This is a genomic window from Mesorhizobium sp. Ca11 (assembly GCF_020165275.1).
Taxonomy (GTDB): Bacteria; Pseudomonadota; Alphaproteobacteria; order Rhizobiales; family Rhizobiaceae; genus Mesorhizobium.
Window position 1 is genome coordinate 1 of record NZ_JAIUHU010000020.1, and the last position, 92,760, is coordinate 92,760.

93 protein-coding genes and 1 pseudogene are annotated in these 92,760 nt (G+C 64.2%); 50 read left to right on the forward strand and 44 right to left on the reverse strand.

All coding sequences use genetic code 11. From position 1 onward, the window contains the following. The first annotated feature begins 660 nt into the window (after positions 1–660). On the forward strand, positions 661–1,554 hold the full coding sequence (gene argB / locus LB538_RS26160; RefSeq protein WP_095769496.1) for an acetylglutamate kinase: 894 nt from the start codon (positions 661–663) through the stop codon (positions 1,552–1,554). A 43-nt stretch (positions 1,555–1,597) separates the two neighbouring features. Here argB and bchE read toward each other — a convergent pair whose 3' ends face one another. Both bchE and LB538_RS26170 read right to left on the reverse strand, forming a co-directional pair. Then, positions 1,598–3,166 carry a magnesium-protoporphyrin IX monomethyl ester anaerobic oxidative cyclase gene (gene bchE, locus LB538_RS26165; RefSeq protein ID WP_224532157.1) on the reverse strand — a complete coding sequence of 523 codons (1,569 nt, stop codon included), beginning with the start codon at positions 3,164–3,166 and terminating at the stop codon, positions 1,598–1,600. Positions 3,167–3,268: 102 nt separating this feature from the next. Next, positions 3,269–3,745, reverse strand: a complete 477-nt coding sequence (locus tag LB538_RS26170) for an Lrp/AsnC family transcriptional regulator (RefSeq protein ID WP_224532158.1) — start codon at positions 3,743–3,745, stop codon at positions 3,269–3,271. A 135-nt stretch (positions 3,746–3,880) separates the two neighbouring features. Between LB538_RS26170 and phhA the strand changes: the two genes are divergently transcribed. Continuing rightward, complete coding sequence (gene phhA, locus LB538_RS26175) at positions 3,881–4,717, forward strand: phenylalanine 4-monooxygenase (protein ID WP_224532159.1); 837 nt, start codon at positions 3,881–3,883, stop codon at positions 4,715–4,717. Positions 4,718–5,323: 606 nt separating this feature from the next. Here phhA and LB538_RS26180 read toward each other — a convergent pair. From LB538_RS26180 to LB538_RS26190, 3 genes are all read right to left on the reverse strand, one after another. Beyond that, entirely contained in the window at positions 5,324–6,763 is a 1,440-nt protein-coding gene (locus LB538_RS26180; protein WP_224532160.1) for a GMC oxidoreductase, read from the reverse strand. Then, entirely contained in the window at positions 6,760–6,918 is a 159-nt protein-coding gene (locus LB538_RS26185) for a hypothetical protein (protein ID WP_224532161.1), read from the reverse strand. Before LB538_RS26185 ends, LB538_RS26180 begins: the two co-directional genes overlap by 4 nt. A 173-nt stretch (positions 6,919–7,091) precedes the next feature. Further along, positions 7,092–7,853: a GGDEF domain-containing protein gene (locus LB538_RS26190; protein WP_140845369.1), complete on the reverse strand. Its 762-nt coding sequence runs from the start codon at positions 7,851–7,853 to the stop codon at positions 7,092–7,094. Positions 7,854–8,003: 150 nt separating this feature from the next. On the opposite strand from LB538_RS26190, the gene LB538_RS26195 reads away from it, so the two are divergent. Continuing rightward, positions 8,004–8,711, forward strand: a complete 708-nt coding sequence (locus tag LB538_RS26195) for a pyrimidine 5'-nucleotidase (RefSeq protein WP_095769490.1) — start codon at positions 8,004–8,006, stop codon at positions 8,709–8,711. A 481-nt stretch (positions 8,712–9,192) separates the two neighbouring features. Then, positions 9,193–9,558 carry a hypothetical protein gene (locus LB538_RS26200; RefSeq protein WP_224532162.1) on the forward strand — a complete coding sequence of 122 codons (366 nt, stop codon included), beginning with the start codon at positions 9,193–9,195 and terminating at the stop codon, positions 9,556–9,558. A gap of 14 nt (positions 9,559–9,572) precedes the next feature. Here the strand turns inward: LB538_RS26200 and LB538_RS26205 are convergent, their stop codons facing one another. Beyond that, positions 9,573–10,025, reverse strand: coding sequence for a hypothetical protein (locus LB538_RS26205; protein WP_224532163.1), 453 nt, complete (start codon positions 10,023–10,025; stop codon positions 9,573–9,575). 192 nt (positions 10,026–10,217) lie between these two features. Continuing rightward, on the reverse strand, positions 10,218–10,634 hold the full coding sequence (locus LB538_RS26210) for a hypothetical protein (RefSeq protein WP_176477154.1): 417 nt from the start codon (positions 10,632–10,634) through the stop codon (positions 10,218–10,220). 222 nt (positions 10,635–10,856) lie between these two features. Here LB538_RS26210 and LB538_RS26215 point away from each other — a divergent pair, with 222 nt between their 5' ends. Beyond that, complete coding sequence (locus LB538_RS26215) at positions 10,857–11,564, forward strand: sensor histidine kinase (protein WP_224532164.1); 708 nt, start codon at positions 10,857–10,859, stop codon at positions 11,562–11,564. A 292-nt stretch (positions 11,565–11,856) separates the two neighbouring features. Next, on the forward strand, positions 11,857–12,480 hold the full coding sequence (locus tag LB538_RS26220; protein WP_318011901.1) for a response regulator transcription factor: 624 nt from the start codon (positions 11,857–11,859) through the stop codon (positions 12,478–12,480). 29 nt (positions 12,481–12,509) lie between these two features. On the opposite strand, the gene LB538_RS26225 is transcribed toward LB538_RS26220, so the two are convergent. After that, the gene (locus LB538_RS26225; RefSeq protein ID WP_095769522.1) at positions 12,510–13,349 is read right to left on the reverse strand and encodes an LOG family protein; all 840 of its coding nucleotides are present in this window, start codon (positions 13,347–13,349) and stop codon (positions 12,510–12,512) included. 144 nt (positions 13,350–13,493) lie between these two features. Here LB538_RS26225 and dapD point away from each other — a divergent pair, with 144 nt between their 5' ends. From dapD to LB538_RS26240, 3 genes are read left to right on the forward strand one after another with little or no spacing between them, the layout of a single operon-like run. Then, a complete protein-coding gene (gene dapD / locus LB538_RS26230) occupies positions 13,494–14,348 on the forward strand; it encodes a 2,3,4,5-tetrahydropyridine-2,6-dicarboxylate N-succinyltransferase (protein WP_140845325.1) in 855 nt (284 codons plus the stop codon). 24 nt (positions 14,349–14,372) lie between these two features. Beyond that, complete coding sequence (locus LB538_RS26235; protein ID WP_140635861.1) at positions 14,373–14,744, forward strand: DUF805 domain-containing protein; 372 nt, start codon at positions 14,373–14,375, stop codon at positions 14,742–14,744. Positions 14,745–14,750: 6 nt separating this feature from the next. After that, a complete protein-coding gene (locus tag LB538_RS26240) occupies positions 14,751–15,518 on the forward strand; it encodes a hypothetical protein (RefSeq protein ID WP_224532166.1) in 768 nt (255 codons plus the stop codon). On the opposite strand, the gene LB538_RS26245 is transcribed toward LB538_RS26240, so the two are convergent. Then, entirely contained in the window at positions 15,427–16,461 is a 1,035-nt protein-coding gene (locus LB538_RS26245; RefSeq protein WP_224532167.1) for a 2-dehydropantoate 2-reductase, read from the reverse strand. The genes LB538_RS26240 and LB538_RS26245 overlap by 92 nt on opposite strands. Positions 16,462–16,634: 173 nt before the next feature. Between LB538_RS26245 and dapE the strand changes: the two genes are divergently transcribed. From dapE to LB538_RS26265, 4 genes are all read left to right on the forward strand, one after another. Then, positions 16,635–17,834 carry a succinyl-diaminopimelate desuccinylase gene (dapE, locus tag LB538_RS26250; RefSeq protein ID WP_224532168.1) on the forward strand — a complete coding sequence of 400 codons (1,200 nt, stop codon included), beginning with the start codon at positions 16,635–16,637 and terminating at the stop codon, positions 17,832–17,834. 2 nt (positions 17,835–17,836) lie between these two features. Next, a complete protein-coding gene (locus LB538_RS26255) occupies positions 17,837–18,442 on the forward strand; it encodes a transporter (protein WP_224532196.1) in 606 nt (201 codons plus the stop codon). 82 nt (positions 18,443–18,524) lie between these two features. Further along, positions 18,525–18,806 carry a type II toxin-antitoxin system ParD family antitoxin gene (locus LB538_RS26260; protein WP_224532169.1) on the forward strand — a complete coding sequence of 94 codons (282 nt, stop codon included), beginning with the start codon at positions 18,525–18,527 and terminating at the stop codon, positions 18,804–18,806. Then, a complete protein-coding gene (locus LB538_RS26265; RefSeq protein ID WP_224532170.1) occupies positions 18,803–19,120 on the forward strand; it encodes a type II toxin-antitoxin system RelE/ParE family toxin in 318 nt (105 codons plus the stop codon). The genes LB538_RS26260 and LB538_RS26265 overlap by 4 nt, the downstream gene beginning before the upstream one ends. A gap of 12 nt (positions 19,121–19,132) precedes the next feature. Here the strand turns inward: LB538_RS26265 and truA are convergent, their stop codons facing one another. The 4 genes from truA to def form a co-directional block, all read right to left on the reverse strand. Further along, on the reverse strand, positions 19,133–19,888 hold the full coding sequence (gene truA, locus LB538_RS26270; protein ID WP_224532171.1) for a tRNA pseudouridine(38-40) synthase TruA: 756 nt from the start codon (positions 19,886–19,888) through the stop codon (positions 19,133–19,135). A gap of 23 nt (positions 19,889–19,911) precedes the next feature. Beyond that, positions 19,912–20,418 (reverse strand): GNAT family N-acetyltransferase, encoded by a 507-nt coding sequence (locus tag LB538_RS26275; RefSeq protein WP_095769476.1) that lies wholly within the window; start codon positions 20,416–20,418, stop codon positions 19,912–19,914. Further along, positions 20,415–21,350: a methionyl-tRNA formyltransferase gene (gene fmt / locus LB538_RS26280; protein ID WP_224532172.1), complete on the reverse strand. Its 936-nt coding sequence runs from the start codon at positions 21,348–21,350 to the stop codon at positions 20,415–20,417. The genes LB538_RS26275 and fmt overlap by 4 nt, the downstream gene beginning before the upstream one ends. A 293-nt stretch (positions 21,351–21,643) precedes the next feature. Continuing rightward, complete coding sequence (def, locus tag LB538_RS26285; RefSeq protein WP_040984875.1) at positions 21,644–22,174, reverse strand: peptide deformylase; 531 nt, start codon at positions 22,172–22,174, stop codon at positions 21,644–21,646. A gap of 103 nt (positions 22,175–22,277) precedes the next feature. Between def and LB538_RS26290 the strand changes: the two genes are divergently transcribed. Then, on the forward strand, positions 22,278–23,531 hold the full coding sequence (locus tag LB538_RS26290; RefSeq protein ID WP_224532173.1) for a DNA recombination protein RmuC: 1,254 nt from the start codon (positions 22,278–22,280) through the stop codon (positions 23,529–23,531). Positions 23,532–23,774: 243 nt separating this feature from the next. Here LB538_RS26290 and LB538_RS26295 read toward each other — a convergent pair whose 3' ends face one another. Together LB538_RS26295 and LB538_RS26300 are read right to left on the reverse strand one after the other, a co-directional pair. Next, on the reverse strand, positions 23,775–24,179 hold the full coding sequence (locus LB538_RS26295) for a GFA family protein (RefSeq protein ID WP_224532174.1): 405 nt from the start codon (positions 24,177–24,179) through the stop codon (positions 23,775–23,777). 35 nt (positions 24,180–24,214) lie between these two features. Then, positions 24,215–25,174, reverse strand: coding sequence for a cation diffusion facilitator family transporter (locus tag LB538_RS26300; protein WP_140845316.1), 960 nt, complete (start codon positions 25,172–25,174; stop codon positions 24,215–24,217). Between the two features lie 198 nt (positions 25,175–25,372). Between LB538_RS26300 and LB538_RS29215 the strand changes: the two genes are divergently transcribed. Continuing rightward, positions 25,373–25,498, forward strand: a complete 126-nt coding sequence (locus LB538_RS29215) for a hypothetical protein (RefSeq protein WP_095769470.1) — start codon at positions 25,373–25,375, stop codon at positions 25,496–25,498. Between the two features lie 187 nt (positions 25,499–25,685). After that, complete coding sequence (gene sugE, locus LB538_RS26305; RefSeq protein ID WP_095769469.1) at positions 25,686–26,000, forward strand: quaternary ammonium compound efflux SMR transporter SugE; 315 nt, start codon at positions 25,686–25,688, stop codon at positions 25,998–26,000. A 73-nt stretch (positions 26,001–26,073) separates the two neighbouring features. Here sugE and LB538_RS26310 read toward each other — a convergent pair whose 3' ends face one another. Further along, positions 26,074–26,502, reverse strand: coding sequence for a DUF6481 family protein (locus tag LB538_RS26310; protein WP_095769468.1), 429 nt, complete (start codon positions 26,500–26,502; stop codon positions 26,074–26,076). 228 nt (positions 26,503–26,730) lie between these two features. On the opposite strand from LB538_RS26310, the gene LB538_RS26315 reads away from it, so the two are divergent. Continuing rightward, the gene (locus LB538_RS26315; RefSeq protein WP_224532175.1) at positions 26,731–27,792 is read left to right on the forward strand and encodes an LLM class flavin-dependent oxidoreductase; all 1,062 of its coding nucleotides are present in this window, start codon (positions 26,731–26,733) and stop codon (positions 27,790–27,792) included. Positions 27,793–27,819: 27 nt separating this feature from the next. Here LB538_RS26315 and LB538_RS26320 read toward each other — a convergent pair whose 3' ends face one another. Beyond that, a complete protein-coding gene (locus LB538_RS26320) occupies positions 27,820–28,659 on the reverse strand; it encodes a helix-turn-helix domain-containing protein (protein ID WP_224532176.1) in 840 nt (279 codons plus the stop codon). A 138-nt stretch (positions 28,660–28,797) separates the two neighbouring features. Next, positions 28,798–29,361 (reverse strand): carboxymuconolactone decarboxylase family protein, encoded by a 564-nt coding sequence (locus LB538_RS26325; RefSeq protein WP_224532177.1) that lies wholly within the window; start codon positions 29,359–29,361, stop codon positions 28,798–28,800. A gap of 261 nt (positions 29,362–29,622) precedes the next feature. Between LB538_RS26325 and LB538_RS26330 the strand changes: the two genes are divergently transcribed. From LB538_RS26330 to LB538_RS26345, 4 genes are all read left to right on the forward strand, one after another. Continuing rightward, positions 29,623–30,789, forward strand: coding sequence for an AI-2E family transporter (locus LB538_RS26330; protein ID WP_224532178.1), 1,167 nt, complete (start codon positions 29,623–29,625; stop codon positions 30,787–30,789). A 186-nt stretch (positions 30,790–30,975) separates the two neighbouring features. Beyond that, complete coding sequence (locus LB538_RS26335) at positions 30,976–31,797, forward strand: arylamine N-acetyltransferase family protein (protein ID WP_224532179.1); 822 nt, start codon at positions 30,976–30,978, stop codon at positions 31,795–31,797. Between the two features lie 3 nt (positions 31,798–31,800). After that, on the forward strand, positions 31,801–32,799 hold the full coding sequence (locus tag LB538_RS26340) for an LLM class flavin-dependent oxidoreductase (protein WP_224532180.1): 999 nt from the start codon (positions 31,801–31,803) through the stop codon (positions 32,797–32,799). A 67-nt stretch (positions 32,800–32,866) separates the two neighbouring features. Further along, a complete protein-coding gene (locus LB538_RS26345; RefSeq protein ID WP_224532181.1) occupies positions 32,867–33,667 on the forward strand; it encodes an inositol monophosphatase family protein in 801 nt (266 codons plus the stop codon). Here LB538_RS26345 and LB538_RS26350 read toward each other — a convergent pair. Further along, a complete protein-coding gene (locus LB538_RS26350; RefSeq protein WP_095769456.1) occupies positions 33,657–34,676 on the reverse strand; it encodes a LacI family DNA-binding transcriptional regulator in 1,020 nt (339 codons plus the stop codon). The genes LB538_RS26345 and LB538_RS26350 overlap by 11 nt on opposite strands. 219 nt (positions 34,677–34,895) lie before the next feature. Between LB538_RS26350 and LB538_RS26355 the strand changes: the two genes are divergently transcribed. From LB538_RS26355 to LB538_RS26395, 9 genes are all read left to right on the forward strand, one after another. Then, on the forward strand, positions 34,896–36,491 hold the full coding sequence (locus LB538_RS26355; RefSeq protein WP_224532182.1) for a sugar ABC transporter ATP-binding protein: 1,596 nt from the start codon (positions 34,896–34,898) through the stop codon (positions 36,489–36,491). After that, on the forward strand, positions 36,488–37,783 hold the full coding sequence (locus LB538_RS26360) for an ABC transporter permease (RefSeq protein WP_224532183.1): 1,296 nt from the start codon (positions 36,488–36,490) through the stop codon (positions 37,781–37,783). Before LB538_RS26355 ends, LB538_RS26360 begins: the two co-directional genes overlap by 4 nt. 18 nt (positions 37,784–37,801) lie before the next feature. Then, positions 37,802–38,770, forward strand: a complete 969-nt coding sequence (locus LB538_RS26365; RefSeq protein WP_095769453.1) for a substrate-binding domain-containing protein — start codon at positions 37,802–37,804, stop codon at positions 38,768–38,770. Positions 38,771–39,291: 521 nt separating this feature from the next. After that, positions 39,292–41,208, forward strand: coding sequence for a molecular chaperone DnaK (dnaK, locus tag LB538_RS26370; protein ID WP_140845306.1), 1,917 nt, complete (start codon positions 39,292–39,294; stop codon positions 41,206–41,208). Between the two features lie 201 nt (positions 41,209–41,409). Next, entirely contained in the window at positions 41,410–42,537 is a 1,128-nt protein-coding gene (gene dnaJ / locus LB538_RS26375; protein ID WP_095769451.1) for a molecular chaperone DnaJ, read from the forward strand. A gap of 147 nt (positions 42,538–42,684) precedes the next feature. Next, a complete protein-coding gene (gene pmtA / locus LB538_RS26380; protein ID WP_224532184.1) occupies positions 42,685–43,290 on the forward strand; it encodes a phospholipid N-methyltransferase PmtA in 606 nt (201 codons plus the stop codon). A 353-nt stretch (positions 43,291–43,643) separates the two neighbouring features. Continuing rightward, positions 43,644–44,240, forward strand: a complete 597-nt coding sequence (locus LB538_RS26385; RefSeq protein ID WP_224532185.1) for an NADPH-dependent FMN reductase — start codon at positions 43,644–43,646, stop codon at positions 44,238–44,240. A 23-nt stretch (positions 44,241–44,263) separates the two neighbouring features. Next, complete coding sequence (pyrF, locus tag LB538_RS26390) at positions 44,264–44,947, forward strand: orotidine-5'-phosphate decarboxylase (RefSeq protein WP_224532197.1); 684 nt, start codon at positions 44,264–44,266, stop codon at positions 44,945–44,947. Positions 44,948–44,987: 40 nt separating this feature from the next. After that, the gene (locus LB538_RS26395; RefSeq protein WP_140725241.1) at positions 44,988–45,275 is read left to right on the forward strand and encodes a DUF1330 domain-containing protein; all 288 of its coding nucleotides are present in this window, start codon (positions 44,988–44,990) and stop codon (positions 45,273–45,275) included. A 297-nt stretch (positions 45,276–45,572) separates the two neighbouring features. Here LB538_RS26395 and LB538_RS26400 read toward each other — a convergent pair whose 3' ends face one another. The 7 genes from LB538_RS26400 to LB538_RS26430 form a co-directional block, all read right to left on the reverse strand. Then, positions 45,573–46,625, reverse strand: a complete 1,053-nt coding sequence (locus tag LB538_RS26400) for a D-alanine:D-lactate ligase-like protein (RefSeq protein ID WP_224532186.1) — start codon at positions 46,623–46,625, stop codon at positions 45,573–45,575. 533 nt (positions 46,626–47,158) lie between these two features. Then, positions 47,159–48,031 carry an SMP-30/gluconolactonase/LRE family protein gene (locus LB538_RS26405; RefSeq protein WP_140845301.1) on the reverse strand — a complete coding sequence of 291 codons (873 nt, stop codon included), beginning with the start codon at positions 48,029–48,031 and terminating at the stop codon, positions 47,159–47,161. Then, the gene (locus LB538_RS26410) at positions 48,031–48,669 is read right to left on the reverse strand and encodes a 2-dehydro-3-deoxy-6-phosphogalactonate aldolase (RefSeq protein ID WP_140845300.1); all 639 of its coding nucleotides are present in this window, start codon (positions 48,667–48,669) and stop codon (positions 48,031–48,033) included. Before LB538_RS26410 ends, LB538_RS26405 begins: the two co-directional genes overlap by 1 nt. Next, on the reverse strand, positions 48,666–49,601 hold the full coding sequence (locus LB538_RS26415) for a 2-dehydro-3-deoxygalactonokinase (RefSeq protein ID WP_224532187.1): 936 nt from the start codon (positions 49,599–49,601) through the stop codon (positions 48,666–48,668). The genes LB538_RS26410 and LB538_RS26415 overlap by 4 nt, the downstream gene beginning before the upstream one ends. Beyond that, entirely contained in the window at positions 49,598–50,365 is a 768-nt protein-coding gene (locus LB538_RS26420; RefSeq protein ID WP_224532188.1) for an SDR family NAD(P)-dependent oxidoreductase, read from the reverse strand. Before LB538_RS26420 ends, LB538_RS26415 begins: the two co-directional genes overlap by 4 nt. Before the next feature lie 529 nt (positions 50,366–50,894). Next, complete coding sequence (locus tag LB538_RS26425) at positions 50,895–52,244, reverse strand: putative bifunctional diguanylate cyclase/phosphodiesterase (protein WP_140635945.1); 1,350 nt, start codon at positions 52,242–52,244, stop codon at positions 50,895–50,897. Positions 52,245–52,486: 242 nt separating this feature from the next. Further along, positions 52,487–54,283: a GtrA family protein gene (locus LB538_RS26430; protein WP_224532189.1), complete on the reverse strand. Its 1,797-nt coding sequence runs from the start codon at positions 54,281–54,283 to the stop codon at positions 52,487–52,489. 128 nt (positions 54,284–54,411) lie between these two features. Between LB538_RS26430 and LB538_RS26435 the strand changes: the two genes are divergently transcribed. The 5 genes from LB538_RS26435 to LB538_RS26455 all read left to right on the forward strand — a co-directional run bounded on the left by LB538_RS26435 (position 54,412) and on the right by LB538_RS26455 (position 59,882). Next, positions 54,412–55,416, forward strand: a complete 1,005-nt coding sequence (locus LB538_RS26435) for a glycosyltransferase (RefSeq protein WP_224532190.1) — start codon at positions 54,412–54,414, stop codon at positions 55,414–55,416. Beyond that, positions 55,416–55,790 carry a GtrA family protein gene (locus LB538_RS26440; RefSeq protein WP_224532191.1) on the forward strand — a complete coding sequence of 125 codons (375 nt, stop codon included), beginning with the start codon at positions 55,416–55,418 and terminating at the stop codon, positions 55,788–55,790. Before LB538_RS26435 ends, LB538_RS26440 begins: the two co-directional genes overlap by 1 nt. Before the next feature lie 224 nt (positions 55,791–56,014). Then, the gene (gene gshB / locus LB538_RS26445) at positions 56,015–56,968 is read left to right on the forward strand and encodes a glutathione synthase (protein WP_224532192.1); all 954 of its coding nucleotides are present in this window, start codon (positions 56,015–56,017) and stop codon (positions 56,966–56,968) included. Between the two features lie 379 nt (positions 56,969–57,347). Then, positions 57,348–58,100 carry a glycosyltransferase gene (locus tag LB538_RS26450; RefSeq protein ID WP_224532193.1) on the forward strand — a complete coding sequence of 251 codons (753 nt, stop codon included), beginning with the start codon at positions 57,348–57,350 and terminating at the stop codon, positions 58,098–58,100. 252 nt (positions 58,101–58,352) lie between these two features. Further along, positions 58,353–59,882: a YifB family Mg chelatase-like AAA ATPase gene (locus LB538_RS26455; RefSeq protein ID WP_224532194.1), complete on the forward strand. Its 1,530-nt coding sequence runs from the start codon at positions 58,353–58,355 to the stop codon at positions 59,880–59,882. Between the two features lie 28 nt (positions 59,883–59,910). Here the strand turns inward: LB538_RS26455 and LB538_RS26460 are convergent, their stop codons facing one another. The 12 genes and pseudogenes from LB538_RS26460 to LB538_RS26515 all read right to left on the reverse strand — a co-directional run bounded on the left by LB538_RS26460 (position 59,911) and on the right by LB538_RS26515 (position 70,416). Then, positions 59,911–60,498, reverse strand: a complete 588-nt coding sequence (locus LB538_RS26460; RefSeq protein ID WP_224532198.1) for a TetR/AcrR family transcriptional regulator — start codon at positions 60,496–60,498, stop codon at positions 59,911–59,913. A 30-nt stretch (positions 60,499–60,528) separates the two neighbouring features. Then, positions 60,529–61,110: a DUF308 domain-containing protein gene (locus tag LB538_RS26465; protein ID WP_224532199.1), complete on the reverse strand. Its 582-nt coding sequence runs from the start codon at positions 61,108–61,110 to the stop codon at positions 60,529–60,531. 124 nt (positions 61,111–61,234) lie between these two features. Further along, on the reverse strand, positions 61,235–63,403 hold the full coding sequence (locus tag LB538_RS26470) for a malate synthase G (protein ID WP_224532195.1): 2,169 nt from the start codon (positions 63,401–63,403) through the stop codon (positions 61,235–61,237). Between the two features lie 247 nt (positions 63,404–63,650). Beyond that, on the reverse strand, positions 63,651–65,672 hold the full coding sequence (locus LB538_RS26475; protein ID WP_224532824.1) for a hydantoinase/oxoprolinase family protein: 2,022 nt from the start codon (positions 65,670–65,672) through the stop codon (positions 63,651–63,653). Positions 65,673–66,000: 328 nt separating this feature from the next. Beyond that, on the reverse strand, positions 66,001–66,303 hold the full coding sequence (locus LB538_RS26480; protein WP_224532826.1) for a cupredoxin family copper-binding protein: 303 nt from the start codon (positions 66,301–66,303) through the stop codon (positions 66,001–66,003). 53 nt (positions 66,304–66,356) lie between these two features. Then, a complete protein-coding gene (locus LB538_RS26485) occupies positions 66,357–66,983 on the reverse strand; it encodes a CDGSH iron-sulfur domain-containing protein (protein ID WP_224532828.1) in 627 nt (208 codons plus the stop codon). 254 nt (positions 66,984–67,237) lie between these two features. Continuing rightward, a pseudogene (locus LB538_RS26490) lies at positions 67,238–67,593 on the reverse strand (endonuclease domain-containing protein). A 126-nt stretch (positions 67,594–67,719) separates the two neighbouring features. After that, positions 67,720–68,091, reverse strand: a complete 372-nt coding sequence (locus tag LB538_RS26495) for a hypothetical protein (RefSeq protein ID WP_224532616.1) — start codon at positions 68,089–68,091, stop codon at positions 67,720–67,722. Positions 68,092–68,290: 199 nt separating this feature from the next. After that, complete coding sequence (locus tag LB538_RS26500; protein WP_224532617.1) at positions 68,291–68,662, reverse strand: endonuclease domain-containing protein; 372 nt, start codon at positions 68,660–68,662, stop codon at positions 68,291–68,293. Between the two features lie 131 nt (positions 68,663–68,793). Next, on the reverse strand, positions 68,794–69,141 hold the full coding sequence (locus LB538_RS26505) for a hypothetical protein (RefSeq protein WP_140700776.1): 348 nt from the start codon (positions 69,139–69,141) through the stop codon (positions 68,794–68,796). 241 nt (positions 69,142–69,382) lie between these two features. Continuing rightward, positions 69,383–69,907, reverse strand: coding sequence for a hypothetical protein (locus tag LB538_RS26510; protein WP_224532618.1), 525 nt, complete (start codon positions 69,905–69,907; stop codon positions 69,383–69,385). Further along, entirely contained in the window at positions 69,904–70,416 is a 513-nt protein-coding gene (locus tag LB538_RS26515) for a hypothetical protein (RefSeq protein WP_224532619.1), read from the reverse strand. The genes LB538_RS26510 and LB538_RS26515 overlap by 4 nt, the downstream gene beginning before the upstream one ends. Before the next feature lie 137 nt (positions 70,417–70,553). On the opposite strand from LB538_RS26515, the gene LB538_RS26520 reads away from it, so the two are divergent. Then, positions 70,554–70,811: a hypothetical protein gene (locus tag LB538_RS26520; protein WP_224532620.1), complete on the forward strand. Its 258-nt coding sequence runs from the start codon at positions 70,554–70,556 to the stop codon at positions 70,809–70,811. Between the two features lie 293 nt (positions 70,812–71,104). Here LB538_RS26520 and LB538_RS26525 read toward each other — a convergent pair whose 3' ends face one another. Next, entirely contained in the window at positions 71,105–71,779 is a 675-nt protein-coding gene (locus LB538_RS26525) for a Panacea domain-containing protein (protein ID WP_224532621.1), read from the reverse strand. A gap of 107 nt (positions 71,780–71,886) precedes the next feature. Continuing rightward, positions 71,887–73,692 carry a translation elongation factor 4 gene (gene lepA, locus LB538_RS26530; protein ID WP_095769428.1) on the reverse strand — a complete coding sequence of 602 codons (1,806 nt, stop codon included), beginning with the start codon at positions 73,690–73,692 and terminating at the stop codon, positions 71,887–71,889. A 146-nt stretch (positions 73,693–73,838) separates the two neighbouring features. On the opposite strand from lepA, the gene LB538_RS26535 reads away from it, so the two are divergent. The 7 genes from LB538_RS26535 (at position 73,839) to LB538_RS26565 (ending at position 81,311) form a co-directional block, all read left to right on the forward strand. Continuing rightward, positions 73,839–74,210: an endonuclease domain-containing protein gene (locus LB538_RS26535; RefSeq protein WP_224532622.1), complete on the forward strand. Its 372-nt coding sequence runs from the start codon at positions 73,839–73,841 to the stop codon at positions 74,208–74,210. 177 nt (positions 74,211–74,387) lie between these two features. After that, positions 74,388–75,080: a DUF1223 domain-containing protein gene (locus LB538_RS26540; protein WP_224532623.1), complete on the forward strand. Its 693-nt coding sequence runs from the start codon at positions 74,388–74,390 to the stop codon at positions 75,078–75,080. Positions 75,081–75,166: 86 nt separating this feature from the next. Next, positions 75,167–75,490: a hypothetical protein gene (locus LB538_RS26545; protein ID WP_224532624.1), complete on the forward strand. Its 324-nt coding sequence runs from the start codon at positions 75,167–75,169 to the stop codon at positions 75,488–75,490. Between the two features lie 341 nt (positions 75,491–75,831). Beyond that, positions 75,832–76,566, forward strand: coding sequence for a peptide-methionine (S)-S-oxide reductase MsrA (gene msrA / locus LB538_RS26550; RefSeq protein ID WP_224532625.1), 735 nt, complete (start codon positions 75,832–75,834; stop codon positions 76,564–76,566). A 744-nt stretch (positions 76,567–77,310) separates the two neighbouring features. Beyond that, the gene (locus LB538_RS26555; RefSeq protein WP_224532626.1) at positions 77,311–79,011 is read left to right on the forward strand and encodes a phospholipase D-like domain-containing protein; all 1,701 of its coding nucleotides are present in this window, start codon (positions 77,311–77,313) and stop codon (positions 79,009–79,011) included. Positions 79,012–79,626: 615 nt separating this feature from the next. After that, positions 79,627–80,553, forward strand: coding sequence for an ABC transporter ATP-binding protein (locus LB538_RS26560; protein ID WP_224532627.1), 927 nt, complete (start codon positions 79,627–79,629; stop codon positions 80,551–80,553). Further along, complete coding sequence (locus tag LB538_RS26565) at positions 80,550–81,311, forward strand: ABC transporter permease (protein WP_140845276.1); 762 nt, start codon at positions 80,550–80,552, stop codon at positions 81,309–81,311. The genes LB538_RS26560 and LB538_RS26565 overlap by 4 nt, the downstream gene beginning before the upstream one ends. Before the next feature lie 361 nt (positions 81,312–81,672). Here the strand turns inward: LB538_RS26565 and LB538_RS26570 are convergent, their stop codons facing one another. Then, positions 81,673–82,710 carry a phosphatidylglycerol lysyltransferase domain-containing protein gene (locus tag LB538_RS26570; protein ID WP_224532628.1) on the reverse strand — a complete coding sequence of 346 codons (1,038 nt, stop codon included), beginning with the start codon at positions 82,708–82,710 and terminating at the stop codon, positions 81,673–81,675. Positions 82,711–82,942: 232 nt separating this feature from the next. On the opposite strand from LB538_RS26570, the gene LB538_RS26575 reads away from it, so the two are divergent. Next, complete coding sequence (locus LB538_RS26575; RefSeq protein ID WP_224532629.1) at positions 82,943–83,434, forward strand: MarR family winged helix-turn-helix transcriptional regulator; 492 nt, start codon at positions 82,943–82,945, stop codon at positions 83,432–83,434. Continuing rightward, the gene (locus LB538_RS26580) at positions 83,431–84,111 is read left to right on the forward strand and encodes a GNAT family N-acetyltransferase (RefSeq protein ID WP_224532632.1); all 681 of its coding nucleotides are present in this window, start codon (positions 83,431–83,433) and stop codon (positions 84,109–84,111) included. The genes LB538_RS26575 and LB538_RS26580 overlap by 4 nt, the downstream gene beginning before the upstream one ends. A gap of 54 nt (positions 84,112–84,165) precedes the next feature. Here the strand turns inward: LB538_RS26580 and LB538_RS26585 are convergent, their stop codons facing one another. After that, complete coding sequence (locus tag LB538_RS26585) at positions 84,166–86,163, reverse strand: PhoX family protein (RefSeq protein ID WP_224532633.1); 1,998 nt, start codon at positions 86,161–86,163, stop codon at positions 84,166–84,168. 252 nt (positions 86,164–86,415) lie between these two features. Here LB538_RS26585 and LB538_RS26590 point away from each other — a divergent pair, with 252 nt between their 5' ends. The 4 genes from LB538_RS26590 to LB538_RS26605 all read left to right on the forward strand — a co-directional run bounded on the left by LB538_RS26590 (position 86,416) and on the right by LB538_RS26605 (position 89,689). Beyond that, entirely contained in the window at positions 86,416–86,754 is a 339-nt protein-coding gene (locus LB538_RS26590) for a hypothetical protein (RefSeq protein WP_140847158.1), read from the forward strand. An 18-nt stretch (positions 86,755–86,772) separates the two neighbouring features. Next, positions 86,773–87,474 carry a phosphatase PAP2 family protein gene (locus tag LB538_RS26595; RefSeq protein ID WP_224532635.1) on the forward strand — a complete coding sequence of 234 codons (702 nt, stop codon included), beginning with the start codon at positions 86,773–86,775 and terminating at the stop codon, positions 87,472–87,474. Between the two features lie 90 nt (positions 87,475–87,564). Next, positions 87,565–87,834, forward strand: coding sequence for a helix-turn-helix domain-containing protein (locus LB538_RS26600; protein ID WP_095770123.1), 270 nt, complete (start codon positions 87,565–87,567; stop codon positions 87,832–87,834). Between the two features lie 133 nt (positions 87,835–87,967). After that, positions 87,968–89,689 carry a SulP family inorganic anion transporter gene (locus LB538_RS26605; protein ID WP_224532636.1) on the forward strand — a complete coding sequence of 574 codons (1,722 nt, stop codon included), beginning with the start codon at positions 87,968–87,970 and terminating at the stop codon, positions 89,687–89,689. Positions 89,690–89,698: 9 nt separating this feature from the next. Here LB538_RS26605 and LB538_RS26610 read toward each other — a convergent pair whose 3' ends face one another. Then, positions 89,699–90,625, reverse strand: a complete 927-nt coding sequence (locus LB538_RS26610; RefSeq protein ID WP_224532638.1) for a DMT family transporter — start codon at positions 90,623–90,625, stop codon at positions 89,699–89,701. A gap of 170 nt (positions 90,626–90,795) precedes the next feature. Further along, entirely contained in the window at positions 90,796–91,653 is an 858-nt protein-coding gene (locus LB538_RS26615; RefSeq protein WP_224532642.1) for an ATP/GTP-binding protein, read from the reverse strand. 113 nt (positions 91,654–91,766) lie between these two features. Between LB538_RS26615 and LB538_RS26620 the strand changes: the two genes are divergently transcribed. After that, positions 91,767–92,552: a helix-turn-helix domain-containing protein gene (locus LB538_RS26620; RefSeq protein WP_224532644.1), complete on the forward strand. Its 786-nt coding sequence runs from the start codon at positions 91,767–91,769 to the stop codon at positions 92,550–92,552. Positions 92,553–92,760: the final 208 nt, after the last annotated feature.

Genomic DNA, 92,760 nt, shown 5'->3' on the forward strand with positions numbered 1-92,760 from the left:
AAGACCCTGGAATCCATTCCGTGACCTTAGTCAAAAGTGCAGCGGAGCAGAATTCTGCACCGCGGCGGCGCTCGGACGTTACGGAATGGATCCTCGGGTCTGCGCGCGTCGCTTCGCTCCTTGCTCCGCCCGTGGATGACGAGGTTGGGCCGTTTCGGCCAATCTCCAAGGCATGCCGCCTGCCAACATAAACACGGCCTGCCCCGGGCAAAATTACTGTGCTGGGAGCTAGCAGATTTCGTCATTGTGTCGGTGAAACCAACGCAGGCGTTGGAGATTGGCCGAAGCCTCCCAACCTCGTCATTCCAGGGCGGAGCAGCCGCGCAGTGGCGTCGCGAAGACCCTGGAATCCATTCCGTGACCTTAGTCAAAAGTGCAGCGGAGCAGAATTCTGCACCGCGGCGGCGCTCGGACATTACGGAATTGGATCCTCGGGTCTGCGCGCGTCGTTACGCTCCTTGCTCCGCCCGTGGATGACGAGGCAGGGCCGTTTCGGCGAGTCTCCAAGGCATGCCGGTTGCCAACGCAAAGTTAGCCGGCCGGTCAAAATCCCTGTGCTGGGGAACTGGCAGATATCGTTATTGTGACCGCAAAGCCGTTTGCGACCTGCGGCAATTCCAGCTAAGAGGCCGCCATTCACGCTAGCTGGGATCGATACCGATGACGGACATCGCCGCCACCGCCGAAATGCAGGCCGCGCTGCTCTCGCGCGCGCTGCCTTATATGCAGCGCTACGAGAACAAGACGGTAGTGGTGAAATATGGCGGGCATGCCATGGGCGATACCGAGCTCGGCAAGGCGTTCGCCCGCGACATCGCGCTGTTGAAACAATCCGGCGTCAATCCGATCGTCGTGCATGGCGGCGGGCCGCAGATCGGCGCGATGCTCACCAAGATGGGCATCGAATCCAAGTTCGAGGGCGGCCTGCGCGTCACCGACCAGAAGACGGTCGAGATCGTCGAGATGGTGCTGGCCGGCTCGATCAACAAGGAGATCGTGGCGCTGATCAACGCCGAGGGCGAATGGGCGATCGGGCTATGCGGCAAGGACGGCAACATGGTGTTCGCCGAAAAGGCGCGCAAGACCATGGTCGATCCGGATTCCAACATCGAGCGCGTGCTCGATCTCGGCTTCGTCGGCGAGCCGGTCGAGGTCGACCGCACGCTGCTCGACCTTCTGGCGCGCTCGGAAATGATCCCGGTGCTGGCACCGGTGGCGCCCGGCCGCGACGGCCACACCTACAACATCAATGCCGACACCTTTGCCGGCGCCATCGCCGGCGCCTGCCGCGCCTCGCGCCTGCTCTTCCTCACCGACGTGCCGGGCGTCCTCGACAAGAACAAGAAGCTGATCGACGAGCTGACCGTCGCCGAGGCCAGGGCGCTGATCAAGGACGGCACGGTGTCGGGCGGCATGATCCCGAAGGTCGAGACTTGCATCGAGGCGATCGAGCGCGGCGTCGAAGGCGTCGTCATCCTCAACGGCAAGACGCCGCATTCGGTGCTGCTGGAGTTGTTTACCGAGCACGGCGCCGGCACGCTGATCGTTCCGTAAGGAAGGCAAGTTCACCATTTCCATGTAATGGTGAACCGCCATGTCAGCCGGCTAACTTTCTTGCCGCAGGCGCGCGTCGATCTTCAATGACCGGCGCGACGGACTTGCGTGGCTGGCGCCCGACGATCATCGATTCCTCCTCGGCGTCCTGCGGCGCGCCCCAGAATTCGGCTAATGTCGGCCCATCCGTGATGCGGCCGTCGCGGACCAGAAACCCCCAGACCTCGCGGAACCAGACGCGTCGGCCCATCTTCGTGTACCAGCGCATCGAATGGCGCTGCTCGGGATCAGGGTGGAACAGGATGCGCGCCAGCGCCTTCGGCCGCGACTGCACCGCGACCTCGATCAGCTTGACGGCGAAGAACAGCATCCAGGGTTTCAGCCTGGTCATGTGCAGAACCTGGTGCTTGTAATCCCACAGGCGCACGTCCTTCTGGATCACCTTGCGATCCTTGGCGATGCGGAAGAACGGCGTCCAGCGATGCGGCGTGACATAGAGCGCTTGGATCTGGTCGGGGTCATAGGCGATGAGCTGGCGGAAGCCGCGCCAGAGATCGCGCAAGGTCTCGTCCTCGAAGCCGGCGACCCAGGTCGCCATCGACAGGATGCCGTGCCGCCTGAGCAGCCGGATCGCTTCGCGGTCGGACTTCGTGTTGCCGCCCTTGCGGATCAGCGACAGCGTCTGCTCGTCGGTGTTCTCCATGCCGAGCAGCCAGCGGATGACGCCGGCCCTGCGATAAAGATGCAGGATATCGGCATCGCGCACGATATCGTCGGCGCGGGTCGAGCCGACGATCAGCACCGGCACGTTCTCGGCGATCATGGCGTCGAGAAAGGCGCGCCAGGCCTTTTTCGAGGAAGTCGGGTTCTCGTCGGCCAGATTGATCAGCTCGACGCCGTGCTCGCGATGCAGCCAGGCAATCTCCCTGGCGAATTTGACCGGGTCGCGGTGGCGCCAGCGGGTCCAGAAACCGCGCTGGCCGCAGTAGTTGCACAGATGCGGGCAGCCGCGCGAGAACTGCATGACCACGGCCCGCTTGCCGCCCCAATAGGAGTAGCGGCGATGATCGATCAGCTCCCAGCCGACCCGCCAGGCATCGAGGTCGGCTATGGTCATCGCCGCCTGCGTCGCGACAGGACGGCCGAAATCGTCGCGATAGGCGATGCCGGCAACGCTCGCCACCGGCTGGCGCATCTCGATCGCCTCGACCAGCGCCGTCGCGGTCGCCTCGCCCTCGCCGCGCACGATGAAGTCGAAGACGTCGGTCGCAGCGAGGATATCGCGCCAGTGATAGGTCGGGAAGACACCGCCATAGATGACGACGACGCCCGGCGCGCGGGCCTTGATCATCTCGGCGATCTTCAAGGCCGTCGGATGCGCCGAAGTCGAGCCGGAATGGCCGATCAGCACGAAATCCGGATCGCCGCGCAGCGCCTCGTCCACGAGCGCCGCAAGCGGCATCGGCCCGAACTCGGCGTCGACCAGGCGTACCTGATGGCCGGAATCGATCAGCGGCCCGCCGATCGCCAAAAGACCGAGCGGCGGCAGGTGGTCGTCGGGCACACGGCTGCCGATGGCGGTGTGCGGCGGATTGATAAGCACGATGTTCAAGGCGGACCTCCATGTTGGTCCGCTTGTGCTAATGACAGATGGCGAAGCCGCCTTGGCGCGGTTCAGCAGTTTCCACGCAGCTTTTCGCCAGATTTGACCGGATCAGCGCCGCAGATGGCTGAGCGGCACGTGGCCGGGTCCCTTGATGTTCTGCAGCACCAGTTGCGTGTGGACGTCGCGCACACCGGGCAGACGCATCAGCCGGTGCATGACGAAGGCGTTCAAGTCGTCCACCGACGGCACCAAGACGTGCAGCAGGAAATCGTAGTCGCCTGTCATCGTCCAGCAGGACGAGACCTCGTCCATGCGCTGCACGGCGGCGATGAAGCTTTCGGGCGAGCCGTCGCTGTGGCTGACCAGCCGCACCTGGATGAACACCTCGACGGTCAAGCCCACGGCGCGGCGGCTGAGCACGGCGGCAAAGCCCTTGATGATACCGGCCTCCTGCAGGGCGTCGAAGCGGCGCGCGCAAGGCGTGGTCGACAGGCCGATCTCCTGCGCCAGCTCCGAGACGGGCTTGCGGCCGTCGCGCTGCAGGATGTCGAGCATCCTTATCTCGAAATCGTCGAATTGAGGCATTTTTTCTCAGTCTCGCGTTGATCTGAGCGTTTTTACCTCCAAATCAGCTGGCGTGCCATAAACAAAGCTGATTTGCCTCAGCGGTCGCTTCTAAACTCCTCTTCACGATCCGCGGATCACGATCTTGAGGAGGATATGATGACGATCAGCGTTGCCGATTATGCCGCCGAATGCGCGGCGCAGGGCCTGCGGGGCGACTATTCTGTCTGCCGCAGCGATTTCACCGTGGCGCAGGGCTACGGCTACTCCGCCGAGGAGCAGGCGGTGTGGCGCACGCTTTGCGATCGCCAGACGAAGCTGACGCGGAAGCTCGCGCACCGCTCGTATCTCGACGGCGTCGCGGCGCTCGGGCTGCTCGACAGGATTCCGGATTTCGATGCCGTCAGCGAAAAGCTCGCCAGGCTGACGGGCTGGGAGATCGTTGCGGTGCCCGGCCTCATTCCGGCCGGCCCCTTCTTCGATCATCTCGCCAACCGGCGTTTCCCGGTGACCAATTGGCTGCGGACGAAGAAGGAGCTCGACTACATCGTCGAGCCGGACATGTTCCACGATTTCTTCGGCCATGTGCCGATCCTGACCCAGCCGGTGTTCGCCGATTTCATGCAGATGTATGGCCGGAAGGCCGAAGATCTGATCGCGCTCGGCGGCGACGAGATGATCACGAGGCTCTACTGGTACAGCGCCGAGTACGGCCTCATCCAGGAAGCCGGGCAGCCGTTGAAAGCTTTCGGCGCCGGGCTGATGTCGTCCTTCACCGAGCTGCAATTCGCAGTCGAGAGCAAGGACGCGCACCATGTGCCGTTCGACCTCGAGACGGTGATGCGCACCGGCTATGAGATCGACAAGTTCCAGCGCGCCTATTTCGTGCTGCCGTCCTTTGATGCGCTGCGCGATGCTTTCGCCCATGGCGACCTCGCCGGCATCGTGGCGCGGTTCAAGGGCCAGCCGGCGCTCGACCCGGCGACGATCTGAGTGTTGTTTACGCTATTCCGGACGGAAAACCGCAACGCACTTTTCCTGGAATTGCTCTGAGGTCGGTTCTCGCCCAACCGACAATCAGGGCGGTTCAGCTGCCGGCAGGCGGCTGGACCGCTTTGTGCCTTTTTGCAATTAGTTCCCCAGCACAGGGATTTTGACCGGTTGGCTATGTTTGCGTTGGCAGATGCCATGCCTTGGCGGTTAGCCGAAACGCCCACCCAGTCGTCATCCACGGGCGGAGCAAGGAGCGAAGCGACGCGCGCAGACCCGAGGATCCATTCCGTGTCGCATGAGCGCTGCCGCGGTGCAGAATTCTGCTCAGCTGCACTCTTTGATCAGAATCACGGAATGGATCCAGGATCTCCGCGACGCCGCTTCGCGGCTGCTTCGCCCTGGAATGACGAGGTTGGAAGGCTTCCGCCAATCGCCAGCGTCTGCGCTGATTTCACCGAAAGCAACGGTGAAAATCGTGCCCGTCGCAACGGCAATTTTTCAAAATCCTGCGCTGATCCTCTGGCTATGCCTTGTCAGGCTCGGCCTTGATCCTGGCCAACTGCTCGCTCTGCAGGGCGCATTGATGAATGCGCAGCACGGTCGAAATCAGACGGCGATCACCTTGCCCAGATGCTCGCCGAGGCGGCAGGCAAGCGCGGTGATGGTCGTCGTCGGGTTGCACTGGCCCGCCGTGCAGAACACTGACGAGCCGCCGACATAGAGATTGTCCATGCCGTGCACCTTGCAATTGGCGTCGACGACGCTCTTCAAGACGTCGGTGCCCATGCGGGTGCCGCCCATATGGTGGTGGCCGGCCGTTTCCTCATTGGTCGGATAATCGCCGCCATTGCCGATCCAGTCGTCGATGCGGACGCGGCCGAGATTCTTCTGCGCCATAGTCGTGCCGAAAAGCTTCAGGCCTTCGAGCAGCGTGCGGCGTTCGAGCGGCGACTTCTTCCAGTGCAATTCGATGCGCGGCACGCCGGCGTGGTCGACATCGGCCTTCGACAGCGCGATCTGGTTGGAGGCGAGCGGCGCCTGTTCCCAGGCGACGTAAAGCTGGGCGGCGCAACGCAGCCTCTGGTCCAGCTGGGAAGACATCCATTCCGCCATGTTGGGCGCCGTGCAGGCGAGATCGGCGATCAATTTCTTGACATTGGGATACGGCGACTCGATCAGGCGGATACCGAAATTCATGATCTGCAGCCGCTCCATCGCGGCAAGCGTCGGCGAGAAGAAGGCTTCTTTCGAGGCGTCGACCTCGAACTCCGAATAATTGGCGAGGATGGCATTGCCGCCCTGGAAGGTCGGATGCTCCATCCAGTAACGGCCGAGCGCCGCCGCGTTCGGTACCACGCCGCCATTCGAGCGCTCATTCGACCACAACAGCAGCCGCGAGTTCTCCAGCCCGCCGGTGCAGGTGACGAAATAGTCCGCCGCGAAGGTGCCGGCATCCTGGCCGTTCGACCATAGCTTCGCGCCGGTGACGCGCTTGCCGTCGCCGGTGAGCTCGGTCGCGTAGGTGTTGAGCACGACGGCGACGTTCCTGCTCTTGTCGAGCTCGTCGGCGAACTTCTCGCCGAAGCGAACCGCCGGGCTCTTGATCAATTGAACCCAGCGGATGTCGTCCGAAATCGGGACGTCGGGACGGAAATCGGGCAGCTCGAGGATATCGTGAACTTCGCCAAGATAGGGCTCGATGTCGGCGCGGCCGATCGGCCAGCCGGTGTCCGGCGCCCATGGCTTGGGCTCGAAGTCCTGTTTGTCGAGCACGCGGCACCAGCCGGCCCAGTGATTGGACGAGCCGCCCATGAAGCGCAGCCTGGTGATGTCGAGGTCGAAATAGAAATCGCCAACCGTCTTGCCGCGGTAGAAATCCTGCGACTCATCGCTGAACTCGCGCGAACCCGCCTCCAGCACGACCACCGGGATGCCGGCTGCGCCGAGCTTCCTGGCGATCGTCGTGCCGGCCGGGCCGGAGCCGAGAATGCAGGCCTTGGGTTTGAAGCCGGCCTGCTTGTAGGCCTCGTAGCTGTCGAAGATCATGCGAGGTCGCTTCGCCGCAGGATCCAGCCATTGATCTCGACGATATCATCGGCATCGACCACGGGCTGCTGGCTGCGGAACAGCGACAGGGCAGGAAGCGCGATCAGCGCCTGCACGATCGCGCGGCGCGACATTTTTTTCATGAACCTGCTCATGACACGTCTCTCGACAGGGGCCTCGATCCACGCATGCCGTTCCTCAACGGCACATATGCCGCCTGGGAGGCCAATTCCGTGCCAGACCCAGGTGAAAACGGCGTTACACCAGGAAGTTTAGCGCGGTTGAATATGGACATGGTTAGGGCATTCCTAACGCCTGCGGCGAGGCTTCATGCCGCCTCGGGCAGCTCGCGGTCGAGAATCGAACGATTGCGGCCGCGGTTCTTGGCTTCGTAAAGCCTGCGGTCGGCGGCGCGCATCAAATCCGAAATGGTCGCACTCTCGCCGCAGCAGACCCCGCCGATCGAAACCGTGAGCGGCACGGTCCGCTCGTCGACCGGGCGGAAACGGATCAGCTCGACCTCGCGGCGGATGCGTTCGGCGATATGCTTGGCTTCCGGTTCGCTGGCGCCAACCAGGAAAGCCGCGAATTCCTCGCCGCCGATGCGGCCGAGCAGGTCGCCGCTGCGAATGCCGCGTTCGATGGCGCCGGCGATCAAAAGCAGCGCTTCGTCTCCGGTCAGATGACCATAACTGTCATTGATCCTCTTGAAGTGATCGGCGTCGATGATGAGCAGCGCGCCGCGATCGCTCTTGCGCCGCGAACCGTCGAGCGCGGCGAAAAAGGTCTCGCGGTTGAGCATGCCGGTCATGTCGTCCCGGCTTGCCTTTTCCGACAGGCGCCTGTGCGCCGCCGCGAGCTGCGCGTGGGCCCGGGCAAGCTCGCGATGAGCATTCTGCAACCGATCGCTCTGCCAGAAGCTGCTGGCGCTGGCGGCCCAGGCGAGCACGAGCGGACAAACCGTCGACGCCAGCCAGACCGTGCGGCTCATCGGAAAGCCCATCGCCGGCATCACAATCAGCGTCAACAACAGCGAGGCAGCGACCGAAGCGAACGCCACGGCAGCGGCCCTCAAAATTATGCGGCTCATCACTTGCTCCCAAGGGTCAGCTTGTGTGCCAGCAAGCGTTAAAGGCGACCTTTCCAGGACTTTTAAAATTTGAAGCGAGGCGCCATTTTCACATTTCGTGACGCGCATAAGTTGTGGATAAATCCAGCGTCGGCATGCCATAAGAAACCCATGACAACGACACCCGATCCCGCCCGCTTCGCCCATGTCACGGACTGGGTATTCGACCTCGACAACACGCTCTATCCGCATCACTCGAACCTGTTCGCGCAGATCGACGTGAAGATGACCGCCTATGTCGGCGAGCTGCTGACGCTTTCGCGCGACGACGCGCGCAAGCTGCAGAAGGAGCTCTACCTGGAATACGGCACGACGCTGAACGGGCTGATGAAGCGGCACGGCATCGATCCCGACGATTTCCTCGAGAAGGTGCACGACATCGACTATTCGCGGCTGGTGCCGGATCCGGTGCTGGGCGCAGCGATCCGCCAGCTTCCCGGGCGCAAGTTCATCTTCACCAATGGCGACCGCAGGCACGCCGAACGCACCGCGCGCCAGCTCGGCATACTGGAACATTTCGACGCCATCTTCGACATCGTCGCGGCGGGGCTGAGCCCCAAGCCGGAGCGCCAGACCTATGAGCGTTTTGCCGAATTGCACTCGGTGACCGGGCACAATGCGGTGATGTTCGAGGATCTGGCGCGCAATCTGGCCGTGCCGAAAACGCTCGGCATGACGACCGTGCTGGTGGTGCCGCGCAATTTCGAGCCGACCTTCTCGGAGATCTGGGAACGCGACCCCGCAAACGAGGACGACGTCGATTTCGTCACCGACGACCTCGCCGGTTTCCTGACCGCGATCGTCGACGTCGTAGCTTGAACGGTGTTTGCATAGGCATGCCTTGGCGATTGGCCGAAACGCCCATCGCGATCGTCATCCACGGGCGGAGCAAGGAGCGAAGCGACGCGCGCAGACCCGAGGATCCATTCCGTGACGTATGAGCGCTGCCGCGGTGCAGAATTCTGCTCCGCTGCACTGTTTGATCATGGTCACGGAATGGATTCCAGGGTCTCCGCGACGCCGCTTCGCGGCTGCTCCGCCCTGGAATGACGAGGTTCGGGCGACTTCAGCCAATCGCCGGCGTTTGCGCTGATTTCGGAAATGGGCGGTGAATATCTGGCCTAGGCCTGCGACCTTGTACCGAAGACCTAGGGCCGTTTCACGGAAACGGCGAAACGCAATTCCGGGCGGAAGACCGCTGCGCACTTTCCTGGAATTGCTCTAATCGAAATCCGGAATCGTGCCGGGCGGCAGTCCCAGTCGGCCGTTCAGCTCCTTCAAAAACCTGCACAGGTCCGGATTGCCTGCTGCTCGTACCGTTGCCATTGCCGTCCGACGCATAGCCATTGCCGTGGCCATTGCCGCAATTGGCGTTGCCGTTGAAGCTGCCGCCATTGAAGTTGCCGCTGAAACTTCCAGCATTGCCGTTGCCGTTGAAATTGCCGCTGTTGCCATTGCCGTTGAAGTTGCCGGAATTTCCGTTGCCGTTGAAATTTCCGGTATTGCCAAGACCGCTGGCGACACCGGCCCCGATTGGAAGGTCGGCAATCCTGACAAGGGTCGAGGCGTCGGCGGCCAGGAACGCGGCAAGCAGTGTGCCGAGCGCGAGGCCGTTGCCGTCAAGCAGCCTCGCCGCCACCCGGCGCCTGCGAGGCCGGGTGGATGAGCTCAAGCCGGTCATCAGCGGTTTCCCCGGCCGTTGGAGTTGCCGTTGAAGGCGCCGACATTGCCGTTTCCGTTGAAGTTGCCGCCGTTGAAGTTGCCATTGCCGGCACCGATGTTGCTGTTGCCGTTGTATTGGCCGGTGTTGGAGTTGCCGTTGAAGGCGCCAATGTTGCCGTTGCCGCTCGTCGGCGAGGTGTTGTTGTTGCCGTTGAAAGCGCCGACATTGCCGGTGCCGCTGTTGAAGGCGCCGATATTGCCCGTACCGCTGTTCTTGTAGCCGACATTGCCGCCGAATTTGCCGAGCGGGTTCATGCCCCTGACGTTCGCGCCGATGGATTGGCCGTATTTGCCGACCGCTCCCTGGACGGCCGACATGCCGAAGGCCTGGCTGCCGGTCGTGGTGTCAGCCTTCGCCGCGGTTGCGCTCAACAACCCCAGGCATAGCGCCGGTATGACGTAGCGTTTCATCTGCGAGCTCCTTCCATGGCTTAGCTTTTGAAATTGGGGTCTGTTTCAAAAAGGATTGGGCGAAAAGGACTGGGACCGCCGGCGACATGTCGCGGTAGCCTTGCGCGGGGGACGGGCGCTTGGCTCGACGGTCCCAGAGCCATCAGCGTCTTTCCAAGCTGAAGCTTGGCGACGCCGGCGGTTGGGCGGGGACTAGTGGTTCCCGTTGCCGTTTCCGTTGCCGTTGCCGACACCGGCGTTGCCGTTGCCGTTGGCGCTTCCGTTTCCGATGCCCCAGTTCCCGTTGCCGTTCAGGTTGCCGTTGCCGAGGCCGAAATTGCCGTTGCCGTTGCCGTTGCCGTTGGCGGCGCCGGCATTGAGGTTGCCGTTATAGTTGCCGTTGAAGGCGCCCATATTGGCGTTGCCGTTCCCGTTGCCGTTGCCGAAGCCGAAATTGCCATTGCCGTTGAAGTTGCCGTTGAAGGCGCCGGTGTTGGCGTTGCCGTTCCCATTGCCGTTGCCGACGCCGACATTGCCGTTGCCGTTGCCGTTGCCGCTACCGACCGAAAATGCGGATGCCGAACCGGTCAGAGCCGACAGCACGGCCGCGGCCAGGATGATCTTTCTCATGACGTTCTCCTTGGTTGGTGTTGAGCTTCCCGGCCAGGTCAAGATGACCGGGAGGACGCTCTAAGGATGCACGCGGAAATAGCGCCCACGAATTCGGGCTGATCGGCAGGTGCGGCCGGTTTTTCTGCTGACCCCCGTGTCAGGAAAAGTTGAAGCAATCAGGAAAAAACTGACAGGCATAAAGGCGTATGCCGGGTGTATATTGCGCGGAGTATCAACCTTGTGCCTCTTCTCGCGGGCGCGGCGTTGACGGTGGAGGGTGGCATCGACACCGGCAAAGGTGAAAGCTCGGGAAAGCGCCGTGGTCTGGCGCGGCATCTGGTTGCCGTGCAGGAAGAGCAGCGCCTGCGCCTGTCGCGCGAGCTGCATGACGATCTTGGCCAGCTGCTCGCCAGCGTCGCGCTCGAATTGCACATCGTTCGCGCCGGCTCGCCGGAGATGGACGCCCGCCTCGAGCGCGCCGCGATGCTTATCGACCAGCTGAGCGCCAGGGTGCATGACGCCGCCTGGAGCCTGCGACCCGCGGACCTCGATCACCAAGGCCTCAGAGCTTCGGTCGAGGACCTGGCCACCATGCTTTGCGGTCAACTTGGCATTGCATGCGAGATGGATCTTGAAGCCCTGTCGAGCCCGCCGCCTGCCGAGATCGCGCTCACTTTGTACCGCGTTGCGCAGGAAGCGCTCACCAATATCGGCAAGCATGCCGCGCCGGGCCGCGTAAGCGTCACGGCGCACATCCAGGACGATCGGATACGCCTGACGATCGAGGATGACGGCCGCGGCTTCGACGCCAGCGCCGAACCGGGTCCGGGCCATTTGGGCCTTGCCGGAATGAGGGAGCGGCTGGCGCTGGTCGGTGGCAAATTGTGGGTTGAAACCGCCAGGGGCAAGGGGACCACCATTTACGCCGATGTGCCTCTGGCCGGCTGATCGACGGTCCGGCCGACAAGACGCGAACAAGTCTGAAACGGCATCTTCGGCGTCAGGTGGGGCTACGTGAAGCGCTGCACATCCCGGACATTAGCGGTGGCTTACAGTCCGGCTTCATTGGGTTAGGCGGGGGATGGCTTACCCGTTGCGGCCGTTCAGGCCGCCAGAACAGACGGGCGTCCCGCGCCAGGCGGGCCAGTTGCCTAGACCATCAAGGACAAGAGGACCCTTTCCGCGTGACAGGGCCTTTGGCAGACTGATGGAGGTTAAGGTGTGCTGCAGGCGCATATTCGTGGTCGATGACCATCCGATCATCCTGTCGGGGGTCGGCGCGATGATCGACAGCCAGGACGATCTGACGATCGTCGGACTGGCCGGAAACGCCGAGGATGCACTTGAAGGGATCGGCAAGACGCTACCCGATGTCGCCGTGGTCGACATATCGCTTCCCGGCGTCAACGGGGTCACGCTGATCGAACGGCTTGGCGAACGCTTTCCCGAGGTCAGCTGCATAGCGCTGACGGCGCATGAGGACCCAGGCTGCCTGCGCCAGGTGCTTGCGGCCGGCGGCCGCGGCTTCGTGGTCAAGCGGTCGACGGCGACGGACCTGCTGCAGGCCATCCGCTGCGTATTGGCCGGCGACAACTATGTCGATCCGGCGCTCGCCGCGCGCATATTGAGCCCGCGCGGCGCCACCCAGGGCGATCCCGGCAATCTCAGCGAGCGGGAACGGTCGGTCATCCAGCTGGTGGCGCTCGGCTACAGCAACAAGGAAATCTCGTCCCGGCTCAACCTCAGCATAAAGACGATCGAGACCTACCGCACCAGGGCAACCGAGAAGCTCGCGCTGCACTCACGGGCGGCCATCGTGCGTTTCGCGCACTCGAATGGCTGGCTGGTCGAGCTGCCGGCGTAGGCAGACCGGGCAGGTTTGTCTTCCCGCCCTTAAAGCTTGTAGAAGCGGCGGATGATCTCCCAGGCCTCTTCGGCCGTGTCGACGAAATCGATGATGTCCTGGTCGCCGGGCGAGATCGTGCCCTGCTCGGCGAGGAAATCGAGATCGATCGCCCTTTGCCAGAACGCCTTGCCGAACAGGATGACCGGGACGCGCTCCATTCGTCCCGTCTGGATGAGTGTCAGCGTCTCGAAGAACTCGTCCATCGTGCCGAAGCCGCCCGGAAACACCGCGACCGCCTTGGCGCGCATGACGAAATGCATCTTGCGGACGGCGAAATAGTGGAAGTTGAAGCACAGCTCCGGCGTGACATAGGCGTTGGGCGCCTGCTCGTGCGGCAGCACGATGTTCAAGCCGATCGATGGCGCGCCGACATCGTCGGCGCCGCGGTTGCCCGCTTCCATGACGCCGGGCCCGCCGCCGGTGACGACGACATATTCACGATAATAGGAGGTGGCCGACTGCTGCGAGCACAGACGCGCGAATCTGCGGGCTTCCTCGTAATATTTGCTGTTCGCCTCGAGGTTCTTCTTCTGCGTCTCGTTCTTGGCCGCCCAGGCTTCGCCGCCGGGTTCCGGCAGGCGGGCGCCGCCGAACAGGATGACCGTCGAATGAATGCCGCGTTCGGCCAGGATCATTTCCGGCTTCAGGAGCTCGAGCTGCAGCCGCACGGCGCGCAATTCGCGACGCGTCATGAACTCGGGATCGTTCCAGGCCAGCCGGTAGGTCTCGGCACGCGTCTGCGGGGTATCCGGCACGCCTTTCGAGCGCTCCAGATCCTCGTCCGAATGCGGCAGCGGCGTCCACCCTGCCTTTTCCATGGGAGTCATCGAATCCACCCGTCCAATTCCTTCACTTGCGCCGTCCCGTGCCGCAGGCGCGATTGACCCCCATTGAGCCTTAACATAGGGTCCGCGCGACTTTTAAACAGGTTAAGGCGTGGCCCCTTAACAGCTTGGTAATGGAGCGAAATCATGTCGAAGCCCGATCTGGCGAGCCTCGAAAGAACCATCGAGAAGGCCTTCGAGGAGCGCGACGCGATTTCGACCGCGACGCGCGGCGAGACGCGCGACGCCATCCAGTCGGCGCTCGACCTGCTCGACCGCGGCGTCGCCCGCGTCGCCGAACGGCAGGACGACGGCAAGTGGCACGTCAACCAGTGGCTGAAGAAGGCGGTGCTGCTCTCCTTCCGGCTGAATCCGATGGAGATCATCAAGGGCGGTCCCGGCCAGGCGGTGTGGTGGGACAAGGTGCCGTCCAAGTTCGACGGCTGGAGCGCCGTCGACTTCGAGAAGGCAGGCTTCCGCGCCGTGCCGTCCTCGATCGTGCGCCGCTCGGCCTATGTCGCGCCGGGCGCCGTGCTGATGCCGTCCTTCGTCAATGTCGGGGCCTATGTCGATACCGGCACCATGGTCGACACCTGGGCTTCGGTCGGCTCCTGCGCCCAGATCGGCAAGAACGTGCATCTTTCCGGCGGCGTCGGCATCGGCGGCGTGCTGGAGCCGATGCAGGCCGGCCCGACCATCATCGAGGACAATTGCTTTATCGGCGCCCGCTCCGAAGTGGTCGAAGGCTGCATCGTGCGCGAAGGCTCGGTGCTCGGCATGGGCGTGTTCATCGGCCAGTCGACCAAGATCGTCGACCGCGCCACCGGCGAGGTTTTTTACGGCGAGGTGCCGCCGAACTCGGTGGTCGTCGCCGGATCGCTGCCCGGAAAGCCGCTGCCCAATGGCGAGCCGGGCCCGAGCCTCTACTGCGCCGTCATCGTCAAGCGCGTCGACGCCAAGACCCGGTCGAAGACCTCGATCAACGAATTGCTGCGCGATTGATCCTCCACGACGGAGCGGACGCCATTGGCTGAACGATCGCAATTCCTCTGGCTGTTCTTCAGCCTTTCGGGGCGGCTGAGCCCGGTCGCCTATGCGCTGGCCGGGATTTTGCTGGTCCTTGTCCAGTTTTTCCCGTTCTACCAGTTCGCGCGGGTGGAGCTGAACACGACCGCCAGCCAGAACTGGGCCATGATATGCTGGGGCGTGCTGCTGATCTCGGCCTGGGCCACCTTCGCGGTGACGGCGAAGCGGTTTCATGATTTCGGCAAGCCGACCTATTTTGCGCTGATCTCGCTCATCATCGGTCCCATCCTGCTCATCATCCTGGCCTGTTTCCGCAGCGATCCCGGACCGAACCGCTACGGCAGGCGCACCAACGCGCCGGGCGATAGCTGAGGTCGCATGCGCTATCGCACGCTCGATCCGATGCGGATCATCGAGACCGCTCAAAGGCTGGAGGAGCGGGTCGCGGAGCGTTTCCCGGAAAGGGGCCTGCGCGCCGTTGCCGGCGAACTGGTGTCGCTGTCGCGAGACCTCGCCAAGGCCGCGAAGGAACTGGAAGCGCCGATCTGGTGGCTGCGCGGCGCCATCGTCGCGGCCTTCGTCGCCGGCGTGGCGATGTTCCTGTTCGTCGGCACCATCCTGCCGCTCGACCGCATTTCGGGTGCCGACGATGCCGTGCAGTCGATGCAAGGCATCGAGGCGACGATCAACACGGTCATCTTGGCAGTGCTCGGGCTGCTGGCGCTGATCCGCGCCGAGGAGCGGATCAAGCGCAAGAAGGTTTTCCGGCAGCTGCACGGGCTGCGCTCGCTGATCCATGTCATCGACATGCATCAATTGACCAAGGATCCGGCGACCTTGTCGGCCGATTTCAAGCCGACCTCGCACTCGCCCGCCCGCATCACCGACGCGGCCGACCTGGCGCGCTATCTCGACTATTGCTCCGAAATGCTGTCGATCGCCGGCAAGGTCGCGGCGCTGTTCGCGCAATCGGTCAATGACGATGTCGTCGTCAACGCCGTCAACGATATCGAGAATCTTAGCTCCAACCTGTCGCGCAAGATCTGGCAGAAGATCACGCTGATCGACGACCGCCGCCGACCGCTTCCGGCCCGAGGCCGGGCGGACCGCGCTTTGCCGCTTCCGCCTGACGCACCAGCGCGCTGACGCGTTCGTTGATCGGCGTCGGAATGCCCGTTTGCCTGGCCAGGCGAATGACGGCGCCCTGCAATTCGTCGATCTCGGTCGGGCGGCCGCGTTTCAGGTCGTCCCACATCGACGAGCGCGCTTGAGGGTCGATCGCAAGCATGCGGCGAGCCAGAAGCCCGAACAGCCAGTCGGGCAGCCGCAGCACTTTCGGCAGCAGCGACGGCGGCAGGCCGGTAATGCGCGCAAGCGCTATGCCCGCCGCTCGCATCGCGGCGAGCGCTTCATCGATCTGGCCAGCCAGGATGACGCGCCAGCTTCGGTCGGCGAGCTGCTTCGCCAGCGGCAGGTCGGAAAGCGCGACGAGGGCATTGTTGAGGTTCATCAGCAATTTGCCCCACTGCACCGCCTTCATGTCGGCGCGCGCTTCGACGGCAAGCCCGTCGACGTCGAGCAGGTCGACAAGGCCGTCGACGCCGTCGTCGATCATCACCTCGCCCTGGCTGGCGCGGTGCGCACGCAACGGCGCCTCGCCATCGGGCGACAGGACGACGTTGAACATCACCATGCCGGTCAGCACCCGCCGTCCAGGAAGCGCGGCGCGCAACCTGTCCGCGTTGTCGACGCCGTTCTGCAGGCTGACCACCACGGCATCAGCGCGCGCGTGGGCGGCGACCAGCCCGGCCATCTCCTCGGTTGCGCCGCTCTTCACCGTCACCAGGATGACATCCGCATCGGGGAGCGCTGCCGCCGGATCGTCGGAGGCCGAAATCGCTTGCGCTTCGATGCGGCGTTCACGGCCATCAAGATCGCTGGCGCGCAGCCCGCTTTCGCGCATGGCCGCGACGACACGGCCGCGGCCGAGGAAGACGACCTTGCGTCCGGCGAGCGCCAGGCAGCCGCCGACATAGCAGCCGATGCTGCCGGCGCCGGCTATTGCGATCGTCTTCGTTTCACGGGCCATGCGCTCGTCCTCGCGTGGCCGCCACCTTACTATTAGGCATGTCGTTCTCCCAGAACTGCCGCACACTTGCGGGCGACATGCATTTACCGTCATGAAAACCATATTGTCGGCGGCATGAGCGGCGATCATCTGCCACCGTGACACGACAAACGCTTTCGACTATCGCTTTGCCCATGACATTGCCTACCGATCCCGCCGCGAATCTTGCCGCCCTGATCCGCTGCCCGTCCGTGACGCCCGCCGAGGGTGGCGCGCTTGCGGCCCTTGAAGACATGCTGAAACCGCTCGGCTTTTCGGTCGAGCGTCCAATCTTCTCGGAAGACGGCACGCCGGATATCGAAAATCTCTATGCGCGGCGCTCGGGCAACGGCCCGCATCTGATGTTTGCCGGCCATACCGATGTGGTGCCGGTGGGCGACGAGGCGGCCTGGACGCATCCCCCCTTCGCCGCCGAAATCGCCAATGGCGAGATGTACGGCCGCGGCGCCGTCGACATGAAGGGCGGCATCGCCTGCTTTATCGCCGCGGTTGCGCGCCATGTCGCGCAGAATGGCGGCCCGAAAGGCTCGGTGTCGCTGCTGATCACCGGCGACGAGGAAGGTCCGGCCATCAACGGCACCACCAAGCTGCTCGACTGGGCAGCGGCCAAGGGCGAGAAGTGGGACGCCTCGATCGTCGGCGAGCCGACCAATCCCGATGCGCTCGGCGACATGATCAAGATCGGCCGGCGCGGCTCGCTGTCGGGCAGCGTGACCGTCAACGGACGCCAGGGCCATGCCGCCTATCCGCAGCTTGCCGACAATCCGGTGCGTGGCCTGATGAGCCTTGTCGACGCGCTGCTCCATCCGGTGTTCGACAAGGGCACGAAGGATTTCCAGCCGACCAACCTCGAAGTGACGTCGATCGATGTCGGCAATGCGGCGACCAACGTCATCCCGGCGAAGGCGACAGCCATTTTCAACATCCGCTTCAACGACACCTGGGACGCCGAATCGGTCCAGGCCGAGATCCACAACCGGCTCGACCAGGCCGCCGGGCGCAAGAAATACCGGCCGGGCAAGAAGGCGCCGGTCGACTACGAGCTTGTCTGGCGCGACCGGCCGAGCCATGTCTTCCTCACCCGCGACGACAAGCTGATCGATACGCTGAGCGGTTCGGTCAAGGCGGTGGTCGGCAAGAGGCCGGCACTCTCCACCTCCGGCGGCACGTCGGACGCGCGCTTCATCAAGGATTATTGCCCGGTGGTCGAGTTCGGGCTGGTCGGCAAGACCATGCATATGGTGGACGAGCGCGTCGCGCTTGCCGACCTCGAGACGCTGACGCAAATCTACGAACGCTTTATCGAAGACTGGTTCGGACAAGGCCTTTCGTGACCATGCTTTCGGCAGACGAAACCTATGCTTCGCTGGCCGGCGCCTGGCGGCTGATGTTCGGCAAGGCTGATGGCCTGCGCCTGCTCGACCTTTCGGCCGACGGTTTCTGGAATTCGTTCTTTGCCATCGTCGTGGCGGCGCCGGCGCTGATCGTCGGCTGGGTCGGCATAGCCAATGAGGTCGGCGACCCCGATGCCTTCGCCGGGCGCCTCGGCATGCTGGTAAGGCTGGCGACCGTCGATATCGGCTCCTGGGTGCTGCCGCTGGTGGCGCTTGCGCTGGTGGCGCCCCGCGCCGGCATCGGCGGCCGCTTCGTCCACTATGTCGTCGCGTCCAACTGGGCGTCGGCGATCATCGCCTGGCTGATGCTGCCCTCGGCGCTGCTCAGGCTGCTCCTGCCTTCCGCCAGCGAGGTCAGCAGTCTCGTGTCGCTGGCGCTGTTCGCCCTGTCGATGGTGCTGACCTGGCGCATGACCAATACAACCATCGGCAAAGGCGCTGCGGTGGGCACGGCCGTGTTCATCGGCATGTTCGTTGCCTCGCTGCTGGTCCTGTTCGGCCTGCAGGCGCTGCTCGGCATCGACATACCGGACGGCACGACGGGTTGATCCTGCCCGATTGACAAGGTCTTTCAATTTACGGGGCAGAATGGTATGATAATTTCATACCGTTCTCTTCTGGAGGGAATCTATGTCCGCCGCCGAAAAACGCACCTTCAGCCTGCCGGCGGAGCAAGCCGCCTTTATCGATCAACTCGTCCGCTCAGGCACCTATGCGACCAGCAGCGAAGTCATCCGCGCGGGGCTTCGCGCCCTTCAGGAGCGCGACGCCGCGGTGGAGCGCTGGCTGCGCGAGGAAGTCGCACCGACCTATGATGCGTTGAAGACAAACCCTGGCAAAGTCATTTCGCCTGCTGAAATGGCCCACCGGGCGCGCAAGCGCCACGAGACCCACTCGCAGAAGAAACCGTGAAGCGCCGCGCCGTCGTCTACTCACTTGATGCCGGCGACGATCTCGACCGTATTTATACTATCGTTGCAGAAGCCAGTAGCTCCGTCACAGCGGACCGCTATGACAGTCGCATACGAGCGTTCTGCGAGCGTCTCGAGCATGGCTCCGAACGCGGCACGCTTCGTGACGATGTGCGGCCGGGGCTTCGTGTCGTCGGGTTTGAGCGCCGAATCACCGTCGCCTTCGTGGTGGAACCTGAGCGGGTGGTGATCCTGCGACTGTTTTATGGCGGAGCCAACTGGTCGGACGAACTCGCCGGGGTCGACGCCGACTGATCGACGCTGCCGTCAGGCGTCCTCCGGATAATCCACCCCGACAAGAAACAACCCGTCCGGCGGCGCTACCTGGCCGCAGGCGGCGCGGTCGCGCGCTTCGAGCGCCGCCTTGAGATCGGCGGCGCTCCAGGAGCCGTCGCCGACGCGCTTCAGCGAGCCGACCATCGAGCGAACCTGGTTGTGCAGAAAAGAGCGCGCCGAGCTGCGCAGCTCGATGAAGTCTCCATCGCGGCTGACGTCGAGGCGGTCAAGCGTGCGGACCGGGCTTTCGGCCTGGCACTGGGTTGAGCGGAAGGTGGTGAAGTCATGCTTTCCGAGCAGCACCTTGGCCGCCTCATGCATGGCCTCGGCGTCGAGCCGCTTCGGCACCCACCAGACCTTGCCCTTTTCCAGCGCCGCCGGCGCCCGGCGGTTGAGGATGCGATAAAGATAATGCCGGCCGGTGGCGGAAAACCGCGCGTCGAAACCGTCGGCGACGACGGCAGCCTTCAGAATGGCGACACGCGTGCCGGCCGCATGCAGATGCGCGTTGACGGCGTCGCGCACCTTGTCGCCCGACCACGCTTTGGCCAGGTCGACATGGGCGACCTGCGCGGTGGCGTGCACGCCGGCATCGGTGCGGCCGGCGGCACGTATTCTTACCTCTTCGCCGCAGAACTTCTCGATCGCCTGCTCGATCGCCTGCTGCACCGAGGGCTGGTCGGCCTGATGCTGCCAGCCGGCGAATTGGCTGCCGTCATATTCGATATCGAGCCGAAAACGCGGCATGTCCTGCGGCGCTTGCCGCTCGCCTAGGCGGCTAAAGCGGTAAAGGCAGAAGCGTAGACCAGCCTGCCGGTCTCGGGCGCGTCGCCCCAGGCCAGCGCCTGCAGCGCCTCGCCCTGATACTCGCTCTCGAATCCTGCGGCGCGCGCATGGGCGTACCCGAAGCGGCCGTAATAGACCGGATCGCCCAGCACCACGGCCAGCATCTCGCCGGCTTCCTTGAGGCGGACATGCGCCTCGCGGATCAGCGCGCCGCCGATGCCGGTGCCGTGGAACGACGGCTCGACCGCCAGCGGCGCCAGCGCGACGGCGGCGAACTGCTTGGTGCCGTTCTGAACGAACAGTCGCGAGAAAAGAATATGGCCGACGACCTGCCCGTCTTCCTCCGCAACCAGCTCGACGACGGCATCACCGCCGGTGACAAGCGCGTCGACCAGGCCGGCTTCCGCCTGCTGGCCAAAGGCATGTTCTTCGACGAGGCGGATCGCCTCGCGATCCCGCGGCGTCGCCGCGCGTATCGACATCATGCTCATGTGAGTTTCGTTCCTTTTTCGATCTTGGCTCCGCGCAAAAACTCCTGCGCAGTGGCAGGCTTTCCGCCCGCCCGTTGAACTTCGACCAGCCTGACCGCGCCTGTCCCGCAGGCGACCGTCAGCCGGTCATCGAGAATTCCTCCCGACTCGCCGACGCCATCCGAGAGCGTCGAGCGAAGCAGTTTCAGCCGCTCCATGCGGCCGCCAATGTCGACCTCGCACCACGCGCCCGGAAAGGGCGAGAGGCCGCGAATGTGATTGTGGACTTCGCCAGAAGGTCGCGTCCAGTCTACGCGTGTCTCCGATTTATCGATCTTTCGGGCGTAGGTCACCCCTGCCGTTGCCTGTTGGGTAAATGTCAGACAATTTATCCCCAACTGCGCGAGCGCCTCAACCATCAGCGAGGCGCCTTGAATCATCAGTCGGTCATGCAATTCGCCGGCTGTCATGTCGGGCGCGATGGCGACTTTTTCAACCATTGCCACCGGCCCGGTGTCCAGACCCTCTTCCATCTTCATGACCATCATGCCGGTCTCGCTATCGCCGGCCATGATGGCGCGCTGGATGGGAGCAGCACCACGCCAGCGTGGCAAAAGCGAGGCATGGCCGTTGAGGCAGCCCAGCCTTGGCGCGTCCAGAACGGCTTTCGGCAGCAGCAGGCCGTAGGCGACGACCACCGCGACATCGGCCTGCAAGGCGGCAAAAGCCTGCTGCTCGGCCTCGCTTTTCAGCGACGTCGGCGTCCGAACGTCGAGCCCCAGCCGCTCGGCCTCGCGCTGCACCGGCGACGGCGTCAGCTCCAGCCCGCGCCGGCCGGCGGCGCGCGGCGGCTGGGTGTAGACGACCGCGATCTCGTGGCCGGCCTCGGCGATGGCGCGCAAGGTCGGCACTGAGAAATCCGGCGTGCCCATGAAGATGACGCGAAGCGGCATGACGGATGTGCTCCTGTTCCTACCGCCCGCTTTGGCGCTTGCTTTCGCGAATCTCGATCAATCGTCGAAATCGCGGCCGAAATCGCGCTTCCTCTGAGCCTCGATCTCATTCATCATATCGGCAAATTCGTCGCTGTCGCGTCTTCAGACATGAATGCGCTGCGGATCGCATCCCATGTGGAGACTTGTGGCTTTGGGCCAGGTTCAGGAATGTTGCTGATCGGGGTGTCGTCCATCGAAACCTTCGACTGATATCATGATCCAGGGTTCTTTCAGGCGCGGAAAGGCGTCGCCTAGCCCACCATCTTGCCCGGCGCCTTGTCCTTGGCGAGCTTCTTGAACTTCCGCACCACCATGTCGCGCTTGAGCTTCGAGATGTGGTCGATGAACAAAACGCCGTTGAGATGGTCGATCTCGTGCTGCAGGCAGGTGGCCATCAGGCCTTCCGCCTGCATCTCCTGCAGCTTGCCGTCGCGGTCGAGATACTTCACCCGCACCGAAGCCGGGCGCTCGACCTCGGCGTAATAGTCGGGGATCGACAGGCAGCCTTCCTCATAGACGGACCGCTGGTCGGAACTTTCGAGCACTTCCGGATTGATGAAGACATGCGGCTGAGGCTCCTCGCCTTCCTTGGCAAGGTCTATGACCAGCAGCCGCCGCGGCTCGCCGACCTGGATCGCCGCGAGGCCGATGCCCGGCGCGTCATACATGGTCTCCAGCATGTCGTCGGCGAGCTTGCGCAAATCGGCATCGACGCGCTCGACCGGCTTGGAAACCTGGCGCAGGACGGGATCGGGAAGGATGATGAGCGGCTTGATCGACATGGCGTCTCACCTAAGACCTCGCTTGAAAAGCGTCAACCGGGGCATCTTTGACCTGTTCACGTTTTGATCTGTGCCAGGAGGCCGAATCGGTTATGCTGCCCAAATGAACGACATGACCTCCGTCCTTTCCGAGCCCATCGCGCGGCTTGGCGCCACGACCGTGACGCTTGGCCAGGCGCTGGCTTTCGGCGCGATCCTTCTGCTTGCGCTGTCCGTGGCGCTCGTCGTCGCCTTGTGGCGCGCGGCCGGGGCACGCGCGGCGGCGGCCGCCGAAGCCGCCGACCATGCCCGCGATGCCGAGGCGAGGATGGCCGACATCATGCAAGCGCAGGCCGAGATGCAGGGGCGCATGGGGGCGATCGCCGAGGTGTTCGGGGCGCGCCAGGCCGAGCTCACCCAGTCGCTCGGACAACGGCTCGACGCCATGACGGGGCGCCTCGGCCAGACCATGGCCGAGCAGACCAGGTCGACGCATGAGAGCCTGGCCAAGCTGCAGGAGCGGCTGGCGGTGATCGACACCGCGCAAGGCAACATCCAGTCCTTGGCCGGCCAGGTCGTGCAGCTGCAGGCTATCCTCTCCAACAAGCAGACGCGCGGCGCCTTCGGCCAGTCACGGATGGAAGCGATCGTCGCCGACGGCCTGCCGCACGGCGCCTATGAGTTCCAGGCCAGTCTCTCCAACGGCAGCCGGCCCGATTGCCTGGTGCGGATGCCCAACGGCGCGCCGTCACTCGCCATCGACGCCAAGTTTCCGCTGGAGGCGTGGAACGCCATCCGCGCCGCCGAGGGCGAGGCCATGCAGAAGGCGGCGGCCCAGGCTTTCCGTCGCGACATCGAGGTGCATATCCGCGATATCGCCGAAAAATACCTGATCCAGGGCGAGACACAGGACACCGCCTTCATGTTCGTGCCGTCGGAATCGGTGTTTGCCGAGATCCACGAGAATTTCGAGGCGGTGGTGCAGAAGGCGCATCGCGCTCGCGTCGTCATCGTCTCGCCCTCGCTGCTGATGCTGTCGATCCAGGTGATCCAGGCGATCCTCAAGGACGCGCGTATGCGCGAGCAGGCGCATCTGATCCAGGGCGAGGTCATCCGCCTGATGGAAGATGTGGGTCGGGTCGACGAGCGGGTACGTCGGCTGCAGACACATTTCGGCCAGGCGGCGCGCGACATCGACGACATCCTGGTGTCGACGTCGAAGGTGACCAAGCGCGGCCAGAAGATCGAGGCGCTGGAATTCGCGGAAGGCGAGACCGAGGCCGCGCGAGGTGCCGCGCCAAAGGCCGAAGGCGGTTCGCGGGTAGCAGACTCCAAGACGGGTCAGCTCAGGCTGCGCGTCGTCGAGGGCGACGAGTAGTCGCTCGACGCCGACGTTGGAACGACCGATTCTTCCTTCGCTGGCGAGGTCGCATCCCTTGGAGATTGTCTGGAACGCCTTGCATGCCATGAGGCTAACGCAATGAGACGGCTAAGAATTTTGCTCCGCCGAGCCCCTCATATCGGTCACGGCATGGATCTTCGGGTCATGCCCGAGGATGACGAAGGCGCGAAACAGTCAGCCAATCGCCGAGGCTTCCGTCAACGGGCCGATCCGACAGTGCTACTGCTCCTCGATGGTCGCCATGCCTTCAAACTCCGGCAGCCAATGCAACGCCGAGCGGTGCCAGACCTGTCTTCTCGGCACCAGTTGGTCGCGCTGGCGCGCCGTGCCCACCCTAATACCATAGATTTTCGGTCCATCGCCAACCGACGTCGCATAAAGATGCGATCCGCATTCGCCGCAAAACCCCTGCGCGCGCTTGGCCCCGCTGGATCCGGTCTTGATATAGACTTTCGGTGTGCCCTTGGTAATCCGGTAATGCTCTTCCGGCGCGCCGATGGTCACGCGAAAGGCCGTGCCGGTCAGCTGCTGGCAGTCGGTGCAGTGGCAGATCGAGGTCTTTTCCGGATCGACCTCCGCTTCATAGGCGATGGCGCCGCAATGGCATCCGCCGTCGATCTTCATAGGCCTTCCTCCTGACAAGTTCGCGTTGTCAAAATCTATCCCTCCTCCGAGGCCTCGGCCATGGCCTTGCGCCGCCGCTCCCATGTGCCAGTTGCCTGCGGCTTGACGAAGAGCCTCGATATTTGCGGCATTTCCTTCTTGAGCCTGGCTTCCAGGCGCTCGACGCAGGCCTCGATATCGGGCGCGCTGAGATGATCCTCGAATTCGATGCTCAAGCCCGCGACGATTTCCTCCGGCCCGATATGGACGCTCAGGATTCCGTTCGCGCGCTGCACCGCCGGATCGTCCTGGACGATCGCCAGCACCTTCTTCTGCACTTCGGATGAGGCAGGTTCGCCCAGCAGCAGCCCTTTGCTCTCGCGCGCCAGGAAGATGGCGGTCGCGCCGAGGATGATGGCGATGCCGATCGAGCCGAGGCCGTCGAGCTCGGGGATTTCCAGAAGCTGGGCCGACAGGATGCCGGCGAAAGCGACTGCCAGCCCGAGCAGCGCGGCGCTGTCCTCGAACAGCACTGTATAAACGCTGGGATCCTTGCTCGATTGCACGGCCTGCAGCCAGCCTTGCTTGCCCTTCTGCTGCCGGAACTCCTTCAGCGCTAACAGCCATGAGCTGCCTTCGAAGACGAAGGAAAGGGCAAGCACGATGTAGTTGACCTTGGCGTTGACGAACGGCTCGGGCGCCATGATGTGGATGACGCCTTCATAGAATGAGACGCCGGCACCGAGCGCGAACACCAGAAGCGCCACGATAAAGCTCCAGAAATAGAGCTCGCGTCCGTGGCCGAGCGGATGGGTTCGGTCGGGCGGCCGGGCGGCGCGACGCATGCCGTGGAGGAGCAGCGCGCCGTTGCCGGTGTCGACCAGCGAATGCACGCCTTCCGACAGCATGGCGGACGAACCGGTGAGGGCGGCCGCCGCGAATTTGGTCGCCGCGATCGCCAAATTGCCGGCGAGCGCGGCGTAGATCACCCGTCTCGACCCGCTATGTCCTGCCATCCGATCTCCGAGCTGCCCCGCGCCCGAGCCTAGCGGCCCGCCTCACAGACAATGCACCAGCCCGTGCGAGGTTTCGAACCGCGCTGTGCCCGGAAATCGGTTGACAGCCGGTCGACCGGCTTCGCAAAGCGGCACAGCCTCTTGCAGCTGGGCATTTCTCTTGTTTCACTCGCACGTCCACAATCGGAGGAGCGAATCATGGCTAAAGGTGCGATGAAGGCGGGCAAGGAAGCCCGCAAGCCGAAGAAGGACGCCAAGAAGCCCGCCGCGGCCCCGGCTCCGAAGGCGCCGCCGGTCAAGGCGTTGCGTATCAAGGAAAAGTAAGCGGCCGAATTCGGCCGACCCGGCTCAGTGCTGACTTTGAACCGGCGGCATGACAATGCTGCCGGTGTTTTGTTGATCGAGGCTACGCCATATCAAAGGGCGAGGACGACCTCGCTTCCCCGAAAACCGGCCGGGACGACCCGCCGCCAAGCATCTCAGGCGATGCTGGAATGACGGAGTGTCTTCGATGTCCTGGATTTTTCTTTTCTTCGCCGGCCTGTTCGAGATCGGCTGGGCGATCGGCCTCAAATATACCGCCGGCTTCTCCAAGCCGCTGCCGACCCTTCTCACCATCGCCTCGATGATCGTAAGCCTCGGCCTGCTCGGGCTGGCGCTGAAGACGCTGCCTGTCGGCACGGCCTATGCGGTGTGGACCGGCATCGGCACCGTCGGCACGGCGCTGCTCGGCATCTGGCTGCTCGGCGAGCCGGCGACGATCGTCCGGCTCGCCTGTATCGGCCTGATCGTCTGCGGCATCGTCGGGCTGAAACTGGTCGCCTAGCCTGCTATCCGTAGCACAAACACGTTCAGGGCCGCTTTCGGCGACCCTGACTTAATTTCCAACGAATCCAAACCTAGCGGGCGGAGAAGCCCGGAGGCGTACGGCCGACACGTGCCTTGCGGGCGGCGTAGCGTGCGTCACGCTTGGCCTTGCGCGCGGCCTCATCGGCAAGCTCGAAAGCGATGCGCTCGGATTCCTCGGCCTCGCGGCGCTTGGCCTCTTCGGCCGCCGCCGCTTCCGCGGCAAGACGCGCCGCTTCGGCAATCGCCTCGCGCTCGGCCTTCTCGGCCGCTTCGCGTGCCAGCTTTTCCTGCTTCAGCCTTGCCTTTTCCGCCTCGCGGATGGCGCGGGCCTCAAGGATCGCCTTGCGTTCGGCCTGGCGAGCCAGCACTGTCGGATCATCCGCCGCCGGCTTTGCCTTGAAGCGCTCGAGCAGCGCCTTCTTTGCCTCGTTCGCGGCATTGCGCCGCTCGAAAATGTCTTTTTCCCTGTAGATAGCCAAGTGTACTTCCCTGCAGTCTATTCGCGACGCTTACATACGCGTGAAAGCGGTAAGTTCAAGCGCCAAAACGGTATGGCAGCCATGAAAAATCCGGGCTTGTTGCCGCAGGGATACGGCCCGGCAGCGCGATGCACTGTTCACAGATCGCGCGTCTGGCGGGCAGAACGGCGGATGGCTACCTCTAGCGTCGACAACAAATGCCGGCATGAACATTGAGGACGCAACCAGATGGAACTCGGTCTCTACACTTTCGCCGATGTCAGCCCGGAGCCGGGCCCCGGCGCGATCGGCCCGCATGAGCGGCTGCGCAACCTCATCGAGGAAATCGAGCTGGCCGACCAGGTCGGCCTCGACGTGTTCGGCCTCGGCGAGCATCACCGTCCAGATTATGCCGCCTCGGCGCCGGTGGTGGCGCTGGCCGCGGCGGCCGAGCGCACGAAGCGCATCCGTCTGACCAGCGCGGTCACGGTGCTTTCCTCCGACGATCCGGTGCGCGTCTTCCAGCAATTCGCGACGCTTGACCTTCTGTCCGGCGGCCGCGCCGAGATCATGGCCGGGCGCGGCTCCTTCATCGAATCCTTCCCGCTGTTCGGCTACAATCTCGAGGACTATGACGAGCTGTTCGCCGAGAAGCTCGACCTGTTGCTCGCCATCCGCGATCAGGTGACAGTGACGTGGCAGGGCAAGCTGCGCGCGCCGATCAACGGCCGCGGCGTCTATCCGCGTCCATTGCAGGAACAGCTGCCGGTCTGGATCGCCATCGGCGGCACGCCGCAATCCGCCGCGCGCGCCGGCGTGCTCGGCCTGCCGCTGGCGCTGGCCATCATCGGCGGCGAGCCGGCGCGTTTTGCGCCGTTGTTCGATATCTATCGCGAGGCGGCGCGGCGCGGCGGCAACGATCCGGCCAGGCTCGCCACGAGCATCAACGTGCACGGCTTCATCGCCGAGATGACCGAACAGGCGGCCGACGATTTCTACGGACCGCAGGCCGAGGTGATGAACCGCATCGGCCGCGAGCGCGGCTGGGGCCCGACCTCGCGCGCGCATTTCGATCACGCGCGGGGTCCCAGTGGGGCCCTCTTCGTCGGCAATCCTGAGGCCGTGGCGGAAAAGATCGTCGCCCAGCACAAGATCTTCGGCAACGACCGCTTCCTGCTGCAGATGGCGATCGGCACCATGCCGCACGCCAAGATCATGAAGGCTATCGAGCTTTACGGCACCAGGGTGGCGCCGATCGTGCGCAAGGAGACGGCCAAAACCGCGCCCGCCATCGCGGCGCCGGTCGACTGAGCGGTAGTCGACGCCGGTCTCCAGATGCTAGGCCGCTGGATGCCCGGCGCCGACGGCCATCATTTCGGCATGAAGCGTCTCGGTTGCCTCGTCGGCCGGGAACATGCACTCGACACGCAGTTCCTGGGCAGCGACGGTTTGCGGCGTCCCGACCGTGGTGACCATCGAAAAGTAGTTGAGAACCCTACCTTCCCTGACGAACCCCAGCGGAATGACTGGGGTGAAGCCCAGTGCCACCGGGTTTTTCCATTCGTTTTCAACATCCGGATAGGCGAGCAATTCCGCCAGCAGGGCCTTCGTCTTCTCGTCGACAACGCGGCCGATGGATTCGCGATAGACACGCTCGAACAAGCTTCCGGCGACATCGGGCCAATTGGCGATGAACGGACGCATGCCTTGCGGATCGAACATCAGATGCAACATGTTGCGCGGTCCCTGGCGGGCGGACATGTCGATGAAGCAGCCGAAGAAGCGCGGCGCGGATTCATTGGCCATGAGCACGTTCCAGTAGCGATCCATCACGACTGCTGGAAAGGGCTCGTGCTGCCGCAGGATGCGCGTCAGGGCGTCGGTAACGCTTTTCATTTCCACCGAATCCCACGCGCTTTCGGAAAACATCGGCGCATAGCCCGCGGCGAGCAGCAATGTGTTACGCTCGCGTAAAGGCACATCGAGCCCCCGGGCGATAGCCATCAGGGTTTCGCGGTTGGGTACGCTGCGTCCGCTTTCGATGAAGCTGATCTGTCGTTGGGAGATGCCGGTATCGAGCGACAGATCGAGCTGGCTTGTGCCGCGCAAATCGCGCCAGTGGCGCAAAAGCACACCCAGATCGGGCGTCATGCCTGTCCTGATATTCGACGGGTTCATGGTCAGCAATCCTCGGGCATCGCCGCTGCGATACGCTTCAATCCGGCTCAAGTTTTGGCGGCGCAGGGATCGTGCCGATCCATGCGCCGCCAATCACGCTGAAGTGCGTCGCGCTCCAGGTCTCGGTTTTTATGCGGGTCAGGCTGCCACCGCGAGCGGAGACCATGCCTGCGCCCGGAAGCGCTCCTCGATCGGCGTACCGGCCATGTTGGTCGTGGTTGCCGCCATGGTCGAAACGCCGACGCCGGTCACCACCTCCAGAACTTGGGCTTTCGAGTAACCCGCCGCGGTGAACGCATCGATGTCGGCATCGGTGACGTTTCCCTTTTTTTCGATCAACGTCTTCGTCAACGCCGAGAGCGCCGCGTATTTCGGGTTGGCTGGCAGCCTGCCCTTTCGGATCGCTTGGACTTCGCCCTCGTCGATGCCGTCTTCGATGGCGAATGTCGAATGCGCGGCAACGGTCCAAGGGCACTTGATCGTCACCGCATTGGTAAGCAGCAGGACCTGCTTTTCGATTTCATCGAAGCTGCCGCCGTGAAAACTGTCGAAGGTGGCGACGAATCCGTTGAGAAGCACCGGACTGTTGGCCATAGTCGCCATGACGTTCGGAAGAAAGCCGAACTTCTCTTCCAACGCCTTGAGCGCAGGCCTGGATTTTTCGGGTGCCGAGCCGATCGTCTGGAGGTTGAACCTTTGCATTGTAACGTCCTCTTGCAAAATCGGATGTGATCGCGCGGACGAAGTCGTCGCCGCACCAGCCTTCTGCTCTGTCGTCGCAAAAGCCTGCCCCGTATTAGGCCTGGCCGGCGCAGCGGCTCAATTACACGTCATGTAATAGCGCGACCGCATGTGCGATGCCGCGGACAGCCGGCTCATGGAACCTTGCCCGGAACTCCCGCGTTTCGCCCAAAAGCCTGCCATGCATTCATTGTTTGGGTGGTGGGCTTGCAAGGGGAACCGATGAAAGCCGAGCCGATCGTTTCGGGCGCGAGCGTTGCCGAAAGCCCTGATCCGCGTGCCAGCGCCCGGGCGGACATGCGCTTGACGCGGTCGCTGGTGATCGGGATCTTCATTCTGATGACAGCGGCGGCGCTGTACTTCGCGCGCGCCTTCTTCATGCCGGTGATACTCGCCTTCCTGCTGGCGCTGACGCTGACGCCGATCGTGCGTTTGCTGCGCAAGCACGGCATCCCTGAGGTTGTCTCGGCGACGCTGCTGGTGCTGCTTTCGATCTTCGTCTTCGCCGCCGCAGGCTATCTGCTCAGCGGTCCGGTCATCGACCTCATCAACAACAGCTATTCGATCGGCCAGCAGCTCACCGAGCGGCTGGCCCCGTTCAAGCGGCCGCTCGAACGAATGATGGACCTCGCACATCAGTTGGAGGCGCTGACGGAGACGTCTCAGGAACCCGGCCTTCAGCAGGTCGCGGTAGCGCCTTCCGGCATCCTGTCCACGGCGGCCAGCAACATCCTGGAAGCAGGCACCGCGATCACCATCGTGTTCGTGCTGTCGCTGTTCCTGCTCGCCTCCGGCACGCTGTTCTACGAGAAGATCGTCCAATCCTTCGCCAGCATGACGCAGAAGAAGCGGGCGCTGCGCATCGTCTATGACGTTGAGCGCGAGATTTCGCACTATCTGCTCACGGTCTCCATCATCAATGTAAGTCTCGGGACGGTGATCGGGCTGGGCTTGTGGGGGCTCGGCATGCCCAACCCGCTCGTCTGGGGGGCGATGGCGGCATTGCTGAATTTCTTGCCCTATGTCGGCGCGCTGATGACGGTCGTGATTGTCGCCGTCATCGCGCTGATCAGCTTCGACACGATCGCCTATGCGCTCTTGGCGCCGGCCTTCGTAGTGCTGTGCGACATCATCGAAGGCCAGTTCGTGACGCCGACGGTGGTCGGGCGGCGCCTCGAGATCAATGCGGTGGCGATCTTCATCGCCATCGCCTTCTGGTCCTGGCTGTGGGGCTTCGTCGGCGCGCTGATGGCGGTGCCGTTGCTGGTCGTCATCAAGGTCTTCTGCGACCATTTCGAGGGCCTGAGCCATGTCGGCAACTTCCTGGCGGCGCAGCAGTCCATGGCCATCGAGGAAGAGCCGGCCGAAAACAATCACAAACCGGCCTGAAGCACGTCGCGCTGAACTGGATTCGAGCGACGCGCTCTGGGGACCTGTTTCATCGTGGTCCCAGAACCGCTGCGCACTTCCGGGCGACATGCATTGGCATGTGGCCCAATCGCAAAGCGTGGCCGTTATTTGCAGCGTTGGCGGGCAGTGCCTATATCGGGCCGGTCAAGCCGGACCTGCCCCTGAATGAGCGACTTCGATCTCGATGGCTATTTCGCCCGCATCGGCTATGACGGGCCGACCGACGTTTCGCTCGCCACGCTGCAGGCGCTGCACGCAACTCACCCGCAGGCGATCCCGTTCGAGAACATCGACGCCTTGATGGGCGTTTCCGTCGGGCTCGACATCGCCTCGCTGCAGGACAAGATTCTTGGCCAGGGCCGCGGCGGCTATTGCTTCGAACACAATCTCATCTTCATGCATGCGCTGAAGGCGCTCGGCTTCACGACCAGCGGGCTGGCGGCGCGCGTGTTGTGGGGCCAGCCTGACGATGCCGTCACCGCGCGCAGCCATATGCTGCTGCGCGTCGAGCTCGGCGGCCGCACCTACATTGCCGATGTCGGCTTCGGCGGCCTGACGCTGACGGCGCCGTTGCTGCTTGAGCCGGGGCTGGTGCAGCAGACACCGCACGAGGCCTTCCGCATCGTCGAGACCGGCGACGATCTTCGCCTGCAAGCAGGCATTGGCAGCGATTGGCGCACGCTCTACCGCTTCGACATGAGCCAGGCCTATGAGGTCGACTACCTGGTCGGCAGCCATTTCCTGTCGACCCATCCGAGCTCGCATTTCCTGACCACGCTGGTGGCCGCGCTCGCCTTGCCCGACCGGCGCTATGCGCTGCGCAACAACCGGCTGTCGACACATCATGCCGGCGGCCGCAGCGAGCAGCGCGAGATCGCGACCGCCGCTGAGCTCGCCGGCGTGCTGGAGAGCCAGCTCGCCATCGTCATTCCCGACCGCGCTGCCTTCGAGGCGAGACTGCGGGAAAAACGCATCGTGGAGACCTGACCAATGACGGCCCTTTCGGTTCTCGACCTGTCGCCGATCACGCAAGGCAGCACCGCCTCGCAATCGCTTGCCAATTCGCTCGACCTTGCCCGCCATGCCGAGCGGCTGGGCTACCGGCGCTACTGGCTGGCCGAGCACCACAACATGCCGGGCATTGCGAGCGCGGCGACGTCCGTCGTGATCGCGCATGTTGCCGGCGGGACGAAGTCGATCCGCGTCGGCGCCGGCGGCATCATGCTGCCCAACCATGCGCCGCTGGTGATCGCCGAGCAGTTCGGCACGCTGGCCGCACTTTTCCCCGGCCGCATCGATCTCGGCCTCGGCCGCGCGCCGGGCACCGACATGCTGACCGCGCGGGCGCTACGGCGGAATCTCGAAAGCACCGACAATTTCCCGCAGGACGTGGTCGAGCTGATGGGCTATTTCCAGCCGGCCGAGGAAGGCCAGCGCATCCGCGCCGTGCCCGGCGAGGGCCAGAGCGTGCCGGTCTGGATCCTCGGCTCCAGCCTCTATGGCGCGCAGCTCGCAGCCCTTCTCGGCCTGCCTTACGCCTTCGCCTCGCATTTCGCCCCGGCCGAGCTCGATCATGCGCTGGAGGTCTATCGCACGCGCTTCCAGCCGTCGGCGCAACTCGACAAGCCCTATGTCATGCTCGGCCTCAATGTCTTCGCCGCGCCGTCGGACGCCGAGGCGAAGCTTTTATTCAGCTCGCTGCAACAGGCCTTCGTCAATCTGCGCAGCGGCCGGCCCGGCCAATTGCCGCCGCCGGTCGAGAATTACGACCGCGACCTCGACCCTGCGGCGAAAACCATGCTTGCCCAGGCGCTGTCCTGCGCCGTCGTCGGCTCGCCGGAGACGGTGCGCCAAGGCATCGACGCCTTCATAAGCCGCACCGGCGCCGATGAATTGATGGTGACGGCGCAGTGCTTCGACCATGCGGCGCGCGTGCGCTCCTTCGAGATCCTCGCTGACGTGCACAAATCGATGTCGAAGGCGGCCTGACGGCGCCATGGCTTCTGACATACCCATCTGTTAAGGGCAGGCTCACCGCCAACGCGCGAGCCTGCACATGACCCATGATCTCGACGACCGCATGCATTTTGCCATCGACCTGGCGCGGCGCGCCGGCGAGCTGGGGCTGAAATATTTTCGCGACCTCGACAACCTGGCCGTCGAGAGCAAGGGCCACCAGGACCTGGTTTCCGAGGCCGACCGCGAGGTTGAGCTGTTCATCCGCGCCGCGATCGCGGAGGCCTATCCGCAAGACGGCATCGTCGGCGAGGAGCACGCGGCGGTGACCGGAACAACCGGTCATGTCTGGGTGATCGACCCGATCGACGGCACCGCCAATTTCGTGCGCGGGATTCCCGCCTGGTGCGTGGTGATCGCCTGTGCCAGGGATGGCGAGACGATCGTCGGCGTTATCCACGAACCCTCGACCGACGAAACGTTCTACGCCCGCCGCGGCGGCGGTGCCTTCCTTAACGGCAAGCCGATCAAGGTCAGCAATGCGGCGTCGCTTTCCGACGGCGCCGTCGGCACCGGGCTCTCCAACCGCGCCTCGACCACGAATGTCGTCATTCTCATCGGCCTGATCATGGGCGAGGGCGGCGTCTTCTACCGCAATGCTTCCGGAGCGCTCATGCTTGCCTATGCGGCGGCCGGCCGGCTGCTCGGCTATCTCGAGGAGCACATGAACGCCTGGGATTGCCTAGCCGGCATGCTGCTGGTCGAAGAGGCCGGCGGCACGGTGCTGAAAGCGGACCCCAAGACGGTGATCGGCAAAGGCACCCGTGTGGTCGCCGGCGGCCGGGGCATCTTTCCAAGGCTGCAGCTGCTAGGCGAGAGCTCCTTCGGATTTACGCGCTGACGCTCTGCGCGAGCGCGCCCAGCGGCCGGCAGGAATTGCGGATCATCAGCCGGCCCTTCAGCACGAGCTTGCGCGGCGGCGCCTCCCTGTTGCCGGCCAGCCGGTCGAGCAGGAGGTTCGCCGCCTGCTCGCCGATCGCCTGCACCGGCTGCGCCACGGTGGTCAGCTGCGGCACGAACACGTCCGACCAGGGAAAATCGTCGAAACAGGCGACCGAAATGTCTTCGGGGCAGCTGAGGCCGATGTCGCGGATCGCCTTCATGGTGCCGATCACCATCGGATTATTGGCCGAGAAAATCGCGCTTGGCCGGTCGTGCAGCGAAAGCAGCTGCATTGTGGCGTTATAGCCGTCGATCTCGTGGAAATTGCCGGAGCGTATGAGCTCCTCCGCCACGGGCAGGCCGGCGGCCTGCAGCGCCTCGCGGTAGCCGATCATGCGGTCATGCATGGGGGATATGTCGGATGCGCCGGTGATATAGCCGATGCGGCGATGGCCGAGATGGATCAGATAGGTGACGGCATCGAACACGGCGCGCTGGTTGTCCAGCACCACCGCATCGGTGTCGACGCCTTCGCAGAGGCGGTCGAGCAGCACCACCGGCACGTTGGCGTCCCCGACGATGCCCTTCAGGATGCCGCCGTCGCCGACGCGCGCTACGATCAGCCCGTCGACCATGCGGTCGAGCAGCAGCCGGATCTGGTCGTCCTGCGTGTTCAGGTCCTCGTCCGTGCAGCACAGCATGACGGCATAGCCGGCGCGGTCGAACGCCTGCTGGATGACCGAGACGACATCGGTGAAGAACGGGTTGGTGATATGCGGCACGGTCAGGCCAATGGTCCGCGTGGTGCCCATCTTGAGGCTGCGGGCAATGGCGTTGCGCTTGTAGCCGATGTCGCGGATCGCCTGCTCGATGCGCTGGGTAAGCTCCGGACTGACGGTGGCGGTGCCGTTGAGGACTGCCGATACGGTGGCCACGGACACACGCGCCGCCTCAGCCACATGCAGCATGGTCGGCGCCGTGGATTTCCGCTGTTTCTTCCGTCCTGACACCGTCATTTTCGAAACGTTTAACCGCCCCTATTTGGCCAAACCTACGCAAACCCGGCTTATTTCGCAAGAATTGAAATGCATCAATCCTCAGCAACCACATATGCGCTTGACACATTCGAAACGTTTAGATTAGCGTCTCAAACAATCGAAGACGACGGAGGGAGGCCGTCCTTTGCCATGCAGCGCGTTGATTCCACCACGACTGGCAATGCGGCCGCCGACGGTCCAACCGTCGTCCTGAGCGCGACCGGCATTTCCAAGCGGTTCGGCGGCATCGCCGCGCTGTCCGATGTGAGCCTGGATCTCAGGCCCGGCGAGGTGCATGCGCTGATGGGCGAGAACGGCGCCGGCAAGTCGACGCTGATGAAGATCCTGTCGGGCGTCTATACCGACTACGAAGGTGCCGTGGCGATCGACGGTCAGGCAGTCCGCTTCACCGGCGTCCGCGACGCCGAGGACGCCGGCATCGCCATCATCCACCAGGAGCTCAATCTCGTCCCCGAGCTCAGCGTCGCCGACAACATCTTCCTCGGCCGCGAAAAGCTGATCGCCGGGCTGGTCGTCGACCGCAAGGCGAGCAGCCGCACTGCCAGCGCGCTGCTGCAGCGTCTCGGCATCGAGCTCGATCCCGAGGCGCGTGTCGGCACGCTCAGGGTTGGCGAGCAACAACTGGTGGAGATCGCCAAGGCGCTGTCGAAGTCGGCGCGCATCCTGATCATGGACGAGCCCACCTCGGCGCTGTCGCCGGCCGAGTGCCAGAGACTGTTCCGCATCATCGGCCAACTCGCGGCAAGCGGCGTTGCGATCGTCTATATCTCGCATCGCATCGACGAGGTCATGCATCTGGCCAGCCGGGTGACGGTGCTGCGCGACGGACGCCACGTGCTGACGCGGGACATGGCAAGGCTGGACGAAGACGCCATCATCACGGCCATGGTCGGGCGCGACCTTCTCGCTCCCTCCGATCATGAGCGCGCCCCCGGCGGCGAAGCGGTGCTCTCGGTCAGGGACCTGTCGCTGTCGAAGCCCGACCGGCATGGCTGGCGCACGATGATCGACGGCGTCAGCTTCGACCTTGCGGCCGGCGAAATCCTCGGCATCGGCGGGCTGCTGGGTTCCGGCCGCACCGAAATCCTGGAGGCGATCTTCGGGTCCAGCGACGGCCGCACCGGCGGCGAGATTCGGCTCGACGGCGTGCCGGTCGAGATCGGCTCGCCGCGCGAGGCCCGCCGGCTCGGCATTGCTTTGGTGACCGAGGACCGCAAGACGCAAGGCCTGCATCTCCAAGCCTCGATCACCGACAATGTCGCGCTGCCTCTGGTCGGCGCGCTGGCGCGCTTCGGCCTGCGCTCGCGCTCGGGCGAGCGCGGCCTGGCACGCGACGCGGTCGGCGCGCTCGGCATACGCTGCGAAAGCATCGAGCAGGCCGCCGGCACGCTGTCCGGCGGCAACCAGCAGAAGGTGGTGATCGGCAAGTGGCTGGCGACCCGGCCGCGCGTGCTTCTGCTCGACGAGCCGACGCGCGGCATCGATGTCGGCGCCAAGCGCGAAATCTACGACCTCGTCTTCAAGCTGGCCGGCGACGGGCTGGCGATTGCCGTGATCAGCTCCGAACTGCCCGAGCTTCTGCATCTGGCCGACCGCATCCTGGTCATGGCCGAGGGCCGCCAGCGCGGGATCCTGTCCCGCGCCGAGGCCAGCGAGGAGGCGATCATGCGGCTTGCCGCGCCAAGACTTGCCACACCAAGACGGGCAGCGAGACCAGCCGCATGAACCTTATCAGCCTTGTTTCCCGCACCAAGCTGTACTGGGGGCTGATCGCCATCTTCCTAATCGGCGTGTTCGGCTCGCCGATCAGCTCCAAGGGCAACAACATCTTCCTGTCCTACGGCAACCTGCTCGACGTGCTGCGCCAGGTGTCGACCACCGGCCTCATCGCCACCGGCATGACGGCGGTGATCCTGACCGGCGGCATCGATCTTTCGGTCGGCTCGCTGATGGCGATCTGCTCGGTCGTCTGCGCCATGCTGCTCACCGTGCCGGGCGTCACGCCGTCGGCGGCGCTCGGCGTGCCGACGACCGCGCTGGCGGCGCTTTGCCTCGGCGTGCTGGCCACCCGCTTCATCCTGCTCAACATCGAGAAATCCCGCGCCGGGGCGGAAGCCGGGCGCGACGCGCGACTGGACAAGGCGCGCGGGCTGATCATTCCGGGCGTCGTCGGCGTGGCGCTGTGCTGCCTTTCGCTGTGGTACCTGCTGCCGCAGGTCGAGACCAAGTTCGGCGTGCTCGGCGTGCTGCTGGTGGCGCCTTGCGTCGGCCTTCTGTTCGGCACCATCAACGGCTTCATCATCGTCGCCGGCCGGCTGCAGCCCTTCATCGTGACACTTGCGATGATGGTGACGGCACTCGGCATCGCCAGGCTCACCGCCGGCCAGAACAACGCGGTGCTGCCGGTCTATACCGGCTCGAACGCCACCGCCGATTTCGAGATCCTGCGCTCGCTGGTGTTCGGCATCGTGCCGATGCCGGGCCTGTTCTTCCTCGGCGCGGTCGTGATCTACGGCGCGGTGCTGCGCTTCACGCCCTTCGGCCGCTATGTCTACGCCATCGGCGGCAATGAGGAGGCGGCGCGGCTTTCCGGCATCGCCGCCGGGCGCGTCAAGATCGCCACCTATGCGGTGTCGGGCCTGCTCGCCGGCATCGCGGCGGTGCTCTACGTGGCCCAATACCGCCAAGGCAAGCCCGATGCCGGCGCCGGACTGGAGCTCGACGCCATCGCCGCCGTGGTCATCGGCGGCACCAGCCTGATGGGCGGGCGCGGCAGCCTGGTTGGCACCTTCTGCGGTGTGCTGATCTTCGGCCTGCTGTCAAATATCTTGCAGCTGCACAACATCAATTCGAACCTTCAGCTGGTGCTGAAGGGGGCGATCATCATCGGCACCGTGCTCGTGCAGGAGCGCAACGCCGGCGATCTTCTCAGCTATCTGCGCCTGCCCGGCGGACGGGCGGCGCAAAAGGAAACGGCCGCAGCAAAGCGACCGTCACAGGAGACCTCGTCTCTATAATCCGGAGGAAACAGGACCATGAAACGACGTGATATGCTGAAGCTCGCCACCTTCGCGGCGGCGCTTGTGACGACCACCGCGCTCTTTTCCGGCAACCATGCCTTTGCCCAGGACAAGAAGTGGAAGATCGGCTTCTCGCAGGTGACGACCATCGAACCCTGGCGCGCCCAGTTCAACAAGGACATCATCGCGGAAGCCGCCAAGCACCCGGAGGTCGAGCTGATCATCACCGACGGCGAGGACAAGACCGAAAAGCAGGTCGCCGACGTCGAGAACCTGATCCGCCAGGAGGTCGACGCGCTGCTGGTCTCGCCGAAGGAATCGGCCGGCCTGACCGGCGTGGTGCAGCAGGCGATCGACGCCAAGATCCCGGTCTTCGTGCTCGACCGCAATGTCGAAACCAAGGACTACACGCAGTTCGTCGGCGGCGACAACAAGCTGATCGGCCGGGCGGCTGGCGAATATGCCGTCGAGCTCCTGGGCGGCAAGGGCAAGGCGGCCGGCAACGTCGTCGAGATCTGGGGCGGCATGGGCACGCAGCCGGCGCATGACCGCCATGACGGCTTCCATGAATTCACCGACAAGGAGCCGGGCATCAAGTACCTGCTCGACCAGCAGTCGGGCGACTGGAAGCAGGACCAGGCCTATAACATCATGGCCAACGCGCTGAAGACCAACGAGAAGATCGATCTCGTCTACGGCCACAATGATCCGATGGCCTATGGCGCCTATCTCGCGGCCAAGGATGTCGGGCGCGAGAAGGACATCAAGTTCATCGGCATCGACGGCCTGCCCAACGAAGGCGTGCAGATGGTGAACAAGGGCGAGCTGACCGCGACCTTCACCTATGTCACGCCGGGCGCCGAGGGCCTGCGCCAGGCGATCAAGTTCCTGAAAGGGGAGAAGGTCGAGAAGACCATCACCCTGCCGACGGAAAAGATCACCAAGGACAACGCCGCCAAGATCCTGAAGGACAACGGGCTCTAGATTCTGTTTGACGCAATTCCGAACGGAAAACCGCTGCGGCTTTTCGTGGAATTGCTTGAAGTCCGCAACCCCTGCCGGGCCACGCGCCCGGCAGGGGTTTGCCCGAGCGCCAGGCGCTCCCCACAGCCTGCCGCCGGATGCGCGAAGCGTCGCCGCAATGCTGTTTTTCCGCTCTTTCGCGACCGAAAGTCACGCCCGAAACAGCAAGTCCTGACCTTCGCGGTCGGCAGATCTGTGTGCCCTAAGCGGCGCCGTTTCAAAAAAACCAAGCTGGAACAGTGAGATAGATCGACCTCAGACCGGCTCAGGCGCAGAGCGCGGCGGGTGTCCTGCGGGTCGCTGCCGAGACGACGGACAGCTTGCGCAGGATGCTTGCGCCTTGTGTCGCCTGTTCTTATATACGCGCCAGCCGTCCAGCCCTAAAAAGCGGGGACCATGACGGGATTTCTTGTGAACAGGGGCTTTCGTCGGAACGCCTTTTGAAGGGTCCAGAGAGCCTGCTTAGAGGAGAGATTAGAACAATGGCAAAAGTTATCGGTATCGATCTCGGCACCACCAACTCGTGTATCGCCATCATGGATGGCAAGGACCCCAAGGTGATCGAGAATGCTGAAGGCGCGCGCACGACGCCTTCCATCGTCGCCATTTCGAGCGACGGCGAACGTCTCGTCGGCCAGCCGGCCAAGCGCCAGGCGGTCACCAATCCGGAAAACACCATCTTCGCGGTCAAGCGCCTGATCGGCCGCCGCTATGACGACCCGGTGACGGAGAAGGACAAGAAGCTTGTCCCCTACAAGATCGTCAAGGGGGACAATGGCGACGCCTGGGTCGAGGCCGGCGGCAAGAAGCAGTCGCCCAGCCAGATCTCGGCCATGATCCTGCAGAAGATGAAGGAGACGGCGGAAGCCTATCTCGGCGAGAAGGTCGAGAAGGCGGTCATCACCGTTCCGGCCTATTTCAACGACGCCCAGCGCCAGGCGACCAAGGACGCCGGCAGGATCGCCGGCCTCGAGGTGCTGCGCATCATCAACGAGCCGACGGCCGCCGCACTTGCCTATGGCCTGGAGAAGAAGGACGGCAAGACCATCGCCGTCTATGACCTTGGCGGCGGTACCTTCGATATTTCCGTGCTGGAGATCGGCGACGGCGTCTTCGAGGTGAAGTCGACCAATGGCGACACCTTCCTCGGCGGCGAGGACTTCGACATGCGCCTCGTCGAGTACCTGGCGGCCGAGTTCAAGAAGGAACAGGGCATCGACCTCAAGGCCGACAAGCTCGCGCTGCAGCGGCTCAAGGAGGCCGCGGAAAAGGCCAAGATCGAGTTGTCGTCGACGACGCAGACCGAGATCAACCTGCCCTTCATCACCGCCGATGCCAGCGGCCCGAAGCACCTGACGATGAAGCTCACCCGGGCGAAGTTCGAAAGCCTGGTCGAGGACCTCGTGCAGCGCACCATCGACCCCTGCAAGGCGGCGCTCAAGGATGCCGGCCTGAAGGCGGGCGAGATCGACGAGGTGGTCCTGGTCGGCGGCATGACCCGCATGCCCAAGATCCAGGAGATCGTGAAGCAGTTCTTCGGCAAGGAGCCGCACAAGGGCGTCAACCCGGATGAGGTCGTGGCGCTTGGCGCCGCCATCCAGGCCGGCGTGCTGCAGGGCGACGTCAAGGACGTGCTGCTGCTCGACGTGACGCCGCTGTCGCTGGGCATCGAGACGCTGGGTGGCGTGTTCACCAGGCTGATCGAGCGCAACACCACGATCCCGACCAAGAAGAGCCAGACTTTCTCGACCGCCGAGGATTCGCAGTCGGCGGTGACGATCCGCGTCTTCCAGGGCGAGCGCGAAATGGCGGCCGACAACAAGATGCTCGGTCAGTTCGACCTCGTCGGTATCCCGCCGGCCCCGCGCGGCGTGCCGCAGATCGAGGTCACGTTCGACATCGACGCCAACGGCATCGTCAATGTCTCGGCCAAGGACAAGGGCACCGGCAAGGAGCACCAGATCCGCATCCAGGCTTCGGGCGGTCTGTCCGACGCCGATATCGAGAAGATGGTGAAGGACGCCGAGGCCAATGCCGACGCGGACAAGAAGCGCCGTGCCCTCGTCGAGGCCCGCAACCAGGCCGAAGCGCTGGTGCATTCGTCCGAGAAGTCGCTGAAGGACTATGGCGACAAGGTCTCGGAGGCTGACCGCACCGCAATCTCGGATGCGATCGCCGCGCTGAAGACCGCAGCCGAAGGCGACGACCCGGCCGACATCGAGGCCAAGTCGCAGTCGCTCGCCGAAGTGTCGATGAAGCTCGGCCAGGCCATGTACGAGGCCTCGCAGAAGGAAGCGGCCGAAGCCGACGCCAAGGCGGACGCCGCCAAGGATTCGGACGTGGTCGATGCCGACTTCGAGGAAATCGACGAAGACGACGAGAAGAAGAAGTCGGCCTGAGCCGGCTGACGGCGGATCATGCGAAAAGCCCGGCGGAAGGCCGGGCTTTTTTGCAACCCCAGTCGAAAAAGTGACAGAAAAGCTCGGAGCGGCCCGGCTTAGTACTAGCATCCGGGAAACATCGCTCCTAAATCCAAGAACGTGCCGGCAAACGTCGCCAACAATGCTTGAAGACATTGAGCATCCGGACAGCGGGAAAAAATGAAAGCTGATTTCTACGAAACGCTGGGCGTGCAAAAAGGCGCCGACGACAAGGAACTCAAGAGCGCTTTCCGCAAGCTCGCCATGCAGTTCCATCCCGACCGCAACCCCGGCGACCACGCCTGCGAGCACAAGTTCAAGGAGATCAACGAAGCCTACGAGACGCTGAAGGACCCGCAGAAGCGCGCCGCCTATGACCGTTTCGGCCACGCCGCCTTCGAAGGCGGCATGAACGGCGCCGCGCACGGTTTCGGCGCCGGCGGCTTCGCCGACATCTTCGAGGATATTTTCGGCGACATGATGGGCGGCCGCCAACGCCGTTCGTCGGGCGGCCGCGAGCGCGGCGCCGACCTGCGCTACAATATGGAAATCACGCTGGAAGAAGCCTTCTCCGGCAAGACGGCGCAGATCCGCGTGCCGGCTTCGATCTCCTGCTCGGAATGCTCCGGCAGCGGCGCCAAGCCCGGCACGCAGCCGGTGACCTGCTCGATGTGCCACGGCCACGGCAAGGTGCGCGCCACGCAAGGCTTCTTCTCGATCGAGCGCACCTGCCCGCAATGCCAGGGTCGCGGCCAGACGATCAAGGACCCCTGCCCGAAATGCGCCGGCCAGGGCCGAGTCACCGAGGAACGCTCGCTGTCGGTCAACATCCCGGCCGGCATCGAGGACGGCACCCGCATCCGGCTGGCCAATGAGGGCGAGGCGGGCCTGCGCGGCGGACCGCCCGGCGACCTCTACATCTTCCTGGCGGTCAAGCCGCACGAATTCTTCCAGCGTGACGGCGCCGATCTCTATTGCAAGGTGCCGATCTCGATGACGACGGCAGCCCTTGGCGGCTCCTTCGAGGTCACCACGCTCGATGGCACCCAGACCAAGGTCAAGGTGACGGAAGGCACGCAGAACGGCCGCCAGTTCCGCTTAAAGGGCAAAGGCATGCCGGTACTGCGCCAGCCCAATGTCGGCGACCTCTACATCCAGACGGCGGTCGAGACGCCGCAGAACCTGACGCGCCGCCAGCGCGAATTGCTGGAAGAGTTCGAGCAGATCTCCTCGAAGGACAATTCGCCCCAGTCGAGCGGCTTTTTCGCGCGCATGAAGGACTTCTTCGAGTCGTTCGGCGAAAACTGATTGCCGCCGGCGCGCATTTCGCACGGCATCGGAAGGCGATCCGGTGCCCAAACGTCATCAACACCTTATGCCAGCTTGACGCCTTGCCTTGTCCCACCCACCTGCTAAGTAGCGGAGCGGGAGGCTGAGCATTGAGGAGAGCTCGTGATGGCACGTAGTCCCGGGTTGCGCAAAGCGCTGGCCGAAAAATTCGACGACGAGCTGAAGTTCTTCAAAGGCTGGATCGACAAGCCGAAAACGGTCGGCTCGATCGTTCCCACCAGTTCCATCACCGCCCGCAAGATGGCGTCGATCGTCAATCCGGGATCGGGCCTGCCGGTGCTCGAGGTCGGGCCCGGCACCGGTGTCATCACCCGCGCCATCCTGGCCCAGGGCGTGAAGCCCGAAAACCTCTACGCGGTCGAATATTCGACCGACTTCGTGCGCCATCTGCGCGGGCTCTATCCCGGCGTCAACGTCATCGAGGGCGACGCCTTCAATCTCAATGCCACGCTCGGCGACAAGCGCGACCTGGTGTTCGATTCGGTCGTCTCCGGCGTGCCGCTGCTCAACTTCCCGGTCGCCCAGCGCATCGCCTATATCGAAAGCCTGCTCGACCGCATTCCCGCCGGACGACCGATTGTGCAGCTGACCTATGGCCCGCTGTCGCCGATCCCGGCCGGGCGCGGCGACTACACGGTCGAGCATTTCGATTTCATCTTCCGCAACATCCCGCCGACGCAGCTGTGGATCTACCGGCGCGCAGGCCATTAGTTTCTACTTGCGAAAGTGTTCGCGCATCGCCAGTGGCGGCAGCGTCCTGGCGACTGGCCGAAACGCCCCTCGCTTCGTCATCCACGGGCGGAGCAAGCAGCGAAGCGACGCGGCGCAGACCCGAGGGTCATTCCGTGACTTCGAAGCGTTGCGACGATCCAGAATTCTGCCCCGCTGCGCTCGGCGATTGGGGTAACGGAATGGATCCTCGGGTCTTCGCGACGCCGCTTCGCGGCTGCTTCGCCCGTGGATGACGAAGTTGGTAGGTGGCGACCAATCCTCGAACGTTTTCTGCCACCCCTCGTTGATTTGAATGCTCCTTGGCTGTACCTGTCCCCGAACAAGGGTGGCCAATGGCAGTGATCCCACGAATTCTCGTCTTCGCCGGCTCGGCCCGGACCGGCGCCTTCAGCGGCCGGACCGCCGATGTGGCGCAGAAGGAACTGGCCATGCAGGGCGCGGAGGTGACGCGCATCTCGCTCGGCGACTATCCGCTGCCGATCATGGACGAGGACCTGGAAAAGGAAAAAGGCATCCCCGAAAACGCCATCAAGCTCGGCCGGCAGATTGCCGCGCATGACGGGCTGCTGATCGCGACGCCCGAATATAACGGCTCGATCCCTCCATTGCTCAAGAACTCGATCGACTGGGTGAGCCGGGTACGGCGCGAGGGCAGCCATACGTTTAGGCCGCTTGCCGGCAAGCCTGTCGGGCTCTGTTCGTCCTCAGGGGGCAAGTTCGCCGGCATACGTTGCATCAACCATCTGCGCGCGGTGCTGGTGCGCTGCCAGATGGAGGTGATCACGCCCGAATGCTCGGTCTCCGAGGCCGGCGAAGCCTTCGCCGAGGACGGACAATTCAGGGACGCCAGACTACAGCAATCGATGGAGCGCCTATGCCGTACACTGATCGAAACCTCGCGCATGCTGTCCACCCGGATCGAGGCGTGATCAATTTCGCGGAGGCCGACACTATGCGAGACAGGCTGATCGTTGGGCTGGACCTGCCGACGCTGAAGGAGGCCGAGAGAGCGGTGCGCGAGCTCGAAGGCGCTGTTTCCTTCTACAAGATCGGCTACCAGCTCGCCTTCGCCGGTGGACTGGACTTCGCGCGGGAGCTCGCCAGCGGCGGCACGAAAGTGTTCCTCGACATGAAGCTGCTCGATATCGACAACACGGTCGCCAAGGGCGTCGAGAACATCGTCAAAATGGGCATGACGATGCTGACGCTGCATGCCTATCCAAAAACCATGAGAGCGGCTGTCGAGGCGGCCAGGGGCAGCGAGCTCTGCCTGCTTGGCGTGACGGTGCTGACCTCGATGGACGAGCAGGACGTGATCGACGCCGGCTATGAATACGACCCGCACACGCTGGTGCTCAGGCGCTCCGAACAGGCGCTGCATGCCGGCATGGGCGGCATCGTCTGCTCGGCTGAGGAGGCCGAGGCGGTGCGCCGGATCGTCGGACCCGACCTGGCGGTGGTGACGCCGGGCATCCGGCCGGCCGGCAGCGCCCATGGCGACCAGAAACGCGTTGTGACGCCGGCGCAGGCGATCCGCAACGGCTCCAGCCACCTGGTCGTCGGCCGGCCGATCGTCGCCGCGCCGGATCGGCGCGCTGCGGCCGAGGCGATCCTCGCCGAAATGCAATCCGCCTGAGGACCGGCCCTCTTTCGCGAAAAACAAACAGGAGAAAAGAATGCCGAAGGGATATTGGATCGCCCGTGTCGATGTGCGCGACGCCGAGGGCTACAAGGACTATGTCGCCGCCGCGAAGCTCGCCTTCGACCGCTTCGGCGCGAAGTTCCTGGCGCGCGGCGGCGAGCACGAAAAGGCCGAAGGGCCGGGGCGCGCCCGCAACGTCATCATCGAGTTCGAATCGCTGGCGACCGCGCATGACTGCTACCACTCGCCGGAATACCAGCGCGCCGCCGCCATCCGCCAGAAAGTCGCCGATGGCGAGATCGTGCTGGTCGAGGGCGTCTAGGTTCGGCGAGCAGGCAGATCGGCTGTTGCTGCGCGGCTTACATTGGAGATTGCCGAAAACGCCCAGCTGTCGTCATCCACGGGCGGAGCAAGGAGCGAAGCGACGCGCGCAGACCCGAGGATCCATTCCGTGACTTCGAGGCGCCGCTACGGTCCAGAATTCTGCTCCGCTGCACTCCGTGGCCAAGGTAGCGGCATGGATTCCAGGGTCTGCGCGCGTCGCTTCGCTCCTTGCTCCGCCCTGGAATGACGAAGTCGTTAGGGCTCAGCCAATCGTGAATGTCATAACGTCGACCTGTTAACCCAAGAGCCGGTTGCCAGCCGTCTCCGCCATCGCGTCCGCAAGGCTCATCCCCCACTGCTTGCGGCAATAGTCGCGGAAATCGAAGCAAGGCAGGCCGGGGCAGACTTCGAACTCGATGAGGTGCACGGTGTCGTCGGCCTCGACCCTGAAATCGACGGAAAAGACATCCCGCAGCCCAAGAGCGCTTATCAGCTTTTGCGCGATGGCGCGGATTCTCCGATCAGCTGCCGGTTGGCTTGAGGCGACGGCCTCGAGTTCCGGCTCGGCATAGGTGCCGGCATCCTGCGCCGCCTGGCCGGTCCCGCCATAGAGCGCCATCGAATCGGCCATGGTCTGGAAATCGCCGCCGGAATCGACGAAGACGATGCCGAGCGCTTCCATGCCGGTTTCCCGTCTGAGCCCGAGGAAGCTCGCCCGCACGTTGCGGCCGGCGACATAGGGCTGGACGACGACATCGTCGCGGTAATGCGAAAAAATACGCCGGCTAAGCTCCAGCGCATGGCCGAGATCGGCGGTGCGCGAATCCGGCCAGATGCCGATCTTGGCGCCGAGCCGGTTGGGTTTCACGAACCAGCCTTTGGGCGAGGCCGGTGGCTCGACCAGCCATTCGCCGTTGCGCGCAAGGCCGGCCTGCGGCGCCGGCAGGCCGAGCGCGCCGAGCACGGCGCCGGAACGCAGCTTGTCCTGGCAGAGCGCGAACAGCGAATCGTCGGCGCCGATGGTGCGCAGCCCCTTTAGCCGCGCCAGCGCAGGTGCTGCGCCGCCACGGAAGTAGACGATACCGTCGGTAAGCGTCCAGACCAGCGTCGTTGCCGGATCGGCCCCCGCCAGAACCGGCGCCGCGTTGTCGAGCTCGACAGGCCTGAAGGCGAGGCCGCGCCTTTCGCAAGCCTCGGCAAGCTGGTTGAATTCCGGCGCAAGGTCGGTCGACTGCGCCAGATAGGACGAGATCTCGATGGCGCGCTCCGCTGGATAGCCCTGGGCGACCAGCCGGTCGAAACAGGGTTTTTCCGGTTCGTAGACAAGGATCAAGGTCGGCTGCGGCATCGAAAGCTCCGGGAAATCAGGCGCGTACCATCGCATGCCCGAAGTGGCCGGCTTGCGGGAAACCGACCGAACCGAGGCGATTGCGCGACAGTAAGCCGGCCGCCTCATCTCTTGTTTGATGCAATTCCGGATGAAACACTACGGCGAAGATTGCTCCAATTCCTCAGCACGGGGATTTGACCGCCGGCTATGTTTGCCTTGGGGCGGCATGCCTCGGAGATTAGCCGAAACCCCATCACGATCGTCATCCACGGGCGGAGCAAGGAGCGAAGCGACGCGCGCAGACCCGAGGATCCATTCCGTTACATCGAGGCGCCGCTCACGGTGCAGAATTCTGTTCCGCTGCGCCCTTCGGCCGAGGTCACGGAATGGATTCCAGGGTCTCCGCGACGCCGCTTCGCGGCTGCTTCGCCCTGGAATGACGAGTTGAGAGGCTCGGCCAATCTCCGGCGTTTGCGCTGATTTCATGGAATGAACGGTGAAAACCTTGCCTGCCGACAACCAGGACGCTTTCAAACCCCTGTGTCGAGGAATTATGCGATCAGCACGCGCGGCTCGAAGCGCCCCTTGACTGGAATGTCGAGCAGGAAGGTCATGCCGGCCTGCGGGTCGAGCGCGCGCTGCTTCTCGTCCTTGCCTTTCCAGGCGGAGGTCACCGCCAGCCGGTCGGCCTTTGAACCGACAAAAGCGGGGCAGGAGGCCTGCGTCACCGGCATGGCGATCTCGCGCAACAGCGTGCCGTCTGGCGCATAGGCCTTAACCGCCTTGCCGCCCCAGACGGCATTCCACAGCACGCCGTCGCGGTCGACGACCGAACCGTCGACATAGCCTTTCGAGGAGCGATGATCGACGAACACTTTCACTTCGCCGGCCGGCAGGCCGGTCGCCGGATCGCAGGCAACGCGCATCAGAAGCCCGGTCGCGGTGTCGGTGTAGTAGGCGATTTTGCCGTCCTCCGAGAAGCAGATGGAATTCGAGACTGTGATGCCCGAAAACAGCCGGCGCAATTCGCCCTTGAAGAACCAGTAGATCGACCCGGCGCCCTTCTGCTCGTCCTTGCCCATCGTGCCGGTCCACAAGGCGCCGCAGGGATGAACGCGCGAATCGTTGGAGCGCGTCAGCAGATTGTCGGCCTCGATCGGCGTGTGCAGCGTCAGCTTGCCGGTCTTGACGTCCCGGACTTGCAGGCCGACTTCGGTGGCAATGAGCTGCCGGTCGGCGTCGATGACCGCGATGGCGCTGGCCATGACGCCTAGATCATGCACTTTCAGCGCGCCGGCGAGCGGCTTTTCCAGAAGCTTGCCGTTGACGATGTCGAACCAGAACAGCGTGTCGGTGGCGGGATCGTAGCTCGGGCCCTCGCCGAGCTCGCAGATATGGTCGGAAAAAACCGAAACGCCATTCATCACGCCACTCCGAAAGCTTCATCCCAGGCGGCGATCGCGGCGCGGGCGCGCTGCGCCACGTCCTCGACGCTCGCGCCCGGCTTGTAGAGGCTCGATCCCAGCCCGAAGACACTGACGCCGACCGCTTTGTAGCCGGCGAAATCCTTGTCGGAAACGCCGCCGACGGCGCCGACAAGCGTCGTTGCCGGCAGCACGGCGCGGATCGCCGCGATGCCGCTCGATCCAAGCACGCTTGCCGGGAAGAATTTCAGCGCCGAGGCGCCGAGGCGGATCGCCTGGAAGGCTTCGGTCGGCGTAAACACGCCCGGCATCGTCACCATGCCGTATTGCATGGCACGGCCCATGACCTCGGCATCGATGTTGGGGCTGACCAGCAACTTGCCGCCGGCCTTGTGCAAGGCATCGACGTCCGTCGCCGTCAGCACCGTGCCGGCGCCGATCAGCGCGCTTTTCGGCAGCGCCTTGACCAGATCGGCGATGGAGAGGAACGGCTCCGGCGAATTGAGCGGCACTTCGATCGCCTCGATGCCGGCGTCGTGGACCGCCCGGCCGATCGCCACCGCCTCGGAGGGCTTCAGGCCACGCAGGATGGCGACAAGGCCGCGCTTGAGCTTCGGGAAGGGTGCGGTCTGGCTCATGAAGCGCCTCCAATCATGCCGTTCTCGCGCGCGGCTTCGACGAGGCCGGCGCGCACCGCTTCATCGGCGTCCACGCTGCGAAAGGCAAGGCCGGCGAGGCCCAGCGCTGCGCCATAAAGCTCGGCCAGTGCGCCGGAGGCGATCAGCGCCACCGGCGCATCGCTAGCGCCATAGCGACGCCTTGCCGAGGCGATCTCGCCGCCGATCAGAAGGCCGGACAGGCAGGCCGCCGCGTCAGTGGGCTGCAGATCCTGCAGAAGCCCGGCGGCGCGGATGGCAAACAGTTTCGAGGTGACGTCGCCGCCTTCGCCCAAAGCCCGCTCGCACCATTGCCGGAAGAACGGGCTGCCCGCGGCAACCGGAGCGGGATGTTCGCCCAGCGAGTGTTTCAGGATCGAGTGCGTTGCCAGCACGGAGAACAATTCGCCGGTCGGCCAGGTGCCGAAGCTCGTGACCGCGCCGTCCGCGACCGCGACCCATTTCGAATGCGTGCCGGGCATGCAGACGAGGTGGCGCCCCTTTGCCGGCAAACCGGCGCCAGCAAGCTGGGTTTCCTCGCCGCGCATCACGTCGGGCGCGTCGGCCAGGCGCTGGGCGAGACCGGGCACGATGCGGATGTCGCGGCCCGAGCCCGCGATGCGGGCAGCGCCGCGCAAGATCGCGCCGATCGGCGCCGGCACCGTGACGTAAGGCGCCTCGATCCAGCCCTGCCGCGAACCGGCCATGCCGCAGATGATGACCGGCAACATGTCCGGCGCGCCCATCGCGGCAAGATGGCCTTCCAACACGTTCGAAAAGCCCTTTTCGCGGGCGGTGATCAACCCGTCATCGCCGCGCCGCTCTGCAAGCACCTTGCCCGAGCCGTCGAGCAGCCAGGCCCTGAGCCTGGTCGTGCCCCAGTCGAGCGCAGCGACCGCTGGTGCCGGGCTCACAGGAAACCTCCATCGACGATCAGCATCTGGGCAGTCAGCATGCGCGAGGCGTCCGACGCCAGGAACAGCACCGTGCCGACCATGTCGTCGGGCTGCATGACATCCTTGATGCACTGCTTGGCGACATGGGCGGCGAGCGCCTCGTCAGTGACCCAGAGCTTGCGTTGCCGTTCGGTAATGACCCAGCCTGGCGCCACCGCGTTGACGCGGATGCGGTCGGCGCCGAGCTTGCCGGCGAGACCTTTCGTCAGGCCCAGTATGCCCGCCTTGGCCGCGGTGTAGGCCGGCATATCGGGGTGGTTGATCAGATAGGAGGTGGAGGTGAAGTTGATGATCGAGCCGCCGCCGGCCCGCTTCATGCCGGGCGCCACGGCCTGGGCGGTGAAGAAATGCGGGCGCAGGTTGATCGCAAGGTTGTTGTCCCAGAATTCGACGGTGACGTCTTCCACTGCGTGACGCTCGTCGAGCGCGGCATTGTTGACCAGCACCGTGACGTCGCCATGCGCCTCGGCCGCCTTGGCAACGGCGGCGCGCAGCGCCGCGATATCGCGCAGGTCGGCGCTGAGGTAGAGTGGGCGTCGGCCAAGCTCCTTCTCCAGCCGGTCGGCAAGGGCGGTGCTTGGCTCGTCGGCGATGTCGATGAAAGCGACCTTGGCGCCCTGCCGCACAAAGCCTTCGGTGAGCGCAGCACCAATGCCGGAACCGCCGCCGGTGATCAGCACCGAGGCGCCGTCGAGGTCGGCGAAACGCGCCGATGGCATCATGATCCGTTCTCCCGTTTTGCCGGCGCGCATCCTAGCCACGCCGGGCCCGGGAGCAAGGACGAAATGGCGGTTTCGGTAGCTTATGTCCGACAAATGATCGACGCGCCGCAGGCGGCGGCCGGTCTTCCGAACAGCCGGAAAGCTCTAGTTCCCCGACATAGGGATTTGAAAGGTTGCCGTTTGTCTTGGTGCGATTTTCCGTTCATTTCCGTGAAATCAGCACAAACGCCGGGGATTGGTTGAAGCCGCCCCAACCTCGTCATTCTATGGCGGAGCAAGGAGCGAAGCGACGCGCGCAGACCGTAGAATCCATTCCGTGACTTGGAAGCGCCGCCACGGTGCAAAAGTTCTGCTCCGTTGCGATCCTTGGCGATGGTAACGGCATGGATTCCAGGGTCTTCGCGACGGAGCTTCGCTCCTGCTCCGCCCTGGAATGACGATCGCGATGGGCGTTTCGGCCAATTCTCCAGCGCATGCGATCAACGCAAACAGAGCCGATCGGTCAAAATCCCCTGTGCTGGGGACCTTGTCAGATCGCCTTGGCGTGCAGCGCTCCGCGATAGGAATCGCGCAGATAGCCGAGCGTGGCGTCGGCATCGGCCGGCTTGCCGAACAGATAGCCCTGCCCGCCGGCGCAGCCGAACTGGACGAGGCGGTCGGCCTGCGCTTCGTCCTCGATGCCTTCGGCGACGACATCCATGCCGAGCCCTTCGCACATTGCGAGGATGGCGCGGATGATGTGCTCCGACGGCCGGTCGTCAAGGATGGAGGAGACGAAGGCGCGGTCGATCTTGAGCTTGTCGAAATGGAACTCGCGCAGGCGGCCGAGCGACGACTGGCCGGTGCCGAAATCGTCGAGCGAGACGCGGATGCCGACGCGGCGCAGGTCCTCGACGATCTTCTCGGCCGAGGCCGGATCGTTCATCAGGCCAGTCTCGGTAATCTCGATCTCCAGCCGGCGCGGATCGAAGCCGGTGCGGTCGAGGATGGCCAGGATATGCAGGCCGGTGTTCTGGTCGACGAGCTGCGAGGGCGACAGGTTGAAGGACAAGAACAGCTCCTTCGGCCAGCTGCGCGCCGCCTCGGCCGCCTTGCGCAGCACCAGCTGCGACAGCGGGCCGATGATGCCGCGTTCCTCGGCGATCGGGATGAAGACGGATGGCGGCACGACGCCGAGGTCGCGGTCGGTCCAGCGCGCCAGCGTCTCGAAGCCGATGGTGCGGCGGCTGCTCAAATCGACGATCGGCTGGAAATGTGGTTCGACCTCGCCGGCCGAGACGGCGCGGCGCAGCGCCTGCTCGATGCGGGTGACGCGCTTGGCCGCCTCTTCCATCTCGCGGGTGTAGACGACGACGCGGCCGCGGCCCGAACGCTTGGCGTGATAGAGCGCGGTCTCGGCCTTGTTGAGAAGGATCTCGGTGGTCTCGTCGCCGGAATAGAACAGCGAGCAGCCGACCGAGGCCGAAAGCCTTGCGGTGCGCTCGCCGACATCATAGGGCGCCGACAATATCTCGATCAGCATGCGCGACGTCTCGGCCGCCTGCTCCTCCGAGAACACCATCGGATAGAGGTAGGCGAACTCGTCTGCGCCGATGCGGCAGACGGTGGAATAGCCGTCCATCGAAGCGCGCAGCCGCATCGCCACCTGGATCAGGATGTCGTCGCCGGCCTTGTGGCCGAACAGGTCGTTGATCGGCTTGAAGCCGTCGAGGTCGAGGATGCCGACGGTAAAGGGCGCGGGATCGTCGGCGCGGTCGCTGATCAGGCGATCGACCTTGTCGAAGAAGCGACGATGGTTGCCGAGCCCGGTCAACGAATCCGTGAAGGCCAGATCCGTATTTTCCTTGCCTGGCTGGCCGGTGCCAAACGTCGTTTGCATCATGCCTCTGTTCTGATGTCGGTATTTATGGCCAGAGTGGCAGCAAAGCGTTTAGGAAAAGTATCGGAAAATCGATTTTTCCATCGTCCAGAAGCTGCTTGGCACGTCGCCGGCTCAGCTTTGGACAAGAAATGGCAGCCCTCCAATATTCATTTATGCATAATTGCTAATATAAGTATCGAACGGTCTCTTCTGGAATGCAATTGCGCAGCAAACGCCGTTTCGCACCTTCGGGAATTGCTTTAGCCAGCTTGCTTCAGGCGATAGAGCTCGATCGGGCTGCCTTTCTCGCCGATCGGCTCGAGCCAGTCCGGCACGGAACCGCGCAGCAGGCCGGCAAGGAAACCCTGCGGCGCCTTCCGGGTCAGGATCAGGGTCTCGACATTGCCGGGGCAGATGGCGACGAGGCCGACGCGATGCGCCTCGACGATTGCCCGCGCGTCATCGGCCGAGCCGAGAAAGGCGTCCAGCGCCAGGAGATTGCCGGCGACGTTGCGGTGATAGGGGCCGGCGAAAACGCGATGGCCGCTATAAGCGAGGACCGGCGCTCCGAGATTGGAGATCGTCAGCACGGTGGTATCGGCCATGCCGCCGAGTGGCGCAAAACTGGCCTTCTTCTGGCAAGTCATGTCCGTGGTGCCGCCGTCGGCGACGGGCTTGTCTTTTTTCAAGGCGACCGAGGCGGCCGCGGCGACGCCTGTCCAGACCGGGTTCATCGAGACCAGCCAGACGGCCGCAAGGCGCAGCGCCACGCCGAGCGAGGAACTGGTTTCGGCCCGCACCCGCCATTTGGCGATCCAGGCTGACAGCGGAACGACCGCGAAGGCGATCGAGAAGGTGGTGCCGCGCACCTGCCACGCGCCGACCGCGAAGGCGACGACGAGCAGTGCCGCAACGAGGCTGTCCTGCCGCCGCCAGCCGCCGCGGCGTAAGTGCCGTGCCATCAGGACGATCGCGACCAGCGGCGTCGCGTAACGCGCCGCCACGCGCGCCGGATCGCGGACAAGCAGCGCGAACAGCGACTGGGCCTCGTCGATATGGTCGAGCCACAGTTCCTTGAGGCGTGGATCGAGGGAGGCATAAGGCGCGGAGAGGCATTGCGGGAACAGCACCGCCACGACCACGCCGAGCACGACCCCCAGAAGCGCAAGCGACCCCAGCCTGCGCCGCCAGCTGCCGGTGGCAGGCTCGATGAAGGCGATAGCGGCAAGCCCCACGCCGGCAATGGCCGCGACGACGAACTGCGCGACCGAGAAGGCGTCGCACTGCGCCACGCCCCATGCGGAAGGCGGAACGGTGACGGCGAAGACAAGCGCCGCGACACCGGCGAAGCCGAGGCCGAAATCCCGGGCGATCGCCCGTTCGCCGCCTGGATCGGCGACGAACAGCAGCGCCACGCAAACACCTATGGTGGCGACGTAGGGCACGGTTTCCATGCCGACGGCGAGCGTCAGCGCCGCGCAGAGGCCGGACAACAACGCGGCCCAGCGTCGGGAGGGCGCCTCGAGCAGCAAAGCGAGGCTCGCCATGGTGAGCATCAGCTGGGCGTTGTGGTGGTCGAGCGCGCCGGGGTCATAGATGCCGATGAAATAATAGCCGGCGGCGCCGATCAGGATGGCGGGAAGCACCGCGCCGCCACCGCCGAAGCTGCGCGCGGCGCGGGCGGTAAAGAACAAGGTCGACCAGAAGAGCAGCGCCGGCCACATCACCTGCGCCACGTCCTCGCCGAGCGGCCTGCTGCCGGTGAGCGCCGAGGCGGCAAATGCGATGGCGGCGATCGGCGCGTCGACCAGCCGCGACCAGTGCATGACGAAGCCGCCTTCCAGCCCCATCCGGTATTGGTGCAGGTCGAACCAGCCCTGGCCGGCGAGCAGGTCGCGGACCTCGACGAGGCGCAGCAGATTGTCGTTGTCGCCGCCGGAATCGGTCAGTTGGCCAAACCCGGCCCATGCATTGATAGCGAATGCGAGCAGGGCCGCAAGCAGCGCCAGCGCCAGATCGGACTTCCAGGCGGCGGCGCCGGTCTCGGCTGTGCCCATTGCTGTGGCCTTTGAAGGGAGAGGATCGGTTTTAAACCTAGCCTTAACGGCTTCAATAAATAGTAAAACGGCTCGACAGGGCCGGCATGAGCACGGCCGGAGGCTGGATCGGGCGTCCGGAGACAGACATGCCGCATGCAGTCCGCCACGAGCCGGTCATCGCCGTGCTCCTGCCTTGCTACAACGAGGAGCTGACGATCGGCGACGTCGTGCGGCGCTTCCGCGAGACGCTGCCTTCGGCCGCGATCTATGTTTACGACAACAATTCCAAGGACCTCACGGCGCTGAAAGCCCGTGCCGCCGGCGCCACCGTCGTGCGCGAGCCGCGCCAGGGCAAGGGCAATGTGGTGCGGCGCATGTTCGCCGACATCGACGCCGATATCTATGTGATGGCCGACGGCGACGGCACCTATGCGCCGGAGGATGCGCCGCAGCTGATCAACGTCCTGCAGACCGAGCGCTCCGACATGGTGGTGGGCACCAGGCGCGGCGTGGCCGACGATGCCGGCCGCAACGGCCACGCTTTCGGCAACCGTATCTTCAACCGCCTCTACAAGGGTCTGTTCGGGACCGACTTCACCGATATCTTCTCCGGCTACCGGGTCTTTTCGCGCCGCTTCGTCAAAAGCTTTCCGGCCGTTTCCGGCGGCTTCGAGATCGAGACCGAGATGTCGGTGCATGCCTCGCAGCTGAAGCTGCCGGTGAGCGAGATGGCGCTCGATTACGGCCGCCGCCCGGAAGGCTCGTCGTCGAAGCTGTCGACCTTCCGCGACGGCGCCAGGATACTGTGGATGTTCGCCATGCTGGTGAAGGAGACGCAGCCGTTGCGCTTCTTCGGCACGTTCGCGCTGTTCTTCCTGGCGGCCAGCATCGGCCTGATGATCCCGGTGCTGGTCGAGTTCGCGCAGACGGGGCTGGTGCCGCGCATGCCGACCTGGGTGCTGTCGATCGGCATGCTGCTTCTGGCCATGCTGTCGATGATGACCGGGCTGATCCTCGATTCCGTCTCGCGCGGCCGGGCCGAGCAGAAGCGCATTTTCTACCTATCGATTTCCTCCGGCCGCGCCGAGCGTGGGATATCCGGGCAGGCCTCGCCCAAGGGCGAACCGGGCAAGGCTTCGCGGGCGGCATAGTGGACCGCCTCGTCCGCTTCATCCTTACCGGCGGCATCGGCTTCGTTGCCGACGCCGCGGCGCTCTGGCTGCTGCTTGCCGCCACGCCGCTCGGCCCGATGGCGGCGCGCCTGCTGTCGATCGGCTTCGCGCTCTGCGTCACCTGGCAGATCAACCGCCATCTGACCTTCGCGCCGTCGAGCCGGGGCATCGCGCAGGAAGGCGTGCGTTATGGCAGCGTCGGCATCGCCACCAGCATCGTCAATTACCTGGTCTATTGCGCCGTCCTGTTCGCCCTGCCGGCGCTGCCGCCGCTGGCGGCACTGGCCTTTGCCTCGATCGTCGCGATGACGCTGTCCTTCCTCGGCTACTCGCGCCTAGTCTTCGACCGCTGAGACCGTTTGGAAATTCTACTCTGGCGGCCATCTGATGGCGTTTTCTGCGCTTCCGGTGCTCACGGACCCAAATGTCCGCTCCGCTCCGGTTCTCGAAACCACCACCATATGACTCGCCAGAGCGAATTTCGAAACGGTCTCTGAGCTTCTGCACCAAGCGAGCACGATTGGCAGGCGCCGCCGATTTCCTTATATCGGGCGTCTGAGTTCCCCGGAGACCGCAAATGCCGTTGAAGATCGCCGTCCAGATGGACCATGTCTCCACCGTGTCGATCGCCGGCGACACGACCTTCGCGCTGTCGCTGGAGGCGCAGCGGCGCGGCCACAAGCTTTTCCACTACACGCCCGACCGGCTGTCGATGGTGGGCGGCAAGGTGTTCGCGCGCATCGAGGAGATGCAGGTGCGCGACGAGAAGGGCAACCATTACGCGCTGGGCGAGAAGGTGCGCACCGACCTCTCCGAGATGGACGTCGTGCTGCTCAGGCAAGACCCGCCCTTCGACATGAACTACATCACCACCACGCACATATTGGAGCGCATCCATCCGAAGACGCTGGTGGTCAACGACCCAGCCTGGGTGCGCAACAGCCCGGAGAAGATCTTCGTCACCGAATTCCCGGACCTGATGCCGGAAACGCTGATCACCAAGGATCCCCAGGAAGTGGCGGCCTTCCGCAAGGAGTTCGGCGACATCATCATCAAGCCGCTCTACGGCAATGGCGGCGCCGGCATCTTTCATCTGCACGAGGCCGACCGCAATCTCGCCTCGCTGCTCGAAATGTTCGGCCAACTGTTCCGCGAGCCCTATATCGTGCAGCGTTACCTGAAGGACGTGCGCAAGGGCGACAAGCGCATCATCCTGATCGACGGCGAGCCTGTCGGCGCCATCAACCGCGTGCCGGCCGAGCACGATTCCCGCTCCAACATGCATGTCGGCGGCCGCGCCGAGAAGACCGAGCTGACCGAGCGCGAGCGCGAGATCTGCGCCCGCATCGGACCGGCGCTCAGGGAGCGCGGCTTCATCCTGGTCGGCATCGACGTGATCGGCGACTACATGACCGAGATCAACGTGACCTCGCCGACCGGCGTGCGCGAAGTGCAGCGCTTTGGCGGCGCGGATATCGCCGGCCTGTTCTGGGATTGCGTTGAGGGGAAGCGGCTGAAGTCGGCCGCGTAATTGCCGCATGTTGACTCTGCAGCACGGATATCGGCCTCCCACCGTATCCGAGATTGTCGGAGCAATGTTGCGTCATCGCCGCTATCTCCGGAAAGGGTGGTACTCTTCCGCGAAGTCGCAACCTGCTCTTCAGGCAAGTTTGCTGTCGGATGATCCGTTCATATCCTATTCGGGAATGTCCGGTACGCCCCTTGGATTGGCAAGTCACATGCCTCTCCTTCCACGCAGTCACCGTGCCTGGTTTCTCATCTCGCCAACCTGGTCCATCGAAAACAATTCCAGCGTCAAAATGATCCGGACCTATGCCGTTCTGCATAGACTTGGGAACCCCCGTCACTCGCTAATCTTCCTATCCAACACACAAGCCGAGGCTGATCTCTTGAATCAGTCCGGTGAGGCCGCCGTCCTGCACAACAAGACTTCAACAACCTCCGAATACATATTCAGGCCCCTCGAGGACATCCCTGTAGAATTCGATGCAATATACAATGCGCAACTGGCTTCGTGGAAACGCCACGACTTGTCCCTTGGCATCGAGCGTTGCGCATTTGTCTTTTATCGTGATTCAGTGGGGTCATCCACGACGGAGTCGGAAAGGGCGCGGGTAAATCGGCACAGGGAGCTCGCGCCGGGTCACGTGTTTATCAATGAGTTTGACAGCACCGGCAAACCTGTTCGATTGGCGCCGGCTCATGTGAACATGCATCTAAATCGTGCAGCCGTGGGAATTTGTCTCTCTGCAATAGAGGGACCAATGTTCGCCAGCACAGAGTATCTTCTCGCGGGGCTACCTGTTGTCACGACCCCGAACCATGGTGGTCGAGACCTTTATCTCGATGACGAATATTCGCTTACAGTTCCACCCGACCCTCGATCCATCGCGGAGGCTGTCTTAGCGCTGAAGGAGCGACGAATCCCCCGGGCTTATATTCGTTCGCAAACTTTGAAACGAGTTGAGCGAGACCGCCGGCGGTTCATAGACCTTGTAAATGAGATTTTTCTGGAAAGCGGCTCTTTGCGCCGGCTCGCCATGCCTTGGCCTTTCCGATATCCTGTCATGGAGTGGCTTCCACCCCACATCGCAATCGATCGATCGCTTTCAGGCACGGTCGATGCCTTCATCACCGCCTAGACGGCAACAGCCCGGATTGCCGGAGGGACTGCTCGCCTTGTTCAACAGGTCGAGAGCACGCGGCGATAGCGGCTGCTCGGGCGCGCCTCGGCCTTTTAGCCCAGAAGAAGCTTTGGCCGAAATCCACCATCTTCGCGGATAGATGTTCCTGTAATGTTCTTGCGTGTTTCGAAAATCTATGGTTGTCTGGACTGTACGCGCTCGCGGCCCGATGGTGGATACGGGCGCGTTGAGGCCGGGGGTTTTGGATAAATGGTAGCGCGGGTTCGCACGGTCGCTTTTCAGGGCATCGAGGCTTTGCCGGTCGATGTCCAGGTGATGGTCGGTCCGGGCAAGGTCGGCATGCAGATCGTCGGCCTGCCGGACAAGGCGGTGGCCGAAAGCCGCGAGCGCGTGCAGGCAGCGCTGCATGCGTCGGGCCTGTCGATGCCGTCGAAGAAGGTGACGGTGAACCTCGCGCCGGCCGATCTTCCCAAGGAAGGCAGCCATTACGACCTGCCGATCGCGCTCGGCCTGATGGCGGCGCTCGGCGCCATCCCCGGCGATATGCTGGCCGGCTATGTGGTGCTTGGCGAATTGTCGCTCGACGGCACCATCGCCGGCGTTGCCGGCGCACTGCCGGCGGCCATCGGCGCCAATGCGGAGAGCAAGGGTCTGATCTGTCCCTTCGCCTGCGGCCCGGAGGCGGCCTGGGCGGGCAAGGATTTCGACATCCTTGCGCCGCGCAGCCTGATTGCCGTCGCCAACCATTTTCGCGGCACGCAGGTGCTGTCGCGGCCCGAGGCCGGCATCCAGCTTGCCGCGCACGACCTGCCGGACCTCGCCGACATCAAGGGCCAGGAGAGCGCCAAGCGGGCGGTCGAAGTGGCTGCCGCAGGCGGCCACAACCTTCTCATGGTCGGGCCGCCGGGCTCGGGCAAGTCGATGTTGGCGCAGCGCCTGCCCTCGATCCTGCCGCCGCTGGCGCCGAAGGAGCTGCTCGAAGTGTCGATGATCGCTTCCGTTGCCGGCGAGCTCGGCGAAGGCAAGCTGACCGACCGGCGGCCGTTCCGCGCCCCACATCATTCGGCCTCGATGGCGGCGATGGTGGGCGGCGGGCTGCGCGCGCGTCCGGGCGAGGTCTCGCTCGCCCATCACGGCGTGCTGTTCCTCGACGAGTTGCCGGAATTCACGCCGCAGACATTGGATGCGCTGCGCCAGCCGCTGGAAACCGGCGACTGCATGATCGCGCGCGCCAACCACCGCGTCACCTATCCGGCGCGCATCCAGCTGGTGGCGGCGATGAATCCGTGCCGCTGCGGCATGTCGGGCGAGCCCGGCTATCGCTGCCTGCGCGGCGACCGCTGCCGCACCGAATACCAGGCGCGCATTTCCGGCCCGCTGCTCGACCGCATCGACCTCAGGATCGAGGTGCCGGCGGTCTCGGCGAGCGACCTCATCCGGCCGGACAAGGCCGAGACAAGTGCGGCGGTGGCACAGCGCGTGGCGCGTGCGCGCGCCATGCAGCGCGAAAGGCTGGAAAAACTGGGCGCCGGCGCCACCACCAACGCGCACTGCCCGCCCTCGATCATCGAGGAGATCGCCAAGCCCGATAGCGCCGGGCTGACGCTGCTCAAGGACGCCAGCGAAAAGCTCGGCTTTTCGGCGCGGGCCTATCACCGCGTGCTGAAGGTGGCGCGCACGCTGGCCGACCTCGACGCCAGCGAAACCGTCGGCCGCATCCATCTCGCCGAGGCGATCTCCTATAGGATGAGCGCGGAGCGCATGGCGCAGGCGGCGTGAAGCGGGCGTATCGGGCTTTCATCCCTCTTCAATCTTGCGCCGGGATCAGCTTCTGCAGCGTCGGTGCCAGGATCATGGCGAAGCTCGATCCATCGCCATAGGCCCGCGCGGAAATCATCGCCCCGTGCACAGTCGCCATGAAGGCTTCCGCCTCCACGCGCGGCGCGGCGGCGATCGTCAATGTGCTTTGCGCGGCGCCGCGCTCGATAACGCCGGTCAGCCACCCCGAGAGAAACCGGAAATAGGCCCGGACCTCCGCGGCCACCTCAGGCGGAAGGGCCGGAAGCTCGCTGGCAAGCAGCGCGCAGACGCAGATCGGCCTGCTCGCATCCTCGATGCACTGCGCCCAGAAGTCGGCATAGGTGCGCAGCAACTGAGGCGGCGCAGGCACACTGCGCTCTAGCTCCGTCATGCCCGTCACGGCATCCTCGAGGTAGCGCCTGACCAGGCTTTGCACCAGGTCGACCTTGCTCGGGAAATGATGATGGATGCTGGCTTTGCGGATACCGACCACGTCGGCGATATCGGCGTAGCTGAACCCGTTATAGCCGCCGGCGACGATGAAGCTTCGCGCGGCGGCCAGTATGTCATCGGCGGTGTTCGAGGGCTTGTCCATGGACATGCCTAACCTCCGGCGGAGGAAATCTCAACGCACGGCCTGCGGCGACTTGCGAAGGATATCGCTGACCGACAGCCACACGGCGGACACGAGGAAGTAGAAGGCACCGAAAGCTGCATAGGGCGCGACATTGGCGATGCCGATGGCCTCGGCGCCGCCCGCCATCTTGACAAAAAAGAGGCCGGCCAGCGCTGATTGCGCGCCACTCAGGATCATCGCCCATTGGGCGCCGTTACTCTTCCAGCGACGCGCCGCGGTGAGAAGCTGAAACGCGCCGGAGACGACCGCCCAGACCCCATAGACCGCGAGCACCGCGTTCATGCTGCGGCCAAGCGCGATAGCGACCGCGATTGCGGTGACGATGCTGACGGCGAAATTGAGGAGCTGCGACTTGTTGCGGCCCAAGCCGCCACTGCGCTGCGCGTCGACATAGTTCGCGAGCGCGTCCCAGGCGGGGTAGGCCACCAGCATTACGGCGGCGAGCGGCGGAACCGACTTCGCGACGGTGACGGCTATCGCGACCCAGGCCGCCGACACGGCAAACCGCAGAAAATAGTAGCTTTTGAGCCAGCCGTTTGAGGACTGGGCATGGTTCATTCGTGCAGGCATGACGGTTCCTTTCATTCAATTGACTACCAACTAGTAGGTAGATTGAAAATCGTCAATCCCTTGCCGGCCGGTCGCCGATCACCTCGATATCTCGTTTACGTGATCGGCGCCCGCTTGCGCCGCGCTACTGCTCGCGCGCCTTCAGCTCCAGCCGCCGCCTATGCAGCACCGGCTCCGTATAACCGTTGGGCTGGACCGCCCCCTTGAACACCAGGTCGCAGGCTGCCTGGAAGGCGATGGAATTGTCGAAATCCGGCGCCATCGGCCGGTAGAGCGGGTCGCCGACATTCTGGCGGTCGACGATGGCCGCCATGCGTTGCAGCGAATCCCTCACCTGGATTTCCGAGCACACCTTGTGGCGCAGCCAGTTGGCGATGTGCTGCGAGGAGATGCGCAGCGTGGCGCGGTCCTCCATCAGGCCGACATCGTTGATATCGGGCACTTTCGAGCAGCCGACGCCCTGGTCGATCCAGCGCACCACGTAACCCAGGATGCCCTGCGCGTTGTTGTCGAGCTCGCGCTGGATCTCGTCCGGCGTCCAGTTCGGCCGCCTTGCTACCGGCACCGACAGGATGTCGTCGAGCTTTGCCTTCGGCCGGCTCTTCAGCGCCGCCTGCACGGCGTGCACGTCGACCTTGTGATAGTGCGTGGCGTGCAGCGTGGCGGCCGTCGGCGACGGCACCCAGGCGGTGTTGGCGCCGGCTTTGGGATGCGCGATCTTCTCAACCAGCATCGCCGCCATCAGGTCCGGCATCGCCCACATGCCTTTGCCGATCTGGGCGCGGCCAGCGAGCCCGCATTCCAGGCCGGTATCGACATTCCAGGCCTCATAGGCGGAAATCCAGGCGGCCTGCTTCATGTCGCCTTTGCGGATCATCGGGCCGGCTTCCATCGAGGTGTGGATCTCGTCGCCGGTGCGGTCGAGGAAGCCGGTGTTGATGAACACCACGCGCTCTCTTGCGGCGCGGATCGCTTCCTTGAGGTTGACGGTGGTGCGCCGCTCCTCGTCCATGATGCCCATCTTGATGGTGTTCCTGGCCATGCCGAGCAGCGCCTCGACACGGTCGAAAATCTCGACGGCGAAGGCGACCTCCTCCGGCCCATGCATCTTGGGCTTCACCACATACATAGAGCCGGCGCGGGAATTCATCCGGCGGCCGTTCGGGCCGACATCGTGCAGCGCGATCAGCGCCGTGATCGCCGCATCCATGATGCCTTCCGGCACCTCGTTGCCGTCACGATCCAGGATCGCCGGATTGGTCATCAGGTGGCCGACATTGCGCACCAGCATCAGCGAGCGGCCGGGCAGCGTAAGCGTGCCGCCGCCCCGCGAGGTGTAGGTGCGGTCCGGGTTGAGCTTGCGGACGAAGGTCTTGCCGCCCTTGGCGATCTCTTCCGCGAGGTCGCCCTTCATCAGGCCGAGCCAGTTGCGATAGACGACGACCTTATCCTGCGCATCCACGGCGGCGACCGAATCCTCGCAATCCTGAATGGTGGTCAAGGCGGCTTCGAGGAGGACGTCGGCGATGCCGGCCGGGTCGGTCCTGCCGATCTGGTTGGCGCGGTCGATCACGATTTCGATATGTAGACCGTTCTTGACCAGAAGCACCGCTTCCGGCGTGGCGGCATCACCGCGATAGCCGACGAACTGCCTTGGATCGGCGAGCGTCGTGGCGCCGGCGCCCTCGCCTGCTTTCAGCGCGCCATTGGCGACCGAGAGCCCGTTGACGCCGGCCCATTTGCCGGTGGTCAGCGGCACGGACTGGTCGAGGAAATCCTTCGCCCAGGCGATCACCTTGGCGCCGCGCGCCGGATTGAAGCCCTTGCCCTTCTCGGCGCCGCCGGTTTCGGGAATGACGTCGGTGCCGTAGAGCGCGTCATAGAACGAGCCCCAGCGCGCATTGGCGGCGTTGAGCGCATAGCGCGCATTCATCACCGGCACGACGAGCTGCGGCCCGGCAACGACCGCAATCTCGGGATCGACATGTTCCGTGCTGACGCTGAAGTCCGGCCCTTCCGGCACCAGATAGCCGATCTCCTTGAGGAAATTCTTGTAGGCCTCCATGTCGATCGGCGCGCCATTGGCGCGATACCAGAAGTCGAGCTTTTCCTGCATGGCGTCGCGCTTGGCGAGCAGCGCGCGGTTCTTCGGCGCGAGGTCGTGGACGATGACCGAAAAACCGGTCCAGAATTTTTCCGGGTCGATGCCGGTGCCGGGCGTGGCCTCCTCGGCGACGAAATCATGGAGTTCCCGGGCAATCCGCAACCCGGCGATCTCGATGCGGTCGGTCATCTGCTCGTCTCCAGATAGGTGGCTTGCCGGGCGTTTGGCATGTTTGGGGTTGCGGGGTCAATTCAGCTTAGGGTGTAGAGGGGCGCGGCCTTTTCCTTCTCCCCTTGTGGGAGAAGGTGGATCGGCGCGCAAGCGCCGAGACGGATGAGGGGTGTTCCAGCGGAGTGAGACGCTGGCTTTCCCTGGAGCACCCCTCATCCGGCCGCTTCGCGGCCACCTTCTCCCACAAGGGGAGAAGGAAAAGGCGCTAGACCGCAATCCGCGGCCGCCCCGAGGCCACGGCCACCACATGCGCCTCGATGAACATGCGCTGGCCCTCGATGGTCGAGACCTTGAACTCGGTGGAAACGTTAATCTCGGCGCTGTCGGTGCCCGCGTCCTTGGCGCGATCGGCGGCGAGCGCCCGCACATCGGCTTGCGCCGCTTCGATCGCCTTGTCCTCCTCGGTGAAGTCGCGCACCGTCTGCCCTGACGCCAGCCGGAAAAGGCCCTCCTTGGGCTGGCTGACGCGGGCTTCGGCCGAGACGCGCACCTGGCCGACCACGGCACCGAGCGCGTTGGCGACATCGGTGTCTTCCGGCACGATGCAGCCATTGCCGACCAGCGGCGGCAGGCCGGCATAATGCAGCGGCGCGGATGCGCCGAGGCCGATGACCGGGCGGTCGAGCGCGACGGTGAAGCGGGCGATGCCGGGATGCGCGTCGACGGCACGCTGCACCAGCGCGTGCGCGACGGTGGCGGCGCCGTCCAGCCCGTCCTCGGCAAAGGCGGTTTCCAAAATATATTCGGCCGACCAGCGGGTCAGCGTGACGAGCACGCGCTGCGAAATCTCCTCCGGCGTCGCCGCGATGGTCTGGCCGCGGCCGTCGCGGCGGCGGGCGAAAAGCTCGGCGCCGAGCCGGGCGGTGGCAGCGTGCCAATTGGCCTGTTTTCCCAGCACATGGGCGGCGTCGGACGGCGTGAAGCCCGAGATGTGCACCAGCCCGCGCGCGACCAGCCGGTTCAGCGTGGCGTTCTGCGCATTCGAAGCGAGCAGCCGGTCGAGCGCCAGCGGCGTGGCGCCGATCGCCTCGTAGAGTTTCGCCTCCGGCCCGGTGAGGCCGGCGGCGAGCCGGTCGGGCACGCCGGTGCGCAGGGCAAAGCGGCCGTCCATGCGGCCGGGGTTCGGCGCGCGGAGTTGGCGCTCCAGCTCGGTGGTGACGGCCTCGCCATGCACCATGCCGGACAGCGCCAGCGGCACCAGGCGGCGCGGCCCAAGCAAGATTTTTGGATCGAGCGCGCCGTCTTCCAGCGTCACTTCGGAGTCGCCGCCAAGGCCGAATGTGCGCATGGCGACGGCCTCGACCATGGTACGGAAGCCGCCGACGGTGGCGCCTTCCGGATCAAGCCGCGGCCGGCCGCCGTCGAGCACGGCGACATCGGTGGTTGTGCCGCCGATATCCGAGACCATGGCGTCGTCCAGTCCGGTCATGTGGCGGGCGCCGACAAGGCTGGCGGCCGGGCCGGACAGGATCGTCTCGATTGGCCGCTGGCGGGCAAACGCCGCCGAAACCAGCGCGCCGTCGCCGCGCACCACCATCAACGGCGCGGCGATGCCGCGTTGGCCAAGAAAGCCTTCGGTCGCCGCCACCAGCCGGTCGATCATCGAGATCAGGCGCGCGTTGAGCAAGGTGGTGAGGGCCCGGCGCGGACCGCCGAGCTTGGCCGAAAGCTCGTGGCTGGCTGTGACCGGCAGGCCTGTGATGTCGCGAATTAAATTCCGGGCGCTTAGCTCATGCGCCGGGTTGCGGGTGGCGAAATAGGCGCAGACGGCGAAGCCCGACACCGAACGCCCAAGCTCCGGCAGCGCCGCGTCGAGGCCGGAAAGGTCGAGTTTTGCCGCATTGCCGTGCACGTCATGGCCGCCGGGGCAGAACACCACCGGGTCGGTCCCAAGCGCCGTCTTCAGCCCGTCGCGCGCGAGGTCGGCCTCGGAAAAGCCGATCATGACCAGCGCCACGCGCCCGCCTTGGCTCTCGACCAGCGCGTTGGTGGCGAGCGTCGTCGACATCGAAATCAGTTTGATCGAGGCCGGATCAGTCCTGGATTGTTCCAGCACCGCGTCGACCGCGCCGGAAATACCGACGGCGAGATCGTGGCGCGTGGTCAGCGACTTGGCCTTGGCGAGCACCTTGCCCTTCGGGCTGCCTTCCTCCGACCACAGCACCGCATCGGTGTAGGTGCCGCCGGTGTCGATGCCGAGGAAGAGAGGGGGAGGCTTGGCGGTCATTCTGTGAGGCGGTCCAGGGTCAAGGGCTTTGTTGCGAAGCCCTTAGCCGATACCGGCAGGCGGATAAAGGCGGGAGAGGTGGGCCAGGGGGAGGCGCTGGAGTTTATTGGAAACGTCGACGCGAGGCCCCCCTCTCTGGCCTGCCGGCCATCTCCCCCTCAAGGGGGGAGATCAGATGTCGCCGGCGCTTTCGCCAATCGCCAACGTCGCAAAGGGGGCGCCGGCGTCCAAGCTGCCAATCTCCCCCCTTGTGGGGGAGATGGCCGGCAGGGCAGAGAGGGGGGCCTCGCGCCGGCCTGCGCAGCAGTCCTTCAAGCGCCGGCGTTTCCTATTTCGCCGTGACGGTGCCCGTCATCGAGCTGTGGATCGCACAATGGAACGGATGCGCGCCGGCGGCCGATATCTTGACCTTGGCGCGCTTGCCTTTGGCGAGTTGGCCGGTATCGAAGGAGCCGTCATCCGCCGTGGCGGTGTGCGTCTTGGAATCGGCGTTGGTGAAGGTCACGGTGTCGCCGGCGGCGACACTGATCTTGGCGGGGTGGAATTTCATGTCCTTGATCTCAACCGCGTGGTTTGCGGCGAAGGCGGGCATTGCGACGGCAAGCAAGGCAAGGGTGAGCATGGTGCGCATGGCGGATTCCTCCTGAGAGTCCTCCCCCTAAGCTAAGGCGGGCGCGGCGTTTGTCATGCCACGAACCCCACTCTTTTATGCGACCCGTCGCAAAACGGCTTGTTGGCCGAATGCCCGCAGCGGCAGAGGAAAACTTTTGTGGTCCGCGCGATGGTATGCCCCGTGCCGGTGACGATCTCGGCATTGCCTTCGACCTTGAGCGGGCCGCTGACGGTGGGGGTGACCGTCAGCGGGCCGTCTCGCGCTTCCAGCACCTGTGCTTCCTTCAGCGGCGGCTCGCCTGTGGCGGTGAAGCCGGCCTTGATGTGGCTGTTGTCGCAGAACGGCTTGTTCTGCGACAGGCCGCAGCGGCAGAGCGTGGCCCGGAAGAGGGTCTCCTCGCCGAGCACAATCTCGGCATGCACCGCCAGCGGTCCGTTCTCGCGCAGCCGCACGGTGTTGACCACCGGCGGCTTCTCCTGCGGTCCGCCATCCTTGCGGCTGTAAGTGATGGCGCCCGACGGGCAGTTTTCCGCCAGCGCCACGACCTGCTCGACGCTTGCCGCGTCAGGGTGGATCCACTCGCCCGGCGCGTTGGGCACGAAGACATGCGGGTTGCCGAGCACGCAATTGCGCGAATGGATGCAGCGCTTGCCGCTGAAGGAAACGTCGATCTTCTCGCCTTCGACCGTGCCTGCCATGTGGGTGGGGTCTCCTGTTGGGTTGAGGCGAGGCTAGGGCGATGGTGAGAGGGGCGTCAAGCTGGCCGGATGCGCAGCCTTCCCCTTCTCCCCTTGTGGGGTGAGAAGCGGTCCGCGTTAGCGGACGAAAAGCCAATTGCTTGGCTTTTCGAGCTTCGAACGCCCTGAGCCTGCGAAGGGCCGGGTGGTGGCTCGGCGCGCAACGCCGAGCCGGATGAGGGGTGCTCCAGCTTGGCAGGAACGCCGATGCACCGCTACCGCCAGGGCTGCAGACTCTCGTCCCGCACATAGGCGATGATGGTGTCGCAGACCGCATCCAAATCCTTCAGCACATCGTCGTTCCAGAACCGCAGCACGCGAAAGCCCCTGACTTTCAGCTCGGCATCGCGGCGATCCGCGCGGTGCTGCCGGCAATCTCAACGACGAGCTTGGCCTCGGCGCAAAGGAAATCCGCCACGAACCGACCAATCGGCACTTGCCGCCTAAATTTGATGTTGTCGAGACGACGACCGCGCAATTCCTGCCATAGACGGTCCTCCGCGTCGGTCGACTCACGGCGCATCGACCGAGCGAAATTCCTTTTGGCCGGGGTTACGGTTTGGTGGGGCATGGCGGAAGACTGGCCGATGTAGGTGACCGCTCAAGTATCCGGCGTCTCACTCCGCTGGAGCACCCCTCATCCGTCTCGGCGCTGCGCGCCGATCCACCTTCTCCCACAAGGGGAGAAGGAGAAGAGCTACTCCTCCAGGTCGATCTCCTCGGTCTGGCCGCCGCTGCAGGTGTAGCAGCAGTCCTCGCAGGTTTCCTTGTTGTTGGGGCCGACGCCCCAATAGGTTTCTTCATCGCCGTCGACCCAGGCGCCGTAGCAGATCTTCTCGCCCTCGTTGCACGAGATCGGCAATTGCTTGGTCTCGCCGTCGTCGAGATAGAAATCCTTGCCATCGCCCGGCCACACATAGTCGCGGTCCTGGCTATAGAGCTCGACACGCATGGCGTTGGCATGATTGTTCTTGATCTGGAAGGTGACGTCGCCGGCACGGGCGGCAGGCGCGATGAGGACGGCAAGCGAAAGCGCGGCGGCAACGCGGCGCGCGAAGGTGGAAGACATGAGAACCCCCGGTCGAATCGGCCCCTGCGGCCGATGGCTGGATGATGACATGGCGGGCGCATATGCCAAGGGGTGGCGGCGAAAATGGCTGACGGAATTTGGGGGACTTCCCCTTCTCCCCTTGTGGGAGAAGGTGGCTCGGCGCGCAGCGCCGAGACGGATGAGGGGTGTTCCAGCTTGGCGAAGACGCCCGGTGGCATCACCGCCAGGGCTGCAAACTCTTATCTTTCACATACGCAATAATGGTATCGCAGACCGCATCCAGCTCTTTCAGCACATCATCGTTCCAGAACCGCAGCACGCGAAAGCCTCTCGCCTTCAATGCGGCGTCGCGCTCCAGATCACGGAGCGACTCCGCATGCTGGCTGCCGTCGATTTCGACGATGAGTTTTGCCTCGGCGCAGAGGAAATCCGCGACGAACCTGCCTATCGGCACCTGCCGCTTGAACTTGATATTGTCCAGTCGCCGGCCGCGCAATTCGTGCCATAAGCGGTCTTCCGCCTCTGTCGGCTCGCGGCGCATCGACCGGGCGAAATTGCGTTTGGCCGGGGTTACGGGTTGGTGCGGCATGGCGGAAGATTAGCCAATGTTGGTGCCCGCTCAAATATCCGGCGCCTCACTCCGCTGGAGCACCCCTCATCCGTCTCGGCGCTATGCGCCGAGCCACCTTCTCCCACAGGGGGAGAAGGGGAAGCGCTCCACTACTCGGCCAGATCCACCGTCTCTGTGGAATGCTCGGTGCAGATGAAGCAGCAGGTGTCGCAGGGCTGGTCGTTGTCGGGGCCGACGCCGGCGGTGACGGAATCGTCGCCGTTCACCCAGGCGCCCCAGCAGATATGCTCGCCCGGCTCGCAAGAGATCGGCACGGATTTCCGTGCCTTCGGGCGGATGAGGAACACCTTGTCGTCGCCCGGCCAGACTTTTTGGCTGTCACGGCTGAACAGCTCGACCGCGACGCCGTCCGAACGCTGGTTGCGCACGAAGACGGACATGTCGGCGGCGAAGGCCGGGGTGCTGAGGAGAAGGAAGGCGAGCAGAGCGCGAATCATGGCGAGGTCCCCCGGGAGGGAAGTAGAGCACGGGTTGAGACGGGGCGCGACCTCCCCTTCCCCCCTTGTGGGGGAAGGTGGCTCGGCGCGTAGCGCCGAGACGGATGAGGGGTGTTCCAGCTTGGCGAGGCCGTTCGTTGCAAGCGGCGCATTGTACCCAATCGCCGATGCCTCATTCCTTCCAACACCCCTCATCCGGCCGCTTCGCGGCCACCTTCTCCCACAGGGGGAGAAGGGGAAGTCAGCGCTTGACCACCACATGCGGCGCGAATGTCTTCACCGCATCCACAATCTCCTCTCCCCGCACGTCGAGCGACGAGATTTCCATATGCACGATGTTCCGGCCGAAGGGCATCAGGCCGAAGGCGTTGGCGGAGGAATAGCGGATTGCGTCGGGCGGCTCCTCGGTGAGCTCGAAATTGAGCATCGCCGCGCCTTTGCCGCCGGCGGCGAGCCGCACGCTCCGCACCTTGCTCCATGGCACCAGCACGTCGCCGGCGCGAGCATCGCTGAAACCTTGGCTGTCCAGAACCACCTTGGCCGAACTGTCGAAAGCGCCGCGCGCGATGAAGGCGCCAAGCCCCAGGCAGGCGGCGCCGAGCAGCGCGATCCACAGCACATGCCCGCTGTTCGCCCCCGAAGCCACGCCCTGCAGCGCGCCGAAGCCGAAAATGCCGCCGAGCAGGAACGGCCCGACGGCGGGCAGGATCTTTCCCGACGGGCTGTTGCGGATTTCGAGCGGCGCGGCCATCGCCTTCGCGCTCAACGCTGCGGCTTCAGCAAAGTCCAGATCCAGCCGATGAAGGTCAGCACCAGGAACGGATAGCCGAGCGCCGGCAGCGGCGCCGAGGTGGGCAAAAGCGGCGCGCCCCACAGGATCATGACGACCGAGACGGCGAAGAGCGCAGCGGCGACGGAGGCCGTGAGCCGCATCCACAGCGCGAAAGTGGCCTGCGCGCTGACCATGACCAGCCCCGCCGCCCACAGCGCGATTCCGCCGGCATAGGAGGGCACTGAGGCCTGCAGGCCCGCCGCATTGCCGGCCAGAAGCAGGCTCTCGCCGGCCAGGAAAGTCAGGAACCCGGCCGCGACGAGATCATTGCCGAGCCGCTGGTATTTCATCGTCAGCAGCGCCGTGGCGACGACGATGCCCACGCCATCGATCGTCCAGACCGTCTCGCGCAGCGCGTCGCTGGCAACGAAAGTGCCCGCCAAGCCAAAAGCGCCGCCGATGGCGAGGCCGATTGCGGCGACGGTGTCCGAGGTGGAGCGCATGCGATGTCTCCCCAAGCCGGAGGGAGGATACAACGGGCTGGGAGGATGGTGAAGGGTGAGCCTCAGCTGCTCGTGTTTGTCTTGCCGCCGAGCTCTACGTCTGATTTTCTCCTGCGAAACAAATCATCGGTGAGCAAATGATCACTATTCTGACTTGGACCGCACTGGGATGTGGGTTGATAAGCGCTGCCCTTTGGTGGGCATCGAGCTATTTCTCGATAGAGACCGTAAAGAGCCTTGATAACAGAGGGGGCGATGGGGATATCGCACTCCAGATTGAACCGGGTAAATTCATGGTCTTCAGAAACAACCGGGTCGCGCGCATAAATTCTCTTGCAGCGTTGTTTGCAGGTCTGGCGATTGCCGCTCAAGCGCTAATGGCCGTTGCTAATTAAGGCATAGCACAGCTCCAACCTCACCGCTTTGCTACAAGCCAACAGGTTGGCGAGAGTGCTGAAACAGCTGCGATCACTTCCGCTATGGAAAGCGTGCCGCCCATAGGAGAACTGTTTTCGCTTCGGGTATGATTTCGTACAGGACATAGACCATCGGGATGCGCGCCAGCGGCGGACTGTTAAAAGTCCAAAGACCGATAGCGTTGAGGGCTGGATGGGGGGTTCCCACGGCGTAGGGATTAAACCCCAGACCGTCCTCAATGCTTGAAAACAAATCTATCAGATCGTCGATATCATACCGACCTTCGTCGAGACAATTCGACCAAGCGCGATCGAAAAGCTCCTGAATCAATACCCGCCAAGGGCGAGTTCTGGGATTTCGATCTATGACCTGCAATCTTTTCCGCTTCAGCCTCACCCCATGCCACAGCATCAGGAGAAGCAATATTGGGAATCAAATGAATCGCGTTATGATACGGAATGATGTCGCCGAACTCCACCATCTCCCAGACCATGTCGTGGGAAAAGTCGCTTATGGTTTTGGCGGAATTGTTATTGCAAACAAAATCCACCATCTCATTTAGCGTAGTTTTTTCATCGGCGCTAAGCTGGTTTGTATCTGGGCTGCCGTTGAGCTTGAACTGCTTTTTCAAAAACCCGTGATAATCGACCCTCTCGATCGACACATCTCCAGTGCGGGCAAGTTCATCCAGCACCGATAGGACTGCATCGCAGGTAGGCCCAAAAGGGCGCTTTCGATACTCTGCTCCCGTGACCGGCTGACCGGTATCGAGAAAGGTCAGCATGTCTGAATAGTAAAGAACTTTGTGTAGCTTTACAGCGCCCAACCGGTCAGGCTTGCACTGTCCTATGACATGCAAGACCGCCGCTCGCAGTTTGTCGCGGCTGAAATTGATTTTCGCGCTGCTCATATCGCTAAGTATAGGCGAAAACGCCTTGATCTGCAAGTTATTGATTCGCAATAGATTTCTCGATTCTTATCAATCGGTTAGGTAAGCTTTCCCTTCAAAGAAGCCTGCCCTGTAACCTCCGGCCCCGCCAGCAAGCCCGCCCCTCAATCGCCCATCTTCAGCGCCTGGATAAACGCCTCCTGCGGGATATCCACCTTGCCGAACTGGCGCATCCGCTTCTTGCCCTCTTTCTGCTTGTCGAGCAGCTTGCGCTTGCGGGTCACGTCGCCGCCGTAGCACTTGGCGGTGACGTCCTTGCGCAGCGCCGAGATGGTCTCGCGGGCGATGACCTTGCCGCCGATTGCGGCCTGGATCGGGATCTTGAACAGATGGTGCGGGATTAGCTCCTTCAGCTTCTCGCACATGGCGCGGCCGCGCTTTTCCGCAGCCGTGCGGTGCACCAGCATGGACAAAGCGTCGACCGGCTCCTCGTTGACCAGGATCGACATCTTGACCAGGTCGCCCTCGCGATAGTCGGTCAGGTGATAGTCGAAGGAGGCGTAGCCCTTGGAGATCGACTTCAGCCGGTCGTAGAAATCGAAGACCACCTCGTTGAGCGGCAGGTCGTAGGTCAGCATGGCGCGTTTGCCGACATAGGAGAGATCGGCCTGGATGCCGCGCCTGTCCTGGCAAAGCTTCAGGATGCCGCCGAGATAGTCGTCGGGCGTCAGGATGGTGGCGCGGATCCACGGCTCCTCGATCGAGGCGATCTTGACCACGTCGGGCATGTCGGCCGGGTTGTGCAGTTCCTTCACCGAGCCGTCGTTGAGATTCAGGCGATAAACCACGCTCGGCGCCGTGGCGATGAGGTCGAGGTTGAACTCGCGCTCCAGCCGCTCCTGGATGATCTCCAGATGCAGCAGGCCGAGGAAGCCGCAGCGATAGCCGAAGCCGAGCGCGGCGGAGGTTTCCATCTCGTATGAGAAGCTCGCATCGTTGAGGCGCAATTTGCCGACGGCGGCGCGCAAATCCTCGAAATCGGCGGCGTCGACCGGGAACAGGCCGCAGAACACCACCGGCTGCGCCGGCTTGAAGCCGGGCAGCGCCTTTTGCGTCGGGCGGCGGTCCTCGGTGATGGTGTCGCCGACGCGGGTGTCGGCCACTTCCTTGATCGAGCCGGTGAAGAAGCCGAACTCGCCGGGGCCGAGCTCGTCGACATTGACGCGGGCCGGCTTGAACACGCCGGTGCGCTCGACGAGGTATTTCGCGCCGGTGCCCATCATGCGGATGGTCTGGCCCTTCTTCATCACGCCGTCGATGATGCGCACCAGAACGATGACGCCGAGATAGGCGTCGTACCAGCTATCGACCAGCATGGCCTTCAGGGGCGCGGCGATGTCGCCCTCGCGCGGCGGCGGCAGCTGATGGACGATCGCCTCCAGCACGTCGGGCACGCCAAGCCCGGTCTTGGCCGAGATCAGCACCGCATTGGAGGCGTCGAGGCCGATCACCTCCTCCACCTGCTCGCGGATGCGCTCGGGCTCGGCCGCCGGCAGGTCGACCTTGTTCAGCACCACGACGATCTCGTGATTGTTGTCGATGGCCTGGTAGACATTGGCCAGCGTCTGCGCCTCGACGCCCTGGGAGGCGTCGACCACCAGCAGCGAGCCCTCGCAGGCGGCCAAGGAGCGCGACACCTCATAGGCGAAGTCGACATGGCCGGGGGTGTCGATGAGGTTCAGCACATAATCCTCGCCGTTCTTGGCGCGGTAGTTGAGCCGAACGGTCTGGGCCTTGATGGTGATGCCGCGCTCGCGCTCGATATCCATCGAGTCCAGCACCTGCTCCTTCATATCGCGCTCCTCCAGCGTGCCGGTGAGCTGGATCAGCCGGTCGGCAAGCGTGGATTTGCCATGGTCGATATGGGCGACGATGGAGAAATTGCGGATATGGTCGAGGGGCGTCGTCATGCGGCGGGCTTTAGCAGGGGCGGGGTTGAGGGGCAAGCGGAACGCCTTTTTCCCTTCTCCCCTTGTGGGAGAAGGTGGATCGGCGCGCAGCGCCAAGACGGATGAGGGGTGTTGGACGGAACTCAGCGGCCAGCTAGTCTGGCGCAATGCCGCACCAGCCCGTCACCCAAGCCAAACGCAGCTTTGCCCGGACGCTCCGCCGTGAGATGACGGAGGCTGAGCACAAGCTGTGGCAGGAATTGCGCGACCGCAGGCTCGATCGGATCAAGTTTCGCCGGCAGGTGCCCATTGGAAAATACGTCGCCGATTTCGCTTGTCTCGAGGCGCGGCTCATCGTCGAGCTGGATGGTAGCCAGCACGGGGACTCGGAATCGGATTTGGCCCGCGGAGCTGAATTGAACGCGAGAGGATTTCGGATCTTGCGCTTTTGGAACGACGATATCCTGAAAGATATGAGCGGCGTCTGCGATACGATCATCGCCTATGTGAAGGATACCAGCCTGCAGCCCTGGCGGTGAGCGGGTAGAGGTCTCACTCCGCTGGAGCACCCCTCATCCGTCTCGGCGCTGCGCGCCGATCCACCTTCTCCCACAAGGGGAGAAGGGAAATGCTCCACATCACAAACCGGTGAAGCTGTAACGAACCTCTCCACTCCGACGAAATGAAGCATGACCCCGCAACGGAGACTGCTTCCCATGACCGGATCGACAACAAGGATGGCCCTGCTCGCCGGCGCGATGCTGGCGGCCACGATGGGCGCGGCGACCGCGCAGCCCCTCACTGTGGTCGAGCTGTTCACCAGCCAGGGCTGCTCGTCCTGCCCGCCGGCCAATGCCAACCTGATCAAGGTCAAGGACCAGCCGGGCGTGCTGGCGCTGTCGTTCAACGTCACCTACTGGGACTATCTCGGCTGGAAGGACACGTTCGGCCGCAAGGAATTCACGGAACGCCAGGTGACCTACGAGCCGTCGCTCGGCCGTGACGGGCCGTTCACGCCGCAAGTGGTGGTGAACGGCAGGAGCGACGGCGTGGGCGCCGCGCCGGGCGAGATCCAGAGCCTGATCGCCAAAGGCGGCCGCACGCAGGGCCCGGAGCTTTCGCTTGGGCAGGACAAGGTCAGCATCGGCGCCGGCAAGGCGCCGGGCGGCGGCGCCGATATCTGGCTGGTGCGCTACACAAGAGGTGTCGTCGAGGTGCCGGTGGCGCGCGGCGAGAACACCGGCCGCACGCTGCCGCACGCCAATGTCGTGCATGCGCTGACCAAGCTCGGCAGCTGGAACGGCACGGCGACGACGCTGCCGCTGCCGGCAGCCGCCGGGGGCTTGAGCACCGCGGTGCTGGTTCAGGCGCCAGGCGGCGGACCGATCCTGGCCGCGGCCGCCAACTGACCTTTTTTCCCCTTCGCGCGGGGCCGCATCAGCGGCAACGCTTCACCAGGGCCCGCATGCGCGCGCCAAACCCAAGGAGACCACCCATGACCAAGTTCCTCACGCTGCCGGCGCTGGCCTTCGCGCTTTCCGCATCCGTCTTCGTCGCCGGCGCCCGCGCCGACGGCACGGCCAATGCGATGAAGCCCGCCAATGCGATGGCGACCGACGCCATGAAGCCGGCGGACGCGATGAAGCCGGCGACGGACGCGATGAAGCCCGCCGATGCCATGAAACCCGACGCGATGAGCACCGAGGCGATGAAGCCGGCAACGGATGCTATGAAGCCGGCGGATGCGATGAAGCCCGCCACCGACGCAATGAAGCCTTCGACGGATGCCATGAAGCCAGCGGACACCACCGCTCAGTAGGGTGAGCTGGCGATCCGCCTGCGTCGCCGGCCTGCGAGGCAATCGCACAGGGCAGCGCAGCCCCCGCTCCGTCTCGGCGCTGCGCGCCGATCCACCTCTCCCCCGCTTTGCGGGGGCGAGGAAATGCCAGCTGCCGAAGGCGAGGAAACGCCAATCACCGAGGGCGCGGCTTTTGCAAGCCTGGGTTCCTCGCCCCCGCCAAAGGCGGGGGAGAGGTGGCTCGGCAAAGCCGAGACGGAGAGGGGGAGCGCCGTCGGCGGTTACACACCGCCGCACATCAAAGTGAGAACCGCTTCGCGGCTGTGTTCGTATATAATGGAACAACAACAAGGAGACCCAACATGACCGGCATTGAAAAGAAAGCCGCGCAGCGGCCATTCCTTGCCAAAGGTGCGCTGGCGGCGCTGGTGCTCAGCGCGGCAGCGGCCCTGTGGCAGACACCGGCCCGCTCGGCCGAGGACGCGGTGGTGATCCCGCCGCCAGCGATTGACGAGAAGGCGGCGAGCGGCACCGAAAAGGCGATCTTCGCCGGCGGCTGCTTCTGGGGCGTGCAGGGCGTGTTCCAGCACGTCAAGGGCGTCAGCAAGGCGGTGTCCGGCTATACCGGCGGCAGCGCCGAAAACGCCGTCTATGAAGTCGTCGGCACCGGCCGCACGGGGCACGCCGAATCCGTCGAGATCACCTACGACCCGTCGAAGGTCACCTACGGCCAGCTGCTGCAGGTCTATTTCTCGGTCGCGCACAATCCGACGCAGCTCAACTACCAGGGGCCGGACCGGGGCACGCAATACCGCTCGACGATCTTCGCAGAGAACGACGAGCAGAAGAAGGTCGCGGAGAGCTACATCGCCCAGCTCGACAAGGCCAAGGTGTTCGGCAAGCCGATCGTCACCACGCTCGAAACCGGCAAGACCTTCTATCCGGCCGAGGATTACCATCAGGACTTCCTGACGCTGAACCCGACCTATCCTTATATCGTCTACAACGACCTGCCCAAGATCGAGAATTTGAAGGCGCTGTTCCCCAAGCTTTACAGCGAGAAGCCGGTGCTTGTGCTGGCCTCCAGCAAGAGCTGAGCGACACCCGCTCGTCGTCATCCACGGGCGGAGCAAGGAGCGCAGCGACGCGCGCAGACCCGAGGATCCATTCCGTGCCGTCCGAGCGCTACGGCGGTGCAGAATTCTGCTCCGCTGCAGTCTTCGACCAAGGTCACGGCATGGATTCCAGGGTCTGCGCGACGCCGCTTCGCGGCTGCTCCGCCCTGGAATGACGAAGCTGGGGTATGTGTCCGCGTGGGCAGGCGGCATGCCTTGGCGATTGGCCAACACGGCCCGGCCTTCGTCATCCACGGGCGGAGCAAGGAGCGAAGCGACGCGCGCAGACCCGAGGATCCATTCCGTGATCAATGAGCGCCGCAACGGTGCGGAATTCTGCCCGGCTGCATCCTTCGATCAAGGTCACGGCACGGATTCCAGGGTCGCCGCGACGCCGCTTCACGGCTGCTCCGCCCTGGAATGACGACGTTGAGGGGCTTGCGCCAATCTCCGAGGTTCGCACTTTCGGTTGACGAAGCCATCCGCCCTTTGTTTTGCTGGCAAAACAGAACACAATGTGAAGCAGTTCATAGAATTATACTTGACGCTGCAAAACATTGACATCCGATCTTCTGCCGCCACATAATCATCGCCGTCACTCTTTTGAAAATTCTGTTTCAGCTGATCCGGAGCGCTGCTTCCGGGGCGGATTCTTGTTGGCTGCATTGTTGGGCCGGGCATGCCGGCCGCGCTTCGGGAACAACGACGGATGGGGAGGAACGACAGATGGCCATCGACATAAAAGTCTCCGTCTACACCAATGGCGACGACGCCTTCGTCGCCTGGGCGCCGAGCGACTTCATCGCCGGATGCCGGGGTTTTCTGCTCGAGCGCGGCCGCAAGGCCGGGGCGAGCGAGAGGATCGAGCCGGTGGAGAATCGCGTCGGCTTCACCAAGGACAAGCCGAAATCGGGCGACCACAGGCCGTCGGATGTCTGGCCCTTCCAGCGCTTCAACTGGACCGACCATGCCGCCGATGTCGGCAATGTCGTGCGCTACCGGGTGACAGCGATGATGAGCGCCGGACCCGGCAAGCCGCTGACCAAGGGCGTGTCGAGCGACTGGACGGACTGGGCGACGCTCGCCACCGACGCCGGCGGCGGCTTTTCCTGCTACTTCAACCGCGGCCTGGTTCTGTCGCAATTCGTCGCCCGCTACATGGCCAAGAACAAGCTGTCGCCCGCGGCCTTCAAGAAGAGCCTGCAGACCAATGGCGACGCAAAATTCCGGGCTTTCCTCGAAGGCGATCTCGGGCTGCGCATGGTCGGGTTGACGCAGGTCGCCGGCGACGAGTTGCATGCCGCGCTCTACGAGCTCGGCGACGCGACGCTGGAGACGGCGCTGATCGGGCTCGGGCCGCGGCTCCATCTCATCCTCGCCAACGGCTCCGACAAAAGCGGCGACGGCAACAAGGAGGCGCGTAAGAACCTCAACGACCACGGCATCGCGACCATCGACCGGATGCTGAAATCGAAAGGCCTTGGCCACAACAAATTCGTCGTCGTGTCCAAGGACGGCGAGCCGAAGATGGCGTGGACCGGCAGCACCAACTGGAGCACGACCGGCCTGTGCACGCAGGTCAACAACGGCTTGCTGATCGAGGACGCGGCGGTCGCGGCGCATTTCCGCAAGCATTGGGACCTGTTGAAGGACGCCTCGCCGCCCAAGACCGACCCGGCCAATTTCACGCCGGCGCTGATGGCGGACAACGACGCGCCCAAGACTTTTACGGTCGGGACCGCCAAGACGACGGTGTGGTTCACCCGCACCTCGGATGGCGCCGACATGGCGGCGCTGCGCGACGTCATCGCCTCGGCCAAACAGGCGGTGCTGTTCTTGATGTTCACGCCGGGCAAGCAGGGGCTGCACACGCTGGCCGGCCAGCGTGCCAGGGAAAAGGGCATGTATGTGCGCGGTGTGGTCTCGACGCTGAGCGCGGAGGAGGGCGGCACCGAGCAGAATTTCCTCGATATCGACCTGGTGAGCAGCGACCGGAAATTCACGCCCGACCGCTACGCGGTGGCGCAGCCGCAGGGCCTCGACGCGCCGCTCGGGCCGTGGATCGCCGAAGTCAACCGGCGGAGCTTCCTGTCGCAGATCGGCCACGCCATCGTGCACTCGAAGATCCTGGTGACCGACCCGCATTCGAACGACTGCGTGGTGGTGACCGGCAGCCACAATTTCTCGGCGCCGGCGAGCGAGAAGAACGACGAGAACCTGGTGATCGTGCGCGGCCACAGGAAGCTTGCCGCCGCCTATGCCACCTACGCGATGTCGGTCTACAGCCACTACCGCTACCGCTCCTACATCCGCGAGATGCGGGCCCAAGGCAGGACGCCGTGGAGCTATCTCGACGACGACGACCAGTGGCTGAAGACCGAGCTCAGGACCAAGGCGCAGGAGATCGCGTTCTGGACGCAGGGTTAGTCCTTCTCCCCGTTTCACGGGGAGAAGGTGCCCGACGGGCGGATGAGGGGCAGCGCCGGCATCTGCGGCTAACCGCCGACCCATAACTGCCTGACAGGTCAGCGCCGCCCCTCATTGCCCTGTCGGGCATTTCTCCTGGCGCGACTGGTCAGGCCGAGGCTTGATTGCCACGTGGTTCCCCCAATCCGTCGCTGCTTCGCAGCGCCACCTTTCCCCCTCCGGAGGGAAAGGAAGGGAGCGTTGCTGGAGGGGCGTTGACGGCAAAAAGCTTGGCGTGCCTTTCCTCTACCCCGTCGATCGGGGGAGAGGTGGCTCGGCGAAGCCGAGACGGAGTGGGGGTCGACCAGCGCTGCATAAGATAATGCATGCGCCAAGCTGCCATGCACGCTATCGCCAAAGACCAGCCGCTTGTGTGCATGCCGTGGCGTAAATGGGGAGAAAGAATCTGTCGTGGGCGGCGGCGCTCCAGTCGCCGAGGCCGGTATACCTGGTCTGGCAAGGGCCGCCAGTTGGGCGCTCCCTGTCCAGAACTGTCAGCAGCAGCGGCGATTGACAGTTGCACCCGGCGGCATCCGACCTATATGAGATCACCTTTCCAGCCGGCCGTATTTCAGCATGTCATCCATCATCTCGATCTCCGGTGTCACGAAAACCTATGCCACCGGCTTCAAGGCGCTGAAGGAAATCAATCTCGACATCGAGCGCGGCGAAATCTTCGCGCTGCTCGGGCCCAACGGCGCCGGCAAGACGACGCTGATCTCGATCGTCTGCGGCATCGTCAACCGCTCGTCGGGCACTGTCACGGTGGGCGGCCACGACATCGGCCGCGACTACCGCGCCGCGCGCAGCCTGATTGGGCTGGTGCCGCAGGAGCTCACTATCGACGCCTTCGAGACGGTCTGGGCCACGGTGAACTACAGCCGCGGCCTGTTCGGCAAGGCGCCCAACGCGGCCTTCGTCGAGAAAGTGCTGCGCGACCTCTCGCTGTGGGACAAGAAGGATTCCAAAGCGATCACCCTGTCCGGCGGCATGAAGCGCCGGCTGATGATCGCCAAGGCGCTGTCGCACGAGCCGCGCGTGCTGTTCCTCGACGAGCCGACGGCCGGTGTCGATGTCGAATTGCGCCAGGACATGTGGGCGATGGTGCGGCGGCTGCGCGAGGACGGCGTCACCATCATCCTCACCACGCATTACATCGAAGAGGCCGAAGCGATGGCCGACCGCGTCGGCGTCATCAACAAGGGCGAGATCATCCTGGTCGAGGGCAAGGCCGAGCTGATGCGCAAGCTCGGCCGCAAGCAGATGAATCTGGAGCTGCGCGCGCCGCTTGCCGCCGTTCCGGACGGCCTGTCGCACTATTCATTGGAGCTGTCGGACGACGGCAACCAGCTCACCTACACCTATGACAACCAGAGCGACCGTCCGGGCGTCGCTTCGCTGATCCGCGACCTCGAGGCGGCCGGCGTCCAGTTCCGCGACCTCGACACCAAGAACAGCTCGCTCGAAGAGATCTTCGTCAATCTTCTGAGGCAAGAGCCATGAACCTGCGTGCGGTATGGGCGATCTACCGGGTGGAGATGGCGCGCGCCTTCCGCACGGTGCTGCAGAGCATCATCTCGCCGGTCATCTCGACATCGCTCTATTTCGTCGTCTTCGGCTCGGCCATCGGCTCACGCATCACCGAGATCGACGGCATCGCCTATGGCGCCTTCATCGTGCCGGGGCTGATGATGCTGTCGCTGTTGACGCAGTCGATCTCCAACGCCTCCTTCGCCATCTATTTCCCGAAATTCGTCGGCTCGATCTATGAGCTCCTGTCGGCGCCGGTCTCCTACCTGGAAATCATTATCGCCTATGTCGGGGGTGCCGCGACCAAGTCGGTCATGCTCGGCCTGATCATCCTGGCCACCGCGGCGCTTTTCGTGCCGCTCAGGATCGAGCACCCATTCTGGATGATCGCCTTCCTGGTGCTGACCGCGGTGACCTTCAGCCTGTTCGGCTTCATCATCGGCATCTGGGCAAAGACCTTCGAGCAGCTGCAGCTGGTGCCGCTGCTCATCGTCACGCCGCTCACCTTCCTCGGCGGCAGCTTCTATTCGATCCACATGCTGCCCGGCATCTGGAAGACGATCACGCTGTTCAATCCGGTCGTCTACCTGATCAGCGGGTTCCGCTGGAGTTTTTATGGCAAGGCCGACGTCTCGGTCGGCGTCAGCCTCGGCATGACGGTGATGTTCCTGGCCATCTGCATCGCGATCGTCGCTTGGATATTTAAAACCGGCTACCGGTTGAGAAACTGACGGAGTTCCTCTCCCCATGGCTACGCTATGCACATATTCCGAGCAGCTGGCCTTTGGCGATAGCGTGCACGGCAGCTTGGCGCAAGCATTGTCCAACGTAGCGCTGGTCGACCCCCACTCCGTCTCGGCTTCGCCGAGCCACCTCTCCCCCGATCGACGGGGGAGAGGAAAGGCGCCAAGCTTTCAACGCTCGTCCAGCAAGGCTCCCTTCCTTTCCCTCCGGAGGGGGGAAAGGTGGCGCTGCGAAGCAGCGACGGATTGGGGGAACCACGTGGCAATCAAGCCTCAGGTCGATCAGTCACGCCAGTCACAGAAGATGTGTGCATAGCGTAGACCAAGCGGGGCGAGGAAAGAGCCTGCTCTAAACCGCCTTGATCAGCCGCAGCAGGCCCAGCATTTCCACGAAGGTCCCTTTGCGGAACGCGATATAGGTCGGCTCCTCGATACCATGGAAGCGGCGCTTGAAGGCCGCCTGGCCCTGCAGGTTGAAGCGCGAGCGGTTGACCCAGGGCGAGTTGTAGGCGCGCTGGAAGGTGCCGCGCCAGAAGCTCGATTCGGCGAACCCGCTCGGCTCGATGTCGAGCAGCGGCGAGAGGCCGAGCGTCACCTGTGAGACGCCCTCCTCGCGAAAGCGGTCGACCGCGAATTTGGTCAGGCCGATCTCGGCATGTGGCGTCGCGTCGACCTGTTTGCGCTTGAAGGAGGTGGTGTAGCCGATGACCTTGCCGTCGCGAAACAACGGATCGAAGTCGAGGATGGCGAGAAGCCGGCCTTCAGGTCCGTGCAGGAGGAAGCGGCGCATGTCGGCGCCGATCTCTTCGGAAAAACGACGGTTGAGGAACCCCATTTCCCAGCGCTTGATGATGCGCTCCTTGCGCCAGTCGGCGGAAAGCTGCTTGATCTCGTCCTGCAGCCCGTCGCCCTTGTCCTCGGCGAGGGTAAAACCCTTCTTCGTCAGCCAGCGCTCGGAATAGCGCACGGTCTCGTTGCGCTTGCCGGAAAAATCATGCGCAGGCAGCGGCAGCCTGGTGTCGATGCCGAGGCGATTGACCTGGTAGCCGAGGCCGGCGAGCACCTTGGCCGTGTCGGCGCCGACCTGGACGAACCAGGGGCTGCCTGCGGCCTCGACGAAGCGCTTGATATAGGCCGGACGGTCGGCCGGGTCCGCCACCGGATCGCCAAGCGCGAAATGACGGCTCATCTTGGTGCCGAAGGCGATGTAGCCGTCGCCATCGCTGAAATAGGACAGTTTCTGCTGCACCGCCGTCGAATAGGCGAGCGAGAAATCGCCGTAACGGCGCACCAGCGCCAGGCGTTCGTCGTCCGTCAGGTCGCGTCGCGGGACCTTGGGTGCCACGGCGTCGAGAAGCCTGTCGAAATAGATGCGCAGGGGCGCCATGAGCTCCGCGTGCCAAGAATGGATGACCTGCCGCCCTCAGGTCGCGAATCGCTGGCGACCGCCGCCGGCCGCGTCGCGTCAGCGCGATATAGGATGCAATCGGCCGCGAATGAAGGGCCAATACCCGAAAGCGTCCGAATCGCCCATCGGCTGCCGCAACGGACATGCAAAATCGGGTTGATATTTCCATGTAATGTTATATATCGAGTTATCGATATATGGCTGGGCTATTATGGAAGACGTTCTCCGATCCCTCGGCTTTCTGTGCCTCGGCAGCCGGATGAAGCGTATAGGCGAGCAGTTGCAGGCCGACACGCAGCGCGTGCTCGACCGCCTGGACATGCGCATCCAGTCGAGCCAGTACCCGCTGCTCGCCGCGCTCGACAGGTTGGGCCCGCTGCCGGTCGGCGAGCTGGCGCAATCTCTGGGCGTTGCGCAACCGGGCGTGACACGCAGCGTGGCGCTGCTTGCTGAGCTGGGGCTTGTCGAGGTCAACCCCTCGGAAGAAGACCAGCGGCGCAGGATCGTTTCGCTGAGCCGCAACGGCAGGCGGCTGGTCGACCAGGCCAAGCGGGACATCTGGCCGAGCATCGAAAATGCCGTGGCGGATCTGTGCGCCGATCTTTCCGGGCCGCTGCTCGGCCAACTTGCGGCAATCGAGGATCGTCTGGCCGCAACACCGCTCCATCGCCGCGCCGAAAACGCCAAACTGGCCGCATCATGAAACATGTTCTCGACCGCCCCATCTGGAGCGCGCTTGCCACGCGGCACCAGGCTTTCGCCGAAGGCGGCGACCTTGCCAGGCGATATCGTCCGTCGATCGTGCCCTTCGCTGCCACTGCCGCCAACGATGCGGACAGCTTGCGGGCGCTGGCCGGGCTTCTCCCGCCGGGCGAAACAGCCATCCTGGTCCAGGCGGATGAGATCGCCCTGCCGCCGGAAATTTCCGCGATCTCGGCAGCGCCGCTGGTGCAGATGATCGCCGAAGCGCCGATGCCATCGGCGTCCGATGAGCGCATCCGGCAGCTGACAAAAAGGGACGCGGCGGAAATGCTGGCGCTCGCGTCTCTTACCAGGCCCGGCCCTTTCACGCTGGAGGCGCTGAGCCTCGGCGATTTCTGGGGCATCAGGATCGACGGCCGGCTGGCGGCGATGGCCGGCGAGCGCATGAAGCAGCCCGGCTACAGCGAGCTCAGCGGCGTGTGCACACATCCGGATTTCCGCGGCGGCGGCCTTGCCCGCCTGCTGTCGGTGTTCGTCGCCGGCCGGATCGCGGCACGCGGCGAGGTTCCATACCTGCACGCCTATGACAGCAACGCTGCGGCGATCAGGCTTTACGAGTCCATCGGCTTCCGCTTGAGAAGCAAGATGAACATGGCCATGGTCCAACGCGCGGAGTGACGAAAGGGAGGATTTGATCGAAATCCTCCCTCTCGACGTCTCAGCTACAAGAGGTCACACCGCGATCTTGCCGCCGCCCTGCTTCGTAATCGCAACGACGGACGGCCGCACCGGCATGTCCGGCTTGAAGTCCGGCCAGCGGGTCGACGGGTCCTCGTAATAGGACGGGCGGCCGAACCCTTCCCAGTCCTCGCCACCGTCGCCCGGGTGCTGGACGGCGACGAAAGCCGTCTGGTCGTCGGGCGCGAACAGCGGACCGCACATTTCGGCGCCGATCGGCACGCGGAAGAACAGTTTCGACGTTGCCCGCGCGGCACCCTCGGTATCGACGGCCCAGAGGCCGTCGGTGCGGCCGGTGGCCTTCGGGCCCTGGCCGTCGGTGGCGACCCACAGGCGCCCGGCGGAATCGACGGCGCAATTGTCCGGCATGCCGAACCAGCCATGGGCGGTGGTCGCGGTCGAGAAAGTGGCGCCGACATCGGCAACGGACGGATCGCCGCATTTCAACAGCACTTCCCATTTGCCCTTGGTGGCGGCGAAATCGCCGCCGTCCTCGACGATCTCGATGATGTGGCCGAAAGCGTTCTCGGCGCGCGGATTGGCGGCGTCGACCTGCTCGGCCTTGCGCTTGGAATTGTTGGTCAGCATGACATAGACCTTGCCGTTGCCGGCATTGGGCTGGATGTCCTCCGGCCGGTCCATCTTGGTGGCGCCGAGCAGGTCGGCGGCGCGGCGCGTCTCGATGAGAACGTCGGCCTGGGAAGCAAAACCGTTCTCCGCCGTCAGCGGGCCTTGACCGAAAACGATCGGCATCCATTCGACCGAGCCGTCCTCGGCGAATTTGGCGACATGCAGCGTGCCGTCGTCGAGCAGGTTCATGTTGGCGGCGCGGTCATTGGGGTTGAACGTGCCGGCGGTGACGAATTTGTAGATATAGTCGAAGCGCTCGTCGTCGCCGAGATAGAAAACGACGCGGCCGTCCTTGGCGACGATCGACTCGGCACCCTCATGCTTGAAGCGGCCCATGGCGGTGCGCTTTCTAGGCACCGAGTTCGGATCGTTGACGTCGACCTCGACGATCCAGCCGAAGCGATTGGGCTCGTTCGGCTCCTTGGCAAGGTTGAAGCGGTCGTAATGCGCGCCCCACTCATAAGCGCCTTCCGGAATGCCGAGGCGCTTGTAATTAGCGGCTTCCTTGTGACCCTCCGGCAATTCGCCCGAGAAATAGCCGTGGATGTTCTCCTCGGCCATCACATAGGTGCCCCAGGGCGTGACGCCGCCGGCGCAATTGTTGAGCGTGCCGAAGACCTTGGTGCCGGACGGGTCCGCATTGGTCCTGACGCGGTCATGGCCGGCGACCGGGCCGGACAGCGCCATCTCGGTGGTCGACATGATGCGGCGGTTGAGCTTGCCGTCGCGCACCACTTGCCATTTGCCGCCTTGCTTGCGGATCTCGACGATGGTGCCGCCATGCGCGGCCATCTCGACATCGACCTGCTCCTTCGAGAGCGGCGCCACCTCGGCCTTCTTCTTGCCGTCCTTCTCGACGACCGAGACGATGCCGGGGAACATCAGATGCGGGTTGGTGTATTCGTGGTTGACGACCAAAAGGCCGTGCTCGGCCGAGCCGTCGATCGGAATATAGCCGACATAGTCGTTGTTGTAGCCGAACTGTCTTGCCTGGGCTTCGGCCGACTGCTTCAGCGGATCGAAGTCGGGGGAATCGGCAAACAGCGGATCGCCCCAGCGCAACAGCACGTCGGCGTCATAGCCGGGCGCGACATGGTGCTTGTCGTCGATGCCGGCTTCGAGCTCGTCGAACTTGAAGGCCGAAGCCTCAGCGGCGCGCGCCTCGTCGGCCGCAATCAGCGCCAGCGGGCTGACGGTGGCGGCGATGGCCGACACGGCCAGCGAACCCATGAGAAAGCCGCGGCGCGAGAAACGCGCGGCGATGATCTCGCCCATGGTGCTGTTGTCGGTCGGGTTGACCGGCGGGCCGTCATTTTCCTCGAGCTGGCTGGTCCGGAAACGGGTCTCAGGGGTCACGGTCATGAGTTTGTCCTCTGGCTTCTGAGTGGCTGGGGATTTTGACCTTTCGACCCCTAAAGCGCGCCCATCACATTTTCGTGACACTGCCGTGATAGAACCGCAATAGTTGTTTGCCGGCTCGCGGCGGCTTTTGCGACACCCGGCTTCAGTCCCTTGAGCGCCTGCGCTTCGCTGCGGTCAGCTTGACGGCATCGCCCGCTTCGGAAACAAGGGCTGGCCGGCGTGGCGACGGCGCTTCAAAAAAGGGACGGCAAGGTGAGTTTCTGGGGACTGGCGCAGCTCGGCATTTCGACCGTGATATTCCTGCTGGCGGCGACGGCGGCCAAGCAATGGGGGATGGCGCCGAGCTTGGCCAAGCTCCTTTTGACGCTGGCGCTCTACTCGGCCGGCAATCTGATCATGCTGAGACTGGTGCGCGAGTTCGGCATGTCGGTATCGTTCAGCCTATCGGCGGTGATCCAGCTCGTCGCGGTCAATGTCGTGGCGCTCGCCTTCTTCGGCGAACGGCTCAATGCCTTGCAGGCGATCGGCATGGTGCTGGCGATCGCCGCGGTCGCGCTGATCACGCTCGGGCCCTATATGCAGCGGCTGTAGCTGGACCTGAGGGCTCGAATGAAATCGACCGCCAACGCGCTCCTCAACAGGTTGGAATTCCCGGTGCTGCTGGCTGGGCTGGTGATCGCCGGCGGGCTGTGGGGCCTGGTGGAACTCATGGAGGTGGCGCGCGCCACGACGCCGCATACCTTCGATACGGAGATCCTGCTCGCCTTCCGCCGCGCCGGGCAGCCGGATAGCCCGATCGGCCCGCTTTGGCTGGAGGGCGCGGTGCGCGACATCACCGCGCTGGGCAGCACGGCCGTGCTGGCGCTGATCACGACGGCGACGATCGCCTATCTGCTCCTGATCCGCAGGCCCTCGACAGCCCTGTTCATGTTCGCGGCCGTCGCCGGCGGGCAAGCGCTCTCCAGCCTGCTCAAGCTCGAGGTCGACCGGCCGCGGCCCGATCTCGTCTCGCATCTCGTCACCGAGACCTCGCTCTCATTCCCCAGCGGGCATGCCATGCTGTCGGCCGTGACCTATCTGACGCTAGGCTCGCTGGCGGCCCGCTTCCTGCCGGACCGGACGACCAAGGTCTTCGTGCTCGGCTTTGCTGTGCTCACCACCGTGCTGGTCGGCGCCAGCCGCGTCTATCTCGGAGTGCATTGGCCCTCCGACGTGCTTGCAGGCTGGTGCGCAGGTTTTGCCTGGGCCATGCTGTGCTGGCTTGCGGCGCGGCTGCTGCAGCGACGCAAAGTCGTCAAGGATAGCGAATAACCGATGTCCCATCTACATAAATGACGCTTGAAACATCACTATGCTTGTATTATCCATTGATATCGCAGACTCAGACAAAGGTTCTGGCCGATGATCACTGCTGCGCAGATGCGCGCCGCAAGGGCGTTGGCCGGTATCGACCAGCGAACGCTTGCCGAGCGCGCCGGCGTTTCGCTTCCGACGATACAGCGTATGGAAGCGAGCGAGGGCGTCGTGCGAGGCGTCGTTGACACGCTGATGAAGGTCATCCATGCCCTCGATGAGGTCGGGGTGGAATTGATCGGCGAGAACCAGACCAGCGAACGCGGCGGCAGGGGCGTGCGCCTCAAGGCCACCGTGGCGCAGAACCCGCAGGGCTGAGCCGCAACCGTGTCCGTCTCGGGAACCGTTGCCGGTTTTCGGGCAGCGATGCGGCGTCGCAACGGTTTTATCGCGACGGCGACCGCCGACGTCCAGCCGACGATCCCGCCGCCCTGTGGAGCGGAAGCAGTTCATGGATCAGGCGCGGCGGGCAATTCACCACCAAGCACGGCCGACCTTCGCCGAGCTGTTCACACCAAAGCTGGTGACGGTGCTGCGCGAGGGCTACCACCTCAAGCAGCTGAGGGCGGATGTGATCGCCGGCCTGACAGTCGCCATCGTGGCGTTGCCGCTGTCGATGGCGATCGCGATCGCCTCGCATGTGGAGCCCGAGCGCGGACTGTTTACGGCGATCATCGGCGGTTTCATCGTCGGCACGCTTGGCGGCAGCCGTTTCCAGATCGGCGGGCCCGCCGGCGCCTTCATCGTGGTCGTGGCCTCGACGGTCGACCGGCACGGTGTCGACGGACTGATCCTGGCAATGCTCATGGCCGGCGTCTTCCTGCTCGCGGCCGGCTATCTCAGGCTCGGCGCCTATGTGAAGTTCATTCCCTATCCGGTGACGGTGGGTTTCACTGCGGGCATCGCCATCATCATCCTGTCCAGCCAGTTGCACGACCTGTTCGGCCTGACGCTGCCAGGCAAGGAGCCAGGCGACCTGCTGCCGCGGCTTATCGCGCTCGGCAAGGCGGCCCGAACGGCAAATCCGGCGGCCATTGCGCTCGCCGCGCTGACGATAGGGATCATCGTGGCCATGAAGCGCTGGCGCCCTTCGTGGCCGGGCCTCCTGATCGCGGTGACTGCGGCCTCGCTGGCGACGACGCTTCTCGGTCTTCCCGTAGAGACGATCGGAACGCAATTCGGCGGCATTCCGCGGATGTTACCGGATCCGGCTCTTCCGGCGCTGGATGCGCAGAAGCTCGTCTCCGTGGTGCCCGACGCAATTTCCTTCGCTCTGCTCGGAGCAATCGAATCGCTGCTTTCCGCCGTGGTCGCGGACGGTATGACCGGACGACGGCACCGCTCCAACTGCGAACTGGTGGCACAGGGCATCGCCAATATCGGCTCGGCGCTGTTCGGCGGGATCTGCGTGACTGGACTGATCGCGCGCACGGCGACCAACATCCGCGCGGGCGCGCATGGACCGTTGTCGGGAATATTCCATTCCGCCTTCCTGCTGCTGTTCATGCTGGTGGCTGCGCCGCTTGCCAGCTACATCCCGCTGGCGGCGCTCGCCGGGGTGCTGGCCACGGTGGCCTGGAACATGGTGGAGAAGCCCGCCTTCCTGGCGCTGATCCGATCGTCCTGGGGCGACGCCCTGGTGCTTCTGGTCACTTTCGGACTTGTCATCTTCCGCGACCTCACCACCGGCATCGTGATCGGCTTTGCGCTGGGCGCTCTGCTGTTCATCGGGCGGATGGCGCGTTCGGTCGAGGTGGAGGCGCATGTCCCGCCGGTGACGGAGGACCGCGCCGACGACGCAAATGGCGGGCGCGTTGCCTATGACCTCGCCGCCGCCACCGATCCTGATACTGTCATCTATCGCATATCGGGGGCGTTCTTCTTCGGCGCTGCGGCAACGATCGCGACCGTGCTGGACCGTATCGCCGACCAGCGCAGGAACTTCATCCTCGATTGCTCGGCGGTGCCCTTCCTCGATTCGACCGCGGCAAACGTCATCGAAAGCACCGCGAACAACGCAAGGCGCGCCGGAGGACGCTTCATCATCGCGGGCGCCTCGTCGCAAGTCAGGCGCACCCTGATAAGCCATGGCGTCAAGCGGCCGCTGGTGACCTATGCAGCCTCGATCCGTGACGCGCGGGCGCAACTGGGCGGAAAAGCGGAGACGGCGTAGGCGCCCTGCTCAAACCGTCGCTTCGATCGGCTCGGCAAGCTTGGGGCTGGCTCGTGCGGCGATCAGGCAGCCGGCGACGATGAGACATGCGCCCGCCAGCGTGGTCCAGGCCACCTTCTCACCGAAGAAGGACCAGCCAAGCGCGATCGCCCAGATGAAGGCCGAGTATTCTGTCGGGATGAGATATTGCGCTTCGGCACGGGCGTAGGACCAACTCATCAGGAATTGGCCGGCGAGCGACAGCATCGCCACGCCTGCCAAGGGGAGCCAAAGTTCTCTCGGCAGAGCGACGGCAAGCCAAGGCGCTGCGCAACCAAGGATGATCCCGACGAAGATATTCTGGAACAGCATGATCTCGACCGGCTTGGCCAGAAGCGCCTGTCGCCGGGCGAGGATCAGATTGTAGCCGTAGAAGACCGTCGATACGAGCACGGCGACCGTGCCCAAAAGCGCATCCTGCGAATGGCCTGCCTGCCCGAACTGGCCGGCCAGTATGATCAAGACGCCCGCGATGCCGGCCAGCGACGCCCACACCGCCTGCCGCCTTATGCGCTCGCCCAGCAGCAATGCGGCGAGGAAAAGCGCAAACAACGGCGCGACGAAGCTCAGGCCTATGGCCTCGGCGAGCGGCAGCCTGGCGAGACCCCAGAAGAACGAGACTAGGACGATGCCGACAATGACCGCGCGCAGCGCATGCAGACCGAGCACCGGGAGGGTCGGTTTCGAGCGTGGCCCCGTCGACCAGGCCGCGCCCGCGACCACGATCGCGACCATGCTGCGCCATAGCACCGTATTGTAGACGCCGACCGCGATGACCAGCGACTTCATCGCCGCATCCATGCCCGACAGCAGGAAGATCGCCAGCGCGCAGGCGAGCACCGGGATCGTCGGTGAAACGGCGCCGTTCAGGCTGGATGTGTTCACGGCTTTGCTCACATGAGGGTTGCCGCCGAATAGTCCGGAGCGGCCGGCGAAACCAGATGGCAGCCGCACCGACATGGCGGTCCAATATCGAGCGGCGAGGCGAAAAGCTCGCCTCATCGCTGAGTGCCGAGATGCGAAACGCTGTCCCGCCGGCGTTGCAATGCTTCTCCGCCGCGACATGCTCAATCCAGGGACAGCGCCGCGACCTTGCCCTCGCCCATCAACGGCACATAGATGGCCGCCTTGCCGTCCGTGCCGATATCGGCGCTGCCCGGCTTGAAGGTCGCTACCACCGCCGGCGCGCCGCCGGGCTTGTAGCTGTAGAGCGTGCCGGTCATGTAGGCGGTGGCGTAGATGGTGTCGCCAATGGCGATGACGCCGTCGAGATCGGCGAATTTTTGGGCGCCGGGCAGCGGCGTGATCTCCTTCGTGGCAAGGTCGACGGACAGCAGGCCGCCGGGCTCGGCGGTGCTGAAATCGGTCCTGTTGATGCCTTTGCCCCAGGACGCGACGATCAGCTGGGCGCCATCGGCGAAGACGCCGTTGGGGGAGGCGAGCAGCGCATCCTTGACGAACAGCTCCGGTCTGTCGCCGTCGATGCGGTAGATCGTGTCGGCCAGCATGTCGCTGACATAGACCTTGCCGGCACTGTCGGCGGTCATGTCGTTGAGAAACACGGCGCCCGGCACATCGATAGTCTCGACCAGTCTGCCGCTGGCGAGATCGACGACGCGCACCTTGGTGATATCGGCGGTGTAGAGCCTGCCGCCGGCGATCGCCATGCCCTTGGGTGCGTCCAAGCCCTCCACCCAGTGACGCGCGAGGACCTTACCGTCCATCGACAGCAGCGACAAATAGCCATTGCCGTCCGCCGCGCCGGGATTGCCGACGATGTTGGAAACGACGATGCGGTTGTGGGCGGCATCGACAAGGGCCGATTCCGGCTGCTCGAAGCCGGCGGCGCGCCAGAGCTCGCCGGCCTGCGCGGCGGACATGACGGAGATGGCGGCGAAGGCGGCCGAAGCGATGAGATATTTCATGGATGCTCTCCTGTGATGACGGCCGAGAGCTAGGCTTTCCGATACTTTCCGGGAAGCCGGAACAGGACTAGTATCGCAGTTCAATACGAATTTGCACGAATGAGGCGCAGTCCATGAACGGTCCGATCTTCGAGGCGCTGAAACGGACGCTGAAGGCCAAGGGCCTGACCTATCGGACGCTGGCCAAGCGCATGGGCATTTCCGAGCCGACGGTGAAGCGCATCTTCCATGAGAAGAACTGCAAGCTCGACCGGCTGATGGAGATCTGCGCCGCCGCCGATGTCGAGCTGGAGAACGTTCTCGGCGCGATGAACCGCGGGCCGGGGCCGGCCAACCGCATCGCGCCGGAGATCGAGCGCCGGCTGGCGGCGCGGCCGGCGCTGCTCTTCGTCTTCGTCATGCTGTCGGAGAAGTTCACGCCCGAAGGCATCATGCGCTCGCAAGGCCTGAGCGAAGCTTCGATGTTCCTCTACCTGCGCGACCTCGAGGAGCTCGGGTTGGTGGCGCTGGGGCGCGGCCTGTCGGCAAGGCTACTGGTCGACGCGCCGATCCAGTGGGATTTCGAGGGGCCGCTGAAGCCGCATTTCGAGATGACCAACAAGAACTTCATCGGCTGGGCGATCGGCCATATGGAGCAGGCCGCGACCTTCATCAGCTTTTCCCGGCGGATGCGGCCCGAAACGGCGGAAATGCTGCGCCGCGAGGCCGACGAGCTCGCCGAACGTGCCAGGCTGCTTGCCCATCACGACCAGCACACCACGCCCGAGGACCAGCTCACCGGCTACAAGTGGACCTTCGCCTTCGGCGCGACGCCGTTTCCGGCGATCATGCCGATCGGGCCGCATCCGAGGGATGCGGGCGCCAGGGCGGCGAAGGAGAAACGGGCGCTGCCGGCGTAGCGCTGCCCCTTCTCCCCTTGTGGGAGAAGGTGTCGCCGAAGGCGACGGATGAGGGGTGTTCCAGGGAATGAGACATCAGCGACCAACGAGCGTGTTGGCCAAGCTGGAGCACCCCTCATCCGGCCGCTTCGCGGCCACCTTCTCCCACAAGAAGGGCTTTGCACAGAATCGGATCGGTGATTCCATGCGGATATCCGGCGAGGAGGGA

Coding starts and splice junctions, on each gene's coding strand:
- argB (WP_095769496.1), top strand. CDS start 661: ATGACGGACATCGCCGCCACCGCCGAAATGCAGGCCGCGCTGCTCTCG.
- LB538_RS26170 (WP_224532158.1), bottom strand. CDS start 3,745: ATGCCTCAATTCGACGATTTCGAGATAAGGATGCTCGACATCCTGCAG.
- phhA (WP_224532159.1), top strand. CDS start 3,881: ATGATGACGATCAGCGTTGCCGATTATGCCGCCGAATGCGCGGCGCAG.
- LB538_RS26180 (WP_224532160.1), bottom strand. CDS start 6,763: ATGATCTTCGACAGCTACGAGGCCTACAAGCAGGCCGGCTTCAAACCC.
- LB538_RS26185 (WP_224532161.1), bottom strand. CDS start 6,918: ATGAGCAGGTTCATGAAAAAAATGTCGCGCCGCGCGATCGTGCAGGCG.
- LB538_RS26190 (WP_140845369.1), bottom strand. CDS start 7,853: ATGAGCCGCATAATTTTGAGGGCCGCTGCCGTGGCGTTCGCTTCGGTC.
- LB538_RS26195 (WP_095769490.1), top strand. CDS start 8,004: ATGACAACGACACCCGATCCCGCCCGCTTCGCCCATGTCACGGACTGG.
- LB538_RS26205 (WP_224532163.1), bottom strand. CDS start 10,025: ATGAAACGCTACGTCATACCGGCGCTATGCCTGGGGTTGTTGAGCGCA.
- LB538_RS26210 (WP_176477154.1), bottom strand. CDS start 10,634: ATGAGAAAGATCATCCTGGCCGCGGCCGTGCTGTCGGCTCTGACCGGT.
- LB538_RS26225 (WP_095769522.1), bottom strand. CDS start 13,349: ATGACTCCCATGGAAAAGGCAGGGTGGACGCCGCTGCCGCATTCGGAC.
- dapD (WP_140845325.1), top strand. CDS start 13,494: ATGTCGAAGCCCGATCTGGCGAGCCTCGAAAGAACCATCGAGAAGGCC.
- LB538_RS26240 (WP_224532166.1), top strand. CDS start 14,751: ATGCGCTATCGCACGCTCGATCCGATGCGGATCATCGAGACCGCTCAA.
- LB538_RS26245 (WP_224532167.1), bottom strand. CDS start 16,461: ATGGCCCGTGAAACGAAGACGATCGCAATAGCCGGCGCCGGCAGCATC.
- dapE (WP_224532168.1), top strand. CDS start 16,635: ATGACATTGCCTACCGATCCCGCCGCGAATCTTGCCGCCCTGATCCGC.
- LB538_RS26255 (WP_224532196.1), top strand. CDS start 17,837: ATGCTTTCGGCAGACGAAACCTATGCTTCGCTGGCCGGCGCCTGGCGG.
- LB538_RS26260 (WP_224532169.1), top strand. CDS start 18,525: ATGTCCGCCGCCGAAAAACGCACCTTCAGCCTGCCGGCGGAGCAAGCC.
- truA (WP_224532171.1), bottom strand. CDS start 19,888: ATGCCGCGTTTTCGGCTCGATATCGAATATGACGGCAGCCAATTCGCC.
- LB538_RS26275 (WP_095769476.1), bottom strand. CDS start 20,418: ATGAGCATGATGTCGATACGCGCGGCGACGCCGCGGGATCGCGAGGCG.
- fmt (WP_224532172.1), bottom strand. CDS start 21,350: ATGCCGCTTCGCGTCATCTTCATGGGCACGCCGGATTTCTCAGTGCCG.
- def (WP_040984875.1), bottom strand. CDS start 22,174: ATGTCGATCAAGCCGCTCATCATCCTTCCCGATCCCGTCCTGCGCCAG.
- LB538_RS26290 (WP_224532173.1), top strand. CDS start 22,278: ATGAACGACATGACCTCCGTCCTTTCCGAGCCCATCGCGCGGCTTGGC.
- LB538_RS26295 (WP_224532174.1), bottom strand. CDS start 24,179: ATGAAGATCGACGGCGGATGCCATTGCGGCGCCATCGCCTATGAAGCG.
- LB538_RS26300 (WP_140845316.1), bottom strand. CDS start 25,174: ATGGCAGGACATAGCGGGTCGAGACGGGTGATCTACGCCGCGCTCGCC.
- LB538_RS29215 (WP_095769470.1), top strand. CDS start 25,373: ATGGCTAAAGGTGCGATGAAGGCGGGCAAGGAAGCCCGCAAGCCGAAG.
- sugE (WP_095769469.1), top strand. CDS start 25,686: ATGTCCTGGATTTTTCTTTTCTTCGCCGGCCTGTTCGAGATCGGCTGG.
- LB538_RS26315 (WP_224532175.1), top strand. CDS start 26,731: ATGGAACTCGGTCTCTACACTTTCGCCGATGTCAGCCCGGAGCCGGGC.
- LB538_RS26320 (WP_224532176.1), bottom strand. CDS start 28,659: ATGAACCCGTCGAATATCAGGACAGGCATGACGCCCGATCTGGGTGTG.
- LB538_RS26325 (WP_224532177.1), bottom strand. CDS start 29,361: ATGCAAAGGTTCAACCTCCAGACGATCGGCTCGGCACCCGAAAAATCC.
- LB538_RS26330 (WP_224532178.1), top strand. CDS start 29,623: ATGAAAGCCGAGCCGATCGTTTCGGGCGCGAGCGTTGCCGAAAGCCCT.
- LB538_RS26335 (WP_224532179.1), top strand. CDS start 30,976: ATGAGCGACTTCGATCTCGATGGCTATTTCGCCCGCATCGGCTATGAC.
- LB538_RS26340 (WP_224532180.1), top strand. CDS start 31,801: ATGACGGCCCTTTCGGTTCTCGACCTGTCGCCGATCACGCAAGGCAGC.
- LB538_RS26345 (WP_224532181.1), top strand. CDS start 32,867: ATGACCCATGATCTCGACGACCGCATGCATTTTGCCATCGACCTGGCG.
- LB538_RS26350 (WP_095769456.1), bottom strand. CDS start 34,676: ATGCTGCATGTGGCTGAGGCGGCGCGTGTGTCCGTGGCCACCGTATCG.
- LB538_RS26355 (WP_224532182.1), top strand. CDS start 34,896: ATGCAGCGCGTTGATTCCACCACGACTGGCAATGCGGCCGCCGACGGT.
- LB538_RS26360 (WP_224532183.1), top strand. CDS start 36,488: ATGAACCTTATCAGCCTTGTTTCCCGCACCAAGCTGTACTGGGGGCTG.
- LB538_RS26365 (WP_095769453.1), top strand. CDS start 37,802: ATGAAACGACGTGATATGCTGAAGCTCGCCACCTTCGCGGCGGCGCTT.
- dnaK (WP_140845306.1), top strand. CDS start 39,292: ATGGCAAAAGTTATCGGTATCGATCTCGGCACCACCAACTCGTGTATC.
- dnaJ (WP_095769451.1), top strand. CDS start 41,410: ATGAAAGCTGATTTCTACGAAACGCTGGGCGTGCAAAAAGGCGCCGAC.
- pmtA (WP_224532184.1), top strand. CDS start 42,685: ATGGCACGTAGTCCCGGGTTGCGCAAAGCGCTGGCCGAAAAATTCGAC.
- LB538_RS26385 (WP_224532185.1), top strand. CDS start 43,644: ATGGCAGTGATCCCACGAATTCTCGTCTTCGCCGGCTCGGCCCGGACC.
- pyrF (WP_224532197.1), top strand. CDS start 44,264: ATGCGAGACAGGCTGATCGTTGGGCTGGACCTGCCGACGCTGAAGGAG.
- LB538_RS26395 (WP_140725241.1), top strand. CDS start 44,988: ATGCCGAAGGGATATTGGATCGCCCGTGTCGATGTGCGCGACGCCGAG.
- LB538_RS26400 (WP_224532186.1), bottom strand. CDS start 46,625: ATGCCGCAGCCGACCTTGATCCTTGTCTACGAACCGGAAAAACCCTGT.
- LB538_RS26405 (WP_140845301.1), bottom strand. CDS start 48,031: ATGAATGGCGTTTCGGTTTTTTCCGACCATATCTGCGAGCTCGGCGAG.
- LB538_RS26410 (WP_140845300.1), bottom strand. CDS start 48,669: ATGAGCCAGACCGCACCCTTCCCGAAGCTCAAGCGCGGCCTTGTCGCC.
- LB538_RS26420 (WP_224532188.1), bottom strand. CDS start 50,365: ATGATGCCATCGGCGCGTTTCGCCGACCTCGACGGCGCCTCGGTGCTG.
- LB538_RS26425 (WP_140635945.1), bottom strand. CDS start 52,244: ATGCAAACGACGTTTGGCACCGGCCAGCCAGGCAAGGAAAATACGGAT.
- LB538_RS26430 (WP_224532189.1), bottom strand. CDS start 54,283: ATGGGCACAGCCGAGACCGGCGCCGCCGCCTGGAAGTCCGATCTGGCG.
- LB538_RS26435 (WP_224532190.1), top strand. CDS start 54,412: ATGCCGCATGCAGTCCGCCACGAGCCGGTCATCGCCGTGCTCCTGCCT.
- gshB (WP_224532192.1), top strand. CDS start 56,015: ATGCCGTTGAAGATCGCCGTCCAGATGGACCATGTCTCCACCGTGTCG.
- LB538_RS26455 (WP_224532194.1), top strand. CDS start 58,353: ATGGTAGCGCGGGTTCGCACGGTCGCTTTTCAGGGCATCGAGGCTTTG.
- LB538_RS26460 (WP_224532198.1), bottom strand. CDS start 60,498: ATGGACAAGCCCTCGAACACCGCCGATGACATACTGGCCGCCGCGCGA.
- LB538_RS26465 (WP_224532199.1), bottom strand. CDS start 61,110: ATGCCTGCACGAATGAACCATGCCCAGTCCTCAAACGGCTGGCTCAAA.
- LB538_RS26470 (WP_224532195.1), bottom strand. CDS start 63,403: ATGACCGACCGCATCGAGATCGCCGGGTTGCGGATTGCCCGGGAACTC.
- LB538_RS26475 (WP_224532824.1), bottom strand. CDS start 65,672: ATGACCGCCAAGCCTCCCCCTCTCTTCCTCGGCATCGACACCGGCGGC.
- LB538_RS26480 (WP_224532826.1), bottom strand. CDS start 66,303: ATGCGCACCATGCTCACCCTTGCCTTGCTTGCCGTCGCAATGCCCGCC.
- LB538_RS26485 (WP_224532828.1), bottom strand. CDS start 66,983: ATGGCAGGCACGGTCGAAGGCGAGAAGATCGACGTTTCCTTCAGCGGC.
- LB538_RS26495 (WP_224532616.1), bottom strand. CDS start 68,091: ATGTCTTCCACCTTCGCGCGCCGCGTTGCCGCCGCGCTTTCGCTTGCC.
- LB538_RS26500 (WP_224532617.1), bottom strand. CDS start 68,662: ATGCCGCACCAACCCGTAACCCCGGCCAAACGCAATTTCGCCCGGTCG.
- LB538_RS26505 (WP_140700776.1), bottom strand. CDS start 69,141: ATGATTCGCGCTCTGCTCGCCTTCCTTCTCCTCAGCACCCCGGCCTTC.
- LB538_RS26515 (WP_224532619.1), bottom strand. CDS start 70,416: ATGCGCTCCACCTCGGACACCGTCGCCGCAATCGGCCTCGCCATCGGC.
- LB538_RS26520 (WP_224532620.1), top strand. CDS start 70,554: ATGATCACTATTCTGACTTGGACCGCACTGGGATGTGGGTTGATAAGC.
- lepA (WP_095769428.1), bottom strand. CDS start 73,692: ATGACGACGCCCCTCGACCATATCCGCAATTTCTCCATCGTCGCCCAT.
- LB538_RS26535 (WP_224532622.1), top strand. CDS start 73,839: ATGCCGCACCAGCCCGTCACCCAAGCCAAACGCAGCTTTGCCCGGACG.
- LB538_RS26540 (WP_224532623.1), top strand. CDS start 74,388: ATGACCGGATCGACAACAAGGATGGCCCTGCTCGCCGGCGCGATGCTG.
- LB538_RS26545 (WP_224532624.1), top strand. CDS start 75,167: ATGACCAAGTTCCTCACGCTGCCGGCGCTGGCCTTCGCGCTTTCCGCA.
- msrA (WP_224532625.1), top strand. CDS start 75,832: ATGACCGGCATTGAAAAGAAAGCCGCGCAGCGGCCATTCCTTGCCAAA.
- LB538_RS26555 (WP_224532626.1), top strand. CDS start 77,311: ATGGCCATCGACATAAAAGTCTCCGTCTACACCAATGGCGACGACGCC.
- LB538_RS26560 (WP_224532627.1), top strand. CDS start 79,627: ATGTCATCCATCATCTCGATCTCCGGTGTCACGAAAACCTATGCCACC.
- LB538_RS26565 (WP_140845276.1), top strand. CDS start 80,550: ATGAACCTGCGTGCGGTATGGGCGATCTACCGGGTGGAGATGGCGCGC.
- LB538_RS26570 (WP_224532628.1), bottom strand. CDS start 82,710: ATGGCGCCCCTGCGCATCTATTTCGACAGGCTTCTCGACGCCGTGGCA.
- LB538_RS26575 (WP_224532629.1), top strand. CDS start 82,943: ATGGAAGACGTTCTCCGATCCCTCGGCTTTCTGTGCCTCGGCAGCCGG.
- LB538_RS26580 (WP_224532632.1), top strand. CDS start 83,431: ATGAAACATGTTCTCGACCGCCCCATCTGGAGCGCGCTTGCCACGCGG.
- LB538_RS26585 (WP_224532633.1), bottom strand. CDS start 86,163: ATGACCGTGACCCCTGAGACCCGTTTCCGGACCAGCCAGCTCGAGGAA.
- LB538_RS26595 (WP_224532635.1), top strand. CDS start 86,773: ATGAAATCGACCGCCAACGCGCTCCTCAACAGGTTGGAATTCCCGGTG.
- LB538_RS26600 (WP_095770123.1), top strand. CDS start 87,565: ATGATCACTGCTGCGCAGATGCGCGCCGCAAGGGCGTTGGCCGGTATC.
- LB538_RS26605 (WP_224532636.1), top strand. CDS start 87,968: ATGGATCAGGCGCGGCGGGCAATTCACCACCAAGCACGGCCGACCTTC.
- LB538_RS26615 (WP_224532642.1), bottom strand. CDS start 91,653: ATGAAATATCTCATCGCTTCGGCCGCCTTCGCCGCCATCTCCGTCATG.
- LB538_RS26620 (WP_224532644.1), top strand. CDS start 91,767: ATGAACGGTCCGATCTTCGAGGCGCTGAAACGGACGCTGAAGGCCAAG.